General features: G+C 65.7%; 105 protein-coding genes, 1 tRNA gene and 1 riboswitch (2 of these 107 cut by a window edge). Of the genes, 45 read left to right on the top strand and 61 right to left on the bottom strand.

Translation table 11 applies throughout. From position 1 onward, the window contains the following. Positions 1-268: the end of a glycosyl hydrolase family 28-related protein gene (locus DAEP_RS0117905; protein WP_027245636.1), read on the top strand. 2018 nt of this gene lie to the left of the window's left edge; only the last 268 of its 2286 coding nucleotides appear in the window; its start codon lies off the left edge, out of view; the stop codon is at positions 266-268. Here DAEP_RS0117905 and DAEP_RS0117900 read toward each other — a convergent pair. Next, on the bottom strand, positions 265-756 hold the full coding sequence (locus DAEP_RS0117900; RefSeq protein ID WP_036760827.1) for a HugZ family pyridoxamine 5'-phosphate oxidase: 492 nt from the start codon (positions 754-756) through the stop codon (positions 265-267). The genes DAEP_RS0117905 and DAEP_RS0117900 overlap by 4 nt on opposite strands. Before the next feature lie 27 nt (positions 757-783). Further along, on the bottom strand, positions 784-1443 hold the full coding sequence (locus DAEP_RS0117895) for a hypothetical protein (RefSeq protein ID WP_027245634.1): 660 nt from the start codon (positions 1441-1443) through the stop codon (positions 784-786). Between the two features lie 153 nt (positions 1444-1596). Here DAEP_RS0117895 and DAEP_RS0117890 point away from each other — a divergent pair, with 153 nt between their 5' ends. Both DAEP_RS0117890 and DAEP_RS0117885 read left to right on the top strand, forming a co-directional pair. Further along, positions 1597-1920 carry an antibiotic biosynthesis monooxygenase family protein gene (locus tag DAEP_RS0117890; protein ID WP_008554223.1) on the top strand — a complete coding sequence of 108 codons (324 nt, stop codon included), beginning with the start codon at positions 1597-1599 and terminating at the stop codon, positions 1918-1920. 105 nt (positions 1921-2025) lie between these two features. After that, positions 2026-2433, top strand: coding sequence for a universal stress protein (locus DAEP_RS0117885; protein WP_008556546.1), 408 nt, complete (start codon positions 2026-2028; stop codon positions 2431-2433). A gap of 18 nt (positions 2434-2451) precedes the next feature. Here the strand turns inward: DAEP_RS0117885 and DAEP_RS0117880 are convergent, their stop codons facing one another. Further along, positions 2452-3057, bottom strand: coding sequence for a hypothetical protein (locus DAEP_RS0117880; protein ID WP_008554733.1), 606 nt, complete (start codon positions 3055-3057; stop codon positions 2452-2454). A gap of 153 nt (positions 3058-3210) precedes the next feature. On the opposite strand from DAEP_RS0117880, the gene DAEP_RS0117875 reads away from it, so the two are divergent. Next, positions 3211-3471 carry a TFIIB-type zinc ribbon-containing protein gene (locus DAEP_RS0117875; RefSeq protein WP_008554653.1) on the top strand — a complete coding sequence of 87 codons (261 nt, stop codon included), beginning with the start codon at positions 3211-3213 and terminating at the stop codon, positions 3469-3471. An 84-nt stretch (positions 3472-3555) separates the two neighbouring features. Here the strand turns inward: DAEP_RS0117875 and DAEP_RS0117870 are convergent, their stop codons facing one another. Next, entirely contained in the window at positions 3556-4023 is a 468-nt protein-coding gene (locus tag DAEP_RS0117870) for an aminoacyl-tRNA deacylase (RefSeq protein ID WP_008554365.1), read from the bottom strand. A gap of 371 nt (positions 4024-4394) precedes the next feature. Between DAEP_RS0117870 and ettA the strand changes: the two genes are divergently transcribed. The 5 genes from ettA to DAEP_RS0117850 all read left to right on the top strand — a co-directional run bounded on the left by ettA (position 4395) and on the right by DAEP_RS0117850 (position 8505). Continuing rightward, on the top strand, positions 4395-6050 hold the full coding sequence (gene ettA, locus DAEP_RS0117865) for an energy-dependent translational throttle protein EttA (protein WP_008554507.1): 1656 nt from the start codon (positions 4395-4397) through the stop codon (positions 6048-6050). A gap of 1 nt (position 6051) precedes the next feature. Beyond that, a complete protein-coding gene (locus DAEP_RS24005; protein WP_154665072.1) occupies positions 6052-6990 on the top strand; it encodes a hypothetical protein in 939 nt (312 codons plus the stop codon). A gap of 359 nt (positions 6991-7349) precedes the next feature. Then, the gene (locus DAEP_RS0117860; RefSeq protein WP_027245633.1) at positions 7350-7721 is read left to right on the top strand and encodes an eCIS core domain-containing protein; all 372 of its coding nucleotides are present in this window, start codon (positions 7350-7352) and stop codon (positions 7719-7721) included. A gap of 155 nt (positions 7722-7876) precedes the next feature. After that, a complete protein-coding gene (locus tag DAEP_RS0117855; RefSeq protein WP_008555039.1) occupies positions 7877-8098 on the top strand; it encodes a hypothetical protein in 222 nt (73 codons plus the stop codon). Between the two features lie 176 nt (positions 8099-8274). Continuing rightward, on the top strand, positions 8275-8505 hold the full coding sequence (locus tag DAEP_RS0117850; protein ID WP_027245632.1) for a hypothetical protein: 231 nt from the start codon (positions 8275-8277) through the stop codon (positions 8503-8505). 35 nt (positions 8506-8540) lie between these two features. On the opposite strand, the gene trxC is transcribed toward DAEP_RS0117850, so the two are convergent. Continuing rightward, positions 8541-8966, bottom strand: coding sequence for a thioredoxin TrxC (gene trxC, locus DAEP_RS0117845; RefSeq protein WP_027245631.1), 426 nt, complete (start codon positions 8964-8966; stop codon positions 8541-8543). Between the two features lie 232 nt (positions 8967-9198). Between trxC and DAEP_RS0117840 the strand changes: the two genes are divergently transcribed. Together DAEP_RS0117840 and DAEP_RS0117835 are read left to right on the top strand one after the other, a co-directional pair. Beyond that, positions 9199-9771: a L,D-transpeptidase gene (locus tag DAEP_RS0117840; protein WP_027245630.1), complete on the top strand. Its 573-nt coding sequence runs from the start codon at positions 9199-9201 to the stop codon at positions 9769-9771. Between the two features lie 208 nt (positions 9772-9979). Further along, positions 9980-10189, top strand: a complete 210-nt coding sequence (locus tag DAEP_RS0117835; RefSeq protein ID WP_008557431.1) for a cold-shock protein — start codon at positions 9980-9982, stop codon at positions 10187-10189. A gap of 59 nt (positions 10190-10248) precedes the next feature. Here the strand turns inward: DAEP_RS0117835 and DAEP_RS0117830 are convergent, their stop codons facing one another. Then, entirely contained in the window at positions 10249-10890 is a 642-nt protein-coding gene (locus tag DAEP_RS0117830; RefSeq protein WP_027245629.1) for an arylesterase, read from the bottom strand. Positions 10891-10938: 48 nt separating this feature from the next. On the opposite strand from DAEP_RS0117830, the gene DAEP_RS0117825 reads away from it, so the two are divergent. Together DAEP_RS0117825 and DAEP_RS0117820 are read left to right on the top strand one after the other, a co-directional pair. Next, on the top strand, positions 10939-11643 hold the full coding sequence (locus tag DAEP_RS0117825; protein ID WP_027245628.1) for an ABC transporter ATP-binding protein: 705 nt from the start codon (positions 10939-10941) through the stop codon (positions 11641-11643). Then, positions 11640-14165, top strand: a complete 2526-nt coding sequence (locus DAEP_RS0117820; protein WP_027245627.1) for an ABC transporter permease — start codon at positions 11640-11642, stop codon at positions 14163-14165. Before DAEP_RS0117825 ends, DAEP_RS0117820 begins: the two co-directional genes overlap by 4 nt. 20 nt (positions 14166-14185) lie before the next feature. Here DAEP_RS0117820 and DAEP_RS0117815 read toward each other — a convergent pair whose 3' ends face one another. Further along, positions 14186-14635, bottom strand: a complete 450-nt coding sequence (locus DAEP_RS0117815; protein ID WP_008558042.1) for an RrF2 family transcriptional regulator — start codon at positions 14633-14635, stop codon at positions 14186-14188. Between the two features lie 100 nt (positions 14636-14735). Here DAEP_RS0117815 and DAEP_RS0117810 point away from each other — a divergent pair, with 100 nt between their 5' ends. Together DAEP_RS0117810 and DAEP_RS0117805 are read left to right on the top strand one after the other, a co-directional pair. Next, a complete protein-coding gene (locus DAEP_RS0117810; RefSeq protein ID WP_027245626.1) occupies positions 14736-15311 on the top strand; it encodes a gamma-glutamylcyclotransferase family protein in 576 nt (191 codons plus the stop codon). Beyond that, entirely contained in the window at positions 15304-16497 is a 1194-nt protein-coding gene (locus DAEP_RS0117805) for a DUF2254 domain-containing protein (RefSeq protein WP_027245625.1), read from the top strand. Before DAEP_RS0117810 ends, DAEP_RS0117805 begins: the two co-directional genes overlap by 8 nt. A gap of 304 nt (positions 16498-16801) precedes the next feature. Here the strand turns inward: DAEP_RS0117805 and gltX are convergent, their stop codons facing one another. Both gltX and DAEP_RS0117795 read right to left on the bottom strand, forming a co-directional pair. After that, entirely contained in the window at positions 16802-18127 is a 1326-nt protein-coding gene (gene gltX / locus DAEP_RS0117800) for a glutamate--tRNA ligase (protein WP_027245624.1), read from the bottom strand. A gap of 127 nt (positions 18128-18254) precedes the next feature. Beyond that, positions 18255-18683 (bottom strand): DUF1801 domain-containing protein, encoded by a 429-nt coding sequence (locus tag DAEP_RS0117795; protein WP_027245623.1) that lies wholly within the window; start codon positions 18681-18683, stop codon positions 18255-18257. Positions 18684-18790: 107 nt separating this feature from the next. Here DAEP_RS0117795 and DAEP_RS0117790 point away from each other — a divergent pair, with 107 nt between their 5' ends. Beyond that, entirely contained in the window at positions 18791-19723 is a 933-nt protein-coding gene (locus tag DAEP_RS0117790) for an MBL fold metallo-hydrolase (protein WP_027245622.1), read from the top strand. 9 nt (positions 19724-19732) lie between these two features. Here the strand turns inward: DAEP_RS0117790 and DAEP_RS0117785 are convergent, their stop codons facing one another. Beyond that, positions 19733-21064: an NAD(P)/FAD-dependent oxidoreductase gene (locus DAEP_RS0117785; RefSeq protein WP_027245621.1), complete on the bottom strand. Its 1332-nt coding sequence runs from the start codon at positions 21062-21064 to the stop codon at positions 19733-19735. A 178-nt stretch (positions 21065-21242) separates the two neighbouring features. After that, entirely contained in the window at positions 21243-22901 is a 1659-nt protein-coding gene (locus tag DAEP_RS0117780; RefSeq protein WP_027245620.1) for an NAD+ synthase, read from the bottom strand. A gap of 182 nt (positions 22902-23083) precedes the next feature. Between DAEP_RS0117780 and DAEP_RS0117775 the strand changes: the two genes are divergently transcribed. Then, positions 23084-24505, top strand: coding sequence for an MORN repeat-containing protein (locus tag DAEP_RS0117775; RefSeq protein WP_027245619.1), 1422 nt, complete (start codon positions 23084-23086; stop codon positions 24503-24505). Positions 24506-24551: 46 nt separating this feature from the next. Here the strand turns inward: DAEP_RS0117775 and DAEP_RS0117770 are convergent, their stop codons facing one another. Next, on the bottom strand, positions 24552-25217 hold the full coding sequence (locus DAEP_RS0117770; RefSeq protein WP_027245618.1) for a pyridoxamine 5'-phosphate oxidase family protein: 666 nt from the start codon (positions 25215-25217) through the stop codon (positions 24552-24554). Between the two features lie 97 nt (positions 25218-25314). Here DAEP_RS0117770 and pdxR point away from each other — a divergent pair, with 97 nt between their 5' ends. After that, positions 25315-26691, top strand: a complete 1377-nt coding sequence (gene pdxR, locus DAEP_RS0117765; protein WP_027245617.1) for a MocR-like pyridoxine biosynthesis transcription factor PdxR — start codon at positions 25315-25317, stop codon at positions 26689-26691. A 91-nt stretch (positions 26692-26782) separates the two neighbouring features. Here the strand turns inward: pdxR and DAEP_RS0117760 are convergent, their stop codons facing one another. Continuing rightward, positions 26783-28327, bottom strand: coding sequence for an alanine/glycine:cation symporter family protein (locus DAEP_RS0117760; protein ID WP_008554945.1), 1545 nt, complete (start codon positions 28325-28327; stop codon positions 26783-26785). 21 nt (positions 28328-28348) lie between these two features. Beyond that, a complete protein-coding gene (locus DAEP_RS0117755; RefSeq protein ID WP_008553772.1) occupies positions 28349-28783 on the bottom strand; it encodes a universal stress protein in 435 nt (144 codons plus the stop codon). A gap of 487 nt (positions 28784-29270) precedes the next feature. Between DAEP_RS0117755 and DAEP_RS0117750 the strand changes: the two genes are divergently transcribed. After that, entirely contained in the window at positions 29271-30857 is a 1587-nt protein-coding gene (locus DAEP_RS0117750; RefSeq protein ID WP_008554913.1) for a 2-isopropylmalate synthase, read from the top strand. A 57-nt stretch (positions 30858-30914) separates the two neighbouring features. Here DAEP_RS0117750 and DAEP_RS0117745 read toward each other — a convergent pair whose 3' ends face one another. After that, a complete protein-coding gene (locus DAEP_RS0117745; RefSeq protein WP_027245616.1) occupies positions 30915-32648 on the bottom strand; it encodes an adenylate/guanylate cyclase domain-containing protein in 1734 nt (577 codons plus the stop codon). 208 nt (positions 32649-32856) lie between these two features. Beyond that, complete coding sequence (locus DAEP_RS0117740) at positions 32857-33651, bottom strand: 23S rRNA (adenine(2030)-N(6))-methyltransferase RlmJ (protein WP_027245615.1); 795 nt, start codon at positions 33649-33651, stop codon at positions 32857-32859. A gap of 132 nt (positions 33652-33783) precedes the next feature. Between DAEP_RS0117740 and DAEP_RS0117735 the strand changes: the two genes are divergently transcribed. From DAEP_RS0117735 to DAEP_RS0117705, 7 genes are all read left to right on the top strand, one after another. Then, the gene (locus DAEP_RS0117735; RefSeq protein WP_154665071.1) at positions 33784-34554 is read left to right on the top strand and encodes a lysozyme family protein; all 771 of its coding nucleotides are present in this window, start codon (positions 33784-33786) and stop codon (positions 34552-34554) included. Positions 34555-34819: 265 nt separating this feature from the next. Further along, positions 34820-35866: a rod shape-determining protein gene (locus DAEP_RS0117730; RefSeq protein WP_008554722.1), complete on the top strand. Its 1047-nt coding sequence runs from the start codon at positions 34820-34822 to the stop codon at positions 35864-35866. A gap of 65 nt (positions 35867-35931) precedes the next feature. Continuing rightward, entirely contained in the window at positions 35932-36873 is a 942-nt protein-coding gene (gene mreC / locus DAEP_RS0117725; protein WP_027245613.1) for a rod shape-determining protein MreC, read from the top strand. Further along, positions 36866-37402 carry a hypothetical protein gene (locus tag DAEP_RS0117720; protein ID WP_027245612.1) on the top strand — a complete coding sequence of 179 codons (537 nt, stop codon included), beginning with the start codon at positions 36866-36868 and terminating at the stop codon, positions 37400-37402. Before mreC ends, DAEP_RS0117720 begins: the two co-directional genes overlap by 8 nt. Beyond that, positions 37402-39348, top strand: a complete 1947-nt coding sequence (gene mrdA / locus DAEP_RS0117715) for a penicillin-binding protein 2 (protein WP_008554469.1) — start codon at positions 37402-37404, stop codon at positions 39346-39348. The genes DAEP_RS0117720 and mrdA overlap by 1 nt, the downstream gene beginning before the upstream one ends. Beyond that, complete coding sequence (rodA, locus tag DAEP_RS0117710; RefSeq protein ID WP_008557956.1) at positions 39345-40496, top strand: rod shape-determining protein RodA; 1152 nt, start codon at positions 39345-39347, stop codon at positions 40494-40496. The genes mrdA and rodA overlap by 4 nt, the downstream gene beginning before the upstream one ends. Positions 40497-40513: 17 nt before the next feature. Next, positions 40514-41446, top strand: coding sequence for a 2-hydroxyacid dehydrogenase (locus DAEP_RS0117705; RefSeq protein WP_027245611.1), 933 nt, complete (start codon positions 40514-40516; stop codon positions 41444-41446). A gap of 117 nt (positions 41447-41563) precedes the next feature. Here the strand turns inward: DAEP_RS0117705 and DAEP_RS0117700 are convergent, their stop codons facing one another. The 7 genes from DAEP_RS0117700 to DAEP_RS0117670 form a co-directional block, all read right to left on the bottom strand. Beyond that, positions 41564-43579, bottom strand: coding sequence for a M3 family metallopeptidase (locus tag DAEP_RS0117700; RefSeq protein ID WP_027245610.1), 2016 nt, complete (start codon positions 43577-43579; stop codon positions 41564-41566). A gap of 108 nt (positions 43580-43687) precedes the next feature. Next, on the bottom strand, positions 43688-44038 hold the full coding sequence (locus tag DAEP_RS0117695; protein WP_008553454.1) for a hypothetical protein: 351 nt from the start codon (positions 44036-44038) through the stop codon (positions 43688-43690). A gap of 9 nt (positions 44039-44047) precedes the next feature. Then, positions 44048-45097, bottom strand: coding sequence for a HesA/MoeB/ThiF family protein (locus tag DAEP_RS0117690; protein ID WP_027245609.1), 1050 nt, complete (start codon positions 45095-45097; stop codon positions 44048-44050). Beyond that, on the bottom strand, positions 45097-45552 hold the full coding sequence (gene dut / locus DAEP_RS0117685) for a dUTP diphosphatase (protein ID WP_008553224.1): 456 nt from the start codon (positions 45550-45552) through the stop codon (positions 45097-45099). The genes DAEP_RS0117690 and dut overlap by 1 nt, the downstream gene beginning before the upstream one ends. A 37-nt stretch (positions 45553-45589) precedes the next feature. Next, complete coding sequence (gene coaBC / locus DAEP_RS0117680) at positions 45590-46786, bottom strand: bifunctional phosphopantothenoylcysteine decarboxylase/phosphopantothenate--cysteine ligase CoaBC (RefSeq protein ID WP_008556123.1); 1197 nt, start codon at positions 46784-46786, stop codon at positions 45590-45592. Between the two features lie 227 nt (positions 46787-47013). After that, positions 47014-47850: a ChaN family lipoprotein gene (locus DAEP_RS0117675; RefSeq protein ID WP_027245608.1), complete on the bottom strand. Its 837-nt coding sequence runs from the start codon at positions 47848-47850 to the stop codon at positions 47014-47016. Then, positions 47847-48725: an RNA polymerase factor sigma-32 gene (locus DAEP_RS0117670; RefSeq protein ID WP_008555256.1), complete on the bottom strand. Its 879-nt coding sequence runs from the start codon at positions 48723-48725 to the stop codon at positions 47847-47849. The genes DAEP_RS0117675 and DAEP_RS0117670 overlap by 4 nt, the downstream gene beginning before the upstream one ends. Positions 48726-49000: 275 nt before the next feature. Between DAEP_RS0117670 and cobU the strand changes: the two genes are divergently transcribed. The 4 genes from cobU (at position 49001) to DAEP_RS0117650 (ending at position 52461) form a co-directional block, all read left to right on the top strand. Then, positions 49001-49519: a bifunctional adenosylcobinamide kinase/adenosylcobinamide-phosphate guanylyltransferase gene (cobU, locus tag DAEP_RS0117665; RefSeq protein ID WP_027245607.1), complete on the top strand. Its 519-nt coding sequence runs from the start codon at positions 49001-49003 to the stop codon at positions 49517-49519. Continuing rightward, on the top strand, positions 49516-50097 hold the full coding sequence (locus tag DAEP_RS0117660; protein WP_036760821.1) for a histidine phosphatase family protein: 582 nt from the start codon (positions 49516-49518) through the stop codon (positions 50095-50097). The genes cobU and DAEP_RS0117660 overlap by 4 nt, the downstream gene beginning before the upstream one ends. Before the next feature lie 58 nt (positions 50098-50155). Next, entirely contained in the window at positions 50156-50839 is a 684-nt protein-coding gene (locus DAEP_RS0117655; protein ID WP_027245605.1) for a glutathione S-transferase, read from the top strand. A 113-nt stretch (positions 50840-50952) separates the two neighbouring features. Then, positions 50953-52461 (top strand): YifB family Mg chelatase-like AAA ATPase, encoded by a 1509-nt coding sequence (locus DAEP_RS0117650; RefSeq protein WP_027245604.1) that lies wholly within the window; start codon positions 50953-50955, stop codon positions 52459-52461. Here the strand turns inward: DAEP_RS0117650 and DAEP_RS0117645 are convergent. From DAEP_RS0117645 to rsmI, 4 genes are all read right to left on the bottom strand, one after another. Further along, entirely contained in the window at positions 52450-53358 is a 909-nt protein-coding gene (locus DAEP_RS0117645; protein WP_027245603.1) for an alpha/beta hydrolase fold domain-containing protein, read from the bottom strand. The two genes, DAEP_RS0117650 and DAEP_RS0117645, sit on opposite strands and share 12 nt — an antisense overlap. After that, on the bottom strand, positions 53358-54293 hold the full coding sequence (gene gshB, locus DAEP_RS0117640; RefSeq protein WP_027245602.1) for a glutathione synthase: 936 nt from the start codon (positions 54291-54293) through the stop codon (positions 53358-53360). Before gshB ends, DAEP_RS0117645 begins: the two co-directional genes overlap by 1 nt. A 71-nt stretch (positions 54294-54364) precedes the next feature. After that, entirely contained in the window at positions 54365-54739 is a 375-nt protein-coding gene (locus DAEP_RS0117635) for a YraN family protein (RefSeq protein ID WP_027245601.1), read from the bottom strand. Between the two features lie 3 nt (positions 54740-54742). Further along, on the bottom strand, positions 54743-55600 hold the full coding sequence (gene rsmI, locus DAEP_RS0117630; protein ID WP_027245600.1) for a 16S rRNA (cytidine(1402)-2'-O)-methyltransferase: 858 nt from the start codon (positions 55598-55600) through the stop codon (positions 54743-54745). Between the two features lie 87 nt (positions 55601-55687). Here rsmI and DAEP_RS0117625 point away from each other — a divergent pair, with 87 nt between their 5' ends. The 5 genes from DAEP_RS0117625 (at position 55688) to DAEP_RS0117605 (ending at position 62071) form a co-directional block, all read left to right on the top strand. Beyond that, positions 55688-56854 (top strand): penicillin-binding protein activator, encoded by a 1167-nt coding sequence (locus DAEP_RS0117625; protein WP_008554117.1) that lies wholly within the window; start codon positions 55688-55690, stop codon positions 56852-56854. Then, positions 56814-59654 (top strand): [protein-PII] uridylyltransferase, encoded by a 2841-nt coding sequence (locus tag DAEP_RS0117620; RefSeq protein ID WP_027245599.1) that lies wholly within the window; start codon positions 56814-56816, stop codon positions 59652-59654. Before DAEP_RS0117625 ends, DAEP_RS0117620 begins: the two co-directional genes overlap by 41 nt. Then, complete coding sequence (gene murJ, locus DAEP_RS0117615; protein ID WP_027245598.1) at positions 59651-61201, top strand: murein biosynthesis integral membrane protein MurJ; 1551 nt, start codon at positions 59651-59653, stop codon at positions 61199-61201. Before DAEP_RS0117620 ends, murJ begins: the two co-directional genes overlap by 4 nt. Then, complete coding sequence (locus tag DAEP_RS0117610; RefSeq protein WP_027245597.1) at positions 61198-61785, top strand: Crp/Fnr family transcriptional regulator; 588 nt, start codon at positions 61198-61200, stop codon at positions 61783-61785. Before murJ ends, DAEP_RS0117610 begins: the two co-directional genes overlap by 4 nt. Positions 61786-61873: 88 nt before the next feature. After that, a complete protein-coding gene (locus DAEP_RS0117605) occupies positions 61874-62071 on the top strand; it encodes a YgaP family membrane protein (protein WP_027245596.1) in 198 nt (65 codons plus the stop codon). 116 nt (positions 62072-62187) lie between these two features. Here the strand turns inward: DAEP_RS0117605 and DAEP_RS0117600 are convergent, their stop codons facing one another. Beyond that, positions 62188-62874 (bottom strand): rhomboid family intramembrane serine protease, encoded by a 687-nt coding sequence (locus DAEP_RS0117600; RefSeq protein WP_027245595.1) that lies wholly within the window; start codon positions 62872-62874, stop codon positions 62188-62190. 99 nt (positions 62875-62973) lie between these two features. On the opposite strand from DAEP_RS0117600, the gene trpS reads away from it, so the two are divergent. After that, complete coding sequence (trpS, locus tag DAEP_RS0117595; protein ID WP_027245594.1) at positions 62974-64002, top strand: tryptophan--tRNA ligase; 1029 nt, start codon at positions 62974-62976, stop codon at positions 64000-64002. A 144-nt stretch (positions 64003-64146) separates the two neighbouring features. Beyond that, entirely contained in the window at positions 64147-66231 is a 2085-nt protein-coding gene (locus tag DAEP_RS0117590; protein ID WP_027245593.1) for an OmpA family protein, read from the top strand. A gap of 80 nt (positions 66232-66311) precedes the next feature. Here the strand turns inward: DAEP_RS0117590 and DAEP_RS0117585 are convergent, their stop codons facing one another. The 4 genes from DAEP_RS0117585 to paaG are packed head-to-tail and all read right to left on the bottom strand — an operon-like array spanning position 66312 to position 69464. After that, positions 66312-66908 carry a TetR/AcrR family transcriptional regulator gene (locus DAEP_RS0117585; protein ID WP_008554081.1) on the bottom strand — a complete coding sequence of 199 codons (597 nt, stop codon included), beginning with the start codon at positions 66906-66908 and terminating at the stop codon, positions 66312-66314. Between the two features lie 16 nt (positions 66909-66924). Next, positions 66925-68235 (bottom strand): phenylacetate--CoA ligase PaaK, encoded by a 1311-nt coding sequence (paaK, locus tag DAEP_RS0117580; protein WP_008553457.1) that lies wholly within the window; start codon positions 68233-68235, stop codon positions 66925-66927. Positions 68236-68250: 15 nt separating this feature from the next. Further along, on the bottom strand, positions 68251-68676 hold the full coding sequence (paaI, locus tag DAEP_RS0117575) for a hydroxyphenylacetyl-CoA thioesterase PaaI (protein ID WP_008556740.1): 426 nt from the start codon (positions 68674-68676) through the stop codon (positions 68251-68253). Between the two features lie 2 nt (positions 68677-68678). Further along, positions 68679-69464 carry a 2-(1,2-epoxy-1,2-dihydrophenyl)acetyl-CoA isomerase PaaG gene (gene paaG, locus DAEP_RS0117570; protein ID WP_027245592.1) on the bottom strand — a complete coding sequence of 262 codons (786 nt, stop codon included), beginning with the start codon at positions 69462-69464 and terminating at the stop codon, positions 68679-68681. 126 nt (positions 69465-69590) lie between these two features. On the opposite strand from paaG, the gene paaZ reads away from it, so the two are divergent. The 3 genes from paaZ (at position 69591) to DAEP_RS0117555 (ending at position 72773) form a co-directional block, all read left to right on the top strand. Continuing rightward, positions 69591-71621: a phenylacetic acid degradation bifunctional protein PaaZ gene (gene paaZ / locus DAEP_RS0117565; protein ID WP_027245591.1), complete on the top strand. Its 2031-nt coding sequence runs from the start codon at positions 69591-69593 to the stop codon at positions 71619-71621. A gap of 83 nt (positions 71622-71704) precedes the next feature. Beyond that, positions 71705-72505, top strand: coding sequence for a PaaX family transcriptional regulator C-terminal domain-containing protein (locus DAEP_RS0117560; protein WP_036760817.1), 801 nt, complete (start codon positions 71705-71707; stop codon positions 72503-72505). 191 nt (positions 72506-72696) lie between these two features. Continuing rightward, positions 72697-72773 (top strand) — tRNA-Met (locus tag DAEP_RS0117555). A 197-nt stretch (positions 72774-72970) separates the two neighbouring features. Here DAEP_RS0117555 and DAEP_RS0117550 read toward each other — a convergent pair. The 10 genes from DAEP_RS0117550 to DAEP_RS0117500 all read right to left on the bottom strand — a co-directional run bounded on the left by DAEP_RS0117550 (position 72971) and on the right by DAEP_RS0117500 (position 84920). Then, a complete protein-coding gene (locus DAEP_RS0117550; protein WP_027245589.1) occupies positions 72971-74512 on the bottom strand; it encodes a catalase in 1542 nt (513 codons plus the stop codon). A 123-nt stretch (positions 74513-74635) separates the two neighbouring features. Beyond that, positions 74636-75583: a YihY/virulence factor BrkB family protein gene (locus DAEP_RS0117545; RefSeq protein ID WP_008555330.1), complete on the bottom strand. Its 948-nt coding sequence runs from the start codon at positions 75581-75583 to the stop codon at positions 74636-74638. A gap of 64 nt (positions 75584-75647) precedes the next feature. Then, positions 75648-76793 (bottom strand): DUF3618 domain-containing protein, encoded by a 1146-nt coding sequence (locus DAEP_RS0117540; RefSeq protein ID WP_027245588.1) that lies wholly within the window; start codon positions 76791-76793, stop codon positions 75648-75650. Further along, complete coding sequence (locus DAEP_RS0117535) at positions 76783-77196, bottom strand: phage holin family protein (RefSeq protein WP_027245587.1); 414 nt, start codon at positions 77194-77196, stop codon at positions 76783-76785. The genes DAEP_RS0117540 and DAEP_RS0117535 overlap by 11 nt, the downstream gene beginning before the upstream one ends. Then, on the bottom strand, positions 77193-77699 hold the full coding sequence (locus DAEP_RS22845) for a hypothetical protein (protein ID WP_051337420.1): 507 nt from the start codon (positions 77697-77699) through the stop codon (positions 77193-77195). The genes DAEP_RS0117535 and DAEP_RS22845 overlap by 4 nt, the downstream gene beginning before the upstream one ends. A 279-nt stretch (positions 77700-77978) precedes the next feature. Beyond that, positions 77979-78953 (bottom strand): C45 family autoproteolytic acyltransferase/hydrolase, encoded by a 975-nt coding sequence (locus DAEP_RS0117525; protein WP_208855457.1) that lies wholly within the window; start codon positions 78951-78953, stop codon positions 77979-77981. A gap of 13 nt (positions 78954-78966) precedes the next feature. Then, positions 78967-80427: a biotin carboxylase gene (locus DAEP_RS0117520; protein ID WP_027245584.1), complete on the bottom strand. Its 1461-nt coding sequence runs from the start codon at positions 80425-80427 to the stop codon at positions 78967-78969. Positions 80428-80442: 15 nt separating this feature from the next. Continuing rightward, complete coding sequence (locus tag DAEP_RS22840; RefSeq protein ID WP_036760815.1) at positions 80443-83205, bottom strand: aminotransferase class I/II-fold pyridoxal phosphate-dependent enzyme; 2763 nt, start codon at positions 83203-83205, stop codon at positions 80443-80445. 66 nt (positions 83206-83271) lie between these two features. Further along, a complete protein-coding gene (locus DAEP_RS0117510; RefSeq protein WP_008554701.1) occupies positions 83272-84225 on the bottom strand; it encodes a carbon-nitrogen hydrolase family protein in 954 nt (317 codons plus the stop codon). A 131-nt stretch (positions 84226-84356) separates the two neighbouring features. Next, positions 84357-84920: a TetR/AcrR family transcriptional regulator gene (locus DAEP_RS0117500; protein ID WP_027245583.1), complete on the bottom strand. Its 564-nt coding sequence runs from the start codon at positions 84918-84920 to the stop codon at positions 84357-84359. A 207-nt stretch (positions 84921-85127) separates the two neighbouring features. Here DAEP_RS0117500 and DAEP_RS0117495 point away from each other — a divergent pair, with 207 nt between their 5' ends. Beyond that, positions 85128-85601: a nuclear transport factor 2 family protein gene (locus tag DAEP_RS0117495; RefSeq protein ID WP_027245582.1), complete on the top strand. Its 474-nt coding sequence runs from the start codon at positions 85128-85130 to the stop codon at positions 85599-85601. A 205-nt stretch (positions 85602-85806) separates the two neighbouring features. Here DAEP_RS0117495 and DAEP_RS0117490 read toward each other — a convergent pair whose 3' ends face one another. Further along, complete coding sequence (locus DAEP_RS0117490; RefSeq protein ID WP_208855456.1) at positions 85807-88281, bottom strand: GcvT family protein; 2475 nt, start codon at positions 88279-88281, stop codon at positions 85807-85809. Positions 88282-88433: 152 nt separating this feature from the next. Further along, positions 88434-89954, bottom strand: a complete 1521-nt coding sequence (locus DAEP_RS0117485; RefSeq protein ID WP_027245580.1) for a trimethylamine methyltransferase family protein — start codon at positions 89952-89954, stop codon at positions 88434-88436. A 94-nt stretch (positions 89955-90048) separates the two neighbouring features. On the opposite strand from DAEP_RS0117485, the gene DAEP_RS0117480 reads away from it, so the two are divergent. Further along, positions 90049-90963 (top strand): LysR substrate-binding domain-containing protein, encoded by a 915-nt coding sequence (locus DAEP_RS0117480; protein ID WP_027245579.1) that lies wholly within the window; start codon positions 90049-90051, stop codon positions 90961-90963. Position 90964: 1 nt separating this feature from the next. Here DAEP_RS0117480 and DAEP_RS0117475 read toward each other — a convergent pair whose 3' ends face one another. The 4 genes from DAEP_RS0117475 to DAEP_RS0117460 all read right to left on the bottom strand — a co-directional run bounded on the left by DAEP_RS0117475 (position 90965) and on the right by DAEP_RS0117460 (position 94622). Then, the gene (locus DAEP_RS0117475; RefSeq protein WP_027245578.1) at positions 90965-91825 is read right to left on the bottom strand and encodes a metal ABC transporter permease; all 861 of its coding nucleotides are present in this window, start codon (positions 91823-91825) and stop codon (positions 90965-90967) included. Beyond that, a complete protein-coding gene (locus DAEP_RS0117470) occupies positions 91825-92703 on the bottom strand; it encodes a metal ABC transporter permease (protein ID WP_027245577.1) in 879 nt (292 codons plus the stop codon). Before DAEP_RS0117470 ends, DAEP_RS0117475 begins: the two co-directional genes overlap by 1 nt. Beyond that, complete coding sequence (locus DAEP_RS0117465; protein ID WP_008557307.1) at positions 92703-93620, bottom strand: manganese/iron ABC transporter ATP-binding protein; 918 nt, start codon at positions 93618-93620, stop codon at positions 92703-92705. The genes DAEP_RS0117470 and DAEP_RS0117465 overlap by 1 nt, the downstream gene beginning before the upstream one ends. Positions 93621-93719: 99 nt before the next feature. Then, positions 93720-94622 carry a metal ABC transporter substrate-binding protein gene (locus tag DAEP_RS0117460; RefSeq protein WP_027245575.1) on the bottom strand — a complete coding sequence of 301 codons (903 nt, stop codon included), beginning with the start codon at positions 94620-94622 and terminating at the stop codon, positions 93720-93722. A gap of 279 nt (positions 94623-94901) precedes the next feature. On the opposite strand from DAEP_RS0117460, the gene DAEP_RS0117455 reads away from it, so the two are divergent. Then, on the top strand, positions 94902-95306 hold the full coding sequence (locus DAEP_RS0117455) for a hypothetical protein (RefSeq protein ID WP_027245574.1): 405 nt from the start codon (positions 94902-94904) through the stop codon (positions 95304-95306). Between the two features lie 27 nt (positions 95307-95333). Continuing rightward, positions 95334-98786: a M10 family metallopeptidase gene (locus DAEP_RS0117450; RefSeq protein WP_027245573.1), complete on the top strand. Its 3453-nt coding sequence runs from the start codon at positions 95334-95336 to the stop codon at positions 98784-98786. Between the two features lie 73 nt (positions 98787-98859). Here the strand turns inward: DAEP_RS0117450 and DAEP_RS0117445 are convergent, their stop codons facing one another. From DAEP_RS0117445 to DAEP_RS0117420, 6 genes are all read right to left on the bottom strand, one after another. After that, positions 98860-100431 (bottom strand): alkaline phosphatase family protein, encoded by a 1572-nt coding sequence (locus DAEP_RS0117445; RefSeq protein ID WP_027245572.1) that lies wholly within the window; start codon positions 100429-100431, stop codon positions 98860-98862. 140 nt (positions 100432-100571) lie between these two features. Beyond that, positions 100572-101330 carry a maleate cis-trans isomerase family protein gene (locus DAEP_RS0117440; protein ID WP_027245571.1) on the bottom strand — a complete coding sequence of 253 codons (759 nt, stop codon included), beginning with the start codon at positions 101328-101330 and terminating at the stop codon, positions 100572-100574. 15 nt (positions 101331-101345) lie between these two features. Next, positions 101346-102512 carry a M24 family metallopeptidase gene (locus DAEP_RS0117435; RefSeq protein ID WP_027245570.1) on the bottom strand — a complete coding sequence of 389 codons (1167 nt, stop codon included), beginning with the start codon at positions 102510-102512 and terminating at the stop codon, positions 101346-101348. Continuing rightward, positions 102505-103695, bottom strand: a complete 1191-nt coding sequence (locus tag DAEP_RS0117430; protein ID WP_027245569.1) for a diaminopropionate ammonia-lyase — start codon at positions 103693-103695, stop codon at positions 102505-102507. Before DAEP_RS0117430 ends, DAEP_RS0117435 begins: the two co-directional genes overlap by 8 nt. 2 nt (positions 103696-103697) lie before the next feature. Further along, positions 103698-104843, bottom strand: coding sequence for an amidohydrolase (locus DAEP_RS0117425; protein WP_027245568.1), 1146 nt, complete (start codon positions 104841-104843; stop codon positions 103698-103700). Positions 104844-105011: 168 nt separating this feature from the next. After that, a complete protein-coding gene (locus tag DAEP_RS0117420) occupies positions 105012-105545 on the bottom strand; it encodes a polysaccharide deacetylase family protein (protein ID WP_027245567.1) in 534 nt (177 codons plus the stop codon). 237 nt (positions 105546-105782) lie between these two features. On the opposite strand from DAEP_RS0117420, the gene DAEP_RS0117415 reads away from it, so the two are divergent. Beyond that, on the top strand, positions 105783-106262 hold the full coding sequence (locus tag DAEP_RS0117415; RefSeq protein WP_027245566.1) for a YHS domain-containing (seleno)protein: 480 nt from the start codon (positions 105783-105785) through the stop codon (positions 106260-106262). An 86-nt stretch (positions 106263-106348) separates the two neighbouring features. On the opposite strand, the gene DAEP_RS0117410 is transcribed toward DAEP_RS0117415, so the two are convergent. The 7 genes from DAEP_RS0117410 to DAEP_RS0117380 all read right to left on the bottom strand — a co-directional run. After that, positions 106349-106972 (bottom strand): (d)CMP kinase, encoded by a 624-nt coding sequence (locus tag DAEP_RS0117410; protein ID WP_027245565.1) that lies wholly within the window; start codon positions 106970-106972, stop codon positions 106349-106351. Continuing rightward, entirely contained in the window at positions 106969-108315 is a 1347-nt protein-coding gene (gene aroA / locus DAEP_RS0117405) for a 3-phosphoshikimate 1-carboxyvinyltransferase (protein ID WP_027245564.1), read from the bottom strand. The genes DAEP_RS0117410 and aroA overlap by 4 nt, the downstream gene beginning before the upstream one ends. 86 nt (positions 108316-108401) lie before the next feature. Then, positions 108402-109178, bottom strand: a complete 777-nt coding sequence (trmB, locus tag DAEP_RS0117400) for a tRNA (guanine(46)-N(7))-methyltransferase TrmB (RefSeq protein ID WP_027245563.1) — start codon at positions 109176-109178, stop codon at positions 108402-108404. 81 nt (positions 109179-109259) lie between these two features. Next, positions 109260-109925, bottom strand: coding sequence for a COG3904 family protein (locus DAEP_RS0117395; RefSeq protein ID WP_008554273.1), 666 nt, complete (start codon positions 109923-109925; stop codon positions 109260-109262). A gap of 180 nt (positions 109926-110105) precedes the next feature. Next, positions 110106-111287: a methionine adenosyltransferase gene (metK, locus tag DAEP_RS0117390; protein ID WP_027245562.1), complete on the bottom strand. Its 1182-nt coding sequence runs from the start codon at positions 111285-111287 to the stop codon at positions 110106-110108. Positions 111288-111294: 7 nt separating this feature from the next. Next, positions 111295-111344, bottom strand: a riboswitch (SAM-SAH riboswitch). A 61-nt stretch (positions 111345-111405) separates the two neighbouring features. Next, complete coding sequence (lnt, locus tag DAEP_RS0117385) at positions 111406-112905, bottom strand: apolipoprotein N-acyltransferase (RefSeq protein ID WP_027245561.1); 1500 nt, start codon at positions 112903-112905, stop codon at positions 111406-111408. Next, positions 112902-112953 carry the 3' end of a hemolysin family protein gene (locus tag DAEP_RS0117380; protein WP_008556035.1) on the bottom strand. The gene runs 848 nt beyond the window's last position, so the window shows 52 of its 900 coding nt (coding positions 849-900); its start codon lies beyond the right edge, outside the window; its stop codon occupies positions 112902-112904. The genes lnt and DAEP_RS0117380 overlap by 4 nt, the downstream gene beginning before the upstream one ends.

Genomic DNA, 112953 nt, shown 5'->3' with positions numbered 1-112953 from the left:
CGCCAACCCCTTGCGGATCCGGCACAATCAGACCTCGGCGTCGTCGTCCTGGGCGGTCAGGGCCAACGGGCAGCTGCCGTTTCAGGGCTACGCGCGCTATGTCGACAGCGTGGTGCCGCAGGGGCCGGTGCGCACCGGCGGCAACAGCACCCGCTACAGCATGCCCTACTGCGATACCCAGCAGGGCGCCAATAACGACGAAATCCGCCTGCGCTGGCAGGAGGCGCTGAAGGGCGAGGTTCAGGTGCTGCTGAGGATGGACGCCTAGGGCCGGGGCGGCGGCTGCAGATCGGCGGCGTCAAGATGGAAGGCTTTGCCGAAACCGCCATTCAGATAGGCCGCCGTCACCCGGAACCGGACAAAGGCGAAGTCGGCAAGCTGCAGGTACAGCTTCGCCTTGGGCTGGCGGCGCAGGTAATGCGCGGCCAGCGGGCCGTGGTCCGGGCTTTGGCGGCTGAGGAACTCCGCCCGGCAGATCAGGCTGAGGCGGGGATGGCTGAGCGCATCGCCCTTGCCGCCCGGCTCCCCCACCAGCAGCGAGCAGGCGGGGGTCCTGCGCAGCGCCCGGGTGTGCTGGGCCAGGTCCGAGACCAGGCTGACCGGGCCGCCCTGCGGGTCCAGGCCGAACGCCACCCGGGTGACCAGCGGGGTGCCCTCCTCCAGCAGCACGCCAAGCGCTGCGAAGCGGGCCTCAGCCATCAGGCTTTGCGCCAGCTGGCGGGCGTCGTCATCGGTGGGGCGGACGGGCGCGGGCATGGGCACCTCCTGAGTTTGGCGCAGGGTTCAGAACTTCTGCCACAGGCCCAGTTTCAGGCCAAGGCTGCGCTGGCCTGCCTGGCGGTATTCCAAGCCCACAATCAGCTCCCGCTTTTGCTTCAGCGGGTAGCGCAGCGAGGAGGTCAGCGCATAGGTGAGCTGCCCGCCCTCCGGCTTGGACAGCTCGGCCTGCAGCATCGGCGCGGCCTTGCCGGGACGGTTCAGCCCGAGGGTGGCGTCCAGCTTCCAGATCGCGTCCAGACCGCTGTTGCGCAGCTCGTAAGCGGCATCGATGGCCAGCCAGCCGGACCCGCGGCCGGTCTCGATGCCGCGCCCGTAGGACAGGGTGGTTCTCTGCATCAGCTGCCACATGCCCCGGTCATGATTGCCGCCCGCCGCGGTCTCCACCGCCAGCCGGGCACGCTGCCCGGTATGCAAGGGGAGCCGGGCAAAGAACAGCGCGTGGCCCGACACATCCGCGTTCCGGTTCAAATCGACCCCCAGGGTCAGCTTGGGCGTGACCCCGTAGGCGCCGTAATACCCCAGCTCATACGCGGCGGTGCGGCCGCTGTGCCGCCAGGCGGCGCTGGCCGATGCAAAGCCCTGCCCCGGCTGTTCCAGCCACGCCCCGCCCGCCGCCGGCTGGGCCAGCGCCAGGGCAAGAGCAGCAGCAAGGGCAGGTTTCATCCCGGAGCCTCAGGTTGGCGTGTGCAAAGGGTTCCCCCTTACGGTTAAGATTGTATTAACCAGCCTGAAAGACCCCTATGGATGTGCGCGAAAAAAACCCGTGCGCTTTCGCCGCGAACAGGCGTAGGCTGGGGGCAGTCAACGGAGGAGCCAATGCCCAAAATAGCAAAAACCGCTGATATCCAGACCGTTATCACCACCTTCGAGATGACGCCCGGGACCTGCCAGGACCTGCTGGAGGCGCTGGAGGATGCCTATCGCGAGTTCATCTCCAAGCAGCCCGGCTTCATTTCGGCCGGTCTGCACGTGAATGACGCCCAGACCCGCATCGCCAACTATTCGCAGTGGCGCCGCCGGGAGGATTTCATGGCGATGCTGCGCACCGCGGAAATGCGTGAGCGCAACCGCAAGATCAATGAGCTGTGCCGCAGCTTTGAGCCGGTGATGTACGACGTGGCGGAGGTCTTTGGCTCGTGACCCCCTGCCCCGCCCCGCGGGCCGGCCGCTGCCTTGACGCGGGTCAAGGCAGGGCGCTGCGGGCCTCGCTACTCTGACTCAGGTTTCAAGCAATGGAGGCGACCTATGTATCATAACGTTCTGGTGCCGATTTCCTTTGATCCGGAGCGCGATATCACCGGGCCGCTGAAAGTGGCACGGCTGCTTTCGGCGCCTGGGGCCAAGGTGACGCTGCTGCATGTGATCGAACAGGTCCCGGCCTATGCGATCTCCTACGTGCCCGCGGATTTCATGGAAGACACCCGGCAGGCGCTGCAGGCGGAGCTGGACGGGCTGGCGCAGACCCTGCCCAACGCCGAGGGCGTGCTGGTCGAGGGCCATTCCGGCCGCACCATCCTGGACTGGGCCGAGCAGCACAAGCCGGACCTGATCATCCTCGCCTCGCACCGCCCGTCGATGCAGGACTTTCTCTGGGGGTCGACGTCGGGCCATGTGGTGCGCCACGCGGCCTGCGCGGTGCATGTGGTGCGCTGAGGCGGCGGCGGCGCAGGATCAGGCCGGCACCGCCCTTTTCAGGAGGTGCCAGGCCAGCCGCACCGCGGCGCCCGGCAGCATCGCGGAGCGCAGCAGCACCTTGTTGGAATTCACCGCCTCGGCGATGCGGGCATAGTGAACCTGTTTGTCCGCGGGTGAGCGCAGCAGGACCGTTTCCGCCTGCTGCATCGCCCGTTCCGCCTGCCGTTTGACCTGCGGCACCGCGGCCGGCTTGACCGCCCGGTAATAGTTCAGCCCCTTGCGCACCGGCGACTGCGCCGGGTCGAGGTTCTGTTTCACGGCCTGCGTCAGGGTTTCTTCGACCTGCACCAGCGCCTTGGCCGCTTCGGCATAGGACTGGTTGCTGTCCAGTTTCTGCGCCGCCAGCTTGTAGGTGTGGCGGTAGCAGTCGAATTTGTAGACTTGCGGCAGCTCACCGCAGCGGTCGAACCCGCGGGTCAGGGTGGCAACAACCGCCCGCGTGGTTTGCGAACTGAGGCCGCTGTTCTGGCCGCCGCCGCCTTGCCCGCCGCCGCCTCCACCGCCCTCACCGCCCCTGGCATGGGCCGGGGCCGCCGCGAGGATCAGGGCCAGGACCCCTGCCTGGATGGTTTTGCTGCTCATCTGCTGCCTCCATGATTTGGGGCAGCTTACCATGGGTCAGCTGCGCGAAAACGGGCGGAAAGCCGAAAATTCTGCGTTTTTGCGCTGCCGTTGCCTTGCGCAGCACAGCCGCACTGCCCACGTGAAGGGCAGGAGTTGAGGAAGGAGATGCAGATGCAGTGCCCGATTGACGGAACCACTTTGGTCATGGCCGACCGCGCTGGGGTGGAGATCGACTATTGCCCCCAGTGCCGCGGTGTGTGGCTGGACCGGGGGGAGCTGGACAAGATCATCGAACGCTCCGCCCAGCCCGCGCAGGCCGCGCCGCAGCCGCCGCGCCATGAAGAACGCGGCGGGCATCACGATCCGCGCTACAGCAAGCCGTACAAGAAGAAGAGCAAGAAGAACTTCCTGGAAGATCTGTTCGATTTCTGACGCACCGGCAGGCGCCGCCCCGGGGAATCGGGGCAGCCGGCCGGCAGGGCAGATCAGCGGGCCGCTGACGCGCGCGTGAGCGGGTCAGTGGACCGTGCAGAAGGAACCGTGCTTGGCGTCCTTCATCAGGGTGTCGAAATCGTCGCCCTTCATTTCGATCAGCGTCTTGTGGTCACCGGCCTCGAACCAGACCTTGTCCAGGCCGGTCAGGCTGTCGTCGATGACGGTGGGCACATGATAGGCCGCGCCGACGCAGGGCGCCGCGCCCGGATCGCAGTCGTCGAAGACCTGGTTCAGCTCATGTTCCGGCGCCAGCCCCAGGCGGCGGTCCATGATCGTTTGCAGCGCGTGCAGGTCAACCGTCTGGTTGGACGGCACGACGGCCAGAACCGGGCCTTCCTCCATGTGGATGAGCACGGATTTGGCCAGGTGATCCCCCGGCACATGCGCCGATTCCGCGCATTCCGCAGCAGTGGCAGTATAGGGGTGGCGGACGGTGCCGAACGGCAGGCCCTGTGCCTCGAGATGATGTTTCAGGCGTGAGGCGATCATCGTAGGGTCCTCCTGTGCTGTGAAGGGCCCCGGGCCGCTCTGGCTCAGGTCTGCGCCGCCATCGGGCCGGAATGGCCAGTGTCATAGCGGGGCCGGAACGGTCCAGTGTGATACCGGGGCCGGCGCGGCCCGCACTCCGGCGGCATTTTCAGGTCTGGGCGCGGCAAACGGCAATCCGGGGCGCCCTCGGGTTTCTGGTGTCCCCCAGTCTGCGCCCGAAGAGGTGAGTCGGGCAAGGGCGGGGTGGCGCGGCGGCCTGAACGCGCCGGTGCGGAGCCTGACCCGGCCAGTCCCCGCATCCCTCATTGCCCCCCGTCCCCCCTTCGGCTATCACTCCCGCCAGCAAATTCCCCCCTTAACGGAGCAATCAAATGGCCTCCTACCAGTACGTCTACCACATGCAGGGTGTCTCCAAGACCTACCCGGGTGGCAAGAAATGCTTTGAAAACATCCACCTCTCCTTCCTCCCCGGCGTGAAGATCGGTGTGGTCGGCGTCAACGGCGCCGGTAAGTCCACGCTGCTGAAAATCATGGCGGGCCTCGACAAGGATTACACCGGCGAGGCCTGGGCCGCCGAGGGGGCCAAGGTCGGCTACCTGCCGCAGGAGCCGAAGCTGGACGAAAGCCTGACCGTGCGCGAGAACGTCATGCTGGGCGTCAAGGCTAAGAAGGACATCCTGGACCGCTACAACGAGCTGGCGATGAACTACTCGGACGAGACCGCCGAGGAGATGGCCAAGCTGCAGGACGAGATCGACGCCCAGAACCTGTGGGACCTGGACAGCCAGGTGGACGTGTCGATGGAGGCGCTGCGCTGCCCGCCGGATGACGCGATGCCCGCCAACCTGTCGGGCGGTGAGCGCCGCCGCGTCGCGCTGTGCAAGCTCTTGCTGGAAGCGCCCGACATGCTGCTGCTCGACGAACCGACCAACCACCTGGACGCCGAGACCATCGCCTGGCTGCAGCAGCATCTGATCGACTACAAGGGCACCATCCTGTGTGTCACCCACGACCGCTACTTCCTGGATGACATCACCGGCTGGATCCTGGAACTGGACCGCGGCCGCGGCATTCCCTACGAGGGCAACTACTCCAGCTGGCTGGAGCAGAAGGCGAAACGCCTGGCGCAGGAAGCCCGCGAGGACAAGGCCAAGCAGAAGACGCTGGAACGCGAGCTGGAGTGGATGCGCCAGGGCCAGAAAGCCCGTCAGGCGAAATCCAAGGCCCGTATCCAGGCCTATAACGAGATGGCAGGCCAGTCCGAGCGCGAGAAGGTCGGCCGCGCCCAGATCGTGATCCCGAACGGCCCGCGCCTGGGGTCGAAGGTGATCGAGGTGAACGGCCTCGCCAAACACTATGGCGACAAGCAGCTCATTGAGGGCCTGAACTTCTCGCTGCCGCCGGGCGGCATTGTCGGCGTGATCGGCCCCAACGGCGCCGGTAAATCGACCCTGTTCCGGATGCTGACCGGCCAGGAGCAGCCCGACGAAGGGGCTGTCGAATACGGCGACACCGTGAAACTGTCCTATGTCGACCAGTCGCGCGACGATCTGAACGACAACGACACCGTGTGGGAGGCGATTTCCGGCGGTGCCGAGATCATCGAGCTGGGCGACGCGCAGGTCAATTCCCGCGCCTATTGCTCCTCCTTCAACTTCAAGGGCGGCGACCAGCAGAAGAAACTGTCGCTGCTGTCGGGCGGTGAGCGCAACCGGGTGCACATGGCGCGGCTGCTCAAAGAGGGCGGCAACGTGCTGCTGCTCGACGAACCGACCAACGACCTCGACGTGGAAACCCTGCGGGCGCTGGAAGACGCGCTGGTCGATTTCGCCGGCTGCGCCGTGGTGATCTCGCATGATCGTTTCTTCCTCGACCGGATCTGTACCCACATCCTGGCCTTCGAGGGCGACGCGCATGTGGAGTGGTTCGAGGGCAACTTCGAGGACTACGAAGAAGACAAGAAGCGCCGTCTGGGTCCGGACGCGCTGGAGCCCAAGCGGTTGAAGCACAAGAAGTTTGTGCGGTAAGTTGGGAAACTCGACTTATTCAGATCAAGAGCTTCTTCTGGCCGTCTTACAATCGGATGAAGAACTTGCTGAGCAAGGCTTGCCTTTACGGCAGCGCGAGTGGGAAATTATCCCGCTCGCGCGAGAACGCCTGGGACTTGGAAAGGCGCTTGGACGCTCAATCCTTGCAAGGAAAGACCTTCTTGACAAAAAATTGGGCGCGATACTAAGGGAAATTTATGGAGCACCTGCTTTTATAGGCGCTTTTGGTTTAGGGGTGGTGGCATTCCGAGGTGTAGGCTATCTAGTTAGGCCGCCTCTGATCTTCGGGACTGTTAGAATAGACCCTTTCAAGCACACAGATCTAACTCACCTCCAAGTTCAAATTATTCACTCGAACCACGACCTTTATGAAAGTTGCATTTTTCAGATCGGGGATGCGTTCGATTGCATGTCGGGGATCGGTAACTTTCTTACACTCCATTCGTCATCCAAAAATACTCATTTCAATCAGGCATATCAGCTGGCTACGGAGGCCAGGCGAAATTTCGTCGCGGCTTGTACATTAGCTTCCACAGGCTTAGATGCTCGTGAATGTGTGTTGAGCGCATTCTTGGCGATAGAGCTTTCGGTCAAAGCAGTTTTGGCGTCGAATGGATGGGATGAAAAAAAGCTAGTTAAGCTTTCACACAAACCGGACGACTTCCTCATCGCGTTAAAGAGTGAATTGGAAATGTTGGACTGGCCGAGAGTAGAAAGCGTTCTCACGAGCGCACCGAATTTCGTAAACGTTAGATATGGCAAAGAAGCCTTAGATGAGAGGCAATCACTAGATTTTGTTATTTCCACTCAGTATGTCGTTGCAGAATTGATGCGCCCGCATTGCAGCTCGCAACTACTGCAAAGCTTAGGTGATGAATTTTCACGAAAATTTCCTTTAGCTCGGTCAAAAGAAGATTGAGAGGAGCAGATCTACTCATTGCTCGCCTGCAACGAGATGTATCCGAGGGGCATGCAGCTCCACGCAGAACAAAGCCCGCGCCTGACCTTGGGAGGGCGCGGATGCGCCTTCGTCATGCTGAAAGCATGCCTCCGGTATGACGGGAAGGTCAGGCGCGGGCCGTGCGGCTGTCGCCTCACGCCCCAAGAAGGCAAGACGCCCCCGTCACGTTCTAATACACAAGCCATGCCGCTGTGCGCCGCACCCAAAAGGGTCGATAACTAACCTCTTGGCCATTTCTCCTTTGCCCCGCCCTGCGCTAACATCATGGCAGGCGCCCGTGCGCCATGGGTTGGTTAAAGCGTTGGAAAGGATCCCGCATGGCTTTGAAACCGGAAGAGGTGAAGGCAGAGGTCGAGGCGGCCAAGGGCAAAAAGGCCAAGCGCAAGACGCTGAAGACCGCGCCGGAAGGCACCACGGAAAAGAAGCTGCCCAGCGATCTGCGCAAGGGGCTGGAGGCGCATTTCGGCGGTAATCTGGGCAAGGTGCGGGTGCACAGCGGCGGCAATGCCAAGGATGTCTGCAAGGAACTGAAGGCGCGGGCCTTCACCGTGGGCAACGATATCTTCGTGATGAAGCCCGCTTTTGCCAAGGACAGCGCGTTTCTGGCGCATGAGCTGGCCCATGTGCTGCAGCAGGGCAAGGGCAAGATGCCCAAGGCAAAAGACGGCGTGGCGCTGACCTCGAAATAGGGCGCTGTCAGGGCCTGCCGGCCGCGCTTCGCGGGTGCAGGCGCGGGAAGTTCCGCAATGTTAACTCATCGTAAATACTTTCCCCTGCAGGATGTGCCGCAAGCAAGCGGCTGCAACCGGGCAATCCCGGCCTGCGCAGCGGAACAGGAGGCTTCATGGCTTGGGCAGGCATTTTCCTTGGAATGATCGCGGGGCTGTTCGCTGCAGTGTTCGGATATGCGGCGTTCGGGCTGCCGCTCTGGCTCAGCCTGCTGATGTACCCGGCGGCGGGAACTGTGGTGGCCCTTGCGGTGACCGTTCTGCTGGCCTGGCGCAGCTTCCCCTCCGGCCCTGCGGGCGGGGCAGGCCACTGCTGGCGGGAGGCAGCCGCCGCCTGACCCGGCCAGCGCAGCGCGGCGGCGGGATGCGGCAGAGGCCGGTATTACCACCAAAGGCATAGCGGAAAGCTGATATTTCCACTTATGAGGCGGAAAGCCGCCTCTTTAGCACAGTTGTTTCGCGGTACTCCTGTTCTACCTTTCTGCCAACGATCAAGGCGTATTGGAGACCAAGCATGGCCTGGGTGAGTTCTGTCATAGGGGCGGCTGCCGCCTTGGGCCTGATGCTGGCCGCAGTCCTCCTGGCCGGCTGGCCGGTTTGGATTGCCGTCCTGCTTTATCCCCTTCTGGCCGCGCTTCTGGCATTTGCCGTGATCGCTTCGCTGTCCTGGCGCAACCGCCGCAGCAGCGCAAAAGCCAGCCAGAGGCCGGACAAACCGCAGGGTCTGGGGCAGCGGCCGTTCTGAGCGCGCGGTGCGGCCGGAAGCCTGCGCAGCGCGCCTTAGCCGCGCAGCCAGCTGACGATCTGGCCCTGCCGCATGGCGCCGGCCTGGCGCTTTTTCTCCTTGCCGCGTTCAAAGGCGATCAGGGCGGGAATGCCGCGGATCCGGTAGCGGGCGGCTGCGGACGGGTGATCCTGGGTGTTGAGCTTGACCAGCCGGGCCTGCACGCCCAGCGTCTTGGCCGCCTTGGCGAATTCTGGCGCCATGGACCGGCAGGGCCCGCACCACGGTGCCCAGAAATCCGCCACCAGCGGCAGATCATCGTTTTTCACGGCTTTTTGCAGGATCGCCGGATCCACATCCACCGGCGTGCCCGGCAGCAGCGCGGCCCCGCAGGTTGCGCATTTCGGGCCGCGGCCCAGCTTGTCCTCCGGCACCCGGTTCAGCTGGGCGCAGGCCAGGCAGGTCAGGGTCTTGGCTCCCATGGGTTTGCCTCCTCAAGCAGTCGCATGGCCTTGGTATAGCCGCCCGGCGCCGCGGCGCAAGGCTGCAGGCAGCCGCCGCCGCATAGCCGCAGCCGGGGGCGCGGCGCCGGGATTTGCCGCCTTGGGCGGCGCTGCATGCAACACTTGCCCGCGCGGGTTCGGAAAGCCGTTGACCGGCCGCCGTTCCAACCTGAAGATGAGGGGAACTGCAACAGACTACGGGGAAATGGCCATGATTTCACGCCGCAAGATTCTGAGCTCGGGCACCGCAGCCGCCGCAGCCTCTCTGCTGCCGCTGCCTGCCCTGGCCCGCACAAAAGACCCGGTGGTGTTTGACCCGGCCCCGCAGGAAGTGCGGATCAGGAAGGATTTCGCCCCGGGCCAGATCCTGGTGCTGCCGCGGTCCTATTACCTGTATTTCGTCACCGACAAGCGCAAGGCGATCCGCTATGGCGTGGGGGTCGGCAAGGCCGGGCTGGAATTCACCGGCCAGGCAGTGATCCAGCGCAAGAAGGAATGGCCCACCTGGCGCCCCACCGACGAGATGATCGAACGCGACCCCAGGGCCTATGCGAAATTCGTCGACAATGAGTATATCCAGCCCGGCGGGCCGGACAATCCGCTGGGCGCGCGGGCGCTTTATCTGTTCCAGAACGGGGTGGACACCTACTTCCGCATCCACGGCACCAACCAGCCGCAGACCATCGGCCACTCGGTGTCGAACGGCTGTATCCGGATGCTGAACGAGCATGTGATGGACCTGTACGAGCGGGTGCCGCTGGGCACGGTTGTGACGGTGCTTTAGGCCCCGGCCTGCGGAAATTTGCCGCGAACCCCTGTTTTACACCGCATTTTTCTTGCACCAGAGGGGATTCGCACCCAATTCTGTCACGGCGATGTTACGCGAATGCCATCACTGTGCCTCACCCGGCGCGGTCATGATCATCCGCAAACCTTGCCGGACTGCCGCATAAGCGGGCAGGGAACTGAAGACGACTTAGGAGAAATCGACGATGGCCACCGGCACCGTCAAATGGTTCAACACCACCAAAGGCTATGGCTTTATTGCACCCGAAGACGGCGGCAAGGACATTTTTGTCCATATTTCCGCTGTTGAGCGTTCCGGGCTGACCGGCCTCGCGGACAATCAGAAAGTGACCTATGAGCTGCGCGCAGGCCGCGACGGCCGTGAATCCGCAGTGGATATCGCGCTGGTCTCCTGATCCGGATCTTCCGATCTGCTTTGAAACTTCCAAAACAGCCCTGACGGCCAGGGCTGTTTTCAGCTGCCGATCGCGGCGATCAGCTGCAGGGCCGCCGGCCCCATGGCAGCCGCATTCAGCGCCACGCCGCGGGCGTTGGGATGGATGCCGTCGTCCTGCATGAGGGCCTGCGCCGCCGCAGGATCCCCGCCGGCTTCTGCCGCCATGCCCGCAAAGGCATCCGGGTGCAGCACCGCGCCGAACTCTGCCGCCAGCTCCGGGTAGATCGCGTCAAACGCCTGCTTGTAGTCCGGCCCGTAGTTGCGCGGGGCTTTCATGCCGATCAGCAGGACCTCGATCCCCTTTGCCTCCGCCGTCTGCAGGATGCGGGTCAGGTTGGCGCGCGCCTCCTGCGGCTCAAGCCCGCGCAGCATGTCATTGCCGCCCAGGAGCACGATCAGCCCGTCGGGGTTGTCTGACAGGGTCCAGTCGGCCCGCTCTGCCCCGCCGGCCGTGGTGTCCCCGGAAACGCCCGCATTCTGCAACACGACCTCGGCGCCGTTTTCGTTCAGCCAGCGTTCCAGCTGCGGCACCAGCCCCTGCCCCTGCGGCAGCCCGTAGCCCTGCACCAGGCTGTCGCCCAGGGCGGTGATCCGCAGCGGATCCGCCCAGGCGGGGGCGGTGAAAAGCAGCAAACTCAGCAGTGCCAATGTCTTGTGCATGGCGGCAAACACTCCATATCCGTTAGGTGCACCCAACAGGCAGGCCCGATGACCGATCAAAAAAGCCCCGTTCTTCACCTCTTAGATGCGAGTTTGACCCTGAATAGCAATACCGGCCCGGTGGAGATCTTGCACGGAATCTCGCTGGACGTGCGGCAGGGGGAGACTCTGGGTCTGGTAGGGCCGTCCGGATCGGGCAAGTCGTCGCTGCTGATGCTGATGGGCGGGCTGGAGCAGGCCACCGGCGGCCGGGTGACGGCCCTGGGCGCGGATCTGACCGCAATGGATGAGGACGCGCTGGCCCGGTTCCGCCGCAACAACATGGGGGTGGTGTTCCAGAGCTTTCACCTGATCCCGACCATGACCGCGCTGGAAAACGTGGCGACGCCGCTGGAGCTGGCGGGCGTCAAGGATGCCTTCCCCCGCGCCCAGGCAGAGCTGGAGGCGGTGGGGCTGGGCCACCGGGCCGGCCATTTCCCGGCGCAGATGTCGGGCGGCGAGCAGCAGCGGGTGGCGCTGGCGCGCGCCCTGGCGCCGCGGCCTGCGATCCTGCTGGCGGATGAGCCGACCGGCAACCTGGACGAGGCCAATGGCCAGGCGGTGATGGATCTGCTGTTCGGGCTGCGCGACCGCTACGGCGCGACGCTGGTGATGGTCACACATGCGCCGGAGCTGGCGGCGCGCTGCGACCGGGTGGTGCGGCTGCGCGACGGGCGGATCGACGGAGACGCCGCGCGCGAGGCGGCCGAATGAGCGGCTCCGCCCTCCGCCTGGCCTGGCGCTTTGCCCTGCGGGAGCTGCGCGGCGGGCTGAAGGGCTTTCGCATTTTCCTCGCCTGCCTGGCGCTGGGGGTCGGGGTGATCGCCGCCATCGGCTCCGTCCGCGCGTCGATCGAGACCGGGCTGGAGCGCGAAGGCGCCACGATCCTGGGCGGCGATGCGGAGCTGAATTTCACCTACCGGTTTGCCAACGAGGATGAGCGGGACTGGGTGGAGCGGACGGCGCTGCGCCATTCCGAAATTGCCGAATTCCGCTCCATGGCCACGGTGGGCGAGGAGCGCGGGCTGACCCAGGTGAAGGCGGTGGACGGGCTTTATCCCTTGAAGGGAGAGATGAAACTGGCCCCTGACATGCCGCTGGATGCTGCGCTGGCCGGTGCGGACGGCCTGCCCGGCGCGGTGATGGACCGGGTGCTGGCGGACCGGCTGGGATTGCAGCCGGGGGATGTTTTCCGGCTGGGCACCCAGGATTTCCGCCTGATGGCAATGATCGCGCTGGAGCCGGATGCCGCGGCCTCCGGTTTTGAGCTGGGGCCGCGCACGATGGTGCGGACAGCGGATCTGGGAGAGTCCGGCCTGCTGGAGCCGGGCACGCTGTTTGACACCAAATACCGGATGGAGCTGCCGCCGGGCAGTGATCTGGCCGCCGTGCAGGCCGAGGCCGAAGGGCTGTTTGAGACCACCGGAATGCGCTGGCGCGATGCCAGGAACGGCGCGCCGGGGATCACCGCCTTTGTAGAGCGTCTGGGCGGGTTCCTGGTGCTGGTGGGCCTCTCGGGCCTGGCTGTGGGCGGGGTTGGCGTCTCTGCCGCTGTGCGGGCCTATCTGGCGACCAAGACCGCAACCATCGCTACGCTGCGCACGCTGGGGGCGGAGCGGCAGACGATTTTCCTCACCTACTTTCTGCAGATCGGCGCGCTGACGCTGGTGGGTGTGGGCATCGGCTTGGTGCTGGGGGGGCTGGGGCCGCTGCTGCTGGGGCCGCTGATTGCGGCGCAGCTGCCGTTTCCGGCGGTGTTTTCGCTCTACCCTTCGGCGCTGGCAGAGGCCGCGGTCTATGGCGTGCTGACCGCTTTCATCTTTGCGCTCTGGCCCTTGGCGCGGGCCGAACGCATCCGCGCGGCCTCGCTGTTCCGCGATGCCTTTGCCAGCCGCACCCGGCTGCCCGCGCCGCGCTATCTGCTGGCGACCGCGCTGGCGCTGGCGGCGCTGGTCGGGCTGGCGGCGTGGTTCAGCGGTTCGGCGCAGCTGACGCTTTGGACCGCGGGCGGGCTGATGGGCGCACTGCTGGTGCTGCTGGGTGCCGCGCTTGCCATCGGTTTTGCGGCGCGCCGCGGCACCGGGGCCGCCCGCGGGCGCCCTGCCCTGCGGTGGGCGCTGTCGTCCATCGGCAGCGCGCGCGACGGCGCGGTGCCTGCGGTGCTGGCGCTGGGGCTGGGCCTGACCGTGCTGGCGGCCATCGGCCAGATCGACGGCAACATGCGCCGGGCAATTGCCGGCAACCTGCCCGATGTGGCGCCGTCCTATTTCTTCGTCGACATCCAGCGCAGCCAGATGCCTGCCTTCCTGGAGCGGGTGGAGAACGACCCCTCCGTCACCCGGGTGGAAAACGCGCCGATGCTGCGCGGGGTGCTGACCCGGATCAACGGCCAGCCTGCGACAGAAGTTGCGGGCGATCACTGGGTGGTGCGCGGCGACCGCGGCATCACCTATGCCGCGGCCCGGCCCGGCAGCACCGAGATCACCGCCGGCGCGTGGTGGCCCGACGATTATGCAGGTGATCCGCAAATCAGCTTTGCCGCCGAGGAGGCCGAGGAACTGGGGCTGAAGCTGGGGGACACACTGACGCTGAACATCCTGGGACGTGACATCACCGGCACCATCACCAGCTTCCGCAACGTGGATTTCTCCACCGCGGGGATGGGGTTTGTGATGGTGCTGAACGAGGCCGCGCTGGCCGGCGCGCCGCACAGTTTCATTGCCACCGTCTATGCCGAGGAGCAGGCGGAGGCGGCGATCCTGCGCGATCTGGCCCGCGAGATGCCGAATATCACCGCCATCCGGATGCGGGATGCCATCGACCGGGTGTCGGACATCCTGCGCCAGCTGGCCGCCGCCACTGCCTATGGCGCCGCAGCGACGCTGCTGACCGGGTTTCTGGTGCTGCTGGGCACCGCCGCTGCCGGGGAGCCTGCGCGCCGGTATGAGGCCGCGCTGCTGAAAACGCTTGGCGCACCGCGCAAGCAGATCCTGGCAAGCTTTGCCCTGCGCTCTGCCCTTCTTGGGGCGGCCGCCGGGCTGGTGGCGCTGGCGGCAGGCATCGCCGGGGCCTGGGCGATCAACGCCTATGTGTTCGAGACAGGGTACACGGTGATCTGGCCGAACGCGGTGATGGTCATTTCCGGCGGGGTGCTGACCACGCTGCTGGCCGGGCTGGCCTTTGCGCTGCGGCCGCTGGCCGCCAAACCGGCCCGGATCCTGCGGGCCCGCGAATGATCAGCTCTGCGGCAGGCCGTTCAGCGGGAGCCGCAGGACACCGGCTGCAGGATGCGCAGCAGATCGTGGTTGTCGCAGACCAGCGCTTCCAGGGAAATGTCATCCAGCGAGGCATAGAACGCTTGCGCGGCGTCGGCCAGCGCCACCTTCAGGCGGCAGGCCCCCGCCAGCGGGCAGGTGTTGTCCGCATCGGCAAAGCATTCCACCATCGGCAGGTTGCCCTCGACATCCCGGAACACGTCACCGATCCGGATCTCCGCCGCGGGCCGGCCCAGGTTCATGCCGCCGTTGCGGCCGCGCTGGGTCGTCAGGTAGCCCAGCTGGCTCAGCTGGTTGATCACCTGCGCCAGGTGGTTTTCCGAGATGTTGCAGCATTCGGCAATCTCGGCCTTGGTCACCAGGCGGTCTTCATGCGCAGCGCAATACATCAGCAGCCGCACCGCAATGTTGGTCCTTTTGGTAATCCGCATGGGTCGCTCCCGCAGCTATGGTGCATCGCTTATTGCACACGGGAGGAAAAAGCGGTTTGACATACATCAATAACCGGAATTGCAGCGGAAAGGCGCGCTGATGACGGCTCCTTACTTCTTTGGCTACGGCAGCCTGGTGAACACGGCGACGCATGGCTATGGCGGCGCGCAGCCGGCCCGGCTTAGCGGCTGGCGGCGCGCCTGGGTGCATACGGGCCTGCGCGAGGCGGCGTTTCTGTCGGCAGTGCCTTGCGAGGCCAGCACCATCGGCGGGCTGATTGCCGAGGTGCCGGGCGCCGACTGGGCGGCGCTGGACGAACGCGAGTTCGCCTATGAACGTCTGCCCGCATCCGGCAAGGTGCAGCACGGGCTGCCGGGATCGCCGGAGATTTCCGTCTATGCGGTGGCTGCGGACAAGCAAAACGGCGCCACCGAGCAGCACCCGATTCTGCTGAGCTATCTGGATGTGGTGCTGCAGGGCTATCTTCAGGTGTTCGGCGAGGCGGGCGTGCTGGATTTCATCGCCACCACCGATGGCTGGGACGCGCCCCTCCTGGATGACCGGGCGGCGCCCCGCTATCCGCGCCACCAGCGCCTGAGCCGGACGGAGCGCGCTCTGTTCGACGATCTGATCGACAGCACCGGCGCGCGCAGGATAAGCTCCGCTCATGATTGAGCAGTTTCTTTTGCACCTCAGGCGGATTGCCCGCAAGCTCTGGTTCCGGGTGGTTCTGATTTCCGTGCTGTCGCTGCTGGCGCTGCTGCTGGCACCGCTGGCCAAACCGCTGCTGCCCGACAGCCTGAGCGAGGACTTCGGGCGCGAGGCGGTGCTGCCGGTGCTGACGATCCTGGCGTCGGGCATGCTGGCCGTCACCACCTTTTCGCTCAACGTCATGGTCAGCGCCTACCGCACCGCTGCCTCGATGGCGACGCCGCGGGTCTACCGGCTGCTGCTGGAAGATACCGTGACCCACCGGGTGCTGGCGACATTTGTGGGCGGGTTCATCTTCTCGCTCAGCGGCGTGATCCTGTTCCGGGCGCGGTATTACACCCCTGAAGGCGCGCTGGTGGTGTTCGGCATCACCATCGTGGTCGTGTTCCTGATCGTCGGCGCGATCCTGCGCTGGATTGATCACCTGTCCGGGCTGGGCAGCATGGACCATACGCTGCGGCTGATCGAATCCCGGACCCGCGACAGCATGCGCGCGCGGCTCGACGCGCCCTGCCTGGGCGGCCAATGCTCTGACAGCGGCGGCGTTCCCGCCGGTGCGGTGGTCATCCCGGCCGCCCGCAGCGGCTTTGTGCGCTTTGCCGGGATGGCGCAGCTGGACGAGCTTGCGCAGGAGGCCGGCACCGAGATCACCCTGGCACGCGCGCCCGGCGAATACATCCTGCGCGGCCAGCCGGTGGCCTGGGCCACGGGCGGAGACAACGACTTCTGCAAGGCGGCCTCGAAGGCGGTCGACATCGGAGACGTGCGCAGTTTCGATCAGGACCCGTCCTTTGGCCTCACCCTGCTGGCGGAGACGGCGCAGCGGGCGCTGTCACCCGGCATCAATGATCCGGGCACCGCGATTGAGGTGATGGGACGGCTGGGGCGGCTGCTGTGGGAAACCATGCCCGCCGATGAGATCAGCAGCACCCGGAAGCCGGACTTTCCCAACGTGAAGGTGCCGCCGGTGACCGCGCGCCACCTGCTGCGCTGCGCCTTCCCGCCGATTGCCCGCAGCGGCAGCGAGTCCCCCTCGGTCATGGGCTGGATGCAGAAGACCCTGGAGGAGCTGGAAAGCCACTCCAACCCGGAAATGGCCAAGGCGGCGGCGGAGATGCGCAAGGAGCTTGGCGAAGGCGGCAGCGGCTGATCCGCTAGCGCCTCCCGGCGGGCGGTCCGCTGTTTTCCTGCGGTGCTGCGGCGCTCTCCCGCCTGTTCAGGCGCAGGCAAGCTGCCCCTTTGCCCAGTTGGGCATGGCACCGCGCCAAGGCGCGGTGCCGCGCCGCGCATCCGCGCGGCGCCCGGCCCAACCGCAGGGGATGCATCTGCGATGCAGCTCCGGCGGACGGGAGCGCCGCCGTCCCGCCCCTTGACGGAACCGCACGAAAAAAGGGCGGCCCTTTCGGCGCCGCCCCTGAACTGTTTCTGACCGGCTTTTTCCGCCGCAGGCTGCCTCAGCCGCGGGCGCGGACGGTGTCCATCAGCGCCAGCAGCGCGGACATGTCGGGGCCGCGCTCCATGCCGGTCACGGCCTTCCTGAGCGGCATGAACAGCCCCTTGCCCTTGCGGCCCGTCGCGTCCTTGACGGCGGCGGTCCACTTGCCCCAGCTGTCGCTGTCATAGGGGCCTTCGGGCAGCAGCGCCATCGCCTCGGCAATGAAGTCCCTGTCCTCATCGGCCACCAGCGGCTCGGCGCCGTCGCGGCACAGCTCCCACCAGCCCGCCAGATCCTTGAGCGTGGTGATGTTTTCCTTGGCCATGTCCCAGAACGCCGCCTGTTTCTCAGCCGGGACGCCCAGCGCATCCACGTGGGCTTGCACCGCCGCCAGCGGCAGCGACTGCAGGTGGCGGGCGGTCAGCGGATAGAGATCCTCGACATCGAACTTGGTCGGCGCGGCGCCGAAGCGGTTGATGTCGAAACCGTCGATCAGCTCCGCCAGCTCCGAACGCAGCTCCACCGGGTCGGAGGAGCCGAGCCGCGCCATCAGGCTGAGGAGCGCCATCGGCTGCACGCCCGCTTCGCGCAGATCGCGCAGGGCCAGCGTGCCCAGGCGCTTGGACAGCGCTTCGCCTTGCGGGCCGGTCAGCAGCGAGTGGTGCGCGAAAGACGGCACGGTGCCGCCCAGCGCCTCGATGATCTGGATCTGGGTGGCGGTGTTGGTCACATGGTCAGAGCCGCGCACCACATGGGTCACACCCATTTCGGTGTCGTCCACAACCGAGGCCAGGGTGTAAAGGAACTGGCCGTCGCCGCGGATCAGCACCGGGTCGGAGACCGAGGCCGCATCAATGGAGATGTCGCCCAGGATGCCGTCGGTCCACTCGATCCGTTCCTGATCCAGTTTGAAGCGCCAGACGCCATCGCCGCGCTCGGCGCGCAGCTTGGCCTTGTCTTCCGCCGACAGCGCCAGCGCGGCGCGGTCATAGACCGGCGGCTTGCCCATGTTCAGCTGCTTCTTGCGCTTCAGGTCCAGCTCGGTCGGGGTCTCGAACGCCTCGTAGAAGCGGCCGATTTCCCGCAGCTTGTCAGCCGCGGCAACATAGCGGTCGAGCCGCTCGGACTGGCGCTCCACCTTGTCCCAGGTCAGGCCCAGCCATTCCAGGTCCTGCTTGATGGCATCGACGTATTCTTCCTTGGACCGCTCCGGGTCGGTGTCGTCGATGCGCAGGATGAAGGTGCCGCCGGCCTTACGGGCGATCAGATAGTTCATCAGCGCGGTGCGCAGGTTGCCGACGTGGATATAGCCGGTCGGCGACGGGGCAAAACGGGTGGTGGTCATCACGAGTCTCCTGTTGCCTTGCCCCTTGTCACATGGGCCGCGGTTTGTCCAGTTTCGGCAGAGTGCGCGCGCCTGCGGCGCAGGCCTCCGGCGGGAGTATTTCGGGAAAGATGAAAGCCGCGGCCCGTCAAGCCGGCTGCACCGGCCAGATGTCGTTCAGATCCCGCAGGCCTGCGCGGATCAGTTCGGCCAGCACCTCCAGGTCGATATCGTCGAGCTTGTTCACATAGAGGCAGCTTTTGCCAAGCTTGTGCTTGCCGAGGCGGGAGAGGATGGCACCGTAGTCCTGATAGCCCGGCATGATGTGGATCGAATGGCGCGCCTTTTGCGGCGCGAAGCCGGTGGCGAGGAAGTCGCCCTCCCGCCCCGTGGCATAGCGGTAGTGGTAGCGGCCGTAGCCGACGAGTGACGGCCCCCACATCTGCGGTGCGTAGCCGGTCGTCCGGCGGAACAGCGCATCCAGCTGCTGCGCCTCCGCCGCCTTGCGGGCCGGTTCAACACCGGCAAGGAACGCCTCAACGCTTGCCCCCGTCGGAACGGTCTTGTTCTGGCTCATGACGCTGCCTCCTGACCGCATCTTAACCCGCCTCACGGGATTGTTTACAGCCCTCTGCGTCCGGAGCGCTAGGGTTAAGCCAGCCCAACACCACCGGAGGTTATGCCATGACTGTTTCCCTCTCCCGCCGCGCCGCCCTCGCCGGGGCCGCTGCCCTGCCCCTCGCCGGGGCTGCAACGCCGCTGCTGGCCGGTGCCCATGGCGGCCGCGCCGAAGCGCAGATTGCCCATTCGTTCAAACTGGCGGAAATGCCGGTCACCACTCTGCTGGATGGCTCGGCGCAGCGGGAGGAGCCGAAAGCCATCTTTGGCGGCAATGCAAGCGATGAGGAGTTTGCCGAGGTGTCGGAGGAGAATTTCATCTCTGCCGAAACCGTTCAGTTCTATTTCACGCCCACGCTCGTCGATACCGGCGGGGAGCTGGTGCTGTTCGACACCGGGCTGGGCAATGGCGGCATTGCCAGGTCGCTGGCCGCCGCCGGGGTGACGCCGGACCAGATCAGCGTCGTGGTGATCACCCATATGCATCCGGACCATATCGGCGGGCTGATGACCGATGGCGCGCCGACCTTTCCGAACGCCCGCTATGTGACCGGGGCGGCGGAATACAATTTCTGGTCCAAGCGCGACCCGGGCGACCGGGTGGGCGATCTGGTGGCCCAGAACATGACGCCGCTGGCCGAGAAGACCACCTTTATCGATGATGGCGCCAGCGTGGCGCCGGGGATCACCGCAATGGCCGGCTTTGGCCATACGCCGGGGCATATGTGCTATATGCTGGAGAGCGGCAACCGCCAGCTGGTGCTGACCGCGGATCTGGCCAACCACTATGTCTGGAGCTTCGCCCGGCCCGATTGGGAAGTGATGTTCGACATGGACAAGGCGGCGGCAACGGAGTCGCGCCGCCGGGTGCTGGGGATGCTGGCGGCGGACAAGCTCCCGATGATCGGCTATCACATGCCGTTCCCGGCGGCGGGATTTGTCGAACCCCGCGGCGACGGTTTCCGCTATGTGCCAGTGAGCTATCAGCTGATGGGGTAAGGGACGCGGTCAGTAGCCGCTTCGCGGGCCGTATCTGCTGCCGTCGGTGAAGCGGGACAGGCGGAAGTCATGCGGATCCACGACAGGCCTGTCGCCAGTCACCAGATCGGCGGCAAGCTTGCCCGCGGCCGGGCCGATGCCGAAGCCGTGACCGGAAAACCCGGTGGCGATGAACAGGCCCGGCAGCTGGTTGGCCTGCGAGATCACCGGGATCGCGTCCGGGGTCACGTCGATCAGCCCGCCCCAGCTTTGCACCACATCGGCGCCCTGCAGCACAGGGAAGGCCTTTTGCGCTGCCGCCCAGCCGCTTTTCAGCGCCTTTTGCGAAGGGGCTGGATCCAGCACCCGGCACAGCTCGAACGGGGTGGTCTGCTGCGGCTGCCAGCGGCGGGCCTGCGCCGCCTCCTCGCGCCAGCGGCTGGTGAGCCGGAATTGCAGGGCGCGCCATTCGTGCCGCAGGCTGGGCAGGAACGCCCAGCCCAGGCGGAAGCTGTCGGGCACGATATCGACCATGTTCTCCAGCGCGTCCGAGACGGTGTAGCCGCCATCGGCCCGCTTGCGCAGGCCCAGGTTGCCGGTGCGCACCGCGATGTCCGGCCCGCCCGGCACCGGCGAGGTGCGCAGGACCGAGTTCAGCACTTTGAGCTGCGGCAGGCTGATGCCCGCATTGCCGAGAAACAGCCGCGACCAGGCGCCGCCCGCCACCACCACCGCCGAACAGGCAACGCGGCCGCGTTCCGTCATCACGCCGCTGATGCGCCCGGCCGATGTTTCGACGCTGCGCACCGCGCATTCGGTCATGATCTTGGCGCCCGCGGCCTGGGCGGCAGTGGCGATTGCGTGGGTGGCCATATGCGGCTCGGCCCGCCCGTCCATCGGCGTGAGCAGGGCGCTGCGGGTCTTGGTCTGGTGGCCCGGCATCAGCTGCGCCAGCTGCGGTCCGCGCACCATCCGGGCGCCCTGCCCCCAGCCATCAAGGTTGCGCAGCCAGCGCTCCAGCTGGGCTTCGCGCTTGGCCGTGCCGGCGGTGTAGAGGATGCCGGAGCGGGTGAACCCGGTGTCCTGCCCGGTGCGCGCCGCCAGCCCTTCCCAAAGGCGCAGCGATTCCGCCATCAGCGGGATTTCCCGCGGATCGCGGCAGGAGATCCGTACCCACCCCCAGTTGCGCGAGCTTTGCTCGCCCGCGATCTGCCCCTTTTCGCACAAGAGCACGGAGTGGCCGCGCTCGGCCAGTTCCAGCGCGGTGGCGGCACCAATGATGCCGCCGCCGATCACCACGGCGTCGACAGCCTTGGGCAAGGCCAGATTGGATTGGAAATGAGGCAGTCTCGGTCCAGGCATGAGGTCTCTATGCCCGCTGCGGAATCGGCGGTCCAGCGTCCACGCGGCCGCCTCTGCCGCGCATTGCGGTATTGTGTTTTTTTCGCCGCATATCAGGACTTTACCGTCACGGAAGCTGCCCGGGGAAAGGGCGGAAAGCGCGGAAAAGACCCGCGCCTTCAAGGGGTTAACGCGTGCCTCAGGTCGGGTCGCGCCAGCGGTTCACGATCGGGTACCGGCGGTCCAGCCAGAACGCCCGCGGCGTCAGCCGGGCACCGGGCGCGGACTGGAAGCGTTTGTATTCGCTGATATAAAGCAGATGCTCGACCCGTTTGGCCACGTCCCGGGAAAAGCCCGCCGCAACACAATCTGCGATTGACCCCTCCAGATCGACCAGAATTTCCAGAATGGCGTCCAGTTCCGGGTAATCCGGCAGGCTGTCGCTGTCCTTCTGATCTTCGCGCAGTTCCGCCGAGGGGGGCTTGTCGATCACATTGGGGCGGATCACCTCGCCCGCCGGGCCCTTCATCCAGGGGCGGTGGTTGGCGTTGCGCCAGCGGCAGGTTTCGAACACGCGGGTTTTGTAGAGGTCCTTGATCGGGTTGTAGCCGCCGTTCATGTCGCCATAGATGGTGGCATAGCCCACAGCCACCTCGGACTTGTTGCCGGTGGTCAGCAGCATCTCGCCGAACTTGTTGGACATGGCCATCAGCAGCAGGCCGCGCAGGCGGGACTGGATGTTTTCCTCGGTGATATCCGCATCGAGGCCGGTAAACAGCGGCGCCAGCGTGCTGGTGATGGCAGCCCGTGCCTCGCTGATCGGAACATAGTCATAACGGACGCCCAGCGCCTTGGCGACGGCTTCGGCATCGTCGAGCGATCCCCGGCTGGTGTACTCAGACGGCAGCATCACGCAGCGGACATTCTCCGCCCCCAGCGCATCCACCGCGATGGCCGCGACAATCGCCGAGTCAACGCCGCCGGACAGTCCCAGAAGCACCTTCTTGAAGCCGGTTTTGCCCATGTAGTCGCGCAGGGAGTCCACCATCACCCGGTAGTCCTGCTCCCATTCGTCCGGCAGATGCGCCTTTTCGCCTTCCTCCACGCGCCAGCCGTCCCCGGTGCGGATGAGGTCGACCTGGGTGATGCACTCGTCGAACAGCGGCATCTGAACTGCCAGTGCGCCGCCCGGGTTCAGGGCGAAGGAACCGCCGTCGAACACCTGATCGTCCTGGCCGCCCACCATGTTGAGGTAGATCACCGGCAGGTGGGTTTCGACAGCGCGCGCCACCATCATGTTGAAGCGCACTTCCATCTTGTTGCGGAAATAGGGCGAGCCGTTGGGGATCAGCAGGAATTCGGCGCCGGTTTCGGCCAGGGTTTCCGCCACATCCTCGTGCCAGCCGTCCTCGCAGATGGGGGAGCCGATGCGGGTGTTGCTGACGGAATACGGGCCGCCCAAGGGGCCGGCCTCGAAGAGGCGGACCTCGTCAAACACGGTCTCGTTCGGCAGATGGTGCTTGAGGCAGCGCGAGGCGATCTTGCCGTCCTTCAGGATCAGATAGGCATTGTAGAGCCTGCCGCCCTCGACCCACGGCCCGCCAACCGCCAGAGCCGGACCATCGGCGCAGTCCGCCGCCAGTTTTTCGACCTCGGCGATGGCGGCCTGGTGGAAGACCGGCTTCATCACCAGATCCTGGGTGTTGTAGCCGGTGATGAACATTTCCGGCAGCGCGACCAGATCGGCGCCGGCCTTGCGGCCTTCCTCCCAGGCGGCGCGGGCCTTGGCGGCGTTGCCTGCCAGATCGCCCACGGTGGGGTTCAGCTGCGCCAGTGTCACGCGGAAACGGTCTGCCATGCTGCATCGGCCCTTTGCAAAAATCCTTCCTCAGCCATTTACCAGATTGACAGCCAAGGAAAAGAGCAAGGGCCTGGTGCCGGGGAAAAGACATTGCGGCCCCGCCTGCGGTAGCTTAGTTTCCGGGCGAGCAACCCAATATGGCAGCAGCACCGTAATTCCTGGGCAGGCAGAGGTTTTGAATGACCCGTTTCGGCACCGCAATCGCGCTTTCCACGATCCTGGCACTGGCCGCGCCGGCCTTTGCCCAGGAGGGGGAGATCATCACCACGCAGGATGAGATCGGCGGCGTCTACGAGGGCACCTTCAAAGGCGGGCTGCAGCATGGCACCGGCACTTACAAGCTGCCGAACGGATATGAATACACCGGCGAGTGGGTCGAGGGAGAGGTCCGCGGCCAGGGTGTGGCGCGGTTCCCGGACGGTTCAATCTATGAAGGCGAGTTCGCGCAGGGCAAGCCGCACGGTCTGGGCAAGCTGACCCGCGCCGACGGCAGCACCTACGAGGGCGAATGGCAGGACGGCCAGATCCACGGCGACGGAGTGTCGGTCTATGCCAGTGGCGTGCGCTATCAGGGCAGCTTTGCCGACGGCAAGCGGCACGGCAAGGGCGTGATGCAATCGCCCGACGGCTATACCTACGACGGCGACTGGGCCGGGGGGCGCCAGCAGGGCCAGGCGAAAATCACCTATGCCGAGGGCACCGTTTACGAGGGCAGCGTGGCGGATGGCCAGCTGCAGGGGCAAGGCCGGCTGGAGACCTCCGACGGGCTGGTCTACGAAGGCGAATGGATGTCCAGCCAGATGCATGGCACCGGCCGCCTGGTGCAGCCCAACGGCGACATCTATGAAGGCGCGCTGCAAAATGGCCGCCGCCACGGCACCGGCACGCAGACCTACGCCAATGGCGATGTCTACACGGGCGACTTCCTGGACGATCAGCGCCACGGCACCGGCACCTTCACCGAGAAGGATGGCTACAGCTACACCGGCGCCTGGGTGAAGGGGCAGATCGAAGGCAAGGGCAAGGCAGTTTATCCCGACGGATCGGTCTATGAAGGCGATTTCCGCGATGATCTGGCCGAAGGCAAGGGCAAGATCACCTATCCCGACGGCTCCACCTACGAAGGTGAATGGGTTGCTGGCGTGATCGAGGGCAAAGGCACTGCCACCTACCCCAACGGGATCACCTATACCGGCGGCTTCAAAAACGCCAAGAACCACGGCCAGGGGGTGATGACCTATGCCGACGGTTACCGCTACGACGGCGGCTGGCAGAACGGGCAGCGCCACGGCGAGGCGGTGGTCACCTATGCCGACGGCTCGGTCTACACTGGCGCATTTGCTGACAGCCAGCGCCACGGGCGGGGCAAGATCGTGATGCCTGACGGCTTCACCTACGAAGGCGAATGGCAAGAAGGCAAGATCTTTGGCCAGGGCGTGGCGACCTATGCCAATGGCGACGTTTACGAGGGCAGCTTTGTCAACGGCAAGCGCCAGGGGCCGGGCACGATGAAATACGCCAGCGGCCAGAAGGCGGACGGCACCTGGGAGAACGGCGCGCTGGTCAGCACCGGGGCAGAGGGCGCCAGCCAGACAGAATAGGCCTGCAAGAACAAAGGGCGCGCCAGAGCGGCGCGCCCTTTTCGATTCAGCCGATGCGGATGCGGCTCAGGTGGTCCGGCATCTCGACACCCTCCAGATTGGCAGGGTCCGGCTGCGGCAGCTTCAGCTCCATCGCTATCGGCACCACACCCGCCCAGATCGGCAGGGCGTAATCCTCCTCGTCGTCCTTGGGCGCACCGGAGCGGATCTTGGCCGCCCCCTCCTCGATCGGCATCCGCATCAGGGCGGTGGCCTTCAGCTCCTGCGCGGTCATCGGGCGCAGGGCGTCCCAGCGGCCGGGAAAGATGTGGTCGACCATCGCCTTGAGGCTGGCGGCCTTGGCCTCCTCCTCCGTGACCTTTTCGGCCACCCCGAACAGCATCGCGGAGCGGAAGTTGACCGAGTGGTGGAAGGCCGAACGGGCCAGCACGTATCCGTCCATGCAGGTGACCGTCAGGCAGACCTCCGCCCCCTCCATCGCGCGGATCGCCCGGCTGGCGGCGGAGCCGTGCCAATAGACGTGATCGCCCTCGCGCCATTGCAGCGTCGGAAGCACCGAAGGGGCGCCATTGATCTGATAGCCGATATGGGCCAGCGGCATGGCGTCGAGCACCTGATACACGGTCTCGCGGTCATAGAGCCCGCGTTCATGGGCGCGGCGCAGGCGGCTGCGCTCGGATTTCAGGGCGGTTTCGGTATCGGGCTGGCGCATTGGCGGACCTCGTCAATTCTGGTTGTGTCAGGGTGAGTGCTATGCGCAAACTGGACTGTAATTAACTTCCAGTTTCAGACAAAAAGAGCAGTCCAGTATGATTGACCTTTCCGGATTGCTGTCCAAGGCCAGCGCCGAGCCGATCTATCTGCAAATCGTCAGCGCGCTGCGCCGCCAGATCAGCAGCGGCAGTCTGGCCATCGGCACCCGGCTGCCGTCCTCCCGGGCGCTGGCGCAGGATCTGGGGGTGGCGCGCTCCACCGTGGTGACAGCCTATGAGCAGCTGGCGGCCGAAGGCTTTGCCGAGGCGCGGCGGGGTGCGGGGATCTTTGTCTGCGACGTGGCGCCGATCCGGCCGCCCGAAGCGCCGCCGCGGCCGCAGCCTGCGGCGGTCCCGCCCGCGCCGGGGATGCTGCAGCCAGGCGCGCCGGACCCGGCGGTGTTTCCGGCCCGGTCCTGGGCGCGCTGTGTTTCACGTGTGGCACGGATGGATCCGCTCAGCCTGAGCCATCAGGAAGATTCCTTTGGCGATCCCGAACTGCGGCGCGAGATTGCCGCCTATGCCGCGCGCTGGCGCGGGATAGAGTGCAGCGCGGATCAGGTGCTGGTCACCAGCGGCGCGCGCGAGGCGCTGGAGCTGGCGATGGATTTCCTGGTGGAGGGCGAGGATATTGCGCTGGAGGCCCCCGGCTTTACCCCGACACAGCGCTTTGCCGTGGCGCGCGGCTGGCCGGTGCGCTGGCTGCGGGCCGGGGAGCGCGGGGCGGAGGTGCCGCGGCAGATGGCCAAGGTCACGCTGCTGACGCCCTCGCACCAGTTTCCGCTGGGCGGCACCCTGCCGGTGCCGCAGCGCCAGGCCTTCCTGCAGGCGGCCAAGGAGCGCGGCGGCTGGATCATCGAGGATGATTTCGACAGCGAGTTCCGTTATGCCGGCCAGCCGGTGCCCGCCATGGCCGCGCTCGACCGGGAGGGGCGCTGCATCTATGTGGGCACCTTCTCCAAGACGTTCTCGCACGCGCTGCGGCTGGGCTATGCGATCCTGCCGCCGGCGCTGGTGCCGCGGTTCCGGGCCCGGTTTTTCCAGCCCAGCGCCGGCGCCGCGATCACCGCGCAGCGGCCGCTGGCGGAATTCATGGCCTCCGGGCAGTACGACCGGCACATCCGCCGCGCCCGCAGGCTTTATGCCGAACGCTATGCCGCGGCGGCGGATGCGCTTGCGCAATGGCCCGAGGCCCTGGGGTCCTTCAGGCGGCACAACGCTGGGATGCAGATTGCCTTTCACCTGGCGGGCGGGCTGGCGGACGTCCGGATCTGCCGCCGCGCCGCAAGTGCAGGCTATGGGGTCCGGCCTCTGTCGCCGCACGATCCCGAAGGCCGGTCCGGGGGCCTGCTGACCGGCTTCTGCCAGTCAAGCGCCACGGATCTGCCAGGCCAGATTGCCGGGCTGCGCCGGATCGTGGAACACGGCGGCTGAAGCCGCCCCTGCCCTTCTCATCAAAAAAGCCTCCCCGGCGGACCGGAGAGGCTTGGGTCTGAAAGCTGTCTGATTGCCAGGCCGGAGCCGGTCAGACGTACTTCTTGATCTCGCCTGCTTTCAGGCGCGACATGTAGCTGTTCAGCTCACGCTTGACGATCGGCATCAGGAAGTAGAGCGCGATGATGTTGACCACCGCCATGGCAAAGATCGCCGCGTCGGAGAAGTCGATCACCGGGCCGAGGTTGGCGGCGGCGCCGATCACCACGAAGATGCAGAAGATCACCTTGAACACCAGTTCCTTGGTTTCGCCCTCGCCGAACAGGAAGGTCCAGGCCTTGAGGCCGTAGTAGGACCAGCTGATCATGGTGGAGAAGGCAAACAGGATCACCGCCAGCGCCAGCACGTACTGGAACCAGCCGAAGGCCGAGGAGAAGGCCGCCGAGGTCAGCGCCACGCCCTTGTTGCCGTCAATGGTCTGGATCGTGGCTGCACCCTCATCCAGCAGGTAGAGGCCGGTGTTCGGGTCCTGGACCAGCTGGCCGGTGATGATGATCACCAGTGCGGTCATGGTGCAGATCACCACGGTGTCGATGAACGGCTCCAGCAGCGACACGAAGCCTTCGGTGATCGGCTCCTTGGTGCGCACGGCGGAGTGGGCAATGGCTGCCGAGCCGACGCCGGCCTCGTTCGAGAAGGCCGCACGCTTGAAGCCCTGGATCAGTGCGCCAACCATGCCGCCGGCAACGCCGAGACCGGTGAAAGCCCCGTCAAAGATCTGGCCAAAGGCCCAGCCGATCTTGTCGGCATTCATCGCCAGGATGACCAGCGCGGTTGCGACATACATGACGCCCATGAACGGAACGACCTTCTCGGTCACTCGTGCAATGGATTTCAGGCCGCCCACGATCACGGCGAACACAACCCCCGCAAACACCACGCCGGTGATCCAGCCAGGATACTCGCCGATAACACCGGAGATCTGCGCGTGCGCCTGGTTGGCCTGGAACATGTTGCCGCCGCCCAGCGCGCCGAGGATGCAGAAGATCGAGAACATCACCGCCAGGAATTTGCCCATCGGCAGCCCGCGTTCGGCAAAGCCCTTGGTCATATAGTACATCGGGCCGCCCGACACGTGGCCGTCCGGGAACTCGTTGCGGTATTTGACGCCCAGCGTGCATTCGGTGAATTTCGAGGCCATGCCCATCAGGCCCGCCAGGATCATCCAGAATGTCGCGCCGGGGCCGCCGATGCCGACGGCAACGGCAACGCCTGCGATGTTGCCCAGGCCGACGGTGCCCGACAGCGCGGTTGCCAGCGCCTGGAAGTGGCTGACTTCGCCGGCGTCATTGGGGTCGGAATAATCGCCCTTGACCAGCGAGATCGAGTGCGGGAAGGCGCGGAACTGGATCAGGCCGAAGTAGAAGGTGAACACGGTGGCCGCGACCACCAGCCAGGCAACGATCCAGGGAAAGCTGGTGCCCGGAAACGGGCTGAAGATCAGGTTGACGAACCAGCCGGTGGAATTGGCGAAAATCTCATTGACGCGCTCGTCGACGGTTTGTGCCATCGCCGGGGCGGTTGCCGCCAGCAGCAGCGGCGCAGACAGGGCTGCCGCCTTAATTGAATTACTCATGACTGTCCTCTGAGTTTATCTTTACGGAACAATGGTGACCGGAACCGGCGCGGCCTGCGCCAGAGTGCCCGCGACAGAGCCGAACAGCCGCGATGACAGCCCGGAATGGCCGGTGCGGCCGATGATCAGGTGGCTGGCGCCATGCTTCTTGATCACATCAATCAACGTTTCCGCGATATGGCCGTATTTCAGCTCTGTCACGAAGGTGACACCGTCATCTTCCAGGCTTTTGCACACGGGTTTCAGCAGGGCATCCTCTGCGCGCTTCAATTCCTCCTCGCGGCGCTTGTGGCGCTGCTCGATCTCCTCCGGGGTGAGGAAGGAATAGGGCGACCACTCCAGCACATGCGCGATCACCAGCTCTGCCCCTTGTGCTTTGGCAAGGCTGACGGCAAAAGCAAGCGCCGACTTGGCAGCCTCGCTGTCGTCATATCCAAGGACAATTTTTTTCGACACTGTTTCCTCCTATCGATGGCGTCTCTTCTAATCAGGACGCCGGATCCCGGCTGCAGGAGCCAGGAATTCTCCCAACGCGAAGCTGTCTACCGCATCTGACCTTAGGGCTGATACAGCGCAGACAAACTGTCGCATTGAAACTGGCTACGGCCCTTAATTATATTATACACTTTTTTCAACATTGTCTTGAAATTACCGGGCAAGGTTTTACGGAGGTTTGCTGCTGCCAGCACACCGCCATGCCGCAAGGTCAAAATCCCCCTTCCCATTCGGCTGCACCTCTGTATAAATCCGTGCCATGAGCATTTGCGCAGATATTCCCTTTGCCGCCGCCGCATTCCGCGGTGCGGCCCTGCGCGCCCTACTGATCCTAGCCCGCCTCTGAGCGTGCCCTTCCGGCGCGCCCGCTCAGAGGATTGCCGCACGCGCGCCATCGAAGGCTAATGATGCCCTGGAAGGGCCTAGGACAGAGACAAGAGATACCGATATGACCAACGCATCCCCGATTTCCGGCGACAAATCCCGTGTATTGATTTTTGACACCACCCTGCGCGACGGCGAGCAGAGCCCCGGCGCCACCATGACCCATAACGAGAAGCTGGAGATTGCGGAGCTTCTGGACGAGATGGGCGTGGACATTATCGAGGCCGGCTTCCCGATTGCCTCCGAAGGCGACTTTGCTGCGGTGTCCGAGATTGCCGAGCGCTCGAAGAACGCGGTGATCTGCGGGCTGGCGCGCGCCAACTTCAAGGACATCGACCGCTGCGCCGAAGCGGTGCGCAAGGCCGCGCAGCCGCGCATCCACACCTTTATCGGCACCTCGCCGCTGCACCGCGCCATCCCGAACCTCACGATGGACGAGATGGCCGACAAGATCCACGAGACCGTGACCCACGCCCGCAACCTGGTGGACAACGTGCAGTGGTCGCCGATGGATGCGACCCGGACCGAGTGGGATTACCTGTGCCGGGTGATCGAGATCGCCATCAAGGCCGGCGCCACCACCATCAACATCCCCGACACCGTCGGCTACACCGCGCCCGCGGAAAGCGCCGACCTGATCAGGCGCCTGATCGAGACCGTGCCGGGCGCGGATGAGGTGGTCTTTGCCACCCACTGCCACAACGACCTCGGGATGGCGACCGCCAACGCGCTGGCGGCCGTTGCGGGCGGGGCGCGCCAGATCGAATGCACCATCAACGGCCTGGGCGAGCGGGCGGGCAACACCGCGCTGGAAGAGGTGGTGATGGCGCTGAAGACGCGCAATGACATCATGCCCTGGTCCACCGGCATCGACACCACCAAGATCATGCATATCTCGCGCCGGGTCTCGACCGTCTCCGGCTTTGTGGTGCAGCCGAACAAGGCGATTGTCGGCAAAAACGCCTTTGCCCATGAGAGCGGCATCCACCAGGACGGAATGCTGAAGAACCGCGAGAACTTCGAGATCATGCGGCCCGAGGACATCGGCCTGTCCGGCACCTCGCTGCCCTTGGGCAAACACTCCGGCCGCGCCGCGCTGCGCGACAAGCTGGAGCACTTGGGCTATGAGGTGGGCGACAACCAGCTGAAGGACGTCTTTGTCCGCTTCAAGGAGCTGGCCGACCGCAAGAAAGAAGTGTTCGACGACGACCTCATCGCGCTGATGCGCACCGGCACGGACGCGGAAAACGACCACCTCAAGATTGTCTCGATGAAAGTGGTCTGCGGCACCGGCGGCCCGGCGGAAGCCACCGTCGAGATGGAGATCGACGGCAAGGACGTGACCGAGACCGCCGAGGGCGACGGGCCTGTGGACGCAACCTTCAAGGCGATCCGCAAGATCTATCCGAACACCGCGCGGCTGCAGCTTTATCAGGTGCATGCGGTGACTGAGGGCACCGACGCGCAGGCGACCGTCTCCGTGCGGCTGGAAGAGGACGGCAACATCGCCACCGGCGAAAGCGCCAATACCGACACGGTTGTTGCCTCTGCCAAGGCCTATGTGAACGCGCTGAACCGCCTGATCGTGCGCCGCGGCCGGGTCGGTGAAGGTGCCGACACCAAGGAGATTTCCTATAAGGATCTGGCCTGATCCAGGCTCCGCGAAACAGGAAAGGGCGCCCGCTGCGGCGCCCTTTTTCGTTGCGGCCTAGGCCAGCCCCGCCTTGCGCAGACCATCGGTGAAATGCGCGGCGTCTTCCTTGCGCCCGTAGTGCAGCCCGGCCAGCAACCCCTCTGCCGTGGCGTCAGGCTGCATCGCGCGGATCTGCGCCACGCAGTCCTGCGCCTGCTGCGTGTTGCCCAGCCAGCTGTGGCAGGCCGCCGCCAGCGCGGTCTGCACCGCGTCCATTGACGGCAGCCGTTTGAAATCGGTCAGCGCCTCCTCATAAAGACGGGCGGTGAAATGCGCCTTGCCCAGATGGCTCCAGAAGCGGACCGGGAAATGCGGGTTGAGGCGCATCGCCTTCCGGATCCACTCCGCGCCCTCCTCGGGCCTGCCCTGCCAGGTCAGCAGTTCGCCCATCTGCACCACAACCAGGTCGTAGTTCGGGTTCAGGGACAGAGCGCGTTCCTGGTGGTACTGCGCCTGGTCGAGGTTTTCCTGCAGGATGGACACCGCCGCCATCAGCCGGTGCACGTCCGCGTCATTGTCATCCATCGACGCGGCCTTCTGGATCGACTCCAGAGCCAGTTGCAGCATCGCCTCGGGGTCGGCGCACCAGCCATAGCCCCAGGCCTGGCCGCGGATACAGCCGCGCCAGGCGTGGGCGTGGGCAAACTCCGGGTCCAGCTCCACCGCGCGGTCGATGAGGCCCATCGCCTTGGCATTGTCCTCCGCCGTGCTGCGGTGATGCAGGACCTTGGCGGCCAGCACGCATTCATAGGCGGCCAGGCTGGCGGGTTTCTTGCGCGAGACCTCATCCTGCTGCGCCGCTTCGATCCGCCCCGGCAGGGTCGCGACGATGGCCGATGTCACCTCATCCTGGATATCGAAGATATCGTCGAGCGTGCGGTCGTATCTCTCTGCCCAGATATGGGAATCGTTGCAGCTGTCGATCAGCTGCACGGTGATCCGCAGCCGGTTGCCGCCTTTTCGCACGCTGCCCTCGACGATGTAGCGGGCGCCAAGCTTCTCAGCCACTTCGCGGATGTTCACCGCCTGCCCCTTGTAGACGAAGGTGGAGTTGCGGGAGATCACAAACAGCTCATGGCGGCGGCTGAGTTCGGTCAGGATGTCCTCGGTCAGCCCGTCGGCAAAGAACTCCTGCTCGGGATCGCCGCTCATGTTGGCAAAGGGCAGCACGGCAAGGGTGGGTTTCACCACCGGCGCCGGCCCGCTGGCATCTTCTGCCGCCACGGGCGCGCCCTCATCCAGCAGCAGGCGGTAGACGCGCACCGGTTCGGAGATGTTTTTCAGGGACTGCTCGCCCTGATCCTCGAACAGAAACCCGCAAGAGCCGCGCACCTGGCCGTAGACCGCCGCGGACACGCAGATCTCCCCCACCCCCGCCGCCTGCTCCAGCCGGGCGGCCACGTTGACGCCGCTGCCGTAGATGTCGCCGTCTTCATAAATGATGTCGCCAAGGTTGATCCCGACCCTGAACTGGATGCGCTGGTCCGGCGGCACATCGCTGTTGCGCCGCCGCATCCTGCCCTGAATCTCCGCGGCGCAGGCCACCGCATCAGACACGCTGGGAAATTCCACCAGCATCCCGTCGCCCGTGGTTTTGATTATGGAGCCACGGTTCTTGGCAATCGAGGGGTCGATCAGTTCAATCCTGTGGGTGCGCAGCCGGGCAAGCGTGCCTTGCTCATCCGCTTCCATCAGACGGCTGTAGCCCACCATATCCGCCGCCAGCACGGCGGCCAGCCTGCGTTCCATCCGGCATTCCTCCCCGACGGAAAGCGTAGCGGGAAAGTCCCGTCTTTCAAAGGTCTTTACATAATACCACCCGTGCAGCCGCCCGCCCGGTCCCGCGGGAGGCACGCGACGTTGCGGCCATTGCCAGGGGCATGATCAATTCAGCCGCCCTGCGCGGCGAAGCAGGCGGCACGGCGCTGGCCCCGCGGGTGGAGGGCGCGATCCGGGGCTACTTGCGGGACACCGCCTTGAACAGTGCCGAAATCCGGGCCGTTTCCTCTGCCGCGCCATAGGGCGCGTTGACCACAAACATGCCGCTGCCGACCATCCGGTGGCCTTCGCGCACCGGCGGAAAAGTCACCTCGTGGCGCAGCGCATCCGGCAGCCCCTGTGCCTCCAGCGCTTTCAGCATCGGCTTGTGGGTGCCGTCCTTGAGGATCGGGTACCACAAGGCAATGACGCCGACGTTCCACTTCTTGTGCAGCTGGCCGATGATGCCGGGGATGCGGGCATAATCGGATTTGATCTCGTAGCTCGGGTCGATCAGCAGCAGCCCGCGGCGCGGGTCTGGCGGTGCCAGCGACATGGCGAGTTCAAACCCGTCCTGCTGGTGCACCTTGGCCTTCCAGGGTTTCAGTGCGGCGCGCAGGCCCGCGTTTTCCTGCGGGTGCAGTTCGGCGAAATGCAGCGAGTCGCCCGGCCGCAGCAGCGATGCCGCGATCAGCGGCGAGCCGGGATAGGCAGCCGCACCGTGCGCCTTGCGGGTTTCCGACAGCGCGCGGTGCAGCGGGTGGTCCGCCGCCAGCCCCTGCCCTGCCAGAACCTTGGTGATGCCCTGCTCCGCCTCGCCGGTCTTCACGGCCTCGGGCGCGTCCAGCTGGTAGAGGCCGCGGCCCGCGTGGGTCTCGATATAGCTGAGCGGTTTGTCCTTGCGGGTGAGGTAGGCCAGCATCCAGGCCAGCAGCGCGTGCTTCTGGACATCGGCCAGATTCCCGGCGTGGTATATGTGCTGATACGAGAGCATGCGCCCCCTCTACCGGCAATCGCCAGGCGGCGGAAGGGGCAGCGTGCGGCGGATAAACGGAATCTCAACACCGCTGCGGCAGACTGCACCCCGATAATGTACCGCAGAATGCAGGTTCCCATGCCCCTTAGAATGAGCGCCCTTGCCCTGATCCTGACGTTTCTGGCCTTGCTGCTTTGCACCGCAGCGGCTGTCAGTGCGCAAGGGTATTCTCTGGTCGGCAACAACTTCTTCCTGCAAAAGGCCTCTGCCCCGATGCCCGGATCTGCGCCCGCCGCAACCCCGGCGCCGCAGGCGGTTGCCAGCCTGCTGCCCGACACCCTGCCCGGCCCAGGCCGCGGGGCGGTGTCGCTCAATCCCGGCGCGGCCAGCCTGTTCCGCGGCCGCAGCGGCGGCGGGATGTTTGCCCCGGTCCTGAAGGCGCCGCCCAGCGTCAAACGCCTGCTGGACCTGATCGCCAGCGCCGAGGCCGGCAAGGCGCAATATGATGCGGTGCAATATGGCGCGACACGCAAGCCGCCGAAGAAGCCGACGCAGATGACGATCGCTGAAATCAACGCCTGGATCGACGCCACCCCGGGCCAGCCCCACGCCATCGGCCGCTACCAGATGATCCCGGCAACGCTGCGCCGCCTGGTGCGGCATCAGGGGGTCAAGCCGCAGGCCCGTTTCACGCCGGAGCTGCAGGACCAGCTGGCGCACCAGCTGATCGAGGAGGCAGGCTACAGCGCCTTCCTGGCGTCGGAAATGCCGCGCAAGACGTTCATGCTGAACCTGGCGAAGATCTGGGCCGGTCTGCCGGTGTCCAGCGGCAAATCCTATTACGAGGGCTATGCCGGCAACAGCGCCAGCCTGACCTGGGCGCATTTCAACTCGGAGATGCAGCGGATTTTTCCAAGCTGATCCGCAAGATGCCGGATCCGGGGCGGCCGCCGCGGCCCGCCGCCTCCGGGCCTCCGCAGCAACGCAGGCACTGCCCGGCTGGCCGCCGGCCACCGCTGCCTGCGCCCTCCGGCGCGTTGCGGGGACGCTGCGACTTGGCGGAAACGCGCTGTTTCACCATAATACGCCCTTTCGCGGCTCTCCCGTGCCGCTTATAAGGTGGGAGCAGGCGGCTCCCCGGGAGTCGCCTCAGGCATAATGGCAGCACTCACAGGATCCCACATACATGGCGCTTTTCGGAAACTTGGGCGGTCTGTTCTCCTCGGACATGGCCATTGACCTCGGCACGGCGAACACCCTGGTTTACGTCAAGGGCCGCGGCGTGATCCTGTCCGAGCCTTCGGTGGTGGCCTACCACGTCAAGGACGGCGTCAAGAAAGTGCTGGCCGTGGGCGAGGACGCCAAGCTGATGCTGGGCCGCACCCCCGGCTCGATCGAAGCGATCCGGCCGATGCGCGAAGGCGTGATTGCCGACTTCGACACCGCGGAGGAGATGATCAAGCATTTCATCCGCAAGGTTCACAAGCGCTCGACCTTCTCCAAGCCCAAGATCATCGTCTGCGTGCCGCATGGCGCCACCCCGGTTGAAAAGCGCGCGATCCGCCAGTCGGTTCTGTCCGCAGGCGCCCGCCGCGCCGGGCTGATTGCCGAGCCGATTGCAGCGGCCATCGGGGCCGGCATGCCGATCACCGATCCGACCGGCAACATGGTTGTCGACATCGGCGGCGGCACCACCGAAGTGGCGGTCCTGTCGCTGGGCGACATCGTTTACGCCCGCTCTGTCCGCGTCGGCGGCGACCGCATGGACGAGGCGATCATCAGCTACCTGCGCCGCCAGCAGAACCTCCTGGTGGGCGAATCCACCGCCGAGCGCATCAAGACCTCCATCGGCACCGCCCGGATGCCCGACGACGGCCGCGGCCAGTCGATGCAGATCCGCGGCCGCGACCTGCTGAATGGCGTGCCGAAGGAAATCGAGATTTCCCAGGCCCAGGTGGCCGAGGCGCTGGCCGAACCGGTGCAGCAGATCTGCGAGGCGGTGATGACCGCGCTGGAAACCACCCCGCCGGATCTGGCCGCCGACATCGTCGACCGCGGCGTGATGCTGACCGGCGGCGGCGCGCTGCTGGGCGATCTGGACCTCGCCCTGCGCGAACAGACCGGCCTGGCGGTCTCCATCGCGGACGAAAGCCTCAACTGCGTGGCCCTGGGCACCGGCAAGGCGCTCGAATACGAAAAACAGCTGGCCCACGCCATCGACTACGACAGCTAACAGACCCTGACCGCCGGAACGGCGCCGGCCGGTGAGCGGCTGGAGGGGCGGCTGGAAGGAGAGACGTGGCGAAGGACAAGTCACAGCGCGACGATTACGCAACCCCGCTGCGGCGTCTGCTGACAGCGGTTCTGTGCCTGTGCCTGGCCGCGGTCTTCATCGTCTGGCGGATCGACAGCCCGCGGGTGGAGCGTTTCCGCGCCCAGGTGGCGGACAGGGTGGTGCCCAGCATGGACTGGGCGATGGTGCCGGTGACCGCCACCATCAACCTGATCCGCGATTTCCAAAGCTACCAGCGCTTGGCGGAGCAGAACCGCGAGCTGCGCAGCGAGCTGCGGCAGATGCGGGCCTGGAAAGAGGCGGCGCTGCAGCTGGAGCAGGAAAACGCCCGCCTTCTGGATCTCAACAACGTGCGGCTGGATCCGCAGCTGACCTATATCACCGGGGTGGTGATGGCCGACAGCGGCTCCCCCTTCCGGCAGTCGGTGCTGCTGAACGTGGGCAGCCGCGACGGGGTGCATGACGGCTGGGCGGCGATGGACGGGATCGGGCTGGTGGGCCGGATCTCCGGCACCGGGCGCAACACTGCGCGGGTGATCCTGCTGACCGATGCCGCCAGCGCGGTGCCGGCGACCATCCAGCCCTCCGGCCAGACCGCGCTGGTCACTGGCGACAACAGCGCCGCGCCGGTGCTCAGCTTTCTGGAAAATCCCGATCAGGTGCGTCCCGGCGACCGGGTGATTTCCTCAGGCGACGGCTCCGTCTTTCCGGCGGGCCTGCTGATCGGCCAGGTGGCCAAGGACCGGTCCGGGCGGATGCGGGTGCGCCTGTCCGCGGATTACGGGCGGCTGGAATTCCTGCGGGTGCTGCGCCACCACGGCACCGAAGTGATCCAGGACCCGGGCGGGCTGGTCGGGGCGCCGCCGGGCGATCCGGTGCCGCAGCCGCGGCCCGAGGGCTTGGGGGCTGAGAGCGCAGACGGCACGGCTGAGGCGGGCAATGGCTAACACCTCGCCCGCCCGGATCTGGACCATGCGCGCGGCGTTCGCGGCGCTGGCACTGCTGATCATGTTCTTCCACCTGCTGCCGCTGGAGACCGAGCCGCGGTTCTGGGCGCCGCCGGACCTGCTCATGGCGCTGGCGATGGCCTGGAGCCTGCGCCGCCCGGATTATGTGCCTGCACTTTCCATCGGGCTGGTGATGCTGCTGGCGGATCTGCTGTTCCACCGCCCGCCGGGTCTGCTGGCGCTGCTGACGGTGCTGGGCTGCGGCTTCCTCAAGGGCCGCTCAGCGCCCCATCGCGAGAGCACCTTTGCCAGCGAATGGCTGTCTGTTTCGGTGGTGCTCACCGGGATTGCCACCCTGAACCGGCTGATCCTGACCCTGTTCGGGGTGGCGCAGGCGCAGCTGAGCCTGACCGTGATCCAGGTGGTGATGACCATCGCCGCCTATCCGCTGGCAGTTTGGGCCAGCCAGTCTATTCTGGGGGTGCGCAAACTGTCCCCGTCCGAAGCCGAAGCCCTGGTGAGCCGCTGATGAAACGCAATCCCAAGGATCTGGATGCCGCACACGGCAAGATGACCCGGCGGGCGCTGTTCCTGGGCGGGCTGCAGCTGGCCTTTGCCGGCGGCCTGGCGGCCCGGATGCGCTATCTGCAGGTGGATCAGGCCGATGAGTTCCGCCTGCTGGCCGAGGAAAACCGCATCAACATCCGCCTGCTGCCGCCCGCGCGCGGCCAGATATTCGACCGCAACGGGCTGATCGTCGCGCAGAACTCGCCCTCATACCGGATCACCGTGGTGCCGGAGGATGCGGGCGACGTTGAGGCGGTGATTGCCAAGCTCTCCAGCCTGGTGCCGCTGGACCCGGAGGACCTGGAGCGCGCCCGCACCGAGATGCGCCGCTCGCCGCCGTTCCTGCCGATCACCCTCGCCGACCAGATCGGCTGGGAGGATATCTCCAAAGTCGCGGTGAACGCCCCGGCCCTGCCCGGCGTCACGCCTGAGGTGGGCCTGACGCGGGTCTATCCGCAGCTCGGCGATTTTGCCCATGTGGTCGGTTATGTCGGGCCGGTCTCGGACTATGACCTGAGCAAGATGGAAGATCCGGAGCCGGTGCTGATGATCCCGCGCTTCCAGATCGGCAAGGTGGGCTTTGAGGCCAGGCGCGAGGATGTGCTGCGCGGCAAGGCTGGCGCCAAGCGGGTCGAGGTCAACGCCACCGGCCGGGTGATGCGCGAGCTGGACCGGCGCGAGGGGATCTCCGGCGCCGACATGCAGCTGACCATTGACGCGGAATTGCAGAACTATGTGCAGGCGCGGCTGGGCCGGGAAAGCGCTGCCGCGGTGGTGATCGACTGCGAGGACGGGGACATCCGCGCGATCTGCTCCTCGCCCAGCTTCGACCCCAACCTGTTCGTGCGCGGCATCTCGGTTGCCGACTACCGGATGCTGACAGAGGACAAATTCCGCCCGCTGTCCAACAAGACCGTGCAGGGCACCTATCCGCCCGGCTCCACCTTCAAGATGATCACCGCGCTGGCGGCACTGGAAAACGGCGTGATCGGGCCGGAGGAAACCGTCTGGTGCCCCGGCTACCTCAAGGTTGCCGGCCGCCGCTTCCACTGCTGGAAACGCGCAGGCCATGGGCATATGGATCTGAACGCCTCGCTGAAACAGTCCTGCGACGTCTATTATTACGACGTGGCGATCAAGACCGGGATCAACAAGATCTCCGAGATGGCCAATGTGTTCGGCCTCGGCATCAAGCACGAGCTGCCGATGTCGGCGGTGGCGCAGGGGATCACCCCGACCAAGGAGTGGAAGGCCAGCTCTTATGGCAAGGACTGGCTGATCGGCGATACCGCGAACTCCTCCATCGGCCAGGGCTACATGCTGGCGTCGCCCTTGCAGCTGGCGGTCATGACCGCGCGCATTGCCACCGGGCGCAGCGTGACGCCGCGGCTGCTGAAGTCGCTGGACGGCGTGGAACAGCCAAGCGGCGCCGGCGAGCCCCTTCCGGTCAGCGAGAACAACCTGCGCATGGTGCGGCGCGGCATGCATTCGGTCAGCAATGACCGCCGCGGCACCGCCTACCGCTCCCGCATCATCGGCGATGGCATGCAGATGGCCGGCAAGACCGGCACCAGCCAGGTCCGCAACATCACCGCCGCCGAACGCGCGGCCGGTGTGATCCGCAACGAGGACCTGCCGTGGGAGCGGCGCGACCATGCGCTGTTTGTCTGCTTTGCGCCCTATGACAAGCCCAAATACGCGGTTGCGGTGGTGGTCGAACACGGCGGCGGCGGCTCCAAGGCGGCGGCTCCGGTGGCACGCGACGTGCTGCTGCAGGCGCTTTACAACGGCACCCCGCCGCTGGAGGCCTACCCCAACGCCGACCGCAGCCGCATCAAGGCGCAGCAGGAGCGGCTGGAGCGCGAGCGCGTCAAGCGCCCGCTGGGCAGCAGGAGCAGCCGGGCATGAGCTATCTTGAGTACCACGCCAAATCGACCCCCGCAGGGCTGCGCAAGATCCTCTATCTGAACTGGGGGCTGACGCTGCTGCTGATCACGGTCGCCAGTGTCGGCTTCCTGATGCTCTATTCGGTGGCGGGCGGCTCCTTCAGCCCGTGGGTGGAGCCGCAGGTCAAGCGGTTTGCCCTCGGGCTTGCGGCCATGTTCGTGGTGGCGATGATCCCGATCTGGTTCTGGCGCAACATTTCGGTGGTGGCCTATCTGGGGTCGCTGGCGCTGCTGGTCGCAGTGGAACTGTTCGGCACCGTCGGCATGGGCGCGCAGCGCTGGATCGACATCGGCTTCATGCGGCTGCAGCCGTCGGAAGTCACCAAGATCGCCCTGGTGATGCTGCTGGCCGCCTATTACGACTGGCTGCCGCCCGAGAAAACCTCCCGCCCCTTGTGGGTGCTGCTGCCGGTTGCGCTGATCCTGCTGCCCACGGCGCTGGTGCTGAAACAGCCGGACCTCGGCACCTCGATCCTGCTGATGGCGGCGGGCGGCGGGGTGATGTTCCTGGCGGGCGTGCACTGGGCCTATTTCGTGGCGGTGATCGCGGCGGGCGCAGGGCTGGTCAGCGCCGTGTTCCAAAGCCGCGGCACCGACTGGCAGCTTCTTAAGGATTACCAGTTCCGCCGCATCGACACCTTCCTGGACCCCTCGCAGGACCCCTTGGGCGCGGGCTATCACATCACCCAGTCCAAGATCGCGCTCGGCTCCGGCGGCTGGTCGGGACGCGGGTTCATGCAAGGCACCCAGTCGCGGCTGAACTTCCTGCCGGAAAAGCACACCGACTTCATCTTCACCACCCTGGCAGAGGAATTCGGTTTCATCGGCGGTGTGACCCTCCTGGTGATCTACATGCTGATCATCCTGTTCTGCATCGCCTCGGCAATTGCCGCCAAGGACCGGTTCTCGTCGCTGGTGATCATGGGTATTGCCATCACCTTCTTCCTGTTCTTTGCCGTGAACATGTCGATGGTGATGGGGCTGGCGCCAGTGGTTGGCGTGCCGCTGCCGATGGTGTCTTATGGCGGCTCGGCGATGCTGGTGCTCCTGGGCGCCTTCGGCATCGTGCAAAGCGCCCATATCCACCGCCCGCGGCAATCGCCGCGCTAGAAAGTCAGGGAGACCTCATGACCGCCAATATCCTGTTTGCAGGCCGCGCCGATGGCTGGCATGCCTATGAGCCGCTGCTGAAAGCGGAGCTTGCCCGGCGGGGCGTGGAGGCAGAGCTGAGCACCGGCTTCGCGCCCGGAGAGGTGGATTACATCGTCTACGCCCCCAGCGGCCCGGTCAGCGATTTCGCCCCCTTCACCCGGCTGAAGGCGGTTCTGAGCATGTGGGCCGGCGTTGAAAAAATCGTCCCCGTTGTGCCCGCTTCGGTGCCGCTCACCCGGATGGTGGACAGCGGGCTGGAACAGGGCATGACCGAATGGGTGGCTGGCCACACGCTGCGCTATCACCTGGGCCTGGACCTGCATATCCGCGGGCTGAACGGGCGCTGGCACCGGCATGTCCCGCCGCTGGCCAAGGACCGTCACGTCACCGTGCTGGGTCTCGGCGCCCTGGGCACCGCCGCGGCCAAGGCGCTGGCGGCGCTGGGGTTCCAGGTCTCCGGCTGGAGCCGCACCCAAAAGGAGATCGAAGGCATCACCTGCCACGCGGGCCCGGAGGGGCTGAAGGCTGCGCTGCGCCAAGCTGAGATCGTGATCCTGCTGCTGCCCGATACTCCCGCCACAGAAAACACGCTGAATGCCGAGACACTGGCCCTGCTGCCCAAGGGCGCAAAAATCATCAACCCGGGCCGCGGGCCGCTGATTGACGACGCGGCGCTGCTGGCGGCACTGGACAGCGGCCAGGTTGGCCACGCGACGCTGGACGTGTTCCGCGTTGAGCCGCTGCCGCCGGAGCACCCCTACTGGGCGCATCCCAATGTCACGGTCACGCCGCATATCGCTTCGGAAACCCGGGAAAGCACCGCGGCCGAAGTCATTGCGGAAAACATCCGCCGCGCGGAGGCCGGGGAGCCGCTCCTGCACCTCGTCGACCGCAGCCTCGGCTACTGAACGGGCAAGAGCGGACAGGCGCCCGCTCTTTCATCTTTCCAGAAATACTCAAGTCCCGCTGCCCGGCAGGCGGCTTTGCCGCCGGAAGGGGAGGCAGCGCCCGCTAGGGCGCTTTCCTTACTCCGCAGCCAGCCCGCGGCCTTTCAGCAGTGCCTCCACACCCGGAAGCCGCCCGCGGAAGGCAACATACAGCTCCGCCGGATCCGCGGAGCCGCCGGTGGAGAGAATATGCTCCTCCAGCGCCCTGGCGCGTTCGGCATCAAAGGCTCCGCCTGCCTCCTTGAAGGCGGCAAAGGCATCGGCGTCCATCACCTCTGACCACATATAGCTGTAATAGCCCGCGGAGTAGCCGTCGCCCGAGAACACATGCGCAAAATGCGGCGTCGCGTGGCGCATGGTGATCGCGTGCGGCATGCCGAGTGCTGCAAGCACTTCGTCTTGCTTCTCCATCGGGTCGGAGGGCGCAGGGCCGTCATGAAAGGCAAGGTCCACCAGCGCAGAGGCGGTATACTCCACCGTCTGGAAGCCCATGTCGAAATTGGACGCCCCCAGCACCTTCTCCAGCATCTCCTGCGGCATCGGCGCGCCGGTTTCCGCGTGGGTGGCAAACTCCTGCAGCACCTCCGGCACCTCCAGCCAATGCTCATACAGCTGGCTGGGCAGCTCCACGAAATCGCGCGCCACCGACGTGCCCGAGATGCTCTCATAGGTCACATCCGACAGCATCTGATGCAGCGCATGGCCGAACTCATGAAACAGGGTGCGGGCATCGTCCCAGGACAACAGCGCCGGATCGCCCTTGGCGAAGTTGCAGACGTTGATCACCACCGGCGCCTGCACCTCCGGGAACTTGGCCTGCTGCCGCATCGCCGAGCACCAGGCGCCGGAGCGTTTGGAACTGCGGGCGAAATAATCACCGATGAAAACCGCCACATGCCGGCCGTCCCGCGTCACCTCCCAGGCGCGGCAGTCCGGGTGGTAGAGCGGCACGTCCAGCGGTGTGAACTCCAGCCCGAACAGCCGGTTTGCACAGGCAAAGGAGGCCTCGATCATCCGGTCGAGCTGCAGATAGGGCTTCAGCTCCGCCTCATCCAGATCATGCTCCGCCTTGCGGCGCTTCTCGGCGTAGTAGCGCCAGTCCCAGGGCTCCAGATCGCCGTTGATGCCATCAGCCTGCATCATCCCGGTCAGCACCCCGGCGTCTTTTTCGGCCCGGGCCTTGGCCGCCTCCCAGACCTCCATCAGCAGCCCGCGCACCGCCTCGGGCGTTTTGGCCATTTCGGTTTCCAGCTTGTAGCCGGCAAAGCTCTCGTATCCCAAAAGCCGCGCCCGCTCCTCGCGCAGCTGCAGGATCTCGGCGGCAATGGCGCGGTTGTCGGTTGCCCCGCCATTGGCCCCGCGGGCGGCCCAGGCGTTGAACGCTTTCTCGCGCAGGTCGCGGCGCGGCGAGAACTGCAAAAACGGCGTGATCAGCGAGCGCGACAGGGTGACAACCGGGCCGCCCGCGCCCTTCTCCTCGCCCGCAGCGCGCGCGGCCTTGACCACAAACTCCGGCAGGCCTTCCAGATCGTCCTCGGACAGTTCCATGAACCAGTCGCGCTCATCCGCCAGCAGGTTCTGGGTGAACTGGGTGCCCAAGGTCGCCAGCCGCCCCTTGATCTCCTGCATCCGGGTGTCGGCCGCGCCCTCCAGCGCCGCGCCACCGCGGACAAAGCCGCGGTGGGTCAGCATCAGGACGCGCTGCTGCTCTTCGGTCAGGTCCAGATCCTCCCGCTGGTCCCACACCGCCTTGACCCGCGCATACAGCGCCTTGTTGGCGGTGATTGCCGAGAAATGCGCGGCAAGCTTGGGGGAAAACTCCCGCTGCAGCTCCTGCCGCTTGGGGTTGCTGTCGGCACCGGCCACGGTGAAGAACACGCCCAGCACCTGCTCCAGCGCGCGGCAGGGCGTTTCCAGCGCCTCGATCACATTGGCAAAGCCGGGCGGCTCGGAGCTGTTGGCGATGGCGCCGATCTGTTCCTTATGCGCCACCAGCGCCTGCTCCAGCGCGGGGGCGAAATCGTCATCGGAAATGCTGTCGAACGGGGCAATTTCAAACGGCGTGTCCCAGCGGGACAGAAGCGGGTTGGACATATGAGGGTCTCCTTTGCAGGCGACGCTAACGGGAAAGACGGAGGGCCGCAATCACGCTCAGCCGGGATGCGCGGGCCGGGCCGGCGCATCCGGTTCCGGCTGCCCGGGTCAGCCGCCGGCCCCGAGGCTGTGGGCCAGTTCAGCCGGGATGATCCGGATCGGAACGCCCGCGATATTGGCCGCGCGGGCGATGCGCCACTCAAAGCGGCCCAACATGCCGTCGGTATCAATCAGCGCAACCACCGCTTCCTTGCCGGTGATTTCCGCCGCGAACAGCGCCTGCTGAATACTGTCCAGGCTGCTGCGCTTGTCGAGACCGAATTCAATGACGCGGTTGCGGTTTTCGCAATCGGTCCGGATGGATGCCGCCCCGCCGGGATAGGTGAACTGATGCACTGTCTCCGGCTGGCCGCCGAACAGGGCGTGGCACAGCAGCGCAATGTAGTAAGCTTCATTCACGGGACAGGATCAGCTTGCTTGCGTGCCGCCGCAGACCGGGCAATCGTCCCGTCGGGACAACCTGATCTTGCGGGTCTCGCCATAGAGCCCGTCGTATATCAGCATTTCGCCCCGCAGCACCTGACCCGCGCCGGTGATCTGCTTGACCGCCTCGACCGCCATCATCGACCCGACAACCCCCGGCAGCGGGCCGATCACCCCGGCCTCGGAGCAGCTGGGCGCCAGGCCGGCCGCAGGCGCCTCCGGGAAAATGCATTGGTAGCAAGGCCCGCCTTCTGCCGGGTGAAACACGCTCAGCTGCCCCTCCCACTGCGACAGCGCGCCGGAGATCAGCGGCTTGCCCAGCGCCGCGGCGGTCCGGTTGGCCAGATAACGGCTCTCGAAATTGTCGGTGCCGTCCAGGATCAGATCAAATTCGGCAAACAGCTCCGCCGCGATGTCATCGCTCAGGCGGCGGTTGTAGGGGCGCACCTCCACATAGGGGTTCTGCGCCTGCATCGCCGCCTGGGCAGAGAACACCTTGGGCGTGCCGATGTCCTTGTCCCGGTGGATCACCTGGCGCTGCAAGTTGGCGTTGTCGACCACGTCATCATCAATCACCCCGATGGTGCCGACACCAGCGGCGGCCAAATATTGCAGTGCAGGCGCGCCCAGACCGCCTGCGCCGATCACCAGCACCTTGGCCTGTTTCAGTTTTTTCTGCCCCGGCCCGCCCAGTTCGCGCAGGACGATATGGCGGGCATAGCGGTCAAGCTCGCTTTCGGTGAAGGTGCCTGCGGGCTGGCTCATCTGCGTGTCCTGGGGCTGGGCGCGGGTCTTCAAAGCCGCCACGATACGCGCATAGAAACCGGCCACAAGGGCAAAGCCGCCGAGCATCAGCCAGGGCGCCACCGAGCCGCCGGTGCCTTCGCGCAGGGGGTGCCCGTCCGGCAGGGTCAGCTGCACCGCCAGCACGGCGATGAACAGCACCGCCAGCAGCCCAAGGCGCAGGTTGCGCGGCAGGCTCAGGAAACGCCCGCCCCACCAGATCAGCGCAGCAAGGATCAGGATCCGCAGCATCAGGCCTGCCCGGTGGAGCCGAAGCCGCCCGCGCCGCGGGCCGTTGCCGACAGCGCCTCCGCCGGTTCAAACCGCGCCTGCAGGACAGGTGCCACCACCATCTGCGCGATGCGGTCGCCATGCGCGATCTGAAACGGTTCCTGCCCCGCGTTCAGCAGAATCACCCCCAACGGCCCGCGGTAGTCGCTGTCGATGGTGCCCGGCGTGTTGGGCAGGGTGATCCCGTGTTTCAGCGCCAGCCCGGAGCGCGGCCTGATCTGCACCTCATAACCAGCCGGGATCTCGATGCGCAGCCCGGTGGGCACCAGGGCGCGCTCCCCCGGCTGCAGCACCAGAAAGCCGCGGTCCGGCAGGTTGGCCCGCACATCAGCCCCCGCCGCGCCGGCAGTCTCATAGGAGGGCAGCGGCACATCCCGGTCCGCAGCTTCCTCATGGATCACACGGATCGTGACCATCCCCGCTCCCCCTTCATCTTTCCAAAAATACTCAAGATCACCCGGCCAGCGCCGCGGCAATCCGCTCTGCCAGCTTGCGGGCGACCTCGTCCTTGCCCATGCGCGGCCATTCCTCGGCGCCGCCGCCGGAGATCAGGATCACCGCGTTCTCGCTGCCGCCCATGATGCCCGTCGCGGGCGAGACGTCATTGGCGACAATCCAGTCACAGCCCTTGCGCTTGCGCTTGGCGGTGGCGTTTTCGACCACATCATTGGTTTCCGCAGCGAAGCCGACCACCAGTCCGGGACGGCCTTCGCTCATCTGCGAGACGGTTTTCAGGATGTCCGGGTTCTCTGCGAACTCCAGAACCGGCAGCCCGTCCTTGGATTTCTTCAGCTTTCGGTCCGAGGCGCTGGCCACCCGCCAGTCCGCCACCGCGGCGGCAAAGACCCCGGCGTCGGCGGGCAGCGCCGCCTGCACCGCGGCTTCCATCTCGCGGGCGCTTTCCACCGGCACCACCTGCACCCCCTCTGGGGGCCGGACCGCTGCCGGGCCCGTGATGAACACCACCTCCGCGCCCAGATCGCGCAGAGCACGGGCCACCGCCGCCCCCTGCGCCCCGGAGGAGCGGTTGGCGATGTAGCGCACCGGGTCGATCGGCTCATGCGTGGGCCCGGAGGTCACCAGAATGCGCTTGCCCTTCAACGGCCCCGCCGAGAGCTTTGCCGCGATGGCGGCCAGGATCTCCTCCGGTTCCGCCATCCGACCGGGGCCGAATTCGCCGCAGGCCATGCTGCCCTCGTTGGGGCCAACAAAGGACACGCCGTCCCCCTTCAGGGTTTCAAGATTGCGCCGGGTGGCCGGGTGGTCCCACATCCGCACATTCATCGCGGGCGCCAGCAGCACCGGCGTGTCGGTGGCCAGCAGCAGCGTCGAGGCAAGGTCATTTGCATGGCCCTGCGCCATCTTGGCCATCAGATCCGCCGTGGCGGGTGCGACCACCAGCAGATCGGCACTGCGCGACAGCTGGATATGGCCCATCTCGGCCTCTGCCGTCAGGTCGAACAGCTCCTGATGCACAGGCGTTCCGGCCAAGGCCGACACCGACAGGGGCGTCACAAATTCGGCACCGGACTTGGTCAGCACAGGGGTCACCCGGGCGCCCTGATCCTGCAGGCGGCGGATCAGTTCCAGCGATTTATAGGCCGCGATGCCGCCGCCGATGATCAGAAGAATATGTTTGCCAGCCAGCATTTGCGCGTCCTCGCCCGGTTTGCCGCGACTGTACTGCGCCGAAAGGGAAGTGTGAAACGGTTTTCCCCGCCCCTAGCCCGGCCCCGGGGGCAGAGGCAGAGGCAAAAGCTCCCGCCCCCGCGCGGCACCGGCCTGCGGCCCCTGCCGCTGGCGGCGTTGGGCCGGGCGCCGCGCTGCGCACGGCGCGGTCGGGGCAAATGCAGCGTCAGCTGCGTGCGCAGCCTCCCTCAGCCGCTTTTCCGAAACGCCAGACAGGGATCGGGACGCTCTGCCGCCGGAGCATCCAGCACAAGATCGAAAGTGCCGCTGATCTGCCCGTCTTCCGACTGGCCCAGGCTGCGGATCCGGGCATCGGGGCGGGCCTTGGCAAGGTACACCGCCAGCCCGCGGTCCGCGCGGGCGTGGCCATTACCGGTGATCACCGCCACCGGGCCGCCGGTTTCTGCCAGCGCCCGGTCCGCGGCAGCGGCCAGGCTGGCGTCACGCAGGCGCTGGATGTCCACCAGAACCGGCAGCATCTCCGCCGGCATCGCATTGCAGTGACTGGCCAGCTGGTCCCCCTCGCGCGCCGCCTGTTCGGCAGCGGGCAGCGGCTGATCCAGGCCAAAGCGCGCGGCGGCCTCTGCACCGAAATAGGCGGCGGCACCTTCCTCCAGCGCCCGGGCGGCCTCTGCCCGCGGCACCAGCGCGCCGTACTGGCGGGCGCCCCGCGCAGCCGCAAAGACCGGCGCATAAAGGGAAAACTCCGGCCAGCCGGACTGCGCCCAGTCCAAGGCTTGCGCAACCTGCTCCGCGTCCGACAGCGTTGCCGCATCGAGGCTTTCTGCCTGCTCCGCCGTGATCATCTCCCAGACCACGGCCTTGGGCTGAAGTTGCGCCAGCAGCGCGGCCTGCCGCTGATGATGCACCGCGTTGTCATGCACCTCGCCGAGGATCGCCACATCTGCGCCGCGCAGCAGGCCGGCCGCCGCCGCCAGATCGCCGGCGCGGGCGCCAGACAGGCCAAGCGCCGCCAGAACGGCGGCGCTTGCCAAAGTTTTCAGGACAGTCAGCCGCTTTCTCATGAAAGCAGTTTCTGCACCTCCCGCGATTGGCTTTCAAGGCTCTTGCGCATCTTCTGGAACGCGCCGGCCTCCAGCTGCCGCACCCGCTCCTTGGAGAGGCCCAGCTCCGTGCCGAGGCTTTCCAGCGTGCGCGGCCGGTCGCGCAGCTTGCGCTCAGTGATGATAAAGCGCTCGCGGTCGTTCAGTGCCTGCAGCGCCGTGACCAGCCACTTGCGCAGCTGGCGGCGGTCGTGCCGCTCCTGCACCAGATCTTCGGCTTGCGAGGCGTCATCCTCCAGCGCGTCGATCCACTCGCGGCCCTCCTCGTCGGTGGACTGCACCGCGTTCAGAGAGAAGTCGGCCCCCGACAGGCGCCCCTCCATCATCTCCACATCGCGCAGCGGCACACCGATCTCTGTGGCGATCTTCTGATGCAGCTGATGCTGATCCAGCGGCACGCCCGAGGACCGCGCCTCACGCTCCAGTTGCGCCTGCACCCGGCGCATGTTGAAAAACAGCGACTTCTGCGACGAGGTCGAGCCGGTGCGCACCATCGACCAGTTGCGCATCACGTAGTCCTGGATCGACGCCTTGATCCACCACACCGCATAGGTGGAGAACCGCACTCCGCGGTCCGGGTCGAACTTGTCTGCGGCCTTCATCAGGCCCAGGCCCGCCTCCTGGATCAGGTCGTTCATCGGCGCCCCGTAGCGCTTGAACTTGGCGGCCATGGAAATGGCCAGGCGCATATAGGCGTTGATGAGACGGTGCAGCGATTCGACATCGCGGTCATCGCGCCAGGCGTAGGCCAGACGGCGCTCGGTATCGGCATCCAAAAGCTCAGCCTTCATTGCCTGCCTCGGCAATGGGTTTTCGAGTGTTTGATCAAGTGCCATGTGATTTCCCCCCGGAAACTAATTAACAAACTGCCGTCATGAGGACGCGCAAGGAACAATGGGGGCCCGGTTTCGATAGACCGGCAGCAACAGCGCAGCGGATGCGACTCGCGGCTCATCCAAAGGCCAAAATGGGAACGTTAAATTTTATTTTGGCCCCTGCGCAGGCTTACCCGGCCTTAATAAGTGGAACCCCGGGATGCTGCGGTCTCTTGTGTTCACCGGGCCCTGCGGATACCCACAGGAACGGCTTCGGACTTACAGGTTAGCAAGAAATGCCTGCAAATGTAACTTTAATTCTTGGGGGGGCCGCTTCAGGGAAATCGGCCTATGCCGAACAGCTGTGCTTAAGCTCCGGGAAAAGCAGGGTTTACTGGGCGACTGCGCAAATTTTCGACAGTGAGATGCGCGATAAGGTGTCCCGGCACCTCGAACAGAGGGGCTCAGACTGGACCACTGTCGAGGAACCGGAAACAGCGGCCAGGGTTCTGGGCGTTCTGGAGCCGGGCCAGATCTGCCTGATGGATTGCGCCACCATGTGGCTGACCAATCATTTGCTGGCAGATCACGACCTGCAAGCCGCCCAGGACGGGCTGCTGGCGGCAGTGGACCAGTGCCGGGCCGACCTGGTGATCGTGTCCAATGAAACAGGCCTTGGCATCGTGCCAGAGAACGCGCTGGCCCGCCGGTTCCGCGAGGCGCAGGGGCGGTTCAACATCGTGCTGGCGGCGCGGGCGGACACCGTGGTGCAAGTGACCGCGGGGCTGCCGCTGGTGCTGAAGGGGAGCCTATGATCACACGGCTGTTTCTGATCCGGCATGGTCCGACGCACGCGAAATCCATGGTCGGCTGGTCGGATCTGCCCGCCGATCTGTCCGATTCGGCGGCGCTGGCGCGCCTGTCGGACTATCTGCCCGCAGACGCGCTGGTGGTGTCCTCGGACCTGTCCCGCGCGGCAGAGACCGCAACCGCCATCCAGGGGCAGCGCCAGCGTCTGCCGCATGTGCAGGCCCTGCGCGAGATCCACTTTGGCGCCTGGGAGCTTCGGACCTGGGCCGAGATCGACGCAGAAGACCCGGAACGCATCCGCGCCTATTGGGAGACCCCGGGCGATGTGACCCCGCCGGGGGGCGAGAGCTGGCACCAGGTCTGCAACCGGGTGAATGCGGCTGTTGACGGGCTGATCGGCGCGCACCGGGGCCGCGACCTGATCGTTGTCGGCCACTTCGGCCAGATCCTGACCCAGATCCAGCGGGCGGATCTGCTGACCGCGGAAGAGGCCTTTGCCCACCGCATCGACAACCTGTCGGTCAGCGAAATTTCCCGTGGCCCGGACGGCTGGCGGACGGGTGTGATCAATCACCTCCCGTGACGGGTGCCATCACAAACATTCCATTTCAACATGTTACGCCCGGCGCTAGCCTGCTGGCATGGCTTATGAACTTTATATCGGCGACCGCATGTTCTCCAGTTGGTCCTTGCGCGGCTGGCTCATGCTCGAAAAATTCTCCCTGCCCCATACGGTGCATCTGGTGGGGCTGTATTCCGGAACCATGGCGGATGACATGGCGCATCTGGCCCCGGCCCGGCTGGTGCCTGCCCTGCGCACGCCCGAGGGCACGGTGATCGGCGAAAGCGTCGCCATTGCCGAAACTTTGGCGGAACGGCATCCGGAGGCGGGCCTTTGGCCGTCGGATCCGGCGCAGCGTGCCACGGCGCGCTGGCTGGCGGCGGAGATGGCCGCAGGCTTTGGCGCGCTGCGCGGCGGCTGCCCGATGCAGCTCGCGCATGTGTACGAGGGATTCGAGGTGCCGCCCGCGGTGCAGGCGGACCTGGACCGGATCGAAACCCTGTTCGCCCACGCCCGCAAGGTGTCGGGCCACAGCAGCGGCTATCTGTTCGGGGCGTATTCTCTGGCGGATGTGTTCTATACCCCGGTGGCGGCGCGGATCACGGGCTACGGCCTGCCGGTGTCCGCTGAGACCCGCGCCTATTGCAAGCTGCTGCTGTCCGACCCGGCAGTCCTGCAATGGCAGAAGCAGGCGCATGAGGTCAGCTATGACCCGGAACCCTACGCGATGGATCTGCCGCGGCGGCCCTGGACTCTGGACTGAGCCTGCCGCGCGCGCGAATTCTGCGTGAAATCGCCGCCCGCCGCTCGTGGCGTTAATGACTCGGAAACCACGATTGCCAAGCATTTCTCCCTGCATCAGGAGGGTTGGGAGAGATGACCGCACGGTCCTATACAGTTGCGTTTCAAGGGGTCGAGGCCCGGCTGGTCGAGGTGCAATGCGCCGTCGCCCCGGGCCTGCCTGCTTTCTCAGTCGTCGGCTTGCCGGACAAGGCGGTCCAGGAAGCCCGGGAACGGGTGCGGGCGGCTTTTGCGGCGATGTCCATCGCCCTGCCCTCGCGCCGGATCACGGTGAACCTGTCGCCCGCGGACCTGCCCAAGGAGGGCAGCCATTTCGATCTGCCGATTGCGCTGGCCCTGCTGGCCGCCATCGGCATCATCCCGGCGGAAAAGGCCGAGGAGACCATCGCCCTGGGAGAGCTGTCGCTGGACGGCCAGCTGATGCCGGTGGCCGGCGCCCTGCCCGCCGCCGTCACCGCGGCGGAGGAAGACCGGATGCTGCTCTGCCCGAAACCTTCGGGGCCGGAGGCGGCCTGGGTCGATGCGGCGCAGGTGATCGGCGCTGGCACGCTGACGGAGGTGGTGCAGCATTTCACCGGACAGCGGCGCATTGAACCCTCCGCGCCCGGCGAGGCGGTCAGCGGGCTGGGCGGCAAGGATTTGCGCGACGTGAAAGGCCAGGAAACGGCCAAGCGGGCGCTGGAAATCGCAGCGGCCGGACGCCATCACATGCTGATGATCGGCCCGCCCGGCTCCGGCAAGTCGATGCTGGCGGCGCGGCTGCCCTCGATCCTGCCGCCGCTGTCGCCCGCGGAGGCGCTGGAAACCTCGATGATCCATTCCCTGTGCGGACTGATCGACGACGGCGGCATCAGCCGCGCCCGCCCGTTCCGCGAACCGCATCACACCGCCTCGATGGCGGCGATTGCGGGCGGCGGGCGGCGCGCCCAGCCCGGCGAGATCAGCCTGGCCCACAACGGCGTCTTGTTCCTGGATGAGCTGCCGGAATTCGCGCGCCCGGTGCTGGAAACCCTGCGCCAGCCGCTGGAAACCGGCGAAGTGATGGTGGCGCGTGCCAATGCCCATGTGAAATACCCCAGCCGGTTCATGCTGGTGGCCGCCGCCAACCCCTGCAAATGCGGTTACCTGGCCGATGCCAACCGCGCCTGTTCCCGCGCGCCCCTGTGCGGTGCCGACTACCTGGGCCGGATCTCAGGCCCGCTGCTGGACCGCTTCGACCTGCATCTGGACGTGCCGCCGGTGGCTGTCGCCGACCTGGAGCTGCCGCCCGGCGCCGAGGGCTCTGCCGAAGTTGCCCAGCGCGTGGCAAACGCACGGGAGATGCAAACCGCCCGGTTCCGGGACTATCCCGGCCTGCGCCAGAACGCCGACGCCGAGGGCAGCCTGCTGGAGGAGATCGCCGCGCCCGACGCCGAGAGCCGCAGCCTGCTGATCCGCGCCGCGGAACGCTTCGGGCTCAGCGCGCGCGGCTATCACCGGGTGCTGCGGGTTGCCCGCACCATCGCCGACCTGGCCTGTGAAGAGCGGGTGCAGCGCCAGCACTTTGCCGAGGCGCTGAGCTTCCGGCTGCCCTCAACCCGCTGAGCCGCCATCCAGCGCCGCCACCGCAAAGGCGGCCGCCTCCTCCAGCGCCGCCTGCCCCTCCGGCAGGTGCCCGGCCATGAACTGCCAGACATGCGGCACATCGCGCCACAGGGTCAGGCGCACGCTGCCGCCCGCGGCCTGCAGCCGTTCTGCCATCCGCTCTGCATCCGACAGCAGCACTTCGACGTCGCCTGCCTGGATCAGCACCGGCGGCGGACCGGGAAACTCCGCAAACAGGGGGGAAGCGCGGGGATCAGCGGGGTCCGCGCCCGCCAGATACTGCTCGATAACCTCTTTCATCCGTCCGGCGGGGATGATCACGTCCTTGTCACGGTTGGCCTGGATACTGGCCCCGCTCAGCGTCAGGTCGCACCAGGGGGAAAAGGCAATCACGCCCGCCGGCCGCTCCCCCCTGGCCAGCAGCCCGCCCAGCAGCGCCAGCGCCAGCCCGCCGCCCGCGCTGTCGCCAGCCAGCAGGATATCCCCCGGCCCGTAGCCCATGCGGCGCAGCGACTGCCAGGCCGTCATCGCATCGTCATAGGCCGCCGGAAACGGCGCCTCCTGAAGCAGCCGGTAATCGGGAACTGCGATCTCGGTTCTGGAGGCAAAAGACAGGCGGGACAGCATCCCCTGATAGGCCCGGGCGCTGCCGGCCAGATAGGCGCCGCCGTGCAGGAACAGGATGATCCGCCTGCTGCGGGTCTGCCCGGCGGAGACCAGATACAGCGGCACCGGTGCAGGCCGCCGCAGCACCCGGGTATAGGGCAGCGCCGGGCAGAACAGCGGTGCGGTCAGGTCAAAGACCTTGCGCACGAACTCCGGACTGCCGGTCAGCCGCAGCGCCGGTTTCAGGCCATAGCGCATCCACGCATTGATGGCCCGGCGCTGCCAGCTCATCAGCGGATCTTGGCTTCGATCGCCTGCCAGACCTTTTCGGCGATGTTCACCCCGTCAAACCGCTCCAGCTCCTGAATGCCTGTGGGCGAAGTCACGTTGATCTCAGTCAGGTAGTCGCCGATCACGTCGATGCCGACAAAGACCTGCCCCTTTTCGCGCAACAGCGGCCCGATGGCGGCGCAGATTTCCATATCGCGCTCGCTCAGGCCGGTCTTTTCGGGGCGCCCGCCCACATGCATGTTGGAGCGGGTCTCGCCCGCCGCCGGAACCCGGTTGATCGCCCCCACCGGCTCGCCATCGACCAGGATCACGCGCTTGTCGCCGTTGCTGACGTCGGGCAGGAATTTCTGCACGATCAGCGGCTCGCGGCTGAAGCCGGTGAACAGCTCATGCAGCGAGGTCAGGTTGCGGTCGTTTGCGTCCAGCCGGAACACGCCGGCCCCGCCGTTGCCGTACAGCGGCTTGAGGATCACATCGCCATGGACCTCCTTGAACGCCCTGATGGTCTGCAAATCACGGGCAATGGTGGTCGGCGGCGTCAGATCCGGGAATTTCAGAACCAGCAGCTTTTCCGGGTAATTGCGCACCCAGAACGGGTCGTTCACCACCAGCGCCTGCCCCTTCAGCATGTCCAGCAGATGGGTCGAGGTGATGTAGTGCATGTCGAACGGCGGATCCTGGCGCAGCCAGACCACGTCGAAGTCCGCCAGATCCACCTCGCGTTCCGGACCCAGAATTGCCGGCGCATCCGCCACCCGCTGAACGGTCATGTCATGGCCGCGGGCGGTGATGCGGCCCTCCTGATAGGCCAGATGGTCGGGACCGTAATAGAACAGCTCATGGCCGCGTGCCTGGGCTTCCTCGGCCAGGCGGAAGCTGCTGTCGGCGTTGATGTTCACGCCCATGACCGGGTCCATCTGGAAGGCGATTTTCATGGCAGTATCCCTTGTAAACTGGCCAAATACATGGCCCACCCTGTCCTGGGGTTCAATGGGTCAGGCGCGGTTCAGTCCATGCCGAAAGCGTTTTCGATGATTTCAACGGCGCCGGTTGCATTGACCAGCGCCGCATCAAAGCGCACCGGCGTCAGCTGCCCCTGCGGCGTGGTCTCCAGGTACTGCCCGGCGCTGGCATAGATGCGTTCCGCCTGCCGCGGGGTGATGCGCTGCGCCGCGGCGGCGCTGGTGGCGCTGTGCTTCACTTCCACGAACACCAGCCCGTCCGGGGCGCGCAGGATCAGGTCGATCTCGCCGCCTGCCCCGCGCCAGCGGCGCTCCGCCACGGTGTAGCCGCGGTTTTCATAGTGGCGGGCAACGATCTCCTCCGCCGCTTCGCCCGCCAGATGGGCACGGGCACCGCGGTGCTGGCGGGCACGGGTCATGGCTCAGCTGTCCTTCGCCAGCTGCAGCGCCAGCTGGTAGACCTTGCGCCGCGGCAGACCGTGCATTTCGGCGACAATCCCGGCAGCATCCTTGACCGAGTTGCCCTGCAACGCGGCCTGCAGATCGCTTTCCAGATCGCCTTCGCTCACCTCCGTTTCCTGCGCGCGGTCGACCAGCAGCACGATCTCGCCCTTGACCGGGCTGTCTTCCAGCCCCGCGGCCAGATCCGCCAGCGGCGCGCGGCGCACTTCCTCGAATTTCTTGGTCAGCTCGCGGCACAGCGCCGCCGGGCGGTTGCCCAGAACCGCGGCCATGTCCGCGACCGAGGCGGCAACCCGCTTGGGCGATTCATAGAAGATCAGTGTTCCCGGGATTTCCCGCAGCTCCTCCAGCCGCTTGCGCCGGGCCCCTGAGGCGTTGGGCAGGAAGCCCGCAAAGAAGAAAGCGTCGGTGGGCAGCCCCGCCAGTGTCAGCGCCGTGGCCGCCGCCGAGGCGCCGGGGGCGCAAGTCACCATGTGGCCCGCCTCCGCCGCGGCCCGGCTGAGGCCGAAGCCCGGGTCGGCAATCAGCGGCATCCCGGCCTCGGAGGCATAGGCAACCGATTTCCCCTCCGCCAGCGCCTCCAGCAGCTTGGCGCGCGCGCCGCTGCCGCTGTGATCATGGTAGGCAATGATCCGCCGCCCGCCCAGCGGCACCCCGTGAATCTCCATCAGCTTGCGCAGCGAGCGTGTATCCTCAGCTGCAAGCACATCGGCCGAGGCCAGCACATCCAGCGCCCGCAAGGTAATGTCGCGGGCCGTGCCGATCGGCGTGGCGACGAAGTACAGCCCGGGGGACAAAATGACATTCTGGTGATTCAACGCTGGACCCGCCTTTTTGGTCGTTTATGATCCGTCCTTAAACCCACACGGCGCAACCGCGCCGGGAGAACGGAGTTTCAAGCCATTATGTTTGCTGTTTTCAAACGGGCCCGCAAGGCGGCACTGACAGCTGCCGCGGCACTTTCCGCCATTGCCCTGACTGCCTGTGATCCGGTTGCCATCAGCACCGGCCCGACGATCAACACCTCCAAACCGGTGCCGGTGGCGCTGCTGGTGCCGCGCGGCTCCGCCCAGCAGGGCGACCGGGTGCTGGCCCAGAGCCTGGAAAACGCCGCCCGCCTGGCCATCGGCGACCTGCAGGGGGCGCAGATCGACCTGCGCGTCTATGACACCGCGGGCAACCCGGCAACCGCTTCCACCGCGGCGCAGCAGGCGCTCGACGACGGCGCGCGGGTGATTCTGGGCCCGGTCTATGCCGAGGCCGCCAACGCGGCGGGCATCGCCGCCCGCCAGCGCGGCGTGAACGTGCTGGCGTTCTCCAACAACCCGGCGATTGCCGGCGGCAACGTGTTCATTCTGGGGCCGACCTTCGACAACACCGCCCGCAGGCTGACCAGCTTTGCGGCCCGCAACGGCAAGCGCAACATCCTGATTGTCGGCGGCAATGATGCGGCCGGCGCCGCGGGCCGCGCCGCCATTCAGCGCGCCGCCAGCGAGACCGGCGTCAGCATCAAGGGCAGCGTCGGCTATGACCTGTCGCAGCAGGGCGTGATCAATGCCATCCCCGCCATCCGCAGCGAAGCGGCAGGCGCGGATGCGGTGTTCCTGACCTCGACAACCGCAGGCGCGCTGCCGCTGCTGGCGCAGCTGATGCCCGAAGCCGGCGTCGATCCGGCAGTGACGCAGTATATGGGCCTGACCCGCTGGGACATCCCGCCGCAAACCCTGACCCTGCCCGGTGTGCAGGGCGGCTGGTTCGCCCTGCCGGACCAGGGCAAGGTGCAGCAGTTCAGCGCCCGCTACCAGGCCAGCTACGGCGCCGCGCCGCATCCGATCGGCAGCCTCGCCTATGACGGCATCGCCGCCATCGGCGCGCTGGTTGCGGCGGGCAAGTCCGACGCGCTGACCGGCGGCGCGCTGACCCAGGGGGCAGGCTTCCGGGGGGCGGGCGGCATCTTCCGCCTGCGGCCCGACGGCACCAATGAGCGCGGCCTGGCGGTTGCCACCATCCAAGAACAGAAGGTCGTGATCATTGACCCAGCCCCAAGCAGCTTCGCCGGCGCAGGATTCTGAGGCCTCTGCCCGGCCCCCGCGGCGCGCTGCCAACGGGTTTCCCGAACCGCTGGGGCCGCTGATCTGCGGCCCTGCGGAGATCTTTGATGCCGCCGCCGTCCGGGCGCAGATTGACGCAGCGGCGGCGGATTGCACCCCGGCAGAGCTGCGCGGCGAGACGGTGAAAATCCTGCGCGCGGCCAATAAGGCCGGGCGCGCGGTCATCGCCGAGGCCTTTGCCGCCAAACCCTTTGCCGCGCGCGAGCTGACCCGCTCCTACACCTTCCTGACCGACGGCCTGGTCACCACCGCGCTGCACGTCGCCAGCGGCCTGCTGCACCCGCTGGCCAACCCGACCCGGGGCGAGCGCATCGCGGTGATGGCGGTCGGCGGCTACGGACGGGGCGAGATGGCGCCGGCCTCGGACGTCGATCTGCTGTTTCTGACCCCTTACAAGATCACCGCCTGGGCCGAGAGCGTGATCGAATCCATGCTCTATATCCTGTGGGACCTGCGGCTGAAGGTCGGCCACGCCAGCCGCACCATCAAGGATTGCATCCGGCTGGGCGGCGAGGATTACACCATCCGCACCGCGATGCTGGAGCACCGCTTCCTGGCCGGCCACGCGCCGCTGGCCAAGGAGCTCGACAAACGGCTGCGGGCAGAGCTGTTCTCCAAGGATGCCGAGCAGTTCATCGAAGCGAAGCTGGCCGAGCGCGACGCGCGCCACCTGAAACAGGGCCAGCGCTATGTGGTTGAACCCAACGTGAAAGAGGGCAAGGGCGGCCTGCGCGACCTGCAGTCGCTGTTCTGGATCGCCAAGTACCTTTACCAGGTCAAGGATGCCGAGGACCTGGTGCCCGTGGGCCTGTTCCGCGCCGAAGAGATGGAGCTGTTTTCCAATGCGGCGGCCTTCCTGTGGGCGGTGCGCTCGCACCTGCATCTGGCCACCGGACGCGCCACCGAACAGCTGACCTTTGACATGCAGGTCGAGGTCGCTGCGCGCATGGGCTATGAGGACAAGGCCGGCCGCCGCGGTGTCGAGCTGTTCATGCAGGATTACTTCCGCCACGCCACCCGCGTCGGCGACCTGACCCGGATTTTCCTGACCAAACTGGAAGCCAGCCACCAGAAGGGCGCGCCGCTGCTGGAGCGGATCTTCCGCCGCCGCCCGCGGACCAAGGCCGGCTACCGGGTGGTGCATAACAGGCTGGACGTGACAGACCCGCAGGCGTTTCTGCAGGACAAGCTCAACCTGCTGCGGCTGTTCGAGGAGGCGCTGCGCACCGGTATGCTGATCCACCCGGATGCGATGCGGCTGGTGACCGCCAACCTGAACCTGATCGACGAGAATATGCGCAACGACAAGGAGGCGCAGCGGCTGTTCCTTGATCTGCTCCTGAAGCATGGCAACCCCGAGCGCGCCCTGCGGCGGATGAACGAGCTGGGCGTGCTGTCCGCATTCCTGCCGGAGTTTGAGCCGATCGTGGCGATGATGCAGTTCAACATGTACCACTCCTACACGGTGGACGAACACACCATCCAGGTGATCGCCAATTTCGCCGCCATCGAGCGCGGCGAGCTGGAGGATGAGCTGCCGCTGTCCTCGGAGGTGCTGCGCAAGGGGCTGAACCGCAAGGTGCTGATGGTGGCGATGCTGCTGCATGACATCGGCAAGGGACGTGCGCAGGACCATTCGATCCTGGGCGCCCAGATCGCCCGCAAGGTGGCGCCCCGGCTGGGGCTGAAGCCTTCGGAATGCGAGACTGTGGAATGGCTGGTCCGCTATCACCTGCTGATGTCGGACATGGCCCAGAAACGCGACATCGCCGACCCGCGCACGGTGCGCGATTTCGCCAAGGCGGTGCAGACCGTCAAACGGCTGGACCTGCTCTTGCTGCTGACCGTCTGCGACATCCGCGGCGTTGGCCCGGACACCTGGAACAACTGGAAAGCGGCGCTTTTGCGCGCGCTTTACGGCCAGACCCGCGCCGCGCTTGAGGGCGGCATGGAAGCGCTCAACCGCGAGCACCGCGGCGCGTCCGCCAAGAAGGCCCTGCGCCAGGCGCTGCCGGGCTGGTCCAAGGCCGACCTCAAGACCGAGACTGGCCGCCACTACCCGCCCTACTGGCACGGGCTGCATGTCACCGCGCATGTGGATTTCGCCGAAATGCTGAGGGAGTTCACTGCAAAGGGCGACCCGGGCGAGGTGATGATCCGGCTCTATCCGGACGTGGACCGCGACGCCACCCGCGCCTGTTTCGTGATGGAGGATCACCCCGGCATCTTTGCCCGCATCGTCGGCGCACTGGCGCTGGTCGGGGCGAATGTGGTGGACGCGCGCTCCTACACCACCAAGGACGGCTATGTGACGGATGCCTTCTGGATCCAGGACAGCGAGGGCCATCCCTTCGACCCGATGCGCCTGCACCGGCTCAAGCAGATGATCGAGAAGACGCTCAAGGGCGAGGTGATCGCCCGGGATGCGCTGAAATCCCGCGACAAGATCAAGAAGCGCGAGCGCGCCTTCAAGGTGCCGACCCATATCACCTTCGACAACGAGGGCTCGGAGATCTACACCATCATCGAGGTCGATACCCGCGACCGCCCAGGCCTGCTCTATGATCTGGCGCGCACCCTGGCCGCTGCCAACGTCTATATTGCCAATGCGGTGATTGCGACCTATGGCGAGCAGGTGGTGGACGCCTTCTATGTCAAGGACATGTTCGGCTTGAAATACTACTCGGAGTCCAAGCAGCGGATGCTGGACAGGAAGCTGCGCGAGGCGATTGCCGAGGGCGCAAAGCGGGCGGATATATGAAGCCAATCAGATTGCTTTCGGGGTTCCTGACCGTCGGGTTCTGGACGCTGGCCAGCCGCGTGCTCGGCTTTGCGCGCGAGATCCTGATCGCCGCCTTCATCGGGCCTGGGCCAGTGCTGGACGCCTTTATCGTGGCCTTCCGCCTGCCCAATATGTTCCGCCGGTTCTTTGCCGAGGGCGCCTTCAACGCGGCCTTTGTCCCGGCATTCTCCAAACGCTACGAGGCCGGCGAAGACGCCACTGCCTATGCGCAGCAGGCCTTCAACCTGCTGGCTGCCGCGGTGCTGGCGCTGGTGGGCCTGGGCATGGTGTTCATGCCGGGGCTGGTCTGGCTGACGGCCGGCGGTTTTGTCGGCGATGCGCGGTTCGATATGGCGGTGGGTTTCGGCCATATCGTGTTTCCCTACATCCTGTTCATGTCGCTGGCGGCGCTGTTTTCCGGGGTGCTGAACGCCACCGGGCGCTTTGCCGCCGCCGCCGCCGCGCCTGTTCTGCTCAACATCTTCACCTGCGCAGCCATGACCGCAGGCGCACTCTTGGGCGGCGAGGTGGTCACCTGGCTGGTCTGGACCATACCGGCGGCCGGCGTCGCCCAGCTGGCGCTGGTCTGGGCGGCGGCTGACAGGGCCGGGATACGGCTGCGCCCCGGCCTGCCCCGCTGGAACAGCGAAATGCGCAATCTGGTCCGGGTGGCCGTGCCTGCCGCGCTGGCGATGGGCGTCACCCAGATCAACCTGGTGGTCGGGCAGTATGTGGCCTCGGACATCGAAAAGGCGGCCAGCTGGCTGTTCATCGCCGACCGCCTGTATCAGCTGCCGCTGGGGGTGGTGGGCATTGCTGTCGGCATCGTGCTGCTGCCCGCCCTGTCGCGCCGCCTGCGGGCCGGCGACGGCGCAGGCTCGCAGGACGCCCTATCGCGCGCCGGGGAGTTCTCGCTGCTGCTCGCGGTTCCCTCTGCCGTTGCCTTCATCACGGTGCCGCTGCCGCTGGTCTCGGTCCTGTATGAACGCGGCGCCACCGGCCCCGAAGATGTCGCCGCCATTGCCATCGCCGTTGCCATCTACGGCGCGGGCCTGCCGGCCTTCATGCTGCAAAAGGTGCTGCAGCCGCTTTACTTCGCGCGCGAGGACACCCGGACCCCCTTCCACTATGCGATGGTGGCGATGGCGGTGAACGCTGCGCTCGCCTTTGGCCTCAAGCCGGTGCTGGGCTGGATCGCCCCCGCCATTGCCGCCTCTGCCGCTGGCTGGGCCATGGTGGCGCTGCTGGCGCTCGGCGCCCGCAGCATGGGGGAGGAAGCCCGGTTCGATGCCCGCTTCCGCCGCCGCGCCTGGCGCATCCTGGCGGCCTCCGCCGTGATGGGCGCGGTGCTGTTCGCGGTGGCGCAAACCGCCGGCTGGCTGTTCACGCTGGAATACTGGCGCTACCTGTCCCTGCTGGGGCTGGTGGTGCTGGGGGGCGTGGTCTACTTCGCCGCGGGCCAGGCCCTCGGCGCCTTCCGCCTGTCCGAATTCCGCACCGCCCTCAGCCGCCGGAAACAGGCATGAGCCGCCTGTCCTGCGCCGCCGGCACCGTGCTGTTCCGCCCGGGGCAGGACTGCCCCGGCTTTGTCCGCCTCACCGCCGGCCGCATCAAGGTCACCCTGACCGCCGCCAACGGCCGCGAGGTGGTGCTATACCGCGTGGGCCCAGGTGATATCTGCCTGCAGACCTTTGCCTGCCTCACCGATGGCCGCCCCTATGCGGCGGAGGGCGTCGCGGAGACCGCGCTGGAAGGGGAGATCATCCCCCACGCCGCCTTTCGAGAGGCGATGTCCAAGGACGGGGCGTTCCGCAGCGAGGTCCTGACCGCCGTTGCCCGCCGCTTTGCCGATTACGAGCAGCTGGTCGAAGACGTTGCCCTCACCGGCTTTGATGCCCGGCTCGCCCGGGTGCTGCTGCGGCTGGCGCAGGACAGCGACGGGATCCGCATCACCCATGACGCGCTGGCTGCCGAAACCGCCTCAGGCCGCGCTTTCGTGACCCGCCGCCTGCGCGAGTTTACCCGCCTTGGCCTGGTGGAAACCAAGCGCGGCCACCTGCGTATCCTCAACCGCGCCGGGCTGGAGCGGGTGGCTCAGGATGAAATCTGAGCTTTGGTGACACTGTCACCGACAGCCGCCCCCGCCGCGGTCTAAAATGGGCTCAGAATTTGCAACCTGAGTTCGAAAGGACCACGCTATGCCCCGTAACGAAGGCACCCTCGACCGCGCCCTGCGCATCATTCTTGGCCTGATCCTGCTGTCGCTGGTGTTCATCGGCCCGCAAACCCTGTGGGGCCTCATCGGTCTGGTGCCGCTGGCGACCGGCCTGATGGGCTACTGCCCGGTCTATCAGATCCTGGGCCTGAACACCTGCCCATTGAAGAAACAGGGCTGACCCTCCCGGCCAGTCCCGGGTCAAGCGCGGCACAGCCGCCGCGCGGCAGCGCGGCCCGGCCCAACGGCTGGCGATGGCCCGCCAGGGGCGTCGCCAGCGGGCGGGAGCGCGCCGTTTCAGTCGTGGCGGATGCGGTTGCGGATCCGCGCCCAGCCGCCCGGCGCCAGAAAGAACGACAGGCCGAACCCGGTGGCAAAGCCCGCCAGATCGGCCACCCAGTCCTTCTGCCCGCCGAACAGCAGCCCGAATAGCAGCTGCGCCCCCATCAGGAACGCAATCAGCGAAAATGCCCGGCTTTGCTGCGCTCCGACCGAGGCCAGCGAGCGCCACAGCAAAAAGGTGAACGCCCCGATCAGCCCGTAAACCGCCGGAAACCCGCCGATCAGGGGCTGGCCGCCGCTGACCAGCAGAGCATAGCCCAGCGCGCCGCCGGCGCCGGACAGGATGAAGATGACCACCATCGCCAAGTCGCCCATCACCTCGCCCACCATCTTGCCCATCGCCAGCACGAAGACGCAGACAAACAGCGCGTGGGTAAAGGCGCCATGCACGAAGGTGTAGGACACGAAGCGTTTCAGGTGCTCCGGCAGCCAGCGGCCGCTGTCCTGCATCCACCAGAAGATCTCGCTGGAAAACGCATAGGACTGAATCGCCTCCAGCCGCCAGCCGATCGCCTCCGGACCGCCCAGTATGCCGCGCGCGCCGAGTGACAAGACAGCCTCGATCCCGATGATGATCAGGACCAGCGCCACCACCGCGGCAGGCAATGGGTTGAGGGGGGCATTATTGGGCTGGCTGCTCATCCGGGCTCCTTGCGGCACGGAATTCCCCGCGCCTGTTGACCTATCCTGGCCCCATGGGTAAGCGACGATGGTGCATAATTCCAGACGGGAGTTTCCGCGATGAGCGAAACCAGCTTCACCCCGCGCGTGTTTTCGGGGATCCAGCCTTCGGGCAACCTGCACTTGGGGAATTACCTCGGTGCATTGAAGCGCTTCGTCGACTGGCAGGCCAAGGATATCGAGACCATCTACTGCATGGTCGACCTGCATGCGATCACTGTCTGGCAGGACCCGGCGGATCTGAAGAAATCCACCCGCGAACTTTGCGCAGGCTTTATTGCCGCCGGCATCGACCCGGAGAAATCCATCCTGATCAACCAGTCCCAGGTGCCGGAACATGCGCAGCTGGCCTGGGTGTTCAACTGCGTCGCCCGCATGGGCTGGATGCAGCGGATGACCCAGTGGAAGGACAAGGCGGGCAAGAACCAGCAGAACGCTTCGCTGGGCCTGTTCGCCTACCCGGCGCTGATGGCGGCGGACATTCTGGTGTATCACGCCACGCATGTGCCGGTGGGCGAGGATCAGAAACAGCATCTGGAGCTGACCCGCGATATCGCGATCAAGTTCAACCACGACTTCGGCGTCGATTTCTTCCCGGAGACCGAGCCGGTGATCGAAGGCGCGGCCACCCGCGTCATGTCCCTGCGCGACGGCTCCAAGAAGATGTCGAAATCGGATGCGTCCGACGCCTCCCGCATCAACCTGACCGATGACGCCGACACCATCGCCAAGAAGATCCGGAAAGCGAAGACCGACCCCGAGGCGCTGCCGTCCGAGGCCGAGGGCCTGGAGGGCCGCCCCGAGGCGCGCAACCTGGTCAATATCTACGCCGCCCTGAACGAGCAAACCGTGGAACAGGTGCTGGCGGATGTCGGCGGCAGGCAGTTCTCGGAATTCAAGCCGATGCTGGCGGATCTGGCGGTGTCAAAGCTGGCACCGATCTCGACCGAGATGGCGCGGCTGATGCAGAACCAGGACGAAATCGACAAGATCCTGTCCCGCGGGTCGCAGCGCGCGAGAGAGATCACTGCGCCGATCCTGCGCAAGACCTATGACATTGTCGGCATGGTTCCGCCCGTCAGCCTCTGACAGGCAACGCAGCTGGCGGAAAACGGCCAAAGCCCAGCCGCCCCCTCCGGGGCGGCTTCTTTTTTGCCGGAACGCCGGGAAACTTTTCCTCCCTTCAGCGGTTACCCCCCTACGGCCCTGTGCCGGAACAAGGAAGGAACCGCAATGAAACCGGGAATTTTCAAATCGACCACGGCGCTGGCAGTGATGGTCTCGCTGGCAGCTCCGCTGCCCGCCCTGTCGCAGGACAAGGGCAACAAGCGCATCGACCTCAGCCAGATGACCAGCGCCGAAATCGGCGAACTGGTCGACCGCTGCAGGAAACGCGCCGACCGGCACCAGAAGAAGCTGGCCGCTGGCGGGGAAGTTCAGGAAAAATCCGGCCGGATCGCCAAGTTCTGCGAGACCTACGGCACTGGCGCCTTTGATGCGGAACTGCCGGGCGAGCTGCAATCCGCCGCCGTGCTGGCCAGCGTCGCAGACATGACAGCCGATGCCGGAGCCGCGGCGGAGGCCGGGGCGGCTGTTGAAGCTGAAGCCGGCGCGGAAGCGCAGGCCGGCGCGGAGGCACAGGTTGTAACCGGTGCAGACACCCAGCAGCAGGCAGACGGCAGCGAATCGGCTCAGGCCGAAACCGCAGCTGAAGCTGCTGCCGGCGCGAACGCCGAGGCAGAGGCCGCCGCAGAGGCACAGGCCGCCGCCGAAGCGGAGGCTGCTGCCGTAGCAGGGGCTGCTGCCGAATCCGCAGCCGCTCAGGAAGCCGCAGAAGCTGCCGCCCTGGCAGAGGCGCTGGAGCAGCAGGAGGCCGAAGCTCAGGCCGCCGCTCAGGACGCGCAGGCCGAAGCACAGGCAGCACAGGACGAGCAGGCCCAGGCTGAGCAGCAAACCGAAGCTGAAGCCGGCCAGCAGGACGCTGTCGAGGCTGAGCAGCAGACCGAAGCTGAAGCCGGTCAGCAGGACGCTGTTCAGGCTGAGCAGCAGACCGAAGCGCAAGCGGATCAGCCGGCAGCGGACACAGCCGCTGAAGACACCGCAACCAGCGCCGAAGCCATTGCTGCCGATCTGGCCCAGTCGCAGGGTGATACCGGCGAGACCCCCGACAATCCGGAGCTGGTAGAGATGGACAGCCAGGCCCAGGCTGACGCCCAGGCTGAATCCGAGACGGAGACCTCAGCCGCCGCCGCGGCCGCCGCGGAAGGCAGCGAAGGCAACGCTGAAGTGGTCGAAGAAACGGTGACCGAGGAAACCGTGCGCAGCTCGGACGAGGAATTCGAAACCGAAGTCGGCGCGGACTCCCAAGCCGCGGCGCAGGCCGAAGCCCCGCAGGCAGATGCCGCCCCGCAAGAGGATGACAGCGGCCTGTCCAACTCGCAGCGCAACGCCCTGCTTGGCCTTGGCGCCCTGGCCATCGGGACTCTGCTGAACAACGGCGGCAAGGTCGTGTCCAACTCCGGCGACCGCGCCATCGTGGAGCAGGACGGCCAGTACCGCGTTCTGAAGGACGACGATGTGCTGCTGCGCCAGCCGGGCTCGAATGTGACCACTTACCGGTTCAAGGACGGCTCCACCCGTACCGTGGTGACCCGCGAGAACGGGGTTGAGGTGGAAACCATCCGCTCCGCCGAGGGCCGGGTGCTCCGCCGCACGCGCATCCTGCCGGACGGCCGCAGCGTGGTGCTGTTCGATGATACCCAAAAGGCCGAAAAGGTCGTCGTGAACGAGCTGCCGCAGGTTCAGGACAACCGCCGCGCCTTCTCCAGCACCGGTGCCGTGTCGGCACAGGACCTGGCCGCGGCGCTGGCTGCGCAAGAAGCTCCGAAGGTTGACCGCCGCTTCTCGCTGGCGCAGGTCCGCAACATCGACGCGGTGCGCCGCCTGGTGCCGGTGATCAACGTGGATTCGGTTAATTTCGACACCGGCTCCGCAGTGATCCGCCCGCAGGAGGCCGAAGAGCTGGCCACCCTGGGCAATGCGCTGCGCGACTTGATTGACCGCAACCCGGCCGAGGTGTTCCTGATCGAAGGCCACACCGATGCGGTGGGCGCAGCGACCTATAACCTGGCGCTGTCCGACCGCCGCGCCGAAACCGTGGCGCTGGCGCTGACGGAATACTTCGATGTGCCGCCGGAAAACATGGTGGTGCAGGGCTATGGTGAAAGCGACCTGGCCGTCAGCACGCTGGACGCCGAGCGCGCCAACCGCCGCGTCGCGGTGCGCCGCATCACCCCGCTTCTGGGCAGCGAAAGCTGATCCGCAAGCCGGAACAGCTGCACCCGGCGGGCCTGCCCGCCGGATGCTTTCCCCGTATGGTCCGCCGGTGATCGGGGCCGCTACAGCCCCTTGACCCCATGCAGGGTCAGATCCGCAACCAGCCGGGCGTACTCCTCCCGTGCCTTGGAGCCTGCGCCGGTATTCCACATGTAGTACCAGTTCAGCATCCCGAAGACCGACATGGTGGCACCGCGCAGCTTGGTGCTGTCGCCGTCAAAGACCTCAGGCGCCACCGCCAGCAGCGCATCGCTCATGAACTGGACCATCTCGCGCTGATAGCCGCGCAGATGCTTCTGCTGGTCCTCGGGCAATGACCCCATTGCGCCCAGCTGCACCTGATGCTCGTGATCCGCGCCCTGATAGGCCAGCAGAATTTCCGAGACGATACGGCGCAGCCGCTCCTGCGGGCCATATCCATCCAGCTCCACTTCGCAGACCCGGTCACGCAGGTCGCTGAGGTAGGTGTCAAGGAGGCCGAAGAGAACGGCATCCTTGCTGTCATAGTAATGGTAGATGTTCGCCTTGGAGATCCCGCACTCCCGCGCCAGCTGGGTCATCGACGCGCGGTCATAGCCTGCTTCCGCAAACACTTTGGCTGCGGACTTCAGAATCTGCGCGCGTTTCTGATCATGGTCTTTTGCGATCGTGCGGGCCAAGGCTCACTCTCCCGGGTCAGGACTTGTTGCGGTTGTCGACAACGCGCTTGGCCTTGCCCTGGCTGCGCTCGACGGATCCGGGGTCGCCTACAATGATCTCGGTGGAAACGCCAACCATATCCTTGATCCGCTTGGTCAGCATCCGCGCCGCCGCGGTCTTGCTCAGCTCATCCGTGGCATCCGGGTTGGCCTCGACATAGACCCGCATTGCGTCCATGCGGCCGGATTTGTACAGCTCGATCTGGTAATGCGGCGCCAGCCCGCCGGTCGCCATCAGCTGCTCCTCCACCTGGCTGGGGAAGACGTTGACGCCGCGCAGGATGATCATGTCGTCGCTGCGGCCGGTGATCTTCTCCATCCGCCGCATCGTGCGCGCGGTGCCCGGCAGCAGCCGGGTCAGGTCGCGGGTGCGGTAGCGGATCATCGGCAGGCCTTCCTTGGTCAGCGTGGTGAACACCAGCTCGCCCATCTCACCGTCTGGCAGCACCTCGCCGGTCGCCGGGTCGATGATCTCCGGAAGGAAGTGATCCTCCCAGATCACCGGGCCGTCCTTGGTCTCGACGCATTCGTTCGCCACGCCCGGCCCCATGATTTCGCTGAGCCCGTAGATATCGACCGCATGCATGTCAAACGCCACCTCGACCTCCTTGCGCATCGCGTCGGTCCAGGGTTCGGCCCCGAACACGCCCACCTTCAGCGAGCACTCGCGCGGGTCCATGCCGACCTTGTGGTACTGCTCCAGGATGTTGAGCATGTAGGACGGCGTCACCATGATGCCGTCGGGTTTGAAATCGGTGATCAGCCCGACCTGCTTTTCGGTCTGTCCGCCCGACATCGGAACGACAGTGGCGCCCAGCCGTTCGATCCCGTAATGCGCGCCCAGGCCGCCGGTGAACAGGCCGTAGCCATAGGCGTTATGCACCATGTCGCCCTTGCGCAGGCCCGAGGCCCGCAAGCTGCGCGCCACCAGATCCGCCCAGTTGCTGATATCATTGGCGGTATAGCCGACCACGGTCGGCTTGCCGGTGGTGCCGGAGGACGCATGCAGGCGGATGATCTCGCTGCGCGGCACCGCAAACAGGCCGAACGGGTAGTTGTCCCGCAGGTCGTTCTTGTAGGTGAAGGGGAACTTGGCCAGATCGGACAGCTGTTGCAAGTCGTCCGGATGCACGCCCGCCTCGTCGAACCGCTGCTTGTACATTGGCACGTTGTCATAGGCATGGCGCACCGACCATTTCAGCCGCTCCAGCTGCAATGCGCGGATTTCGTCGATCGAGGCGATTTCGATCGGCTCCAGTTCACCCTTCTTGGGGCTCAGGTCTTCCATGGCGTCCTCCACACCTTATTCGTCAAACAACTGGCCTTTGACCGCCCGGGAAAAGCCCCGGAACTCGGCGATCTGCTGGCCGTCCTGGTTGGTCACTGTCACGTCATAAATACCGCTGCGCCCGGTCAGGGAAATTTCGCGCGCCTTGGCGATCAGCGTGTCGCCCAGCCGTCCCGGCGCGGTGAAGCTGATCACGTTGTGCTGCGCCACGGTCGACTGGTTGCGGCTGTTGCAGGCAAAGGCAAAGGCGCTGTCGGCCAGCATGAAGGTCACGCCGCCGTGGCAGATGCCATGGCCGTTGCAATGGTGCCGGGCGATGGTCAGCTCCAAGGTGGCTTCGCCCTCGTCGACATGGGTGATCTCCATCCCCGCCCACTTCGACGCATGGTCTTCGGCCCACATGGCGGCAGCGGATTTCTCGGCGCGTTCTTTCGGGGTCATGGTCACTTGCCCTTGAACGCGGGCGCGCGTTTTTCCAGGAAGCTGGCGACGCCCTCGGCGTAATCCGCGCTTTCACCGCAGGTTTTCATCGCGTCGGCCTCGATCTCCAGCTGATCGGACAGCGTGTTGACCGCCGCGGCCTGAATGCACTGTTTGGTCAGTCCCAGACCCAGCGTCGGGCCATTTGCGAACTTCTCTGCCATCGAACGCGCCTCGGTCATCAGTTCGCCGTCCGGCAGCGCCTTCCAGATCAGCCCCCAGTCTTCGGCCTTCTTGGCCGGCAGCGGCTCAGCGGTCAGCGCCAGCCCCTTGGCACGCGCCTCGCCCAGCAGCCGCGGCAAATGCCAGCTGCCGCCTGTGTCCGGGATCAGGCCAACCTTGGCGAACGACTGGATGAACTTGGCACTCTCGCCCGCCAGCACCACGTCGCAGGCCAGCGCCAGATTGGCACCCGCCCCGGCAGCCACGCCGTTCACCGCGCAGATCACCGGGAAGTCCAGTTCGCGGATCAGCCGCACCAGCGGCGCATAGAATTTGCGCACGGTCTGGCTCAGGTCCGGCGGCCCGTCCATCTTGCGCGGGTCGCGGTCGCCCAGATCCTGCCCGGCGCAAAAGCCGCGGCCCGCGCCCGTCAGCAGCACCGCCCGGGCACCGCCATCACGCGAGCCTTCAAGTGCTGCGCGCAATGCGTTGTGCATCTCTTCGTTGAAACTGTTCAGCCGGTCCGGACGGTTCAGGGTGATCTCCACCCAGGTTCCGTGATCCTCCACCAGAATCGTATCGCTCATCGCTCCCTCACCCTGTCAGCGGCGCATTGACAAATTCCTTGCATAAACCGACCGGACGGTCAATATATCTCAGCATCGGATTCCAGCCAGCCGGCCCCCTGCCGGCCTGACGAAAAGGACACCATCATGAGCCTTCTAGAGATTTCCAGCTTTGCAGCGGGTCAATGGGTCGCACCGGGCGCGGGCGCCCGCAACATCGCCAGCGCCATCACCGGCGAGGTGATCGCCAGCGCCGGCAATGACGCGCTCGACGTGCAGGCGATGCTCGACTACGCCCGCACCGTGGGCGGCCCTAACCTGCGCAAGCTGACCTTCCATGACCGCGCCCGGATGCTGAAGGCGCTGGCAGGCCACCTGAACCAGCACAAGCAGGCACTTTATGACCTGTCGTTCAACACCGGCGCCACCCAGTCCGACCACATGATCGACATTGATGGCGGCATCGGCACCATGTTCGTCTTTGCCTCCAAGGGCCGCCGCGAGATGCCGGACGGCCACGTCTACCTCGACGGCGATGTGGAGCAGCTGAGCCGCAACGGCACCTTCCTGGGCCAGCACATCTGCACCCCGCTGCGCGGCGTCGCGGTGCACATCAACGCCTTCAACTTCCCGGTCTGGGGGATGCTGGAAAAGCTCGCCCCCACCCTGCTGGCAGGCGTCCCCGCCATCGTGAAACCCGCCACCAACAGCTGCTATGTGACGGAGCTGGCGGTGAAACTGATGCTCGACAGCGGCATCCTGCCCGAAGGCGCGCTGCAACTGGTCTCCGGCGGCCTGGGTGACATGCTGGACCATCTGACCATGCAGGACGTGGTCAGCTTCACCGGCTCCGCCAACACCGCGCTGAAACTGCGCGCCAACCCGGTGATCCTGGAAAATTCGGTCCGCTTCGTCGCCGAACAGGACAGCCTCAACGCCTCGATCCTTGGCCCGGACGCGCAGCCCGGCACGCCGGAATTCGACCTCTTTGTCAAGGAAGTCAGCCGCGAGATGACCACTAAGGCGGGCCAGAAATGCACCGCCATCCGCCGCATCATCGCACCGCAAGCGCAGGTGGACGCGGTGATCGAGGCGCTCTCTGCCCGGCTGGCCAAAACCCAGATCGGCGACCCGCGCCTGGAAACCACCCGCATGGGCGCGCTGGTCTCAAACAGCCAGAAACGCGACGTGCTGGAAAAGGCCGCGATCATCGGCCAGGAAGCCGAGCGTGTCTTTGGCGACCCGGAAAACTTCTCCGTCGATGGCGCCGACGCCGAAAAAGGCGCCTTTGTACCGCCGATGCTGTTCCACTGCGCCGACCCGGACAACGCCCAGCGCGTGCACGACACCGAGGCCTTCGGCCCCGTCTCCACCATCATGGGCTACCGCGATCTGGACCACGCGATTGACCTGGCCAACCGCGGCCAGGGCTCGCTGGTGGCCTCGGTCATCACCCATGACACCGCCGTCGCGCGCGAGGTTGCCATCGGCGCCGGCGCCTACCACGGCCGCCTCTACTTCAACAACCGCGACTCGATGAAGGAATCGACCGGTCACGGCTCCCCCCTGCCCCATATGGTGCACGGCGGCCCGGGCCGTGCCGGCGGCGGCGAGGAAATGGGCGGCGTGCGCGGCGTCAAACACTACATGCAGCGCACCGCCATCCAGGGTTCGCCCGACATCCTGTCCGCGATCGGCGAGAAATGGGTCCCCGGCGGCACCGAGATCGAAGGCCCGGCGCACCCCTTCACCCGCAAGTTCGGTGAGCTGTCCATTGGCGAAACCCTTCACACCGCACCGCGCACCGTGACGCTGGAGGATATCGAGACCTTCGCCCATTTCACCGGCGACACCTTCTATGCCCACATGGACGAGGAAGCCGCCAAGCGGAACCCGTTCTTCCCGGGCCGCGTGGCGCATGGCTACCTGCTGCTGTCCTTCGCGGCGGGCATGTTCGTGCAGCCGGACGAAGGCCCGGTTCTGGCCAACACCGGCCTCGACTCCTTGCGCTTCATGAAGCCGGTTTCGGCGGGTGACAGCATCAAGGTGCGCCTCACGGTCAAGAAGAAGACCCCGCGCAACGAGGAATACGGCGAGGTGCGCTGGCATGTGACCCTCACCAACCAGGACGATGAGATCGCGGCAGAGTATGAGCTGCTGACGATGAACGCCTACTAAGCGGTGCAAAAGTGGCAGGCAGCGGTAACGCTGCCATGCGCCCGGACTGGCCTAACCGGTCCGGGCGAACTATATTTATCCCTATGAACGAACAGCATAACCCTTGGTTCGACACCACCGTCCAGCAGCTGAACGACCCGCAGAACCAGCGGGTCTGGTCGGTGATCGTATCGCTGTTCGGCGATCTCGCGCAGGACAAGGGCGCCCGCATCAGCGGCAGCGCCCTGACCCGCATCATCACCCCGATGGGAATCAAGCCCGAGGCGATCCGGGTGGCGCTGCACCGGCTGCGCAAGGACGGCTGGATCGAAAGCGCCCGCGCAGGCCGCGCCTCGGTCCACTACCTGACCGAATACGGCCGCAACCAGTCCGCAGCCGTCACCCCCCGGATTTACGAGCGCCGCGCCGCCGCCCCCGGCGACTGGCACCTGCTGATCGCCGAAGACGGCACCGGGCAGGCAACCCTGGACGATGTTCTGCTGCTGTCCAATTACGTCGCCGTGAACCGCACCACCGCGCTTGGCCACGGGCCGATGCCGCGCAACCTGGACGACCTGCTGGCGGCCGGCGTCAACAGCATGCGCGTGCCCTGCTGGCTCAAGGCCCGGCTGTTTCCTGAGCATCTGCAGGACGCCTGCGCCACGCTTCAGCGCGACCTGCAGCAGATCGCTGCGCCCCCCGCGGGCCTGACGCCGGCGCAGACCGGAACCCTGCGCACGCTGATCGTGCACCGCTGGCGCCGCGTGGTGCTGCGCCACCCGGACCTGCCGCCCAGCTTCCACCCCGAGGACTGGACCGGGGAAACCTGCCGCGCCTTGGTGTTCCAGCTGCTCGACCGCCTGCCGCGGCCGGAGCTGTCCGCCCTGGACACCCAATCCGACTGACCACCCGGCCGCGCAAGAACTCAACCGGACCGCAGCACGGCCCCGCCACGGCCCGCCAAGCCAGTCGTAAGCCAATGTATTTGAAAACCTTTTTGCGCTCTCCAGAAAAAATCAGGAAGAATCTGCATTTCCCCGTCTTTTCTGCTTGACCCCACCGGCGGCATTCCTTAAATCGCGTCCACACGGCGAGCGGCGGAGTAGCTCAGTTGGTTAGAGCAGCGGAATCATAATCCGCGTGTCGGGGGTTCAAGTCCCTCCTCCGCTACCACCCTTCCCTGAAATCCGGAAAAATAAGTAACGGCCCGCAAGGCCTGAACCCTGCTTTTGCGATCTGCGCAGCTGGTCCGGCCATATGCTGAAGCAGGCTGGCACCCGCCTGACGTCCCGGCGCACTCGCGGATGCTTCTGCCAATGCGCAAACGGGCCCCGGAGAGGGCCCGCTGCCTGCCAGTGGCGATGCGGTTTCTATCCGCCGGCCCCGCTGCCGCTGATGCTTTCGGCGGAGGCCAGACCCGGCGCTTCCGACACGCCGCCCAGCTTATCCCGCACACCGGCTTCGATCCTGTCGCCAGTCTCGCCGTCGATGTTGCGCCAGTAATCGAACGCGCGCTGCAGCACCTTCTCGCTGACACCGTCGCTCAGATGCCCGACCACATTCGACACCAGCCGGTCACGGGCGGCATCGTCCATCACCTCGCGGACCAGCTTGCCGGCCTGGCTCCAGTCATCGTCGTCTTCCCGCAGCGTATAGGCTTGGCGGACCATGCCGCCGTCCGTATGCCACAGGCCCGCCTCGGGGCCAGAGGGGGGCTGTGCTGCCGGACCGCCATAGGAATTGGGCGCATAGACCGGATCCGCGACCTTCTGTGTGCGTCCCGCCCCGTCCTTGGAATAGCTGTGGACCGGGCATTGCGCCTTGTTCACCGGGATTTCCTTGTAGTTCACGCCCAGCCGCGCCCGGTGCGCGTCCGCGTAGGAAAAGCCCCGCGCCAGCAGCATCTTGTCCGGCGACAGGCCAACCCCGGGCACCATATTGTTCGGCTCAAACGCCGCCTGTTCGATTTCCGTGTGGAAATCGGTGGGGTTCCGGTCCAGCACCAGTTTGCCGACCTCGATCAGCGGATAATCCGCATGCGGCCACACCTTGGTCAGGTCAAAGGGGTTGAGGCGGTAGGTCTTGGCCTCCTCATAGGGCATGATCTGCCATTTCAGCGTCCAGCTGGGCGGGTTGCCGTCGCGGATCGCGTTGAACAGATCGCGCCGGTGATAGTCGCCGTCGCTGCCGGCCAGCTTGTCAGCCTCCTCCTGGCTGAGGTACGCGTTGCCATCGCCCTGATCGGTGTGGAAGTGGAACTTGACCCAGAACTTCTCCCCTTCGGCATTCACCAGCGAATAGGTGTGGCTGGAATAGCCGTTCATCTCGCGCCAGGTCTTGGGGATGCCCCGGTCGCCCATCAGATAGGCCACCTGATGCGCGCTTTCGGGCGACAGGGTCCAGAAGTCCCACTGCATGTCATGGTCGCGCAGGTCGTTGTCGGCCCGGCGTTTCTGGCTGCGGATGAAATGCTGGAATTTCATCGGATCGCGGATGAAAAAGACGGGCGTGTTGTTGCCGACCATGTCGAAGTTGCCGTCCTCGGTGTACATTTTCACCGAAAAGCCGCGCGGATCGCGCCAGGTGTCGGGGCTGCCCCGCTCGCCGGCCACCGTCGAGAAGCGGACAACGGCATCGCATTTCGCGCCGAGCTGAAAGATCTTGGCCTTGGTGTACTTCGACACGTCCTGCGTGGTCTCGAAATAGCCGAATGCGCCGCCGCCCTTCGCGTGGGGCTGGCGCTCCGGGATGCGCTCCCGGTTGAAGTTTGCCATCTGTTCGATCAGGTAATGATCGTTGAGCACAATCGGCCCGTCCGGCCCCACGGTCAGCGAGTGCTCGTCGCTGTGAACGCGCTGGCCTGCATCTGTGGTGGTCGGCGGGGTGTCTTTGGTTTCGTTGGAGCGTGTCATTCCGGACCTCTCTTCAATCACCAGGGAAAAAACTTGTATCTGCGGCGGCAGTTTCACTGGCTGCCGGTTGCGGCCGCTTCCCCCCGCTGCGTCTCTGCGAGGCGCAGGGCGGCTCCAGCCGCCTCAGCTGCCCTGCTGCGCGCCCAGCTTGTCGGCTTTCACCGCGCCGCGCTCGCCCATCGGCTCATCCGGGCCGACGGTCGTGTCATAGGTGGTCTGCGCCTCGACTTCGGCGTTGATCTCCGCCCCCAGCAGCACGATGAAGGCGGAAATCCACAGCCACATCAGCAAGACCACGACCCCGGCCAGCGCGCCGAAGCTCTCGTTGTAGGATCCGAAGTTGCCGACATAAAACGCAAACCCGGCGGAGCCTGCGAGCCACAGCACACAGGCGGCGGCCGCGCCGGGCGACGTCCACAGCAGCTCAGGCTTGTCGCGCGAGGGGCCATAGCGGTAGAGCACCGCAAGCCCGGCCATGGTCATCACCAGCAGCACGCCCCAGGCCAGCAGCGTGCCCAGCGCTTCGATTACGGGGCCGGCGTCAACCAGCGCGATGACCGAAGGGACCGCCAGCGCCGCCAGCAAACCCATCAGCAGGCCGGCAATCAGAAACAGCGTCAGAACAAGGGTGACAAAGGTCTTCATGAAGAAGCCGCGCTTCTCCTCCTCGTCATAGGCCACGTTCATGCCTTCGATCAGGCTGTTCATGCCCTTGGAGGCCGAATAGAGCGCGATCAGGATACCTGCCACCGCGGCCAGTCCCAGCCCGCCTTCCCGAGACCCTGCAACCTGGGTCGCCTGGCCGATGATGATCTCCATCACCTCGTCCGGCACAACCCCTTCAAGCTGCGAAATCTGATCGACGATCTGGGCGGGCTCGACCATCAGGCCGCCAATCGCCAGAAGCGCGGTGATCGCCGGAAACAGCGCCATCAGCCCGTAAAAGGCAACGCCGGCAGCGATCAGCCCCACGTGGTCCGCGGCAATCTCGTCCTTGACCCGCAGGGCGATATCCTTCCAGCCCTTGGGCGGGATCTTGTGCGGTGCATCTGCCTGCCTGCCGCGTGCCATGGCACGTCCTCCCCGGCCGTTTCATGCAAGGCCGGAGGCTGCCGAGGCAGCCTCCGGGTCTGTCTTACGATGTAGGCTTGCCGAGGTCCTTTTCCTTGGCCTTGTCGGCAGCCGCTCCGGCGATGCGCTTGCCCGCCGACTTCACCTCGTCGGCAGCAGCCTGGGCTGCGGTCTTGCCTTCCGGCGCCGCGCTGTCCATGGCCTCACGCTTCTCGCTGACGATGGTCTCAGCTTCCTGGCGGGCGGCCTGCATCACCGCGACGGCCTTCTCCTGCTCCTCGCGGAGGATCGCTTCGGCGCGCTCCATCATCTTGTCGCTGTAGGCGCCCAGCATGTCATCTTCGGTGCGGGTGCGCGGCAGCGCGCCACCGATCGCTGCGCCCAGCGCCAGCGCCAGCGCGCCCGCGACCAGCGGCTGCCGGTTATAGAAGTCCGCCGATTGGCGCGACCCGGAAGCCAGGGCCTCTGCGGCCTTGCGGCGGGCATCAATCGCGGCCTCGCGCGCCGCGATCACGCGGGCCTTGGCCTCTTCGGACAGGTTCTCGGTACCTTCCGCCAGACGGGCACGCAGGCGCGCAGCCCGGAGCCGGGCGGTTTCTGCCGCCGAGGAGGCGCCGTCACGGACCGACTGTCCGGCAGCGGCTGCCTTGTCCATCGCGGCGGCACCGGCATCCTTGACGGCAGAGCCCGCCGCGGCTGCCTTGCCGTGCAGCGCCGATCCTGCTGCGGACGCCTTGGACTGCGCCGATGCGGCGGCGCCGGCGGCGCGGTCAGCCAGGCTGCTGCCATCGTCATCATCGTCGTGCGCCCAGGCGGGAACCCCTTCGGTGCCGCCCTTCATGCGCGGATCGGGGCGCGTGACCAGCGTCGCGCTGGAAGCGTGCCCGCCATAGCTGCCGCCTGCCCGGCGGTCTTCCCAGCTGCTGTCACGGCCGGTATCGCCGCGGCTAGCGCCGGAACGGCCCTGGCCGAAAATCATCCATGCCAGCCCGACGCCGGTCAGCACCACCGCCGCCGGGTTTTCCTTGACAGTGCGGGTGATGGCATTGCCGATCTCGCCGCCGTGCTCACGCAGCTGATCGCCCAGCTGCTGAACGATACCGTCGACGGAGAACTTGTTCTGCAGGTGTTCGAGGTTGCTGGTCAGCTGCGCGCGATCCCGTTCAATCTCGCGCTCAATCTCATGCACAGAACGGCTGTCATTTGTCATTGTACGTCTCCTTAATGGATTGCGCGTCGCGCTTCACATTTTCAGCGGTGCGGGTCGGGGCCAGGCTCGACAGCTTGAGGTCGTTGGTTCCCTTGGCGATCATGCCAAAGGCCACGGCGGCAAAGCCCAAGCCCACCAGAAGGGCTGCCCAGCCCGGGTCCATTCCGGCTTCGGTCAGGCCGGCGGACAGCGCCGCGGCCAGGACATTCAGCGCCGTCAGCGCCACCACGACACCGCCGACGATCAGGCCCAGCGCCACGGCGGCGCGGTTGAGGTTTTCGCTGACCTCAGCCCGCGCAAGCGCCAGCTCGTTGCGGATCAGCGAGCTGATGTTGTTCAGCGCTTCGGACACGATGCTGGCAGCATTCGGCGATCCGCCGGGTCCGGGGTTCGTCTGTGTCATTTCGGATCCCCCACGTTCTGCGTGACCGGATAGGCGCCCGCCGGATGCGCGGGGCTGACCGCAGGAGCAGCCGCACGCGGTTGCGCTGCAGGGAGCTGCGGGGTGTCCTGATGGCCGCTATCCGACGCCTTGGCAAAGCGCGCGGCGGCAAAGCCGAGCAGCGCAGCGCTGCTCAGGAACATGACCGGGTTCTTGCGGGCGAAATCCGAAACCGAATGGACCATGTCGCCAAGGTCCTGGTTGCGGATCGAGTCTGACACATCGGCCAGGGCGCCGGCCACCTGGCCGATCGCGCGTTCATGCGGCGAGCCGCTGCGCATCTCGTTGGAGGCTGTGCGCAGGGCCGAGGCTACGGATTTCACCTCGTCTGCGACGCTTTCCTTGGCGGCTTCGGCGCGCAGCTGCGCCTCCTTCTTGGCGGTTTCGGCAGCGGTTGCCGCAGCGGACTTCGCCTCTTCGGCAACGTTTTTTGCGGCGGCTTTCATTTTGTCTGTTCCGGACATCTGAATACTCCCTCTGATCAGGCGATAAAGTTGAGCAAGGCGAGAACGACGACAACGACGCCAATGATGTAAAAGATACTGTGCATGGCTTCCTCCCCGGGCTGTATCGGTCGGTTCGATACATGGACAACTCACAGCACACCCGGTCAGTTCCAATTTTCCCGGAACGTGCAGACTTTTGATGCGGGGATAGGCGGGGGGCCGCCGGCGGCCGGGCAGCTCAGCAATCTTTCAGACAGGGAGTGATCCGCCGCCGGCCAGACCGGACCGGACCGGCGGCTAGAACCCCGGCACCTGCACGGCCAGAGTGCGCTCGTCGAATGCCATCAGCGGCATGTGCCAGACACTGCCGGGCCAGCGGAGCTCCATCTCAAGCTTGCGGGGCCGGTAGACCGCCGTGTAAAGCGTGCCGAAACCCTCGCTGAAAGCCGAGGAATACAGCGGCGGCTTCAGAAACGCGCCGATGAACTTCTCTTCCGATTCCACATGCAACGTCAGCCGCTGCAGCAGAAACCGCTCCCGCTCCACGGTCGCCGTGAACCGCGCATGGCTGTCCCACTCCACTTTCTCCTGGTGGTTGGTGGCGACTGACACATGTTTCAGCACCGCCTTGCGGTCGGGCGCCATGAACGCGGTCAGGAACTTGCGGTCCCGGTCGACCACGGTGACGTTATAGCTCATATGCGTCGGCAGACGGGACAGCGCCGCGCCGGCCTCTTCCGCGGTTTCGCAAGTCTGCAGCACATAGCGCAGGATCAGCGGCACGCCGAAGCCTTCACCGACCACCCGGCGGCCGCCGAATGTCAGCGACACCGCCAGCCCGGCATCGTTGATCCCGTCCACCAGGCCCCACAGGCTGTCGCTGGTGCCCAGCACCGTGCGGCCCAGCCATTCGGTGCGCATCACCACCCCGTCAAAGGCATGAGCGCTGTAGTCGTAGTTGCGCACCAGAACCGGCTCCGGCCCGGGCCACAGCGCCTGGGAACAGGCCGACAGATAGGGCGGCGGGCAGTAGAAGCTCAGAAACCGCGCCGCGTGATCCGCCCCGCCCGCCAGATCGCACAGCTCCTCATAGAGCGGCAGCAGCTCCGGCATATGCGTCTTCAGCGCGTTGACGCTGTCCAGGTAACCGGGGCGCGCTTCCGGGCCTTCGCGGATCCACCACTGGTGGTAGTCCGGCCAGAACTCCTGGAACAGCCCGGCCCACTTGGGACCGGGCTGGGGTTCGTCGATGGCGCGCCAGCGGATGATCATGCCCTCACAGGGTCTACATGATCTTGAAGGCAGGATCGGACACCACCGGCCCTGCCTCCTGCATCGGCAGCGGCCGTGCTTTGACGTTGCTCTTGATGGCGTCGATCCAGCGCTTGCCGCGGTCATTCAGCTGGAACCCCGGCGTCATCGACCGGCCGCGGGTCACCAGGATGCCGATATCGGCCCCCTCATAGCGGTAATCGCCCGGCTGCAGGATACGCAGGAAAAACGCTTCCTGCTCGCTTTCGACCGCACGTCGGTGATAATCGAAACGGTCGAACTGCACGCTGCCGTCCTCGGCCATGCGGTAGATGCCGGTCTCCGGCACCTCCGTGGCGATATCGACTGAATCGTCCGTATGCTTGATCACCATCTGCGACCAGCTGTCGATCATCTTGGGATCGGCCCAGCGGTCGTTCAGTTCTGCCACGTCCAGCTTGAACTTCTTCTTCGAGAACTCCAGCAGATGGAACAGGAACAGCGGCGCGTCCGCATGGGCAAAGGCCGCATGGTTGGTCATCGAGGATGCGCCGGTGATGCGCGGGTTCAATTCCCCCAGCCAGATGTCCCCGGTCTTCTTGTCGATCAGGAAATCCAGCTCGAAATAGCCGCGGTAGCCTTCCTTGCGCAGCTGCTCGCCGAACTTGAAGGTCAGCTCGCGCGCCCGCTCGCGGGTCTTGGGCGGAAACGCGGTTGAGAAGATCTCGTTGCCGCACCAGCCGCCGCGGTAGGGGGTCAGCTCCTTGAAGCCGACCAGCTCCGTCATCAGCGGCCCGACAATGGTGCCCTCCTTGGTGGCGCAGGCCTCGATCGCGGAGCCGCGGCAGTCGATCCGCTTCATGATCTTGATCTCGCCCTCGCCGACGATCTCATGCTCATGGCGGCGGAAATCGGCTTCGGAATTGATGAAGAAGGTGGTGTGGCCGCTGTCGCCAAAGGCGGACTGCAGCACCACGTCATGGCCGATGCCCGCCTTTTCGCAGGTCTTCTTCAGATCCTCGTAATCCTTGACCTCCGCCAGCACGTTCGGCACCGAAGGCACACCAGCCTTGTTGCCGATCCGGACCGTTTCGATCTTGTTGTCCATGCTTTGACGCAGCTTGGCGCTGGGGAACCAGACCTCGCCGCCCAGCTCCTTGGCCAGCCGCTCGGTCTCCTCGTCGAACATCAAGAACACGAACTTGGGCTTGCCGCCGCGCCGCTTGATCCATTCGACCACCTCCTTGTGCTGCAGGAGGTAGTTGTTGATGTCCTCGATCGACTGGAACTCCGCGTGCGGCTGCTCGGACGGGCAGAACACGTTGGGGTGCTTGCCGCCGTAGCAGTCAATGTAGCATATGTATTTGAAATTCTTGCACCACTCGTCCAGGCCCAGCAGATTGAAATTGGTTGCCGAGACAAAATACACAGGATCCTCGTTGCGGTGGAAGTGCCGGCGTATTTCAGAGATATTGTTCAGTGCTCCAGATGGCATACCTTATTTCTCCCTTCAGAAAATCTTGTGCCGGGCCGCGTTCAGCTTCAGCCGCGCCTGATTGGCCTTGGCCTGCTGTTTCAGGGCCTCCTCGGTGAACACGCGCAGCCCCAGGTCGGCCCGGTAGCCGTGGATTTCGCTGACGTCCAAGGCCCGCATGAAGGCCAGAATCTCCTGGCTTACGACCTGCCCCGGAACCAGGATCGGAAATCCCGGCGGATACGGGATGATGAAAGAGGCTGACACCACCTCCTGACCGCTTTCCATTGCCGCCTTGATCGACCCGTCCAGCTCCAGATAGTCGCAGTTGTTTTCCTCATAGCTCAGGAAAAACGCCGAGCGGATGTCCCCCTCGGGCGTTTCCGGAGCAGAGCGGAAGGCGTCGTGGAAGCGGCTGAAGTCCGGCAGCGGCGGCAGGTCGTGCATGAGGTTCGAAACCCGCTTCTCGAAGCCGCGCTTTTCCATCATCGAAGCGTCATCAAGCAATTCGTCCAGACCGGTGGCGATTTCCACCAGAACCTCGATCAGATAGGCGACCGAGGACCGCGTGGTGCCGATGTTGGTCATGAACAGCACCGTGTTGCGCGAGGTCTTGTTGATCTGGATCCCGTATTTATCCATCAGGATCTGCGTCTTGAACGTGTCGCCGTCCCAGCCGGTACCGCCCACCGCCAGCGTCACCCGGGTCGGGTCGAGCACAAATTCGTCATGCACCAGGCTGTCCCAGACATCCGACCAGCCGCGCTGGGGATCGTAATAACTTTCCAGCCCGCTTTGACGGTGCTCGCTCGGGATCATGTCGGCGGCAGTCAGGATCCTGAAATATTTGCTCAGCCGCGGATGCGTCATGATCGCCCGCCGCATCGCCATCGCCGCCTCCACCTGCCGGTGGACAAATTCGAAGCCCTCCAGCTCCACCTGCCGCCGCCCCACATCCAGCGAGGCGATGATCTGGTAGTTCGGCGAGGTCGAGGTGTGGGTCATGTAGGCCTCGTGGAAGCTCACCTCCACCTCGCCTTTGAAGTCCTGATCGTTCACATGGATCATCGACCCCTGCCGCAGCGACGTCAGCGTCTTGTGCGTGGACTGGGTGGCATAGACCCGCACCCGCGCGTCCGGCGGCGGCAGCAGCCTGGCGCTCAGCCACTCCTCCTCGCTGGCATCCTTCAGCTGCTTCTGCTGCTCCTCCCAGGCCTTGGCGTGGGCATCGCTGCGCAGCCGCCCGCGCAGCACATTGGCGGCGTTCATGGCGGTGCGCTGCCGGTACAGCGGGCTGAACCGGGCAAAGGCGAACCAGGCCTCGTCCCACAGGAAGATCAGGTCCGGCTTGATCGCCAGGCATTCCTCCATCACCCGCTCGACGTTGTAGACGATGCCGTCAAAGGTGCAGTTGGTCAGCAATAGCATCCGCACCCGGTCCAGCTTGCCCTGCGCCTTGAGGTGCAGCAGCATATGCTTGATCTCCCGCAGCGGCACCGCCCCGTACATCGAGTATTCATTCAGCGGGTAGCTGTCGAGATAGACCACCTGCGCCCCCGCCAGCACCAGCCCGTAATGGTGCGACTTGTGGCAGTCGCGGTCCACCAGCACGATATCGCCGGGCCGCACCAGCGCCTGCACCACGATCTTGTTGCAGGTGGAGGTGCCGTTGGTGGCAAAGAAAGTCTGCTTTGACCCGAAGGCACGGCTGGCCTGTTCCTGCGCTTGCTTGATGGGCCCGTGCGGCTCCAGCAGGCTATCCAGCCCGCCGGAGGTGGCAGAGGTCTCGGCCAGGAAAATGTTGGAGCCGTAAAACGCCCCCATGTCCTGAATCCAATGGCTGCGCGAGACCGACTTGCCGCGGCTGATCGGCATCGCGTGGAAGACGCCGGTCGGCTGTTTGGAATACTCGACCAGCGCCGTGAAGAACGGCGTCTTGTAGCGCGCCTGCACCCCCCTCAGGATATTGAGGTGCAGTTCCATGAAATCTTCCTGATTGTAAAAGACGCGGCGGCAGATCCCCAGGTCATGGCCTGCGATCTCCTCGACCGAGCGGTCGGTGACCAGATAGGCGTCCAGTTCCGGCCGGACATTCGCCACCAGCCGGCACAGCGCCGGGCCGTGGTCGAGCGAACGGACCGCCTCAATGCCCTCGGTGCCGCCGGCCCAGTCCAGGTAGCGGGTCAGCAGCGACATCTCCATCTTCGAGTCGAACTTGAGGCCCGGCCGCACCACGATGGCTTGAATGTTGTAGTTGAACAGGATCCCGATCAGCGCGTCCTGCAGACTGGGCACCACCACGGTTTCATAGTGAAACGGATCTTCCGGGCGCCGCATCTTCTTGAAGTTGCTGTGCAGCCAGCGCTCCTGGTGTTCGTTGACTTTGTCGACCACCAGCACCTCGAAATAGGGCTTGGCCAGCGCCCGCGCCTCGGGCGGCTGGATGACCTCATCCTCGTGCTCGTCCGCATCCGCCGAGTCGCGGTCCAGCGGAACATGCCGCCGCCGGTAGGCACCGGTGGACAAGGCCCGGCAGATGCGCTGGACGGAAAACGCCACATCGGCGTAATTCCCGTGCTCGAACTGGCGCCGGATCTGCTCAAAGGCCTGCACACCGGGAAAGGCCCAATAGGTCTCAATCGGACCCAGTAAATCAAACAGCGCCCGGACATTCGTCTCGAGCGCTGCTTCACGTTTCGGTTTTCGGGCACTGGCCAGGGCTTCGGTTACCTCTCTCAGCGTTGTCCACTGGTCGTGACGCAGCTGGATCGCCGAGTAATAGTCGCCCATTACTTGCATATGCACCTCCCATCCTGGTTATCGGCGGGAGATCAAAAGGCTCTGGCTACTAAGAAATGAGACTGATCAACCGCCTGCTTTTCTTTCAGCGTAGTGTATTGGATGCAATTCGGCAAATCCGATTGCGCCGTCGCCCGGCGCGCGGGCATTCAGGCCCGCCTGCGAGCCCTGCACCGGGATCTCCAGTGGCCCCAGCGTGTGCAGGTAAGCATCCGCCCCGCTGGCGCGGTCGTATACCGGGAAATCAGCCTCCCGGTCGCGGAAGCTTTTCAGCACCTGGCCCAGCCCCTTCAGGCCGACCTCGCGCTGGCGGCGCACCTGGTCAAGGTCCAGCTCCAGCGGGAACATGTCCTCATGGCGGCCCGACTGGTGCAGCACCGTGGCCGACGGATCGATGATACAGGACTGCCCCACGCCCCCAGCGCCCAGCCCGTTCACATCAACCACGAAGCACTGGAACTGCGCCGCGGTGGCGCGGGCGATGGACAGTTCGGCATCCCGGTCCGCCGTCCCGGTCAGCACCGGATGCAGCAGCACCTCGACCCCCTGGCTGGTCAGCTGGCGGGTGGTTTCCGGGAACCAGATGTCATAGCAGATCGACAGGCCGAACCGGCCAACCTCAGGAATGTCGAACACGCAGAACTCCGTGCCGGCCTCCACGCCCTGCTCATACGGGCGGAACGGGAACATCTTGCGGTAGACCGCGACCACCTCGCCCTGCGGATTGATGACCGAGGAGGTGTTGTAGATCTTGCCGGAGTCCGCGACCTCGAACATCGAGCCGGGCACCACCCAGATCCCGTGTTTCACCGCCGCGGCGCAGAACCGCTCAATCGCTTCGTTGTGCAGCGGCTGCGCGAATTTGGTCAGCGGCCCGTAGGGCGCCAGTTCGCTGAACACAGCCATCTGTGTCCAGGGGAAGCGCGCCATCAGCACGTCGATCCGGTGAAGCATTGCGTCGACATTCGAATGCAGCGCGTCCACATGCATTTGGATGCCCGCGATGGAAAATGGGGTCATTCGGCCCGTACTCCGTTGGCGTTTCTGACCGCGATGGTACAGGATTGCCGCAGCAGCCGCCATCCCGGGCAGCACGCGCTGACGCGCAGGCAGGGCAAGTGTTGCGCGCAGGCCGGCAAAGCGCCTGAACGCTAGCTGATTGCCTGGTCAATCAGCGCCGCGGCCGCCGTGCGGGCATCCCGGGCCGGGGCGCTGCTATGGGTCAGGGCAGCCAGCACGATCGCGCCCTCCTTCAGCACCATCAGCTGCCGCGCCAGCGCGTCCGGATCCCTTGCCCCGGCCCCGGCCGCCAGATGCGCGAAATGCGCCTGCAGCACCTGCTTGTGCTCTGCCGACTGCAGGTTGATCGGATCGTCCGGCGACTGATACTCGGCGCTGGCCTTGATGAACATGCAGCCCTGAAACCCGGGCTGTTCGAACCACTCCTGCAGAACGTCGAACAACGCCTCCAGCTGGCCGCGCGGGGTATCCGCCCGCGCCTCCATCCGCCCGTACAGCCAGGTGCGGAAATCCTCGTCCCGCAGTTTCAGCACCGCCAGGATCAGCTCCTCCTTGGAACGGAAGTGTTTGTAGATCGAGGTTTTCGACACCCCGGTCTCCGCCGCCACCAGATCCATCCCAGTGGCGTGAAATCCGTTCCCATAAAACAGATCCAGCGCCTTTCGGATCAGTTCGCCACGTTTGTTCGGCCTCATTGCGCCTCCAGCGGGGCAGTTAATGCACCGATCAGTTAACATTTTTATTGAAGCAAACGTCAAGCTAACCAGCGAGAATAAAATACGTTTCCTGAGAAACCGGGACAACTCACGCATCTGTGTGGACAGAACCCGGACCTAACCCTTGAATACCTTAACCGATCTGTTCACTTTGCCTGTCATAACTTAACAGATCGGTAAATAAACATGACAGAAGCTCCCCGCCCCCCGCTGCCGCCCTTCACCCGCGACACCGCCATCGCCAAGGTCCGCGCCGCCGAAGATGCCTGGAACAGCCGCAACCCCGAGACCGTTTCGCTGGCCTACACCCTGGACACCAACTGGCGCAACCGCGCCGACTTCCCGCAAGGGCGCGCGGCGGTGCAGGCCTTCCTCGCTGCCAAATGGGAGCGCGAGCATGAGTACCGGCTGATCAAGGAACTGTGGGCCTTCACCGGGAACCGCATCGCCGTTCGCTTCGCCTATGAGTGGCACGATGCCACCGGCCAGTGGTACCGCTCCTATGGCAACGAAAACTGGGAGTTTTCCGTGGACGGCCGCATGGCGCACCGCTTCGCTTCGATCAACGACCTGAAGATCACCGCGGACGAGCGCCTGTTCCACTGGCCGCAGGGCCCGCGCCCGGCAGACCACCCCGGCCTCAGCAGCCTCGGTCTATAACAGCCCCGTGTGTCCTCGCTGCCGGGCTGGTCTCCAGCCCGGCCCCCTGTCACGGATCAGCCTGGAACGGCCGCTCCTGATGCGGCGGCCTGCCGGAATCGCGGCGATAGACCCCGGCGAAGGAGGTCTGGCTGTCAAACCCCGGCGCCAGCGCGGCGCCGAGGGTCCGCCAGGGGCGGCTCAGGGTCTCCGCCCCCGGCCCGGCTCAGGCGCGCATTCTGGCGCCGTCCGCGTCATAGACCGGCGCGCCCAGCACTTCGGCGTCATACATCTCGCCCAGGATCTCCACCTGCAGCCTGGTGCCGGCCACCGCGTGCTGAGCTGAGACATAGCCCATCGCCATAGAAGCCTGCGCATGATGCGCATACCCGCCTGAGGAGATGTAGCCGACCGCCGCGCCGTCCTTCAGGATCGCCTCGTCGCCCGACACATCGATGCCATCCACACCGATGGTCATGGTGACCAGCTTTCGGCTTGCCCCGGCTTGGCGGGCCTTCAGCGCAGCGGCCTTGCCTACGAAATCCTTCTTCCAGTTGATGAAGGCCTCCATGCCGCTTTCCGCCGCGTCGAAATCCGGGCGGAAGTCCAGCGTCCACACACCCCAGCCCTTCTCCAGCCGCATCGACATCAGCGCCCGCGCCCCGTACCAGCGGTAGCCCAGATCGCTGCCTGCCTCCTCGACCGCTTCCGCCAGGCGCAGCAGGTACTGCGGCTTGCAATAGATCTCATAGCCCAGCTCGCCAGAGAAGCTGATCCGGTTCAGGATCACCGGCACGCCGCCCACGAACGTCTGGCGCAGGTCACGGAACTTGAACGCCTCGGCAGAGACATCCTCGCGGGTAATACGGGCCAGCAGCTCCCGCGATTTCGGCCCCGACAGCGCGATGCCGTGCCAGTCATCCGAGACGTTCTGATACCTCACATCTTCCGGCAGGTCCTTCTCAAACCAGCGGCGGTGCGCCTCCTGCATCGCGCCGGAGCCGAACAGCATGAAGTGATCCTCAGCCAGACAGGCCACAGTCAGATCGCCATAAAGCTTGCCCTTCGGCGTCAGCATCGGCGTCAGCGTCAGGCGGCCCGGCTTCGGCACATACCCCGCCAGAACGCGGTCCAGATAAGCCCGCGCGCCCGCGCCTTTAAACTCATGCTTGGCAAAGTTGGCGATCTCGATGCCGCCCACCGCCTCGCGCACCGCCTTGACCTCGCGCGCCACATAATCGTGGCTGCGGTTGCGCTCAAACGTCGGCTCTTCATGTGCGTCCTCCGGCCCGTCGGCAAACCACAGCGCGTTCTCCAGGCCAAACCCCTGCCCCATCCGCGCGCCCTTGGCGACCAAGCGGTCATAAAGGGCCGTGGTCTTCTGCATCCGCCCCTTGGGCAGGGTTTCATTCGGGAATGTCATCACGAAGCGGCGCTCGTAGTTCTCGGTCGATTTCACCGTGCCCCAGTCGGGGGTCGCAAACTCGCCAAACCGCGCCACATCCATCGCCCAGACGTCGATGGACGGCTCGCCGTCGATCATCCATTCGGCCATGGTCAGCCCCACGCCGCCGCCCTGGCAGAAGCCCGCCATGACGCCCACCGCGCACCAGTAGTTCCGCATCCCCGGCACCGGGCCGATCATCGGGTTGCCATCGGGGCCAAATGTGAAGGGCCCGTTGATCATATCCTTGATCCCCGCCTCGCCGATGGCCGGAATGCGCTCAAACGACATCTCGAGACGGTCGGCAATCCGGTCCAGATCCGGCTGCAACAGCTCATGGCCGAAATCCCAGGGCGTGCCGCCCACTTTCCAGGGCGTGCCCTTCGGCTCATAGGTGCCCAGCAGCATCCCCTGCCGTTCCTGCCGGAAGTAGATGTTCGCCTCATAATCGATCCCGGCCGGCAGGCGGGTCGGGTGGTTGGCCACCGCGTCGATCTTGTCGGTGATCAGGTAATGGTGCTCCATCGGCTGCACCGGCAGGTTGATGCCCTGCATGTGCCCGACCTCACGCGCCCACAACCCGCCGCAGTTCACGATATGCTCCGCGTTGATCACCCCGCGCTGGGTGGTCACATCCCAGCTTCCATCGGCACGCTGGGTTGTCGCGGTCACCGGCGTGTGGGTGAAATACTGCGCGCCATGCACGCGGGCGGATTTGGCGAAGGCATAGGTCGCGCCCGACGGGTCCAGATCGCCGTCTTGATCATCCCATAGCGCGGCATGGTAATGCTTGGGATCAATCAGCGGATGCCGCTCGGCCACTTCCTTGGGGCTGATGAATTCCTGATGCAGCCCCATATAGCGCGCCTTGGAGCGTTCCCGCTTCAGGTAGTCATACCAGGTCTTGTTCGACGCCAGATAAAACCCGCCGGTGATGTGCAGGCCCACAGAGTGGCCCGAAGTCTCCTCAATCTCCTTATACAGATCAATGGTGTAGGATTGCAGCCGCGAGATGTTCGGGTCCGAGCTGATGGTATGGATCTGCCCCGCCGCATGCCAGGAGGAGCCGGAGGTCAGCTCGTCGCGCTCCAGCAGCACCACGTCCTTCCAGCCGAACTTGGCCAGGTGGAATAGGATCGAGCAGCCAACCACACCGCCGCCAATGATCACCGCCTTGGCGTGGCTCGGCAGCTTTTTGTCGCCGGTGCTCTCCTCCTTGTGGATGTTGAGCGTCGATTGGGCAAAATTGTCTGACATGGATTTGTCCTCAGATTCGGGGCAAAGCGCGGGATTTGCGGCAAACCGCACCAAGCGGGTGCACAGGGGGTGTACGGGAGGCGCGCAGGGGGTGCTGGCGCAATCCGGCCCATCCTGCATAAGCCGGAGAAATGGGTGATGAATTCCTTGCCTCAGTACCAGGCATCCGGGATCTCCTCCTTGCGGCGGGCGACATAGGCGGCCAGTTCCTCTTTCACCGCCTCGTCCATCGGCGGCGCCTGATACTCGTCCAGCATCCGGTTCCAGCGCTCATAGGCGCGCTGGCGCATGTCCTTGCAGCCGCCCTCCTCCCAGCTTTCGACATTCTCGCTGTCGCTCAGCTTCGGCTCATAAAACGCGGTCTGGTAATTGCGCATGGTGTGCCCGGAGCCGAGGAAATGCCCGCCCGGCTCCACTTCAGCGTAGGCATCGCGGGCAAAGGCCTCGTCACTGGTATCCAGCCCTTGGCTCAGCACCTTCTGGTAGGACCCCAGCCGGTCTGCATCCATGATCAGCTTCTCGAACCCGGTGCAAAGACCGCCCTCCAGCCAGCCCGCCGAATGCAGCACATAGTTGGCCCCGGCCAGCATGGTGGAATGCATCGAGTCGGCGCTTTCATAAGCCGCCTGCGCATCCTCGATCTTGGAGGCTGTCAGCGACCCGCCGCAGCGCAACGGCAGCCCGGCCCGGCGCGCCAGCTGGCCGATGGCATAGTTGGAGATCACCGGCTCCGGCATCCCGAAGGTCGGCGCGCCGGATTTCAGCGACATGGAGCTGAGGAAGTTGCCCAGCACAAATGGCGCACCGGGGCGCACGATCTGGGCAAAGGCGCAGACCATCATCGCCTCCGCCATCGCCTGCGCGACGGATGCGGCGGTGGAGACCGGCCCCATCGCGCCCGTAAGGATAAACGGCACAACGATAATGCCCTGCCCGCGCGCGCAGTAGGCGCGGATCGCCTCGGTCACCACCTTGTCCACCAAGAGCGGCGAATTGGTGTTCACATTGCCCATGATCACGCAGTTTTCGTCCATGACGTCCTTGCCAAAGACGATCTCCGCCATATCGACGCTGTCCTGCGCCCGGCTCATCTCGGTGATGGCGCCCAGATGCGGTTTGTCGCTCAGCGTCATATGGGCAAGCAGCATGTCGAAATGGCGCTTGGAGACCGGCACGTCGCAGGGTTCGCAGATCACGAACCCGCCGTGATGCAGGTTCGGATGCATGTAGGTGAGCTTCACCAGCTTTTCGAAACTTTCCATGTCTCCGTACCGGCGACCGCCTTCCAGATCGCGCACAAAGGGCGCGCCATAGATCGGGGCAAAGACCTGATTGGTGCCGCCAATGGTGACAGACCGCGCCGGATTGCGGGCCAGCTGCGTGAACTCCCGCGGCGCCTTTGCACACAGAGAACGGATCCAGTGCGCATCCGCGCGGATCGTGTCGCCGTCGATCCTGGCGCCCGCTTCCCTCCAGATCCTGAGCGCTTCAGGGTCGTCGCGGAAGGCGATACCAACCTCCTCAAAGATCCAGTCGACCTGCGCCTCCAGCTTGACCAGCTTCTCCTCGTCCAGCACGTCAAAGAACGGCAGGCTCCGCCGGATAAAGGGCGACGCCGGAGCGCCCGCGGGGGCGGTGTTTCTGTCGCGGGATGCGCGGGCGCGTCGGGCCATGGGGCTCTCCAGTCGTCAAAAGATACGCAACGATACGGTCCGCCGCCTGCATTGTGACGGTTGAAAAATCTGATGATTTGGATAATTCACAGTTATGCAGGAACTGTGGAAACTCCTCACCAGCCCCCGCCATCTGATCGTGTTCGAAGCCGCTGCACGGCACGCTTCCTTCACCCGCGCGGCTGAAGAACTGAACGTGCAGCAGCCCGCGGTCAGCGCCGCGATCAAGCAGTTGGAAACGTCTCTGGGCGTTATTTTATTCCGCCGCGGCCACCGCAAGGTGGAGCTGACCGGGGCAGGCATGCGGCTTTATACCGATGTCTCCAAAGCCCTCGGGGACATCTTGTCCTCCGCCAAGGCCGTGCGGCAGTTCGGGCGCAATGACCATGTGACGCTCAACTGCTCCTCCGCTTTTGCATACTACTGGGTGATGCCAAGACTGGCCCAGCTGCATGAGGCGCACCCGGATATCGACCTGCGGCTGCAAAGCTCCGACCGGGAGCCGGACATCAATACCGAAGGCATCTCACTGGCAGTGCGGCGCGGCAACGGCACCTGGCCGGACTGCCATTCCGCCCTGATCGCGCCGGAGGTAATCTTTCCGGTGGCCAGTCCGCGGGTGATGGCCGCCGCGGTCAACCTGGCGACGGTGCCGAACCTGCTGCACGAACGGCTGATCCATCTGGAGGAACCGGTCCGCGAGCGCCCCAGATGGCAGCAATGGTTTGAACATTTCGGCGTCACCGGCCGCCCGCCCGCCGCGGGTATGCGCCTCAACGACTATGCGCTGGTTTTGCAGGCCGCAATTGCGGGCGAGGGCTTTGCCTTCGGCTGGCAGCATGTGACCGAGCCGCTGATCAAACAGGGGCTGCTGGCTGCCCGCAAGGAATGGTCCTGGACCACCGGGGCGGGGTTCTATCTGGTCTGGTCCAAGACCCAGGATCTGGTCCCGAACGCCGAACTGGTACGGCAGTGGCTGCTGGAGATGGCAAAGCCCGGGCCCGCGTAATTCACGCGGCCCCGGTGGTCTCCTCGGCCCGCTGCATTGATGTCTTGCGGGTCAGGTACAGCCGCCGCACAAAGGCCAGCACAAACAGAATGGTCAGGATCAGCACGATGGTCGGCGCCGGCGCGCTGTCGAGGAAGAAGCTGGCATAGGTGCCCGCCAGCATCGAGAACATGCAGACCAGCACCGAGACCCACAGCATGGTGCTGAACTTGCGCACCACCAGGAAGGCAATCGCTCCCGGCGCGATCAGCAGGCCGATCGCCAGGATCAGCCCCGCCGCCGAAAGCGTCGCCACGATGGTCAGCGACAAGGCCGCCAGCAGCCCGTAATGCAGCACCGCCACCGGCAGGCCGCAGGCCTGCGCCTGCGCGGGGTCGAAACTGTGCAGCAGCAGGTCCTTCCACTTCAGCACCAGCACAGCCCCCACCGCCAGCGAGATGATCCCCGCCGTCCACAGCTCGTCCGGCTCCACCCCCAGCATATTGCCGAACAGGATGTGATCCAGGTGGGCGTTGGTCTCAATCCCCACGTACATCACGATGCCAAGCCCGAACATGCCGGAGAACACCACCCCCATCACCGTGTCCTGCTTGACCCGGCTGTTGCCGGACAAAAACCCGGTTGCCACCGCGCACAGCATACCGGCGGCAAAGGCGCCGATGATCAGCGGGAAGCCCAGCACATAGGCCAGCACGATCCCCGGCAGCACGGCGTGGCTGACCGCATCGCCCATCAGCGCCCAGCCCTTCATCACCAGAAAGCACGACAGCAGCGCGGTGGGCACCGACACGATCAGGGAAATCAGAAAGGCGTTCTGCATGAACGCGAACTGAAACGGCATCAGCAGTGTATCAAGATCCATCACACGGCCTCCTGTTGTGCGGCGGGGCCGCGCTTCAGCGCCTCGCGCGCCTTGCGCTTGGCCGCCAGCAGCCCGTGTTTCGGGGCAAAGACAAACACCACCAGGAAGATCAGTGTCTGCAGCGTCACGATGATGCCGCCGGTGGCACCATCCAGGAAGTAGCTGGCATAGGCGCCGAAGAAACTGGTGGCCGCGCCGATAAATACGGAAACCATGATCAGCCGCGGAAAGCGGTCGCACAGCAGATAGGCGGTCGCCCCCGGCGTCACCACCATGGCAATCACCAGAAACGCCCCCACGGTCTGCATCGCCGCCACGACAGAGGCCGACAGCAGCACGAAGAACACCGCCTTCAGCAATCCGGGACGCAGCCCGATGGTGCGGGCATGGTTTTCATCAAAGAAGGTGACCATCAGGTCCTTCCACTTGGCCAGCAGCACCGCCAGCGAGACAAAGCCGATGATGGCCAGCTGCAGCGTGTCCTCCGGCGTGATCGCCAGGATATTGCCCATGGTGATGGTCTGCACCGACACCGACATCGGGCTGATCGAGACGATGAACAGGCCAAGCCCGAAGAAGGAGGTGAAGATCAGGCCGATGATCACATCGACCTTCAATCCGGACCGTTCCGACAGGAACAGCATCGCCCCCGCCGCCAGCCCGCCGGCGATAAAGGCGCCCAGCGCGAACGGCAGGCCCAGGATATAGGCCCCCGCCACCCCGGGCACCACCGAATGCGAGAGCGCATCGCCGATCAGCGACCAGCCCTTGAGCATCAGATAGGCCGACAGGAACGCGCAGACGCCGCCGACCAGCGCCGACACCCACATCGCGTTGGTCATATAGCCGTAGGTGAACGGCTCCAGCAGATACTCCATCATTCCTGGCTCCCGCCCTCGCGCTTGCTGTCGCTCGTCTGGGTCTTTTCGCCGTACTGGACAAAGGGGCGCTCGTCATCGGTCAGGATAGTGACCTCGCGGGTGTCGCCGTCGTCATGCAGCGCCTGGCCGCCCAGGGTGAAATGGCGCAGCACGCCGCCAAAGGCGTGCTCCAGGTTCTCGCGGGTAAAGGTGGTCTCGGTCGGGCCGGACCCCAGCACCGTGCCCTTGACCAGCACCGTGCGGTCGCAGAATTCCGGCACGCTGCCCAGGTTATGAGTGGAAACCAGCATCACCCGGCCCTCGTCGCGCAGCTCGCGCAGAAGGGCGATGATCTGCTCCTCGGTCTTCACGTCCACGCCGGTAAAGGGCTCGTCCAGCAGGATCACCTGCCCGTCCTGCGCCAGGGCGCGGGCCAGGAACACCCGCTTGCGCTGGCCGCCGGACAGCTCGCCGATCTGGCGGTGGCGGAAGTCCTGCATGTTCACCCGGCGCAGTGCCTGATCGACGGCCTCATGATCGGCTGCCTTGGGCCGGCGCAGAAACCCCATGTGGCCGTAGCGGCCCATCATCACCACGTCTTCGACCAGCACCGGAAAAGCCCAATCGACCTCCTCCGACTGGGGCACATAGGCAACCAGGTTCTTGCGCAGCGCGTCTTTCACGGACATGCCGAGGATGCGGATTTCGCCCTGCGCGGCGGGGACGAACCCCATGATCGCCTTGAACAGGGTCGATTTGCCTGCGCCATTGACCCCGACCAGCGCGGTAACGGTGCCGCGGGGAATGTCAAAGCTGGCGTTCCACAGCGCTGTATGGCCGTTGCGGTAGGTCACCGTGACGTTCTTGGCGGCAATCCCGCCCTCCGCGGCTGCGGCGCTGGTGTTCATGATGTGGGTCTCGCTGGCATCAAGCATGGGCTGTCCTGCAGAGTTACACACAGAAATTGTGCTTTGTGAAATGAAACGCCCCGCAACTTGTGCTGCGGGGCTCTGTGGATATGCGAAAATGCGGTCTTAATTGGTCACTTCCGTCAAACCGCGGGCCACGGTCTGAGAGGTGACCTTCAGCAGGTCCAGATAGGTCGGCACCGGGCCATCCGCCTCGCTGAGGGAGTCGACATAGAGCTCCCCGCCATAGGCCACGCCGGTTTCCCGCGCCACCTGCTCTGCCGGGGCGGTGTTCACGGTGCTTTCGCAGAACACCACCGGGATGTCGTTGGCGCGCACGCCATCAATCACCGAACGCACCTGCTGCGGGGTGCCGACCTGATCGGCGTTCATCGGCCACAGGTACAGCTCCTTCATACCGAAATCGCGCGCCAGATAGCTGAAGGCGCCTTCGCAGGTCACCAGCCAGCGCTTGTCCTCGGGGATCTCCGCGATGGTGCGGCGCAGCGGCTCGATGGTGGCACGCAGCCTGTCCTTGTATTCGCCCGCGTTCTTGACATAGACCGCGGCGTTTTCCGGGTCGTGCTCGGCAAAGGCTTCGACGATGTTGTCGATATAGATCAGCGCGTTATCCAGACCCATCCAGGCGTGCGGGTTGGGCTTTCCCTCGTAAGAGCCGGCCGCGATCGGGATCGGGTCGATGCCATCGGTCAGGGTCACGGAGGGCACGTCCTTCAGGTTCGACAGGAACTGTTCAAACCACAGCTCCAGGTTCATGCCGTTCCACAGGATCAGGTCGGCATCGGACGCCCGCACGATATCGCGCGGGGTCGGTTCATAGCCATGAATCTCTGCCCCCGGCTTGGTGACCGAGACGACTTCTGCGGCATCGCCTGCCACATTGGCCGCCATGTCGGCCAGCACGGTGAAAGTTGTGACCACCTTCATCTTTTCCTCGGCCATGGCAACGCTGGCGGCAGCGGCCGCAATCGCGGCGGCGGAAACCGTCTTGAGCAGGTTCGAAAGCATTCGATTCTCCGTTTTGAAGATGTCTTTGCAGCATCGTTATTGCAAATCATTCGCAACTGTCAATGAAATTGAGAATGATTTGCAAAAACAGATTCCGCCCCCGGGCGAAGCGCGCTTGGGACAGGTCCGCTTAGCATAGGGTTAACGCCGGTTAACGCCGTCTAAAGATTGCCCGGATCCCGGCCCCCATTTCGCCCGAATCCGCCGCTAGACCCGACAGGGCAGCCAGAACGGCGCGGGACTGAACCTGATCCTTCAACCGTCTGAGCGAGCAATTCCATGATCTCACCTGGGACCCTTTCCGGCTGTTCTGCCGCCATCTGGCTGCTGGTCACCGGCTCCGCCGCGCTTGCCAGCCCGGTGCAGAGCATTGAGCTGCACTGCGCCAAAGCTTTGCAGCAGCCCCTGTGCGACGCCTTGGCCGACGCGTTGAGCCAAAGGTTTCCCGGGGCGGCGGTGTCCGCTGCGGACGGTCAGACCGGCCCCGCCGATCTGACCCTGCGCTATGTCGGGCAATCCCAGGCCGCGGACTGGATTTCAGGATTCTTGGAGTGGCAGCACCGCGATGGCCGGTCCGGCCAAGGCCCGGCCATCGAACAGTCGGTCATGGACGGCCAACTGACTGCGGACAGCATTGCGGACTTTGCCGGCCACCTGGTTGGGCAAACCGAATTCCCCATTTAAACCAAAGAGCTAGTTTGGAGCACGGTCATGTGTGAATATTGCGGTCAAGCCAATCACAGGATTCCCGAAGCCACCGGCAGCAACGGCTCTGGCACCAGCACCGGAGATGCCGGCGGCAAGCCGACGTACACAGTCGACCAGATCGCCCAGTATCTGTACAAGGGCTTCTGGGAGGATACCGGCCGCACCCAGCGCTCCTTTGATGTGCAAACCGGCGGGCAGCTGACGGTCAACCTCAGCGGGCTGAATGCAACCGGCAAGGAGACCGCCCGCAAGGCGCTGGAAAGCTGGACCGCGCTGACCGGGATCGAGTTTGCCGAAACCACCGGCAGCGCAAAGATCACCTTTGACGACAACAACTCCGGCGCCTACGCCAGCTCCACCGTCAGCAACGGCACCATCCTCAGCTCGCATATCAATGTGGACGACGGCTGGTCCGCATACGGCAACTACTACCTGCAAACCTTCATCCACGAGATCGGCCACGCCCTGGGCCTGGGCCACACCGGCAACTACAACGGCAGCGCCAGCTACGGCTCGGACGCCCATTTTGCCAATGACAGCTGGCAAATGTCGATCATGTCCTACTTCAGCCAGTCCGAAAACACAGCGGTCGATGCCTCCTTTGCCTATCTGGCGACGGCGCAGCTGGCCGATATCGCTGCGGTCCACCATCTGTACGGCACGCCTGTGAACGTGGAAACCGGCGACACCACCTATGGCGACGGCCAGACCACCGGCCGTTTCGGCATGGATCTGAACGACGGCTGGGCGGTGGCGATTGTCGACAGCGGCGGCACCGACGTGATCAACCTTGGCTCCCGCAGCTACAATCAGACCTTGAACCTGAATGCGGGCACCTTCTCCAGCCTCAATGGCAAGACCGGCAACTTCTCCATCGCCAGCGGAACCGTGATCGAAAACGCTATCACCGGCAGCGGCATAGACAGCATCACCGGCAACGCCGCGGACAATGTTCTGGACAGCGGCGCCGGCAACGATCAGATCTCGGCAGGCGGCGGCAACGACACGCTGATCGGCGGAACCGGCGCCGACTACCTGACCGGCGGCGCGGGCGCCGACCGTTTCGTCTACCGGAAGCTGGGCGAGTCCGGCGACTCCATCGCCGACTTCAGCCTCGCCGCCGGAGACCGCGTCGATGTTAGCGCCCTGCTGCAGGATATCGGCTATACCGGCACCGACGCGGCGGCCGACGGCGTCGTCTCGCTCCAGGCCGGCAGCGGCGGCTCCTGGCTGAAGGTTTCCCACAACGGCAGCAGCACGCTGCTGGTGTTCCTGGCCGGTGTCGATGCAAATGCCGATCTGGCAGAAATCATCAACATCTCCTCCGCCCCGACCCCCGATCCGGAGCCCACACCGGACCCGGAGCCCACACCGGACCCGGAACCGACCCCGGACCCGGATCCCACGCCGGAGGTCATCGACAACATCTATACCTTCACCAACAGCTTTGTGCCGAACTGGACCAGCGTGCTGGGCACCGTCACCGACACCAATGGCGGCACCGACACCCTGGATCTGAGCGCCGTGACCTATACGTCCTCGATCACCCTGCAAAGCGGCGTGTCCGGCACCATCGGTTCCAAGACGCTGACGGTCAGCGAAGGCTCGGAGATCGAAAACCTGATCCTGGGCAGCGCGTCTGACAAGGGCTACGGCAACAGCGCCGCCAACCTGATCGAAGGCCGTGACGGCAACGACCATCTGTTCGGCCTGGACGGCGACGACACCCTGACCGGCGGCAACGGCAGCGACAAACTGTATGGCGGCCTGGGCAGCGACAGCCTGGACGGCGGTGACGGCAGGAACGAGCTGTACGGGGAGGACGGTGACGACACCGTTCTGGCGGGCGACGGAGCCGACAAGATCGACGGCGGCGCCGGAAACGACAGCCTCGACGGCGGCGGCGGCCGGAACCAGCTCTATGGAGAGGATGGCGACGACACCGTTCTGGCGGGAGACGGAAGCGACAAGATCTACGGCGGCGCCGGAAACGACAGCCTCAACGGCGGCGGCGGCCGGAATCAGCTCTACGGGGAGGATGGCGACGACACCGTTCTGGCAGGCGACAGCAGCGACAGAATCGACGGCGGCGCCGGAAACGACAGCCTCAACGGCGGCGGCGGCAACAACCGGGTGGAAGGCGGCCTGGGCAATGACGTCATTGTCACCGGCAGCGGCAGGGACCTGCTGTACGGCGGTGACGGCAATGACACCCTTTCAGCGGGCGATGGCTACAACAAGGCCGATGGCGGCCTGGGCGATGACCTGATCAGCGGCGGCAGCGGCAGAGACCAGTTCAAGGGCGGCGACGGCAATGACACCATTGCCGCCGGCGACGGCTACAACAAGGCCGATGGCGGCCTCGGCGATGACTCGATCAGCGGCGGCAGCGGCAAGGACCAGCTCAGCGGCGGTGACGGAGACGACACAATTGCGGCCGGCGATGGCGACAACAAGGCCGATGGCGGCGAAGGCCACGACTCGATCACCAGCGGCAGCGGCAAGGATAAGATCAAGGGCGGCCTCGGAAACGACACGATTGCGTCAGGCGATGGCGACAACCAGGTTTCCGGCGACGATGGCGACGACTCGATCACCAGCGGCAGCGGCAGGGACAAGATCAAGGGCGGCCTCGGAAACGACACGATTGCGGCAGGCGATGGCGACAACCAGATTTCCGGCGACGATGGCGACGACGTGATCACCAGCGGCAGCGGCAAGGACAAGATCAAGGGCGGCCTTGGCGAGGACACCCTCTCGGCTGGCGGCGGCGACAACAAGCTGGACGGCGGCGACGGCAATGACGTGATCACCAGCGGCAGCGGCAGCGATAAGGTGCAGGGCGGCAATGGCGACGATCTGATCGAAACCGGCGCAGGCGCTGATAATGTCAATGGCGGCGCCGGCAACGATACGATCCTGGCCGGCGCGGACGCCGACAAAGTCACCGGCGGCGACGGCGGCGACAGCCTGGATGGCGGCGACGGAGACGACAAGATCAGCGCCGGCAATGGTGATGACACCGCCGATGGCGGCGACGGCGCGGACAAGATCAATGGCGGTGCCGGCAATGACACCATCCGCGGCGGCAGCGGCGATGACATGCTTGACGGCAGCGCCGGCAGCGACCGGCTGGAAGGCGGCGCCGGGGCCGATACCCTGAAAGGCGGCGCAGACGCGGACGTGTTTGTCTTCGCCTCTGCCGAAGATGCAGGCGACATCCTGCGCGACTTCAGGCTCGGCGACGGCGATGCCCTCGACATCGGCGGCCTGCTTCTGGAGCTGGACACAAACCTGGAAGACGCCCTGTCCAGCGGCAGCCTGTCCCTGAGCAGCACCAAGGAGGTCTGGCTGCAGTACGACGCGGATGGCGAGGGCGGCAACGATCCGCTGCAAATCGCCTGGCTGAAAGGGGTCAGCTCCAGCAGTCAGCTGACCGAAGACTGGTTCATCTGACCCGTTGAACCGCGCAAGGCCCGGGTTCCGGACAGGACCGGGCCTTGCGCCGCGCCGGCGGCCGGGCCTGCGCTCAATCCCGCGGCGTCTGAAACCGCGATATGGCCCGCGCCCCGTCCGCCGTGATCGACACCAGCGACAGCGTGTGGTCCATGTTCTTCATCCGGTGCCGCAGCATCAGCCGTGTCAGCCGGCTCAGCTCCGCGGCATGCTCCGGGCGCCCGGCCACATTCTCCAGCTCCCCCTGGCCTTCCGCATCAAACAGCATCGGCGGCAGGTCGGCGGCAAACTCCACCAGGGTAAAGCGCCCGTCCCGCAGGATCCCCAGGCTGCTGTCGCTTGGCGAAGTGCCAAGCGCCTTCTGCCACAGCGTCGGTTTCAACGGTTCGGAGAAATCCAGCTCCGAGAAGGAATACTGCCGCCAGTCCTGCGGCACCTCCCCGCGCAGCAGCGGCAGCAGCGACCGCCCGTCCATGGCATTCGGGATCTCCTGACCCACCCAGTCCAGAATGGTCGGCGTCACGTCGACGGACTCGGTGATCTGAGTGAGGCAGGCACCGGCATTCTCCTCGTTGCCCGGCATCCGGATGATCAGCGGCGTGTGATAGGCCGCGTCGTAGACGGTCATCTTGCCCCAGGCGTGCCGGTCGCCCAGCATCTCGCCGTGGTCGGCGGTGATCACCACCATGGTGCTGTCATACTGTCCCGTGTCCTTGAGGAATTGGATCACGCGCCCGACATGGTGGTCCACCTCGGTGGCAAGGCCCAGGTAAACCGCGCGCAGGGTGCGGATGGTGTCATCCGTCGGCTCCAGATCCGGGAAGCCTTCGACAAAACCCGCCGCCGTGCTGCTGCGCAGCGCCGGATCAAAGAACGGATGCAGCGCGCCTTCCTGCTCCGACGTGTCCAGCCGCTGCGGCAGCGGCAGCGCGGCGGGGTCGTACATGGTGTTATAAGGGGCCGGGGCCACCAGCGGCGGGTGCGGGCGGATGTAGGTCAGATGCGCAAACCAGCTCTCCTTGTGATAGGCCGCCATCTTGCCCAGGAAGGAGTCGGTGAGAAACGCGGTATCACTGTCCTGTGCCGCGTAAAGTGCCGGATCGTTCAGCCGCGGCGCGCGGCCATCGGGCGAAACCGGCTTGTAGACATCCCAGTAGTTTTCGAATTCATAGCCCCGGTTCATCAGATGCGACTGCCAGGGATAAGACATCTCCAGCCGCATCTCGGTCATCTCGTGGAAGCCGTTCATCGGAAACTCATAGGTGCGCAGGGCCGGGTCGTTGGCATCAAAGGCGCGCGGGTCCTGCGCGGTGTCGGTATAGCCGAACAGCATCGGCAAATAGCCCGCCTTGCGCATCTCGGTGGCGATGTTCGGCGTGTCATGGCGCAGCGGCGTGCCATTGCGCACCGAGCGGTGGTTCATCGCATACTGCCCGGTCAGGATCGACGCCCGCGACGGCCCGCAGGGGTTGGTCACCGAGTAATGCCGCTGGAAAGACACCGCCTCCTGCATGAAGGCGCGGAGGCTGGGCAGCTCCACATGCTTGGCCATGGCCCCGAACACGCAATCCGCCCTCAGCTGGTCGATGATGATGAACAGGACGTTGCGGGTCGCGGGGCGGTTCTGGGGAGGGGTGGCAGGCATCCGGGAGTCCTTGCGCGGCACAGGTCAGGGTTCGGCTGTCAAACTGTGATGATCCGGGCGCGGAATTCAAGCGCGGACTGCGCTGCCCGGCGGGACCGCCTGCCGCGGATTGTCAGCTGGCAATTCCCGTAAAATTCTACCTATCCGTCCGCCAGCCCCCGGGCGAACAGCCTGCCGAACTGCGGCTGAGGCTCGGTGATCCCGGCCAGCCGCAGCATGTGCCAGGCCAGCGCCTGATTGCTGGAGACCACCGGCACCCCGGTCGCCGCCTCGATCTGCGGGATCACCCGCAGGCAGCGCAGGTTGGTGCAGGAGATCACGATCGCGTCGCAGTCCGCAGCACTGGCCACCTGCTGCGCCGCTGCGGCAATCGCCGCCTCGGTAATCCGCGCCACCACCCGGTCGTCCATTTCCTCGAACGAGCCGAAGCCCGCGATGGCAAACCCCGCCTCCTCCAGCTTCTGCCGCATCTGCGCCGAGACTTCGGGCAGGTACGGGGTGACAAACCCCAGCCGCGCCGCGCCCAGCGCCCGGCCCGCGGCAATGATCGCCGCCAGCGGGTCGGTGACCTTGGCCCGGGGCAGCACGGTCTGTACCGCTGCTGCCACCCTGGCCGAGCCGATCACCGTGGAGGCCGAGGTGCAGCCATAGCCGATCACATCGAAATCCGGCGTGGAGGGGAACAGCCGGGCAGAGGCCGGCAGGTCCGCCTGCATCCGCGCCAGCGTTTCCGGGCGGACTTCGGGCACCATCGGAATGCGGCTGTGATAGAGCGCCACGCCGTCCTGCGCCATCATCCGGGCGAACTCCGGCTCCAGCGTTTCATCGGTTTCCAGCACGATCACCCCCAGCGTGGCGCGGGTGCCGATGCCTGCGTCCGTGTCATAGGGCAGTTTCATGGGCCAAGGCCTCCTTCAGATCACCGGCAGTTCGGGGGCAGCGCGGGTTGTCAGCAGCTCAGCACCCTCCGCCCGCACCACGATGTTTTCCTCATGCACCATGATACGGCCATCGCCATAGCTCAGCGAGGGCTCCAGCGTCAGCACCATGTTCTCCTCAATCACCGTTTCGTCAAACGCGGCGTGCGAGGGCCACTCCGTCAGCTGCATCCCCAGCCCGTGCCCCAGCCGCCCCACGTCGCCGCCCTGATCGTCCATCGCGGCGATCACGGACTGCATTGCCTGGAACAGCTCGCGGCAGGTGGCACCGGGTTTGGCTGCGGCAATCCCGGCCTCGGTCGCCCGCCACAGCACGTCATAAGCTTGGCGCGACAGGTCATCGGCCCGGCCAATGGCAAAGTTGCGGTCGAAGTCGCAGAAATAGCCGTCCCAGGTGGCGCCGGTGTCCAGCATCACGATGTCGCCCGCCTGCAAGGGCCGGCCGGTCGGCGGCGAGATCACGTCGCTGTAGCCGCCCTGACCGGCGCCGCCGACCAGATAGGGCACATCGTCTGCGCCCTGCGCCAGCGCCTCGCGCCGGAAGGCGCGGAACAGATCCTCAAACGGCTGGCCTTCACAGGCAATCTGCGGCACCTGCGCAAAGGTGCGCGAGCCGATGGCGCAGATATGGCGCAGCTTTTCGATCTCGGCGGCGGATTTCACCATCCGCAGGCTGCGCACCAGCGGCGTGGCATCCGCCACCTTCAGTCCCGGCAAGCCCGCCATCAGCCGCTCATAATCGCCCAGCGGCATCCGCAGAGAGGTCTCATGCCCTTTCATCAGACCGATGGAACCGCCGCGCGACGCAATCGGCGACAGCAGCTCCGTCAGCAGGCTGAGCCCGTCGTCCCCGGGCGCGGGCGCGCTCCAGGTGCGGATGTCCTGGATCCAGGTGCGGCGCATCAGGTCGGCGCCTATCTCCGGGATGATGGCAACCGGCTTGCCCGCGGGCGGCACAAACAGGAACCAGGGCCGGGTCGGGCTTTGCCAGAACAGGGTGTGGAACCCGCTGAAATAGCGCACCTCCGGCTCCGTCAGCAGCAAGAGCCCGTCCAGACCCTGCGCCGCCATCAGCGCTTGGGCCTTCTCAGTCCGGAAGGCGAACTCCGCCTCCCGGAAGCCGCGGGCGGGCGTCTCAGACATGGTCGCGGCCTTCCATGATCGCGGCATAGATCGCCGGGTCCGTAACCCCCTCAGAGCCGATCAGCAGCACGCGCGCGCTTTCGTCCAGACCCAGGGCTTTCTTCATCTCAGGCGCCTTGCACGCGGCGATAAGAGCCGCCAGCCCCGCCACCGCGCTTTCGCCGGCCTCCACCACCGGATCGCCGGTTTCGCCATTGGCCAGCAGCCGCACTGCGGGGGCCACGATACTGTCGGGGATGGTCACGAAATCGGTGGCTTCCTCGGCCAGGATCTCCCAGGCCATTTCCGATGGCTCACCGCAGGAAAGGCCCGCCATGATGGTTTCTTCCTGGATGGCGAAATTGGTCGCCTTGCCCGCCTTGGCGCTGTCGAACAGGCAGGCTGCCAGTTCCGGCTCAACAATCACCACGCGCGGAGACTCTGCACCGTAAAACTGCCGCAACGCTGCCGCGACCGAGGCCGCCAGCCCGCCGACGCCGCCCTGCAGGAACACATGGGTCGGGGGCTGCTCCAGCGCCTCGCAGGCCTCGCGGGTCATCACGCTATAGCCGGCCATCACGTCGCGCGGCGGCTCGGTGTAGCCGTCCCAAGAGGTGTCGGAGACCACGAACCAGCCGTTTTCCTCCGCCTCCTTCTTGGCCAGCAGCACAGAGGCATCATAGTCGCCGTCGATCCGGATCACCTCGGCGCCCAGCTCGCGCATGGCCGCGGCGCGGCCCTCGCTGACCTCGGCATGGATATAGATCCGGCAGGGCGCGCCGAACCGCTGGCAGCCCCAGGCCAGCGAGCGGCCATGGTTGCCGTCGGTGGCAGAGACCAGGGTGATCCCGGCGCAGGCGTCCTTGTGGGCGCCCTCGCGGATCTCCTCCAGGCTGACGTCCTGGCCCAGCCGCTTGCTCAGCTCCCGCTGGAGCACCCGCAGCGCCGCGTAAGACCCGCCCAGCGCCTTGAAGCTGCCCAGGCCGAACCGCGGGCCTTCGTGCTTGTAGTCGATCCGGTCCACACCGATCCCGGACGCCAGCCCGGACAGGGACACCAGCGGCGTGGCTTGGTAGCCCTCCCAGGCGGTGATTTCGGCTTGCGCGTTGGCAAAGTCCTTCTCCGACAGCACGCTATAGGCAGCTTCGCCGGCTTTCGGGCTGCCTGCCGTGTGGCGCAGGGCAACAGCAAATTGTTCAAGCATCGTCAGTCCTTTCCCGCTGGCAGCCGGTCCCGTACCAGCTGCACCCAGAGCTCCGCGCCGATGGGCAGCAGAGCGTCGTTGAAATCATAATCCGCCGCATGCAGCGGCTGGCCGTGCGGCCCCTCCTCGCCATTGCCCAAGAGCAGAAAGCAGCCGGGCACGGCGTTGGCGAAATGGGCGAAATCCTCGGAGAAGCTCATCGGCGGGCGGTTGCGGATCACGGCGCAGCCCGCGGCCTCGCCCGCGCGGCAGGCGGCCTCCGCCGGGCCTGCGGCGTTGATGGTTTCCACGAATTCAGTGTGATAGCTCACCTCCGCTTTCACCCCGTGGGTGGCGGCCACACCGGCGGCGATCTGGCGCATGAAGCGTTCCACCGCGGCGCGGTCCTCCGGCACCCGGGCGCGCACGTCGCCCTTCAGCACCGCATGGCCCGGCAGCACGTTGCGCTGGCCGTCGGTCAGAAACTCGGTCACAGAAACAACCGCGCCCGCCCCCGGCGCCAGCTTGCGCGACACGATGGTTTGCAGCGCCAGCACCATTTCGGCGCCGACGGTGATCGCATCCACACCCGCCTGCGGCATTGAGGCATGACCGCCCTGACCCTTGATTGCGATTTCAAACAGGCTCTCGCTGCTGCAGATCTGCCCCGTCCGGGTCGAGACCTGCCCCACCGGCGCGCCCGGCAGATTATGGATGGCATAGACCTCCTCGATCGGGAACCGTTCCAGCACGCCCTCGGCAATCATCGCCTGCGCGCCCAGGCCGTGTTCCTCGTTCGGCTGGAACAGGAACACCACGGTGCCGTCAAACCCCTGCTCCCGCGCCAGCCGCTCGGCGGCCCCCAAGAGCATCGTCATGTGGCCGTCATGGCCGCAGGCGTGCATGATGCCCGGCGTTTCGGAAACGTAGTCATGGGCAGAGGTTTCGCTGATCGGCAGCGCATCCATATCGGCGCGCAGCCCGATGGCGCGGTTGCCGGTTCCGGCCCGCAGCAGCCCGACCACGCCCGCGCCCTCATGCACCTCCAGCCCCAGGGCACGCAGATGCGCCGCCACCCTGGCCTTGGTGCGGTCCTCCCGGAAGCCAAGCTCCGGATGCCGGTGAAAGTCCCGGCGCAGCGCTGTCAGGCGGTCCTGAAAGCTGGTCATAGGCGCTCTCCAAGCTGTTTGAGGCGACTTTAGGCCGCCGCATCCGGCTTGACGCATATTATTCCGGCCCGGGGGTGACGAAATTGATCATGCCTCCGGGAAATCGGGCTGAATTTCGTACTCAGGCCCGGGGCTTCTCCAACGGCCTTCGGCGCATGGTCATGACCGCTAGATTTCCTCGCCTTTTTCCAGCAGCTCCTCGATCAGCTGCCGCTGGATCCCGGGGCTGTCGCCGCCTCCGAATTGCAAGGCTCCCCCGGTGTAGAGCGTGCCATAGGTGCGGGCGATATTCACCGTCTGCCCCAGGCCCGAGATCAGCTGATCCTTTTGCAGCGCTGACAGCGGGTGGATGAACACCGCCCACAGCTGGCCGCGCGCCACCGCATAGCGCGCATCCAGCGCGGTGTCGAAATTGGCCTGCATCATCCGCATCAGCTCTTCCGCCGTCAGCCCCTCGGACGGGCGCAGCGGCACCATCGCCCGCATCCGGTCCGCAGCCGGATCGGTGACCACCAGCACCGGCACCCCGGCGATGGTCAGCTGAAAGCCCGGCCCCACCGGCTGCGCCGTGCCGTCCAGGGCAAAGAGGATGCGGCCCAGCCGTTCATAGGTCATCGGCGGCTCCGGCTCTGCACCCGTGTCCTGCGCCAGCGCGGGCACAGCCACTATGCAAGCAATCACAATTCTCCACAGCCAGGCCATGACGGCACCTCCCCTTATTGACGCTGCCTTTCAGGCTAATGTGCTGCCGCCCGCGGCTCTATGCACAGTTGGGTGAGGCGCCGGCAGGTGAGCAGCCAGGGATTTCAGGACGATCTGCAAGATCACCGGAACGGGTGGAGATTAAACGTACAGCGCTGCGGACTTAGTTTCGGATCACCGGGCCGCACAGCCGCCCGGGACATCTTGAAACCGCAGATAGATCCGATGAGGACCAACATGAAAACGCTTCTGACAACCGCCCTGATTTCCATCTCAGCCGTGCTGGCCGCGCCCGCCTTTGCCGCGGACGAGGTCAACGTCTCCAACGGCATCTCCGCCGGCGGCGCGCCGCTGGGCGCGCATGGTGTCGACCTGGTGGCGCTGCTGGACAGCCGCAACCCGGTGGAGGGCACGGCCACCTACTCCGCCACCGTCGACGGCGCTTCGTATTATTTTGTCTCGGAGGAGAACAAGACCGCGTTCGAGGCCAACCCGGCGAAATACCTGCCGCAGCATGGCGGCTTCTGCTCTTACGGGGTGTCAGTCGGCAAGAAGTTCGACGGCGACCCGGACCAGTATCTGGTGCATGACGGCAAGCTGTTCCTGTTCCTGAACGCCGCCACCCGCGCCGCCTTCCTGGAGGACGTGGCCGGCACCGCCAAAACCGCGGACAGCCAGTGGGGCGAAATCAAGCACGTGGCGGTCGGCGCGCTCTGATCCCGCGCAGGCCGTGTCCCGCCGGGCAGGCTTTCCCACCTGCCCCTTTGCCCGCAGCTGATGTCTCAGTTGCGGGCGTATCCGCGTCAGTCCGCGGGCTGCATCCGGCTTTCGATCACGGCCAAAGCCCGGGCCAGCGCTTCCTCGATGCTCAGGTCGCTGGTGTCGATCAGCACGGCATCATCGGCCGGTTTCAGCGGCGCCTCGGCGCGGTTCATGTCGCGGTCGTCGCGTGCCTTCACGTCGGCCAGAACTTCGGCCAGGGTGGTCACCTTGCCGGCCGCGGCCAGTTCCAGGAACCGCCGCCGCGCGCGCACCTCGGCGCTGGCGGTGACAAACAGCTTCACCTGCGCATAAGGGCAGATCACCGTGCCGATATCGCGCCCGTCCAGCACCGCACCGCCCGCCCGGCGGGCAAAGGCGCGCTGGAAGTCCACCAGCGCTGCCCGCACTTCGGAAATCACCGCCACCTTGGAGGCCGCCTGCGCCACCTCCGGCCCGCGCAAATCCTCGCGCGCCAGATCCTGCGGTGTCAGGGTCTGGGCCGCCGTGACCGGCGCCACGCCTTCCAGCATCTTCGCGCCGACCGCCCGGTACAGCAGCCCGGTATCCAGGTGGCCGAAGCCGTAATGGGCCGCCACCGCCTTGGAGATGGTTCCCTTGCCTGCGGCGGCCGGTCCGTCGACCGCTATGGTAAAGCTCTTGGTCATGTGCGCTCCAGCCTGGCCCCGAGGTTGCCCATCAGGGTTTCAAAGATCGGGAAGGAGGTTGCGATCGGGCTGCCGTCATCGACCGAGACAGCGTTCTGCGCGCCCATGCCCATCACCATGAAAGACATGGCGATACGGTGGTCCAGGAAGCTTTCGCAGGTGCCGCCGCCCGGCACGCCGTCAATGCCAAGGCCGGTGACCTCCCACCAGTCCTCGCCTTCCTCGACAGTGACGCCATTGGCGCGCAGGCCCCTGGCCATCGCGTCGATCCGGTCGCTTTCCTTGACGCGCAGTTCCTTTACACCCGCCATCATGGTCTTGCCCTCGGCGAAAGAGGCCACCACCGACAGCACCGGGTATTCGTCGATCATCGAGGCGGCGCGCTCCGGCGGCACTTCGATGCCTTTCATATCGGGCGAGAATTTGGCGCGCAGGTCGGCCACCGGCTCGCCGCCCTCTTCGCGCATGTTCTCAAACGTCAGATCGGCGCCCATGTCCTGCAGGGTGTAGTAAAGGCCCGCGCGGGTCGGGTTCAGGCCGATGTTCGGCACCAGCACGTCGGAACCGGGTGTGATCAGCGCCGCACAGACCGGGAAGGCAGCGGAGGACGGGTCGCGCGGCACAGCGATCACCTGCGGCTTCAGCTCCGGGCGGCCGGTCAGGGTGATGACGCGGCCCTCATCGGTGTCCTCGGTGGTGATCTCGGCGCCGAAACCGGCCAGCATCCGTTCGGTATGGTCGCGGGTGGCTTCCTTCTCGATCACCACGGTCTTGCCAGGCGCGTTGAGGCCCGCAAACAGCACTGCGGATTTCACCTGCGCCGACGGCACCGGCACCTCATAGCGGACCGGAACCGGGTCAGCGGCGCCGATGATGGTCATCGGCAGCCGCCCGCCAGAGCGGCCTACGGACTGGGTGCCGAACAGCGCCAGCGGGTCGGTGACGCGCGCCATCGGGCGCTTGTTCAGCGAGGCATCGCCGGTGAAGGTCGCGGTGATCGGAGAGGTCGCCATAACACCCATGATCAGCCGCACGCCGGTGCCGGAGTTGCCGCAGTCGATCACATTGTCCGGCTCCGCAAAGCCGCCGACGCCAACGCCGAACACCGACCAGTTGCCGCCGCCGTGGTTCACCACCTCGGCGCCAAAAGCTTGCATCGCCTTGGCGGTGTCCAGCACGTCCTCGCCTTCCAGCAGGCCGGAAATCTTGGTTTCCCCCACCGACAGCGCGCCCAGGATCAGCGACCGGTGCGAGATCGACTTGTCGCCGGGCACCTCCGCCACGCCCTTGAGCGGGCCGGAGCGGTGCGAGGTCATCGGGATGGGCGTGCCGTGTCCGGACATGGGGCTTCCTTCGTCTGTCGGTCGTTCGTCTGTTCGTTTGCGCTATCGGTAACGGATTGGGTCTGGCCGGTCCAGCGTAATTGGCCTCACCCCAAGCGGCGGAAGGTCAGGTAATGCGGCGTGCGGCCCTCACGCAGGGCTTTCTGCTCATAGCGTGTGGAAATCCAGTCCTGCCAGGGCTGGCGCCAGTCTTCGGGGCCTTCGGCCAGCCATTCGAACCCGGCCTTCGGCACCTCCTCCAGCGTCTGGCGCACGTAATCGGGGATATCGGTCGCAACCCGGAAGATCGCGCCCGGCTTCAGGCAGCGGGCCAGCGGCTCCAGATGCTCCTGCGTCACAAAGCGGCGGCGGTGGTGGCGCTTTTTCGGCCAGGGGTCCGGGTACAGCAGGAAGGCGCGCGAGACCGAACCCGCGGGCAGCACATCCATCAGGTCGCGGGCATCGCCCGGGTGGATGGCGATATTGTCCGCGCCTGCGTTGCGGATCTTGCCCAGCAGCATCGCCACCCCGTTGATAAAGGGTTCCGCGCCGATGATGCCCGCGTCCGGATTGCTGACGGCCTGATGCACCAGATGCTCGCCGCCGCCAAAACCGACTTCCAGCCACACATCCCTGCCGCCAAACAGCGCCTCCAGGTCCAGCGGCCTGCGCTCCGGATTCTCCTCCCAGCCGACGGCGCCGGGGCTGAGCTTGGCCAGATCCTCATCCAGATAGCGCTTCTGGCTGTCCTTCAGCGTCTTGCCCTTGAAGCGGCCGTAAAAATTGCGCCAGGGCGCGCCGCTGGCGTGTTTCTCTGCCGCATTCGCGGCGGCGGGCTGGGCATCCTTGGACTGGTCGTCGCGGGGCTTCTGGTCGCCGGACATGCGTCTGGGCTCCTGTTCGAGGCGGTATTTGAAAGGCTGGGCGCTCCTGTGCCGCAAGCAGGCCTTGGGGTCAAGCCGGCGTCAGCGCGGCTGGCGCTGCAGCCCGGGCAGAACCTCGCGCAGAACGCCGGCGGCGATCAGGCGCAGGCGGCTGGGATACCACTCCCCGTCCGGATCCGTGCGCAGCGTCTCGATGGCAAAGGCAGGATCGACGCCGCGCGCCACCAGATAACTGAGATGGTCGTAGATCTCGCGCTGGGTGTCTTCATAGATCCACGAGCCGAACTCAAACGGGGTCGACCAGCGCTGCGCCTTGCGTTCGCTGCGGTAGTATTCATGCACCGCCTGCGCGGGCCAGCTGCGCTGGTGGAACCCGATCCGGGAGCCAAGCGTCATCCGCCGCCGGTTGCCGGCCAGAAAGACATCAACGCAGGCGCTGATGCATTCGCCGTCGATCAGGGTGTCCAGCCCGTATTCCAGCACCAGCGCGGCAATCTGCTCGCCCGCAAAGACGCTGCCACCGATGCTGTTGAGCTGCAGTTCGGTGATCCCCGGCGTCTGGGCCAGGATCTCCTTCAGCTTTTCGGCATCCTCGTCGGTGATCTCCGCCTGCTCGCCCTCAACATCCGTTTCGGTGTCATAGACAAGCGTCTGGCCTTGCAGGCTGAATTTCTGCGGCAGCGTTTCCTTGGCCGCCGCGGACAGCGGCAGCGCCAGGCAAAGAACGGCAGTTGTCAATCGCAGCATCGCAGCCCCGGAAGCTGAAGAATTCCACCCGATACTATGGCGCAGCCGGGCGGCCGGTTCCAGCCTGAACACGTCAGGAAGGCTGCCGGCGCGGTGCCTGAATGTGCCGGTCCGGGCGAAAGCTCCCCGGACCTGAAAAGAGCGGACCCTGCGGCCCGCTCCCCATTTGTGCCAATGGCCTCAGACCGCTTTTTTCAGCGCCTCGGCCAGATCGGTGCGTTCCCAGCTGAAGCCGCCGTCGGCCTCCGGCTCGCGGCCGAAGTGGCCATAGGCCGCGGTGCGCTGGTAGATCGGCCTGTTCAGCCCCAGGTGCTGGCGGATGCCGCGCGGGGTCAGGTCCATCACCTGATCGATCGCCTTTTCGATGGCAGCGGGCTCAACTTCGCCGGTGCCGTGGGTGTCGGCATAGATCGACAGCGGCTTGGACACGCCGATCGCATAGGACAGCTGGATGGTGCATTTATCCGCCATCCCCGCGGCCACCACGTTTTTGGCCAGGTAGCGCGCGGCATAGGCGGCCGAGCGGTCCACCTTGGTCGGATCCTTGCCGGAGAACGCGCCGCCGCCGTGCGGGGCCGCGCCGCCGTAGGTGTCGACGATGATCTTGCGGCCGGTCAGGCCCGCGTCGCCATCCGGGCCGCCGATCACGAACTTGCCGGTCGGGTTCACGTGCCAGACGGTGTTATCGGTCAGCCAGCCCTCGGGCAGGGTTTCGCGGATGTAGGGTTCGACGATGGCGCGGATGTCGCTTGAGGTCAGCGAGTCGTCCAGGTGCTGGGTCGACAGCACCAGCGAGCTGATGCCGACCGGCTTGCCGCCTTCATAGATGACCGACAGCTGCGATTTCGCGTCCGGGCCCAGCGCAGGCTCGGTGCCGTTTTTGCGCACCTCGGCCAGACGGCGCAGGATGGCGTGCGAATACTGGATCGGGGCCGGCATCAGCGCGCTGGTTTCGTTGGTGGCAAACCCGAACATGATGCCCTGGTCGCCGGCGCCTTCGTCCTTGCCGGCGGATGCATCGACGCCCTGCGCGATATGGGCGGACTGCTCGTGCAGCAGGTTGGTCACTTCCACCGTCTCGTGGTGGAATTTCTCCTGCTCGTAGCCGATGTCCTTGATACAGGCGCGGGCGATCTCGTCGATCTTGCCCATGTAGTCGTGCAGCTTGTCCTGATCGGACAGGCCGACTTCGCCCCCGATGACGACACGGTTCGTGGTGGCGAAAGTTTCAGCTGCCACACGTGCTTCGGGCTCTTCCGCCAGAAAAGCGTCCAGCACCGCATCGGAAATGCGGTCGCAGACCTTGTCCGGGTGGCCTTCGGAAACCGATTCCGAAGTGAAGGTGTAGTTCATACGGGTCATGAAAGAGTGCTCCATTGAGGTTCAGCCCGCCACGCCAGGAAGCCGTTGTGGCAGGTATCGGGCCGCATTACGCGGCAAGACCGCGCGGGTCAATCTATATTCGGACAGAGTTAATCAGCTATGACCGCAGCGCAAGGGGCCTGTGGCGCAAGATTGCGGCACCTGCGCTCAAAAGACACAGCAGCAGCACCGGCCAGTCGCCGGTGCGGCTGTAAAGCGTCGGCGGTAGCGCCTCCGGCAGCGCGGCGTCGATGTATCCGGCCTCGCCCAGCGGCAGGCTGTCCAGCAGCGCCCCGTCCGGCGCGATCATGGCGGAGACGCCGGTATTGGCGGCGCGGATCATCGGCAGCCCCTGTTCCAGCGCCCGCATCCGGGCCTGCACCAGATGCTGGTAGGGGCCGGACCGGGTGCCGAACCAGGCATCGTTAGTGATCTGCACCAGCATCTGCGGCCGGGTTTCGGCAGCGTTCACATCCTGAGGGAAAACAGCCTCATAGCAGATCAGCGGCAGGGCGCTGCCGACCGGCAGCTCCATCACCTGCGCGCCGGGCCCGGCGGCATAGCCCGCGCCCGCCTGAGAGGCAAAGCCGTAGATGCCGAAGCGCGCCATAAGATCGCCGAACGGCACATATTCCCCGAACGGCACCAGATGCGCCTTGTCATAGGTGGCGGCGGCCATGCCATCGGCGTCCAGCAGCACCGCGGAGTTGTAGTAGGCGCCCGCCTCTTCCCGCTGGATGCCCAGCAGGACCGGCACGCCGCCCGCGCTATCCGAGATCACCTGCAGCGTGTCCCCGGCATAGTTCAGCAGCTGCGGCACCGCGGTTTCCGGCCAGACGATCAGGTCGGGGCGCGGCGCCCCTGCCGAAAACGCAACCGAGCGGCGGACGAATTCCCAGCGGTGGTCCGGGTGCCATTTCAGGTTCTGCGGCGCGTTGGGCTGAACGATTCGCACCGTCTTGCCGGTCGGCTCTGCCCGCTGCGGGGCCGGCACGGCGGCAGCCGCAGCCGCGGACAGGACCAATGGCGCGGCGGCGGCAAGCGGCGTCTGCCGGATCAGGGCCAGCGGCAGGAAGGCCGCCAGCGTCAGCAGCCCCAGCCCCTGCGGCCCGATCCAAGGCAGCAGGTTCGCGGCTGGCGTATCAATCCAGAACTGCCCGAAGCCCGCCCAGGGAAACCCCGTCAGCAGATAAGCGCGGGCAAATTCCGCCAGCGTCCACACCGCCGCCAGCACCGGCACCCGCCAGGCGCCGCGGCTGAAGCGGGCGGTCAGGCCAAAGGCCGCACCCCAGAACAGGGCAAGGCCCGCAGCCAGGAACACCAGCGCAAACGGCGCCATCCAGGCGTGGCGCTCCGGGTCGATTTGAAAGGGTTCGATGATCCACGACAGGCCAAAGGCGAAATACCCCAGCCCGAACAGCCAGCCCGCCAGCGCCGCCGTGCGGGCCGATGCGGCCTGCAGGATCAGCCAGCCGGCCGCAGCCAGCGCCACCGGCAGCCCGAACAGGAGATGCCAGGGGGCAAGCGCCAGCGACAGCAGCGCGCCGCCGCCAACCGCCAGCGCGGCTGGCGCCAGCCGGAGCCCGCGGGCCGCCCGGCGCAGCCCGAGTGACATCATGCGGCAGCGTCCGGCAGCCGGACACGCAGCCGCTTGATGCGGCGCGGG

This window comes from Leisingera daeponensis DSM 23529, assembly GCF_000473145.1.
GTDB lineage: Bacteria > Pseudomonadota > Alphaproteobacteria > Rhodobacterales > Rhodobacteraceae > Leisingera > Leisingera daeponensis.
This window is presented reverse-complemented; position numbering and strand designations above follow the sequence as displayed.

Coding starts and splice junctions, on each gene's coding strand:
- DAEP_RS0117900 (WP_036760827.1), bottom strand. CDS start 756: ATGCCCGCGCCCGTCCGCCCCACCGATGACGACGCCCGCCAGCTGGCG.
- DAEP_RS0117895 (WP_027245634.1), bottom strand. CDS start 1,443: ATGAAACCTGCCCTTGCTGCTGCTCTTGCCCTGGCGCTGGCCCAGCCG.
- DAEP_RS0117890 (WP_008554223.1), top strand. CDS start 1,597: ATGCCCAAAATAGCAAAAACCGCTGATATCCAGACCGTTATCACCACC.
- DAEP_RS0117885 (WP_008556546.1), top strand. CDS start 2,026: ATGTATCATAACGTTCTGGTGCCGATTTCCTTTGATCCGGAGCGCGAT.
- DAEP_RS0117880 (WP_008554733.1), bottom strand. CDS start 3,057: ATGAGCAGCAAAACCATCCAGGCAGGGGTCCTGGCCCTGATCCTCGCG.
- DAEP_RS0117875 (WP_008554653.1), top strand. CDS start 3,211: ATGCAGTGCCCGATTGACGGAACCACTTTGGTCATGGCCGACCGCGCT.
- DAEP_RS0117870 (WP_008554365.1), bottom strand. CDS start 4,023: ATGATCGCCTCACGCCTGAAACATCATCTCGAGGCACAGGGCCTGCCG.
- ettA (WP_008554507.1), top strand. CDS start 4,395: ATGGCCTCCTACCAGTACGTCTACCACATGCAGGGTGTCTCCAAGACC.
- DAEP_RS0117860 (WP_027245633.1), top strand. CDS start 7,350: ATGGCTTTGAAACCGGAAGAGGTGAAGGCAGAGGTCGAGGCGGCCAAG.
- DAEP_RS0117855 (WP_008555039.1), top strand. CDS start 7,877: ATGGCTTGGGCAGGCATTTTCCTTGGAATGATCGCGGGGCTGTTCGCT.
- DAEP_RS0117850 (WP_027245632.1), top strand. CDS start 8,275: ATGGCCTGGGTGAGTTCTGTCATAGGGGCGGCTGCCGCCTTGGGCCTG.
- trxC (WP_027245631.1), bottom strand. CDS start 8,966: ATGGGAGCCAAGACCCTGACCTGCCTGGCCTGCGCCCAGCTGAACCGG.
- DAEP_RS0117840 (WP_027245630.1), top strand. CDS start 9,199: ATGATTTCACGCCGCAAGATTCTGAGCTCGGGCACCGCAGCCGCCGCA.
- DAEP_RS0117835 (WP_008557431.1), top strand. CDS start 9,980: ATGGCCACCGGCACCGTCAAATGGTTCAACACCACCAAAGGCTATGGC.
- DAEP_RS0117830 (WP_027245629.1), bottom strand. CDS start 10,890: ATGCACAAGACATTGGCACTGCTGAGTTTGCTGCTTTTCACCGCCCCC.
- DAEP_RS0117825 (WP_027245628.1), top strand. CDS start 10,939: ATGACCGATCAAAAAAGCCCCGTTCTTCACCTCTTAGATGCGAGTTTG.
- DAEP_RS0117820 (WP_027245627.1), top strand. CDS start 11,640: ATGAGCGGCTCCGCCCTCCGCCTGGCCTGGCGCTTTGCCCTGCGGGAG.
- DAEP_RS0117815 (WP_008558042.1), bottom strand. CDS start 14,635: ATGCGGATTACCAAAAGGACCAACATTGCGGTGCGGCTGCTGATGTAT.
- DAEP_RS0117810 (WP_027245626.1), top strand. CDS start 14,736: ATGACGGCTCCTTACTTCTTTGGCTACGGCAGCCTGGTGAACACGGCG.
- DAEP_RS0117805 (WP_027245625.1), top strand. CDS start 15,304: ATGATTGAGCAGTTTCTTTTGCACCTCAGGCGGATTGCCCGCAAGCTC.
- gltX (WP_027245624.1), bottom strand. CDS start 18,127: ATGACCACCACCCGTTTTGCCCCGTCGCCGACCGGCTATATCCACGTC.
- DAEP_RS0117795 (WP_027245623.1), bottom strand. CDS start 18,683: ATGAGCCAGAACAAGACCGTTCCGACGGGGGCAAGCGTTGAGGCGTTC.
- DAEP_RS0117790 (WP_027245622.1), top strand. CDS start 18,791: ATGACTGTTTCCCTCTCCCGCCGCGCCGCCCTCGCCGGGGCCGCTGCC.
- DAEP_RS0117785 (WP_027245621.1), bottom strand. CDS start 21,064: ATGCCTGGACCGAGACTGCCTCATTTCCAATCCAATCTGGCCTTGCCC.
- DAEP_RS0117780 (WP_027245620.1), bottom strand. CDS start 22,901: ATGGCAGACCGTTTCCGCGTGACACTGGCGCAGCTGAACCCCACCGTG.
- DAEP_RS0117775 (WP_027245619.1), top strand. CDS start 23,084: ATGACCCGTTTCGGCACCGCAATCGCGCTTTCCACGATCCTGGCACTG.
- DAEP_RS0117770 (WP_027245618.1), bottom strand. CDS start 25,217: ATGCGCCAGCCCGATACCGAAACCGCCCTGAAATCCGAGCGCAGCCGC.
- pdxR (WP_027245617.1), top strand. CDS start 25,315: ATGATTGACCTTTCCGGATTGCTGTCCAAGGCCAGCGCCGAGCCGATC.
- DAEP_RS0117760 (WP_008554945.1), bottom strand. CDS start 28,327: ATGAGTAATTCAATTAAGGCGGCAGCCCTGTCTGCGCCGCTGCTGCTG.
- DAEP_RS0117750 (WP_008554913.1), top strand. CDS start 29,271: ATGACCAACGCATCCCCGATTTCCGGCGACAAATCCCGTGTATTGATT.
- DAEP_RS0117745 (WP_027245616.1), bottom strand. CDS start 32,648: ATGGAACGCAGGCTGGCCGCCGTGCTGGCGGCGGATATGGTGGGCTAC.
- DAEP_RS0117740 (WP_027245615.1), bottom strand. CDS start 33,651: ATGCTCTCGTATCAGCACATATACCACGCCGGGAATCTGGCCGATGTC.
- DAEP_RS0117735 (WP_154665071.1), top strand. CDS start 33,784: ATGAGCGCCCTTGCCCTGATCCTGACGTTTCTGGCCTTGCTGCTTTGC.
- DAEP_RS0117730 (WP_008554722.1), top strand. CDS start 34,820: ATGGCGCTTTTCGGAAACTTGGGCGGTCTGTTCTCCTCGGACATGGCC.
- DAEP_RS0117720 (WP_027245612.1), top strand. CDS start 36,866: ATGGCTAACACCTCGCCCGCCCGGATCTGGACCATGCGCGCGGCGTTC.
- mrdA (WP_008554469.1), top strand. CDS start 37,402: ATGAAACGCAATCCCAAGGATCTGGATGCCGCACACGGCAAGATGACC.
- rodA (WP_008557956.1), top strand. CDS start 39,345: ATGAGCTATCTTGAGTACCACGCCAAATCGACCCCCGCAGGGCTGCGC.
- DAEP_RS0117705 (WP_027245611.1), top strand. CDS start 40,514: ATGACCGCCAATATCCTGTTTGCAGGCCGCGCCGATGGCTGGCATGCC.
- DAEP_RS0117700 (WP_027245610.1), bottom strand. CDS start 43,579: ATGTCCAACCCGCTTCTGTCCCGCTGGGACACGCCGTTTGAAATTGCC.
- DAEP_RS0117690 (WP_027245609.1), bottom strand. CDS start 45,097: ATGCTGCGGATCCTGATCCTTGCTGCGCTGATCTGGTGGGGCGGGCGT.
- dut (WP_008553224.1), bottom strand. CDS start 45,552: ATGGTCACGATCCGTGTGATCCATGAGGAAGCTGCGGACCGGGATGTG.
- coaBC (WP_008556123.1), bottom strand. CDS start 46,786: ATGCTGGCTGGCAAACATATTCTTCTGATCATCGGCGGCGGCATCGCG.
- DAEP_RS0117675 (WP_027245608.1), bottom strand. CDS start 47,850: ATGAGAAAGCGGCTGACTGTCCTGAAAACTTTGGCAAGCGCCGCCGTT.
- DAEP_RS0117670 (WP_008555256.1), bottom strand. CDS start 48,725: ATGGCACTTGATCAAACACTCGAAAACCCATTGCCGAGGCAGGCAATG.
- cobU (WP_027245607.1), top strand. CDS start 49,001: ATGCCTGCAAATGTAACTTTAATTCTTGGGGGGGCCGCTTCAGGGAAA.
- DAEP_RS0117660 (WP_036760821.1), top strand. CDS start 49,516: ATGATCACACGGCTGTTTCTGATCCGGCATGGTCCGACGCACGCGAAA.
- DAEP_RS0117655 (WP_027245605.1), top strand. CDS start 50,156: ATGGCTTATGAACTTTATATCGGCGACCGCATGTTCTCCAGTTGGTCC.
- DAEP_RS0117650 (WP_027245604.1), top strand. CDS start 50,953: ATGACCGCACGGTCCTATACAGTTGCGTTTCAAGGGGTCGAGGCCCGG.
- DAEP_RS0117645 (WP_027245603.1), bottom strand. CDS start 53,358: ATGAGCTGGCAGCGCCGGGCCATCAATGCGTGGATGCGCTATGGCCTG.
- gshB (WP_027245602.1), bottom strand. CDS start 54,293: ATGAAAATCGCCTTCCAGATGGACCCGGTCATGGGCGTGAACATCAAC.
- DAEP_RS0117635 (WP_027245601.1), bottom strand. CDS start 54,739: ATGACCCGTGCCCGCCAGCACCGCGGTGCCCGTGCCCATCTGGCGGGC.
- DAEP_RS0117625 (WP_008554117.1), top strand. CDS start 55,688: ATGTTTGCTGTTTTCAAACGGGCCCGCAAGGCGGCACTGACAGCTGCC.
- murJ (WP_027245598.1), top strand. CDS start 59,651: ATGAAGCCAATCAGATTGCTTTCGGGGTTCCTGACCGTCGGGTTCTGG.
- DAEP_RS0117610 (WP_027245597.1), top strand. CDS start 61,198: ATGAGCCGCCTGTCCTGCGCCGCCGGCACCGTGCTGTTCCGCCCGGGG.
- DAEP_RS0117605 (WP_027245596.1), top strand. CDS start 61,874: ATGCCCCGTAACGAAGGCACCCTCGACCGCGCCCTGCGCATCATTCTT.
- DAEP_RS0117600 (WP_027245595.1), bottom strand. CDS start 62,874: ATGAGCAGCCAGCCCAATAATGCCCCCCTCAACCCATTGCCTGCCGCG.
- trpS (WP_027245594.1), top strand. CDS start 62,974: ATGAGCGAAACCAGCTTCACCCCGCGCGTGTTTTCGGGGATCCAGCCT.
- DAEP_RS0117590 (WP_027245593.1), top strand. CDS start 64,147: ATGAAACCGGGAATTTTCAAATCGACCACGGCGCTGGCAGTGATGGTC.
- paaK (WP_008553457.1), bottom strand. CDS start 68,235: ATGGAAGACCTGAGCCCCAAGAAGGGTGAACTGGAGCCGATCGAAATC.
- paaI (WP_008556740.1), bottom strand. CDS start 68,676: ATGACCCCGAAAGAACGCGCCGAGAAATCCGCTGCCGCCATGTGGGCC.
- paaG (WP_027245592.1), bottom strand. CDS start 69,464: ATGAGCGATACGATTCTGGTGGAGGATCACGGAACCTGGGTGGAGATC.
- paaZ (WP_027245591.1), top strand. CDS start 69,591: ATGAGCCTTCTAGAGATTTCCAGCTTTGCAGCGGGTCAATGGGTCGCA.
- DAEP_RS0117560 (WP_036760817.1), top strand. CDS start 71,705: ATGAACGAACAGCATAACCCTTGGTTCGACACCACCGTCCAGCAGCTG.
- DAEP_RS0117550 (WP_027245589.1), bottom strand. CDS start 74,512: ATGACACGCTCCAACGAAACCAAAGACACCCCGCCGACCACCACAGAT.
- DAEP_RS0117545 (WP_008555330.1), bottom strand. CDS start 75,583: ATGGCACGCGGCAGGCAGGCAGATGCACCGCACAAGATCCCGCCCAAG.
- DAEP_RS0117540 (WP_027245588.1), bottom strand. CDS start 76,793: ATGACAAATGACAGCCGTTCTGTGCATGAGATTGAGCGCGAGATTGAA.
- DAEP_RS0117535 (WP_027245587.1), bottom strand. CDS start 77,196: ATGACACAGACGAACCCCGGACCCGGCGGATCGCCGAATGCTGCCAGC.
- DAEP_RS22845 (WP_051337420.1), bottom strand. CDS start 77,699: ATGTCCGGAACAGACAAAATGAAAGCCGCCGCAAAAAACGTTGCCGAA.
- DAEP_RS0117525 (WP_208855457.1), bottom strand. CDS start 78,953: ATGATCATCCGCTGGCGCGCCATCGACGAACCCCAGCCCGGTCCCAAG.
- DAEP_RS0117520 (WP_027245584.1), bottom strand. CDS start 80,427: ATGCCATCTGGAGCACTGAACAATATCTCTGAAATACGCCGGCACTTC.
- DAEP_RS22840 (WP_036760815.1), bottom strand. CDS start 83,205: ATGCAAGTAATGGGCGACTATTACTCGGCGATCCAGCTGCGTCACGAC.
- DAEP_RS0117510 (WP_008554701.1), bottom strand. CDS start 84,225: ATGACCCCATTTTCCATCGCGGGCATCCAAATGCATGTGGACGCGCTG.
- DAEP_RS0117500 (WP_027245583.1), bottom strand. CDS start 84,920: ATGAGGCCGAACAAACGTGGCGAACTGATCCGAAAGGCGCTGGATCTG.
- DAEP_RS0117495 (WP_027245582.1), top strand. CDS start 85,128: ATGACAGAAGCTCCCCGCCCCCCGCTGCCGCCCTTCACCCGCGACACC.
- DAEP_RS0117490 (WP_208855456.1), bottom strand. CDS start 88,281: ATGTCAGACAATTTTGCCCAATCGACGCTCAACATCCACAAGGAGGAG.
- DAEP_RS0117485 (WP_027245580.1), bottom strand. CDS start 89,954: ATGGCCCGACGCGCCCGCGCATCCCGCGACAGAAACACCGCCCCCGCG.
- DAEP_RS0117480 (WP_027245579.1), top strand. CDS start 90,049: ATGCAGGAACTGTGGAAACTCCTCACCAGCCCCCGCCATCTGATCGTG.
- DAEP_RS0117475 (WP_027245578.1), bottom strand. CDS start 91,825: ATGGATCTTGATACACTGCTGATGCCGTTTCAGTTCGCGTTCATGCAG.
- DAEP_RS0117470 (WP_027245577.1), bottom strand. CDS start 92,703: ATGGAGTATCTGCTGGAGCCGTTCACCTACGGCTATATGACCAACGCG.
- DAEP_RS0117465 (WP_008557307.1), bottom strand. CDS start 93,620: ATGCTTGATGCCAGCGAGACCCACATCATGAACACCAGCGCCGCAGCC.
- DAEP_RS0117460 (WP_027245575.1), bottom strand. CDS start 94,622: ATGCTTTCGAACCTGCTCAAGACGGTTTCCGCCGCCGCGATTGCGGCC.
- DAEP_RS0117455 (WP_027245574.1), top strand. CDS start 94,902: ATGATCTCACCTGGGACCCTTTCCGGCTGTTCTGCCGCCATCTGGCTG.
- DAEP_RS0117450 (WP_027245573.1), top strand. CDS start 95,334: ATGTGTGAATATTGCGGTCAAGCCAATCACAGGATTCCCGAAGCCACC.
- DAEP_RS0117445 (WP_027245572.1), bottom strand. CDS start 100,431: ATGCCTGCCACCCCTCCCCAGAACCGCCCCGCGACCCGCAACGTCCTG.
- DAEP_RS0117440 (WP_027245571.1), bottom strand. CDS start 101,330: ATGAAACTGCCCTATGACACGGACGCAGGCATCGGCACCCGCGCCACG.
- DAEP_RS0117435 (WP_027245570.1), bottom strand. CDS start 102,512: ATGTCTGAGACGCCCGCCCGCGGCTTCCGGGAGGCGGAGTTCGCCTTC.
- DAEP_RS0117430 (WP_027245569.1), bottom strand. CDS start 103,695: ATGCTTGAACAATTTGCTGTTGCCCTGCGCCACACGGCAGGCAGCCCG.
- DAEP_RS0117425 (WP_027245568.1), bottom strand. CDS start 104,843: ATGACCAGCTTTCAGGACCGCCTGACAGCGCTGCGCCGGGACTTTCAC.
- DAEP_RS0117420 (WP_027245567.1), bottom strand. CDS start 105,545: ATGGCCTGGCTGTGGAGAATTGTGATTGCTTGCATAGTGGCTGTGCCC.
- DAEP_RS0117415 (WP_027245566.1), top strand. CDS start 105,783: ATGAAAACGCTTCTGACAACCGCCCTGATTTCCATCTCAGCCGTGCTG.
- DAEP_RS0117410 (WP_027245565.1), bottom strand. CDS start 106,972: ATGACCAAGAGCTTTACCATAGCGGTCGACGGACCGGCCGCCGCAGGC.
- aroA (WP_027245564.1), bottom strand. CDS start 108,315: ATGTCCGGACACGGCACGCCCATCCCGATGACCTCGCACCGCTCCGGC.
- trmB (WP_027245563.1), bottom strand. CDS start 109,178: ATGTCCGGCGACCAGAAGCCCCGCGACGACCAGTCCAAGGATGCCCAG.
- DAEP_RS0117395 (WP_008554273.1), bottom strand. CDS start 109,925: ATGCTGCGATTGACAACTGCCGTTCTTTGCCTGGCGCTGCCGCTGTCC.
- metK (WP_027245562.1), bottom strand. CDS start 111,287: ATGACCCGTATGAACTACACCTTCACTTCGGAATCGGTTTCCGAAGGC.
- lnt (WP_027245561.1), bottom strand. CDS start 112,905: ATGATGTCACTCGGGCTGCGCCGGGCGGCCCGCGGGCTCCGGCTGGCG.